This is a genomic window from Nostoc sp. FACHB-133 (assembly GCF_014698055.1).
GTDB lineage: Bacteria > Cyanobacteriota > Cyanobacteriia > Cyanobacteriales > Nostocaceae > Nostoc.
This window is the reverse complement of record NZ_JACJSH010000026.1, coordinates 1-109,314: the sequence shown is the minus strand read 5'-3', so window position 1 is coordinate 109,314 and position 109,314 is coordinate 1. Positions and strand designations below refer to the sequence as shown.

The window sequence follows — 109,314 nt, the reverse complement described above, 5'->3', positions numbered from 1 at the left end:
TACCAGCCACCACCGAATCTAGCGCAGCGTTCCCCTGTTGCGTCAATGTTCACAGTCCCGGTTTTTTGTTCACGATCGCTTGACTTTTAAGACAGTCGCTACATAAATATATCTTTTAAAAAACTCTTGGTTTCAACATAGATGAGGTTTATTACAAATTCAATTGTTATAAAGCAAATAGTCAGAAGAAAGACTACAAATATGTTTATTATTTTTGAATTTTGAATTACTTATGATGATAGTAATCTTTTTAGTGATTGGTGTTATCCTCAGCACAACTGCAAGTTTTGTTTTTGGAGTTCCTTGGTTGATGCCGATTTTAGGTACTGCTGTTCCCTATCCCATTTTCTTGTTACAAATACGTCGTCAACAATATAAAAGTGCTTTTTGGTGGATGTTATTGTGGGGAGTGTTGCAGAGTATTGCCGTAATTGTAGCAACTGCGATCGCACCAGAAACAGCAGCAAAAGTCATCCTTCGTGGACAGTCATACACTACAGAGATGTTTCACTGGATTCGCACGGGAGAAGGTATGGAAGGTTCACTCAACTTATTTTTACCAAACCATTTATTGCACTACGGGATTTTTTGTATTCTCTGCGTTGCCACTATTAGTAGCGTGGCATTGATATTCGGCACTTGGATGCTGAACTACATGAATTTTTATGTTGCAGAACTAGTAAAAGTTAGTGCTAAACCTTGGTTAGCAGCTATTTTAGGGTGGTATCCTTGGTCATTGTTGCGGATAATCGGGTTTATCGCCACTGGGGTAGCTTTAGCTGCATTAGGATTAAATCTAATAACTCGCATCAGAGGCGAAGTTCCGAAGTCTCCCTTTCCGAAAACTTATATGTTAATTGGGATTGGTTTTGTGATTGCGGATATCGTTGTCAAAGCAATTCTCGCACCTATTTGGCAAAAACTGCTGTTGTCTGCGTTGGGTTAAATTCATTTGGTTGCCAGAATTTTTTGGTAGGCTTGGATTGTTTGCCTTGCGATCGCATCCCAGCTAAAATTTTCCAAGGCGTATTTTTGGGCGTTTAATCCCCGGCGTTGGCGTTCTGCGGGATTTTCCAAAGCCTCTTGCAGTAACTCTACGAGTGCTTGAATATCTGTTGCGCCCACCCAACCCGACTCACTATCACGTATTTGTTGACAAATATGCACTTGGTCAGAAATGACTACGGGTACACCTGCAACCATCGCTTCAGCTACAGCAATCCCAAAATTTTCGTAGTAGGAAGGTAAGACAAATAAATCAGCCGCTTGTAGTAAACTAACTTTGAGTTCACCAGTGACAAAGCCTGTAATTGTAGTGTGCGATCGCAGTGGTGAATTTTGAATTTGGGATATTATCTTTTTTTCGTAATCTGGATCTTGTGGATTTGTCCCAGCTAAGACAAAATGAAACTTATAACCAACCGCTAACAGCTTCTCTAGCGCCGGAATCAACAAATTTAACCCTTTTTTTGGGTCAATTCGTGACATGAACAGCACTAAAGGCACATCTTTTGGTATTTCTAACTGACTACATACATTTTTAATAGAAGATTGACGGGGAATCACACCCAAGGGAATCACCAAATCTGGTGTAGATACTCCAAATCTTTCTGATATTTTAGCTTCTTGCTCGCTGGTAAAATGAATTGCTGCCGCACTAGCTAAATTTTGACGTTCTATAATTGCAACATAAAGCTGTTTTAATTGCTTTTTCTTCTGTAAATCAGCCGGATCGAGAGTACCCAAAGGACGGAAAATATAAGGTAGCTTTTGCTGGCGACATACAATAGCAGCAGCGCTAATTATTGGCGAGAATAGAGCATGGATATGTGCTATGTCAAACTCGTGAGCATGAAGTTTTAGCCAGTTTAATAAATCTAGAGAAAATTTGTAGCGGCGAAACGGCGCACAACGAAAGTAAATTATTTCATAGCCATCTTGTTTAATTGGGCGATTTAAAGGAACATCCAGAGGTGTTTGACCATTATCGCCATTACTATCAGTTGTGAGAATTGTAACTTCCACTCCCTCTTTTACTAACGCCGGAGCTAATCCAAGTACCATTTGACTCGGGCCACCGTAAATTAGAGAAATTGAGGGAACAATTTGTAATACTTTCATTTTTTATTTGCTCATGATCAACTCTTGATAAAACTCCAATTGCTGTTTAGCCAAAGCTTTATTGGTATATTGAATCATTGCTTTTTGATAACCCATTTCGCCAAGATTATGAGCAAAATCGGGTTTATCCATTAATTGAACTAAGCAATTAGCAAGAGCTTGAACATCACCTTCAGGAAATACTAAACCAGCATCGCCAATTACATAGGGAATTTCCCCAGAATCAGAACCCATAACAGGAACCTGACAAGCCATCGCCTCAATTAGCACATGACCAAATTGCTCTTTCCAGCCAGCAGAAGTTAAGGTTTTAAACTTGTAAGTTGTTTCTGAAGGTAATATTAAAGTACTCATTAAATTTATATAACTTGCAACCTCGTTATGAGGAACACTTTCGATTAAAATTAATCGTTCTTTAATATTGTTTTCTGCTGCGATTCTGAGTAATTCAGTTTGCAACTCTCCTCGCCCCAATAGTAGTAATTTCCAAGGTTTATTTTTCAATGTAATTAAGGCTTGCAAAAGCGTTAATAAACCCTTCTCTTGCACAAATCGCCCTACAAAACCTACTACAAAATCTTCTTTCTCAATACCCAACTTCGCTGCTAAGTCTGGTTGAGCTTTGGGAGTAAATAAACTTTCATCTATGCCCAGTTGCGGCATGACTTTAATTGCTCCTGTATATCCCCGTTGTCGCAAAACTTCTGCTCCATCTTGATTGCCAGAGATAATGCCGTGGCTGTGGTTGAGGTTATATTTTTCTAATAAAGAAATTGGTAGTTTCAGTTGGTAAGGAAGATTCCACCAAGTAAAAAACACATTTTTTGCTTTTAGTCCTAATAGCTGATTTAAAGCAATCATCTGAGTATAAGCCAAGGCTCTAGAACCTTGTTCAACTTGGATGATTTGCGGGCGAAATTGTTTTAATAAAGATATCAAATCCGCGCCAAAGGTAAGAAGTCCCTGATGATTTTGACTAAAATTAGAAACTGGAACTATTCTAAATTTGCCTTCATCGCGGTATTCAGTTTCAATAATTCTGTTTTGTACACCGCCTGGTTTCCAGCGCTTTGGGACTACAACTGTCACTTCAATGTCAGGTTCTAGTTGAGATAAAGCGCGTAATTTTTCACAGTTAAGGTCTACGATATAAGTGTGACTAGCAACTAAGATTTTCATCTATTCTTTGTTATTCACTAATGACTAATAACCAATGACAAATGACTAATAACTAAACTTGTTTATCCAATCGACTGTAAATTTGACCATCGTTCCATAGTGATTGGATGACAGTACCCAAGGCTTTGAAAAAACCCAAAATGTAGAAAATACCGCGAGTAGCAATTTTGATGGGAGAACCACTTTTATGGCAAGGTGGTCGTCCCAGAACGTGACAGTCAAATAAACGACCGTATAGGCGTAAAGCTTGAGTCGCAGTCAGGTTTTTCAGCCCTAGTAGGAAATGGTTGTGGTAGAAGGTGAGTTGATATTTTAGCGATCGCATACTAATATCATGACAACCCCCTGTTTCTTCGCCTAAATGCACCAAATGGGCTTCTGGGTCGTACCAAATTTTATATCCCGTCTGTCGCACCCGCAAACAAAAATCTGACTCTTCGCGCACTGCACTACCGCGAAACCTCTCATCAAATCTCAGCCCATACTTAGTAAAGATTTCGCGGCGAAATGACATATTACAGCCCCTCGCTGTCAGCACTTGCTGAGGTTTGGTGGTATGTACTAAATCAATATGATACCAAGCAATTCCTGGGTCCATAGCTTCGGGAGGCAAATATTCAATCTGTAAATCTCCTCCAGAATCACCTAATTTCATTCTGTCAAACACCCGACCGGCGACAGCCCCCACTTCTGGATTTTGCAAATAATTTTTAGCATGGGCTGCTAACAATTCTGGGGTTAGCTGAACATCATCATCAATAAATAATATTATTTCACCAGAAGAACGCCGCACAGCATAATTTCGCGCCCCTGGCAAACTTGCCCAATCTAATCGCAACCATTTAATTTTACCTACATCTGCCATTTCTTCTAGGTAGGCTTGAATTTCTGGTTGGTGCGTTGAGGTTTGGTCTACTACTAAAACTTCAAAATTGGGATAATCCTGTTTCAGGACATCTACAATGCTATCTCGTAAAGCTTCCTCTCTACCATAAGTCGGGATAACTACAGAAATTAAAGGATAATTATTCATGATTTTTATTAAGTAATTTTTCTATTTTGATAATAACCTGATAAAAATTAATTTTCATTAACTTTACTAAGCTACTCTTGTCTTAATTTACAGTCATTCAATAACCGAATAACTGATTAAGATTGCTTTTAATTATTTATACTCCCGCCGCAGCCGCATAGAGATTATCAAATAACTCATTTTGCTTTTCGGAGTTATGTACAAGTTGCGCTTGAGCTAATGCTCCTGCACTTAGAAATTCGTAATGTTCTCGTTTATCACTTCTATCAAGAAATTGCATGATTTGTTGCAATGCTTGTTCTGCTAAATAGTCATAAGTGCTATCGACAATTTCCCAATATTCATCAGTTTTAGTTTTCTCTCCATGTAGCCAATTGCTCCAGTGCCTAATTTCATTAATTGGTAACTCTAAAATATAGCCATTTTCACCATTACGAACAAACTCTGGTAAGGCACATACATTTGTCGTAATTACAGGAGTTGCAACAGAAAAACCTTCAATGATACTATAGCCATAAGTATCATGTAATGTTGCCATTAATTGAAAATGGCTTTGCGACAATAGCTCAAGAACTTTGTCATTAGGAATATTTCTATGGAATACAACGTTACTTAATTTCAGTAACTTTAAATCCTCTACATATTTACTGCGATCGGGGAAATCAGTTGGAACACCTGAACCATGTTCCAGTCCCGATATTATATGTACAGTAATCGGCAAACCTAGTTTTTCAGCTTTCTGGGCTAGTCTTAAAGCAACAACTCCGCCTTTACGGGCAATATGATTCCCTATAAATACAAGCTGGAGATTTTGTTGTTCTTGATAAAGTTTTGATTGCTTAACTTTTATTGGGAAGTTGGGATGAATAACATCCACTTTCTTACTTACTTTTTCTTCTATTTTCCAACCTTCTATCCGCTTGATTAATCTCAACTTTGCATAATCAGAAATTGCAATAATTTTTTGACAATTGTCTAGTGCTAATCGATTATTTAATAATTCATAAATTGCTGCCTCAACTTGATTTTGAGGATTTCTATATAAAACACGATGATCCTCAAAGGTGAGAAACCAAGGTTTATTTGTATATAAAATTCTGTTGAAAGAATGAATTGCTTGGTATCTTTGCCATACAGGTTGCCAAGCCATAAAACTGGCTAAAGGATACCAAATTTTTTCTATAGGATATCTGCCTGCGGGGAAAGGCTTGGGGTAGATGAGTGTATGTCGAGAATTTCGAGGTAAGTTGGGAATGCTGAGGTGTTTTTGACCTCCTATGATAACTTTTGCCATTTTTATTTCATTTAAATTGTTTTTAGACGTTTTCTCTTGTTTTTTTGCTCAGGGTCGGCATCTTCCTTATCTTGTTTCTCTAGTTCTGGCAGTTTAAAAAGAACTCCCGCAAAAAACCAATAATAGACAGCAACTGGGTCAACATCTAGAGGATAGTAGTAAGTGTTGTAGCTAATAAACAATATAAACACCCATAAAGCTGCTCCGTAACTGCGGAAATTACGGTTCTTTATGGAACGATAGGTTTTAAAGCCCATAATTGTTAAAGTTGTTACCAAACCCAGAAAAGCTAGTACTCCAATAATTCCAACTTCAAAAAGGACTTTGGGATAGTAAGTTTCTACCAGTTTAGTTTTACCCATTGCGCGGGCAGAGTTAGTTGCTCTACCTAAGCCACTTCCCAAAGGTCCATCTACATTTTTCCAATTCTCTTCAAATTGCTGGACGATAAAATCTTGAGGTGGTGAAGCGTCCCAGCGACTGGTAAAACTCTCGGTTCTCTCTTGGACGACGGTAGGGTTACTTATCATCACAATTCCTAAAACTATAGCCAGTCCTATCCCTATGGGGATAAATTTTTTAAGGTTGCCAATTTGACCAGTCAGCAATAGCAAAATCCCGAAACAGATTGGTACTAAGGCTAAGGCGATTCTTTGTCCAGAAATTACAGCATTGATAAAGACTGTCACTAAAGAACCTAAACCGACTAGCCGCCAAATAAAAGAGGGATCGGTGAAGCCAGTGGCAAAGGTAAAAAAGGTGCTGGAAATTAAGAACCACGCCCATTGCCAAGGGGCTACAAATGTTCCTGGCAGACGAATTACTCCTTCTTCGGGACTATATAAAAGCGCTCCACCAAAATAACACCGGGCTTCTAGTGATGTGACAAATAGGGCATTTCCTTCAAGACCTCTAGTGCCTTGACATATACCAGTTAGTAGTAAGAGGTATTGGATACATCCCAACACACAACAAACCAGTGTGAGAACAATTTGGAGACGCGATAAAAAGAGAAAATCCCGCTTATCCCGAATTAGATAGTAAGCACAACCAATTAGAGGGACATAGCCTAAAAATACTTTTAGCCCCAAAATTCCCATACCTAAAGGTATTTCTTTCTCTGCTTTTTCTAACAGTCCGACGCTAGGCGGGTTAAACTGCTGTCCACCATTGACAAATAAGAGTGTTAGTACACTGCAACCCAAGACAATATAAAGCGGAATTTTAATGCCTTGGGGAATAATTAAAGGTAATCCCTGCTTTCGACAAGTTTGCCAAAGTCCAATTAGCGCTGGAACATAAAAGGCATCTTTAGCTAATTGGAGTATGGGACTACTGCCTAAATAGTAGGTGATAGTACCCCCAACAGGTACGTAAATGATGAAGGCATATAGCGCTTGGCGCGGGTATTTATAAGAAAGGGACATGATGATTATCCCTAAAACACCGGGGACTGCTGCTTTAATTCCACCTACGAAAAAAAGCACAACGCCAACGAATAAACCGCCAAAAGTGGCGGTGGTGAGTAAACTAATCAGTTCTTTACGTGCTAGGGCTGCTTTGCGTTTTTGGGCTAACTGTTCTTTGAGACTAAGAGTAGAAGTTTCCTTAGAAGTCTGCTTTTTCGATTTTTTAGATGTCTTGGATTTTGACTTTATTTTCGGCATAGTAGCGCTGTAGCCTATCAGCATCAAGGTAATACATTATACTTGACAAATATTTTGGGATTGCTGTAAGTTGTACAATCCAAATTCGTCCTTAACTGATTGATTTAATAATTTGCGATTAAAAATGTTAAATTTTAATCTTTTGGAATTATCAAAAAGGTTTTCTCCTGTGTCCAGAATATAAACTGCTCCTGGAAATGGTAATGATTTAATAGCTTTTCCTTTATTCTCTAAAATATCTCTAACTTTACCGTGATCTATATAATATCTATAGTATCCGTAGCCACGATTATACTCTGCGCTTTCGGGCAAATAGTTCAGGTCGTAGCGAATAATGTTACAACTACCGCACATCTTATAAAAATTCCTTCTTTTAATATATACATATTTACTACCTTCCTGATATTTATAACCTTTGTTAATAACCCATCCATCAGAATCAGGATGTTGTTGAATAAATTGGGCTAATTTTTTGCTGACACAATCATCAGCATCAATTGCCATAGTGTGAGTCGGAGAAAATTGTTGAGCATAAATCAATCCTTTCAGGATTTTACGCCCTTTATCTGTGTCTCCTTTCGCTACAGGGTTAGTCTCGTTGGGAGGAGAAAAATCAACTGTAAGATATGTAATATGAGAATGGGTGAATTCTATTTTTGGCTTTTCGTGACAAACAACAATAACGTGAAAGTTAGGTGAGGTTTGGTTACAAACTGATTTAATGCATCTTTCAAATAATTGGGTAACACGTTCCCAGGAATTGGAAAATTTTGCACTTTTAAGTGGGATAACAAAAACAAGCATGATATTATCCTTGGATAAAGTTTAGGAATCTGCTTTGAGTTTTAAAGTTAATTTGCTTAAGAGGCAATAGTAAAAGAAGCATTTTTGAGTATTGCTGAGTTTGTTTAAAAATAAAATATGAGTTTTATAGGGAAGAATCTCGAAGTAAATAATAACACGTTCAGACTGATGTGATGACGTGGTGAGTTTTTTGATAATTAATTAGTCGGACATTATATAACAATACAAATAAAAATGTCACAGCTTCTACAGATAACCAAGGCTGGTTAATTTGTAGAAGCTGTGACGGGAAATTGGCGTTTGTTAAAAGCTGAGATAATAGCTAATTTAGTCCATCAGATGTTGCTGGACTTTTGAAACTAATTCATTTGTCCAGTAGTTGGTAAGTTCGGCATTGGCAGCTTCTACCATGACTCTGATTACTGGTTCTGTACCAGAGGCGCGAACCAAGATTCTACCAGAATCACCCATTGCCGCTTCAGCAAGAGCGATCGCTTGTTGCACCGGTTCGCAATCTTGCCACCCCAAACGGCGATCGCGATCTGTAACTCGCACGTTTCGCAATATTTGCGGATATGTCTGGAAGCTTTGATCTACTAATTCTGCTAGGGAAACACCCGCTTCTTTCACCAAAGCTGCGATATGCAAGGCTGTTAACAAGCCATCTCCAGTTACAGCATAATGACGGCAAAGAATATGACCTGATTGTTCGCCGCCTAACATTCCCCCAGTTCGCTGCATTTCGGCTTGTACGTATTGATCGCCGACTGCGGTACGAATTAATTTACCACCAATTTGTTGCCAAGCTTTTTCAAAGCCCAAGTTGGCCATGACTGTAGATACAATCAAGTTGTCTGGTAGTTGTTGGTTTTTTTGTAAATGCCGTCCCCACAGGTAGAGAATGTAATCGCCGTTAACTTGTCTGCCAGTATTGTCTACTGCTAAGACGCGATCGGCATCGCCATCAAAGGCAAAGCCGATATCGGCGTTGTGTTCTTGGACTGTGGCGGCAAGAATATCTAAATGAGTGGAACCGCAGTTAACATTAATGCGATCGCCATCTGCTTCGTTATGCAAGCAGATCACCTCTGCCCCCATTTCTGTAAAGACTGATGGCGCTAACCCCACTGCTGCACCCCACGCCAAATCTAAAACAATCTTCATTCCCTGAAGATTGAGGGCACTGTTTAAGGGTTTTTTTAACGCCTCGCCATAATGCCCCACTAACTCAAAACGTGAGTAATGTCGTCCGCAATTACTGACTTTAGCAATAGGTGATATTTTCCCACGCAGTCCCGCTTCTATTTCTGCCTGTAATATTTGCGGTAACTTTCCACCATTTGCACCAAAAACCTTAATTCCATTATCCTCTGGGGGATTGTGGCTAGCAGAAATCATTACTCCACCGATCGCATCACTGATGCTGGTGAGATAGGCAATGCAAGGAGTGGGACATAATCCCAAATACCAAACTTCTAATCCTGCTGCTGTTAACCCTGCACTCAAAGCCATTGCTAGCATATCGCTGGAGTTTCTAGAGTCCTGTCCGAGAATGACTGGCCCTATTTGAGTAGCATGGTTACGTAAAACAATCCCCGTCCAAAAACCAACTTGCAATGCTAAGGGCGCACTCAGCAATTCTCCGACTCGCCCGCGAATGCCATCTGTACCAAATAAAGGATTTGCCGGTAGTGGGATTAAATTCAGTCCAAAACTGCTTTCAATCCCTTTGCCCAATCCTTCAGCTTCGGAAGGAGAATCTCCAGGAATGCCTGGTATCCGAGTTATAGATGAAACCATATATTTAAACACTCCACACAATCACACTGAAAAATAGCGCTTTAGACTTTATTCAGCAATTTTGACATGCTTTTTCTCTTTAGAAATTCGTCTGCTTTTACGTAATTATACTGAATTACAGACTTTCTAATTGTAAATATTTCATGAAGCCAGTATTGGTTTTTACATTATTAGTAAAGTCTCCATATTTTAGCTAATTATTCCTTTTATGCCATTAGCTTGAGTCGTGATTTTTATCTGTATTTAGTTCACATTTTGCAATGCTATGAACAAGAAATACAATGTAAGGAATATTACCTAGATTTCATTATGAATATTTTTAGAAAAACTAATAATGAAAGCAAAAGTTAGCTTATAACAACAGAAAATCAAAACACCGGAATGTAAAGTTATATTACCGTACTTTTATTGCTGTGTAAAAAACTACAAAGTCATCGCCGCTTAAAAAATTTTAATATAAATTCTCATCAAATAGTTTTAAGGTAACGTTTTAATGGCTTTTTTAGCCGTTAGTGAATTAAAACTCGGCAGTTAACTTTTTAAAGTTGAGAAATTTAGCATGAGCAGCAATTTAGCAACCAAATTACGTGTAGGCACTAAGAAAGCCCACACAATGGCAGAAAATGTAGGTTTTGTCAAGTGCTTTTTAAAAGGAGTAGTAGAAAAAAACTCTTACCGGAAACTAGTTGCTAACTTCTACTTCGTCTACTCAGCGATGGAAGAAGAAATGGAAAAGCACCGCCAGCACCCAATTCTTTCTAAAATCAACTTTCCCCAGCTAAACCGCAAGTATACCTTAGAGCAAGACCTGAGTTATTACTTTGGTGCTAACTGGAGAGAGCAAATCAAACTATCTTCCGCAGGTGAAGCTTATGTAAAGCGCATCCGAGAAATCTCTGCCACAGAACCAGAACTGTTAATCGCTCATTCATATACTCGTTACTTGGGCGACTTATCTGGGGGACAAATTCTCAAAAACATTGCTGTAACGGCGATGAATTTGTCTGATGGGCAAGGAACAGCTTTTTATGAGTTTCCAGAAATTCCTGATGAGAAGGGATTTAAAGCAAAGTATCGCCAAATTCTGGATGAATTACCCCTTGACGATGCGGCAACCGATCGCATTGTTGAAGAAGCAAACGCCGCCTTTGGAACGAACATGAAGATGTTCCAAGAATTGGAAGGCAATTTGATTAAAGCGATCGGTGTAATGGTGTTCAACAGCCTCACACGCCGACGGACACGCGGTAGTACTGAACTCGTCACTGCTGAGTAACGGTATTGACATTGCGGAGTATGGTGTGTGGAGTCTAAGTCCAGATAGCCTGATGCAAGATAATTCATAGATATTTCTGGAATAAGAGCGATTAACGCTCAAAATATTTAGGGGCAATAGCCTTGTGACTGTTTTCTATTCGTGAAAGCAAGCATGGGGAGATTGCCCCTCAATTGTGATTAAAGGAGTTAGGAGCCATTCGATTTTAGATTTAGGATTCAAAATTAGGTAATTTCTGGGCGATCTTCATCCTAAACTGGATATTGCTGTGCGATCGCTATCTTTATCTTGTAGCGGTAAATCATATCTATCATACAGAACTTTTATATGTCGGCTAAATTGCTCCTCGATAAAATAGCTGCTAGAAAATTCACTTGCAAAAGAAACTTGATGAAAGTGATAATCTAGATTTAGTAGATTGTAAACAAGTCTTAAAGAATAATCATCGTCCAGAAATCTACATCAAATAGTGAAATACCATATTTTCCTTCCAACCTCCGATTTAAAGTTTTTAGTAACCAAGACCATTGAGGTTTGAGGGTGGGATCGATACGGTTCCCAAATACAGGATTAAAAATTTTCCAGCCAAATTTATAGTTGCTCCTCACAGAAGGTTAGTAGGAGAAGTTGCAAGATATGCAATTAATCGAAACTGAAGAGTCTCAAAATTATCTTGATTTAGCTAAGTCTTTAGCAAAGGAATTTGCCGAAACTGCTGTAGAGCGGGATGCCCAAGGGGGAACACCAAAACATGAACGCGATCGCTTGCGCCAAAGCAACTTACTGAAACTGATCGTACCCACAGAATACGGTGGTTTAGGACAAAGCTGGATTACTGTTCTGCAAATTACCCGCGAGTTTGCCAAAGTTGATAGCTCTATTGCTCACGTCTTTTCTTACCACCATCTAGGTGTCGTTATTCCTCATATCTTTGGTTCAGCACAGCAAAAACAGCGATATTACTCAGAAACTATTCACAACAATTGGTTTTGGTGCAATGCCCTTAACCCTTTAGATAAAAGAACTACTCTGACACCAGAAAATGATTATTTCCGTCTCAACGGCATTAAAAGCTTTTGCTCAGGCTCTCAAGACTCGGATATATTGCCGATCGCTGCCACTCATCAAGAAACTGGTGAATTGAATATTTTGGCAATTCCCACCCAACGGCAAGGCGTTACAGTTCATCATGATTGGGATAATATGGGGCAACGCCAAACAGATAGTGGTAGTGTTACTTTTGAAAATGTGTTGGTATACCCTGAAGAAATTCTTGGTAGTAGAGACAAAGCCAATCAACCCTTCAATACTATTCGTGCCTGCTTAACTCAATTGAATCTTGCTAATATCTACCTGGGAATTGCACAGGGAGCATTTGAAGCGGCTAAAACATATACTTCCACTAATACCAAACCTTGGCTGACATCAGGTGTAGAGAGTGCAACCCAAGATCCTTACATCCTTCAAAACTATGGCAAAATCTGGGTTGATCTCCAAGCAGGCGTGTATCTTACTGAGCAGGCGGGAGAATTACTACAAGCAGCTTGGGAGCGGGAATGGTCACTTACCGCCGAACAACGGGCAGAATGTGCGCTTTTGGTTGCTACTGCCAAAGTCTTCGCAACTAAAGTTGGTTTAGACATTACCAACCGGATATTTGAAGTTATGGGCGCACGCGCTACTAGTGCCAAATATGGCTTTGATCGTTATTGGCGTAATCTCCGCACATTCACTCTGCACGATCCAGTAGATTACAAAATCCAAGAAATCGGAAAGTGGGCATTAAATGATGAACTGCCAAAACCCAACTTTTATTCATAGTTATAGCGATTCTTTCATCAAGCTAAAGACGCTTATGTTGCCCACTTCACAAGATTGGATAGTTTATTATTTGTTGAAAATCCTTTAAGAAGCAATTAAGTTCTTGAGAGCATATTGAGCTTCAGTGTTTTCTAGATTTATTTGTAGCACTGCTCGAAAAACTGCTGCCGCCTCTTGTTTTGAGCCATCACCAGATTCACCATAAGAAATCTCTCTGCCAAGTTTGATGTAAAGTTTTGCCATTTGGCGACGTGGCAATATTTTCAGGCTAACCATAGACTTTCAGCTTAAAATAACTAAGTCAATCTTCAAACCAAGCTTAATCTCAGTATTTAAGTTTGTAACCCGTAAAACTTCTCATACTGAGAAAATCAGGCAAAAATATGGCAACGAAAATTCCTGTCACAGTGATTACAGGCTTCTTAGGTAGTGGAAAAACCAGCCTAATTCGCCACCTGCTACAAAACAACCAAGGTCGTCGCATTGCCGTTTTAGTCAATGAATTTGGCGAACTCGGTATTGATGGTGAATTATTAAAATCCTGTCAAATTTGCCCCGAAGATGGTGAGGGCGACACTAATATCTTTGAATTAACCAACGGCTGCTTATGTTGCACCGTACAGGAAGAGTTTTACCCGACGATGCAAGAGTTAATCAAGCGGCGGGATAGCATCGACTGCATTTTGATTGAAACCTCTGGTTTAGCCTTACCAAAACCATTGGTGAAGGCTTTTCGCTGGCAAGAAATTCGCAACGCCGCCACTGTGGATGCGGTAATTACGGTGGTAGATTGTGCGGCGGTAGCAGCAGGGACATTTGCTAGCGATCCAGATGCGATCGCAGCCCAGCGCCAAGCAGATGATAATCTAGAACATGAAACACCCTTGCAAGAACTGTTTGAAGACCAACTTGCTTGTGCAGACTTAGTGGTGTTAAATAAAATTGACTTGGTGGATGCTGAGACAAAAGCGAGAGTTGAGGAATTAATTAAGCAAGAGTTGCCCAGAGTGGTGAAGATTGTCGAGAGCGATCGTTCTCAACTAGACGCATCTATATTATTAGGATTCCAAGCCGCAGTTGAAGATAATTTAGATTCTCGTCCTAGTCATCACGATACCGAAGAAGACCACAATCACGACGAAGAAATTACTTCAACTAATTTAGTTTTGGATCGTACCTTTGATCCAGAAAAGCTGCAACAGCAGTTAGAGAAATTAGCACAACAACAAGAAATTTACCGGATAAAAGGCTTTGTCGCAGTGCCAAATAAATCTATGCGTTTGGTAATGCAAGGTGTAGGAACCCGATTTGATAAATTTTACGATCGCCCCTGGAAACCTGAAGAAGCCAGGCAAACCCGCTTAGTTTTTATCGGACGTGATTTGAAGTCTTCAGAAATCGAATCGCAACTTGTAGCTTTATAAGTATAGTCAGATCCCCGGCTTCTTTAAGAAGTCGGGGATCTATATTCTGAGAAGATACGAGTTAGGAATCACTCGTTAATTCAAAACAAATAATAACTGAAAATTCTTCACTTTACAAAAATATGACGATCTCTCAGCTATTTAACGTCGCCAACCTTTTCGTTTTGCCATTTTGGGCGCTAATGATTTTATTGCCAAACTGGAAAGTTACACGGCAGATAATGTCATCATATTTACCCTTTGTGCTGTTAGCCGGAGCGTATTTGTATTTGTTTATCAGCAGTATTACGCCAGAAAATGCCCAAGCTTTATCAAATCCTCAATTAGCTGATATTGCACGATTCTTTACAGATGAAACGGCTGCTGCAACAGGTTGGATTCATTTTTTAGTGATGGATTTATTCGTCGGCCGTTGGATTTATTGGGAAGGGCAAAAAACAGGTATTTGGACAATTCACTCTCTTGCACTGTGTTTGTTTGCTGGCCCTATGGGATTACTGTCTCATATCTTGACTTACTGGATTGCTAAGACATTTTTCCCGAAATTTGAGCAGAATGAAACGGTGACAGTAGGAGAAAAAGCTGCCTCATAATCTGGCACGTAGTAGGGTAGGATAGCTGTGCTACCCTACTTTAATAATTAACCGTTGTCGTGTCTATAGTCGGCATCTAACCAACAGCGTGGTAGAACTTCACCCGAAGGAAAAACGAGATTTTCCTTTTTAAAAGTATCAAGTTGCTGTTCTTCTTGACCTTCTTGGTCTTTTGCATGAACAACATCATTATTCGGGTCAATTAATTCCTGAATTTCAACAATCTTGACTAATTCGCCACTATCTTTGACTTGTAAAAGCATAGAAATTGCCTCAATGAGTTTGCATGAAAGTTCAAAGCGAGTCTCAATATAAACTCGCTCAAATCTAAACTGATTTTGAACGCGGATATTCCTTAATTATTAAAGGAAATTTTTATCAGAAATCCACACAGAAATTACACGATATTCATCTGTGTGTCTTTAGAGTTAACTTTTATAAAATAGATACAGCAAAGATATACCTAATTCAGCAACTAAAATAGAATTAGGAAATGCTGATTAATAAAATTGTCAAACTAAGATAATCTTGGTTTTAGCAATTAGAACTCGCGTTGATATTTTTCTAAAATATCAACTAAAGTAACCTGGCATTGCAGTGGCAGTAAATCGATTAAAGGAATTTCACTTCTACCGCCGCCAATTTTTACTGAAATCGATTCCAAGACTTTTAAAACTTGGTCTTCATTTACACTGTTGGAAGTAATTAAAGGATAGAGTCGTTCGGCAACAAGGGTATGCAGTTTGGCATTGGATAGATAAAGATGCCATTTGGCAATGTCTATGTAGACATTTTCGCCAATTTCAGCTGCTAGGGCTTCTAGTAATTCCGTGGTGTTAGTCTTAGCCATAAAAATAACCCTACATTAAGAAAAAGTGCGAAATCTCAGGCTTTTTTACATTATCACTCAATTAAAAGGCTGATTCCACTACCACAGGTTACAATCGCCCCAGCATTAGTAGTCCGTCTTCAGGTGGATTTGGGTGGAGTTTCGGTGTAGTTAGCGATCGCACTAATATAAATCAGATGCGCTAACACTATTCCTGTCCAACTTAAAGTCACCCAGGGCAGCCACTCCCAGGTAGTGCCTTTCAAAATGTGGAAAAACCACAAGCCAGAGTTAATCGTAGCAGCGATCGCTACGTGGGTGGCAAAATTCATCCGATCATCGATCTTACGATAATCAGCGTCTTTGCGATCGGGTTTGCGAGGCCAACGAGGAGGCATAAATATTTGTTACAGATTTAAATACACCCTATTTATTCTAAGGTTTTTGTGGCAGTGGTTGCTATTAGACCCTTACAACCGGAAGAAGCAGGGGGCAAGGGAGAGAATACAAAATTACCTCTTTCCCCCCTGCTCCGTTGTCCCTGCCCCTCTGCCTCTTTTCTTTCCCCTCTGCTCCCTGCTCCTCTGCCCCTCTGCCTCTTCCCAATGCCCCATGCCCTATAGATAATTCATCAACCTAGTGGATGACCTTTTAAGTTATCTCAGTTAAAAATGATTCATCTGTTTGATAGAGGGAGCAAATATATCCACTTGTGAATATGGAAAGAACCTTTAGAGGTGAATAAAAATGGCTAAGGCAAACCCAGTTGAAATGCAAAAACACTTAAAAGGTGTTGACTACCCTGCTGGAAAGAAAGACTTGATTAAGCACGCTAAAAAGCAAGGGGCAGATAAGGAGATTATTTCTCTGTTAGAGAAACTGCCAGATGATGAGGAGTTTGATAGCCCAGCTGATCTCAACAAAACTATAGGTGAGATAATCTAGGTTATTGCTCTGGCGGGGAATAATCTCCTGATTTCCCGCCACTCTTACTTATTAAACGAATCGATTCAATTTGAATCGACTTCTCTAAGGCTTTTGCCATATCGTATAAAGTCAGCGCAGCTACAGAAACAGCAGTTAAGGCTTCCATCTCTACACCAGTTTCAGCTTTAGTTTTGACTGTGGCTTGAATTTGATAACCAGGTAGTTGCGGGTCGGGTATAATTTCGACCGCTATTTTTTGCAAAGGCAACGGATGACATAGAGGAATTAAAGCGGCTGTTTGCTTGGCTGCCATAATCCCAGCCAATCTTGCAGTTGCTAATACATCACCTTTTGGGACATTTCCGGCTTGAATAGCAGCAAAGGTTGTTGGTAGCATTCGCACATTGGCAGCAGCTACTGCTTGGCGGATGGTGGGTGCTTTATCAGACACATCTACCATCTGTGCCTGTCCGTGTTGATCTAGATGAGTTAAGCTGGCAAAATTAGATAGAAAATTATCTTGCGTCATTTAGTTGAACGTGTTAATATAGATTGTCGGTGAGGGCGTGTAGCTCAGTGGACTAGAGCACGTGGCTACGGACCACGGTGTCGGGGGTTCGAATCCCTCCTCGCCCGTTTTATCAGGCTAAGAGTCAAAAGTTAGGAGTGAGGAATTAAATTTCCTCACTCCTAACTTTTAAGTTTTTCAAGGCATAAGCATCTGGAGCTAGACCTAGTGCAAAGCGCAGGGAGTTGGGTAGGTTTTTGCTCGACTGGGTGACGAAGATGACAAGTGCAACAGAAGTCATCGCAGCACCGTAGCCAAACATATCGCGGTAGCCGACTTGTTCTGCGATGATGCCCAAAAGAGGAGCAGCGATCGCAATTCCGAGGTCAAGTCCAGCTATGCATAGAGCAAAAATTTGTCCCCGTTCTTCTGGCAGTGAACGGTCTGCCATCATCACGATCATCATCGAGATTAGTGTACCACCACCAGCACCTTCAGCGATCGCAGCCAATAAGAAAACCATCGGACTGTGAGCCTGCCACAGCAGGATTAACGCTAAAACATAACAAAAAATACCAAAGGTGATAAACAAACCACGACCAAAGCGATCGCTTGCTTTACCAGCAAATATCCTGATACTAAAACTAGAAATTGCCGAAGCTGTAAAAAACAGTCCGCCATTGAAGTCTACCTGACTGGATTTGAGGAACAACGAGACAAAGGTATGTACAGCACCGATGGACAAACCAACCAGCAACATAACTAGAGTTGGAACTTTCACCTGTGGACTGTTCAAAATTTGCCAATAATTGCGTAGGCGTAGCCCGTCGTAGACATCCTCTGCCTCCGTTTGCTCTTGTGTCTGCACTGGCGGATTTATGACTTGTACAATTCCCAAGAGAGCGAAAAAACCCAATTCCGCAGATACCAGAAATAATATTCCGTAACCACTTGTAGCTTCTAAATACCCACCCAAGGCAGGGCCAATTGCTAAACCAAGGGGAGTTCCTAGTGTCATGTAACCAATGATTTCGCCACGAGTTTCTGCGGGAGCTAAATCTGCGATTAAGGCACTGTAGCCAGTTGTAAAAGCAGCAACGCTAATACCGTGAAAAATCCGCACCATGATCAACAGCCCAATTGATTGAGTTGCCAAGTAACCAAAAGGTGCGATCGTAGCTACTATCGTACCAATCAACAAGACAATTTTTCGACCACGTTCATCGGCTAACCGTCCCAGCATTGGGCGAAATAGCAATAACCCAATGGCGAAACTGCCCATCACAATCCCAATTTCTTGCTTGCTTGCGCCCACATCATCGATGTAAAGCGGTAAGGTTGGTAAGAGCGAAGACAAACTCGACCAGAATAATAAACCTGCTGTAAATAAAACCAGCAGGTTGCGCCGTAGTTCGGTGTCAAAAGTATTAAGTGCTTTCAAGGTAGATGCAATTGGATGAGTTGTTTGTCATTTGTCATTTGTCCTTTGTTATTTGAACAATGACTAATGACTAATGACTAATGACTAATGACTAATCATTACTATTGTTACGTTACTTAACATTTTTTGCTACTACTTCTCGCACGCGATAGATAGGCCGCCCTTGAGATTCATGGTATGTACGCATAAGCAATTCTGCTAAAAGACCAAAGCAAAATAACTGCACCCCAGTTACTAGCAGGAGAACAGCTAAACTTAGCAAGGGGCGATTGCCAATCATCTCACCTAAAGCTAATTTGACAAAAGTCAAGTAAATTCCGATCACTGTGCCTGAAACCATTGAAATCAAGCCCAACAGCCCAAAAACGTGCATCGGACGGGTGAGGAATTTTTTCATAAATAGAATGGTTAACAAATCCATCAACACCCGGAATGTCCGCCAAATCCCATACTTACTGCGACCAAAACGACGGGCGTGATGACGCACGGGTATTTCAGTAATTCTAGCTCCTTCGATGTACGCCAAAGCCGGTAAAAATCGGTGTAGTTCACCGTAGAGGTTCATATCTGCCAACAGTTCTGCACGATAAGCTTTCAGCGAACAGCCATAATCATGAATATTCACGCTAGTAGTGCGACGAATTAGCCAGTTAGCAATTTTGGAAGGAAGTAACCGATTTACAGCACCATCTTGGCGATTTTGCCGCCAACCACTTACCAAATCGTAACCCTCATCCAGCTTTGCTAATAACATAGGGATATCAGCCGGATCATTTTGGAGATCGGCATCTAAAGTAACGATCGCTTTTCCGACTGCATAATAAAATCCAGCAGCCATCGCCGCAGTTTGTCCGTAATTGCGACGCAAAATTACCGCCTTTAAATCAGTGCGGTTTTGCGCCTCTTTTTTCAGAAAATCCCCGGAACCATCTGTAGAACCATCATCCACACAGATGATTTCATAATTTACCTGGCTAGAAGATAAAGTAGATGCGATCGCTTCTAATAAAAGCGGCAAACTTTCCACCTCATCATGTATCGGCACCACCACCGAAACATCTGGGACAATAGCCGAAATCACCCCATTCTCCTCACTCAACCCTTGATAAACCTTCCCACTCCTCATATACCCCTGCGTCCTCAGCGTCTCTGTGGTTCGTAACTCTTAAAAACTCTACCAGCACCTCGGAGCTGCTGATAATACGACAGACTAACAGCATCTCCCTGTTCCGAGAGAATATCAACCCCAATTCCATCCCGTCCCTGATCTTTACCAGAACTATGGATGTAATAACCATCCGCCAAATAAAGTGCGACATGGGTTGCTTTTTGGTTAGTTCCAAAAAATACCAGATCCCCGGGTGCTAGTTCTGCAATCGTAATTGGTTGGGTAAATCCTTCCTGTTGATAGGCATCTCTAGGTAGCCAAATCCCCACCGAAGCAAACGCCGCCTGCATCAATCCAGAACAGTCATAATTTGGCCCAACCGTACCACCCCAAAGGTAATAATTTGATTGTTGCATCGCTTTTTGGGTAAAGGCGATGACCTCTGCGAGGAGTTTCTTAATTTCAGATTCAGAAAATGTTGCAGCCTGATAAGGTACAGTAGCAGGTTGTAATGAATCAAAATCTGAAAGAGATAACCATCCCGGATAGTCATCTTCACACAAATACACCTCGACCGCTAAATTTTGACGATTTGATGTTACCCACAAATGCCTCCCAGATGCAGATTGAGTTGCTAAACGTGTACATTCAGGAGAATCATATAAATTTAGGTCAGCTAAACACTGATACTCCCCTAATTTTGGATTTTGGATTTCGGATTTTAGATTAAAGGACATTATTAGAGAATGATTTTTTTTAATAAAGACGAACAACTCGAAAATATTGGTAATGGCATTTTAGATGCAACTTGGGCAGCATTTCCGACTTTAGCCCGGAATCAAATTGCCCTGACTTGGGTTGTTTACGATCCACCAGTGCTAGTAAATACTGGTGGGGCGCTGACTCCCAACGCTTTTTGGGATCATCCAGTCCGTGGTTTTACTTATCGCGGTGTTGAACGGATTTATCCCGCCAGTGTAGTCAAGCTATTTTACCTGGTGGCGGTAAATGAATGGCTAGAAAAAGGCATGAGTCAGACCTCCAAGGAATTGGAACGCGCCTTGCGGGATATGATTGTCGATTCTAGTAACGATGCTACCAGCTTGGTTGTGGATATTTTAAGTGGTACTACATCCGGGCCCGAATTACCAACCGGGCCCTTTGAAACCTGGAAATATCAGCGTAATATCGTTAACCGCTATTATCAATCTTTGGGTTGGGAAGAAATGGAGACGATTAATGTCTGTCAAAAAACCTGGGGTGATGGGCCTTATGGACGAGAACGGGCATTTGCGGGAGAGTTACTAGAAAATCGCAATATGTTGACAACAAATGCGATCGCTAGGTTATTGCATAGTATTGTAGGTGGCGTGGCGGTTTCCAGTGTGCGATCGCAAGCAATGATGGCTTTACTCAAACGTCCTCTCAATGATTTACCCACTGACACCGAGGAGAATCAAGTAACAGGTTTCTTGGGTGGTGGAATTCCTAAAAATGCTCAAATTTGGTCAAAAGCAGGCTGGACAAGTCAAGTTCGCCATGATGCAGCGTATATTGAGTTACCGGAACAGCGCCCTTACCTCTTAGTGGTATTTACTGAAGGTAAAGTGCAGGCTAAGAGTCAGGCTATTTTGCCCTTTGTTTCTGGGCTAGTTGCTGATGCGATCGCCAATCTTTAGCAATCCTAAATCATTCGCGAATAACAAGATCCCCGACTTCTTCAAGAAGTCGGGGATCTGAGGCTAACGATTTTCACAAATCAAATAGGATTGCTATATTTCAACTTAAATTCGTCAAACTTCACTACTTCCGAATCAGGTTTGTGAGTGTCAAAGCGATAACTACTTATTGTCCCTGCCCCCGTATCAAAAATACTAAAAACCGTAATATTATTACTCGAAATATAAGGTATCGGCTTTCCATCTTCACCCAACAAAGGGGCAATTGTGGGCACTATTGGTTCCAAACCATTGGGATCGCCAACCTTAACATAATCCTCTTGATATCCAATTGGCACTTCTCGCTTTCTGTCACCCCAAGCAGCGCCGTAAGTATTGCCCACATTAGATGTTTCTAGAAAGTGCATTCCACTGGGACTAACAAAACGATTCCACAAATGGGAATGCCCATAGAATACTAATTGCACATTAGCCGCTTCTAATAAAGGCACAACATCGCGGATAATATAATCTGCATCTTTGGGGTATTCGTAACGCACAGCTTTAATATTATTACCATCTCGTTCAATTATTTGAACAGGTTCTGTATAAGCAGGAACTATATTATCACCCAGAGTATGGGGAGGATGATGGAACATCACAACTTTGTATTTTGCTTGTTTAAACTCAGGGCTGTTGAGTTCTGCTTCTAGCCAATTATACTGCTTGCTGCCTTTAGCAATTGGCTCGTAAATTAGCTGTCCATAACCCCAATCTTCAGGATTATTTAAATCCTTTTCAGTTTCTCTATATCTACCCTTACGCTTTCCATCTAAGCTAGGAGTCCGCCACATATTCGTAGCGTAAAGTACTACCAAACGTACATCACCAAAGCTAACTGCATAATACCTTTTTCCACCCTCTTTACTTTTTGGTAAAGAGAAAATCTCTTCGTAGGTATTAGTATTAAAAGAATTATCTATTAAAGATTTGTCTCGATAAATTTTTTGAGCAACGACGCGGGGAATTGTATCATCAAATTCATCATTTAAACTTCCCATCCTGGCAAATCGCCCCATCACCTCATGATTACCAATGCAAGTAAACATGGGTGCGTGTTGAATTATTTGTCCACCAGTGTAGGTTATCTTAATGTCGTTGTGCGTCATTTCATAAGTAGCACGACCTTGTAAGCCGGGAAACAACGCACCACCACTATTATCATCAAACCATTCTGAGGCGCGATCGCTAACATTCACTAAATCACCAGCAAACCACACCCCATCAACTCGTCCAACTGTTTCTACCACTTTTTGCAGATTTGCTGCTGTCATCGGCTTTAATTGATGATCTGAGGTAAGTAAAATTTTTAGTGGTGTATCTGGTTTGGGAGTAGCTGCAAGGGTAAAAACATCACTGTTAATACTCTCGCCGTCTTCTCGCACACTCGTAACCCGATAGTTTAACCGCACACCAGGAGTTAACCCACCTACCTCAGCCTCATGTCGCCAAATGTCACGCTGAACTGGTTTTTGATAAACTTCACCGTCTTTGGTTTGGTTTCCAACTCTTGATTGCTGGTCTTCACGAGTGCGATTGAGTTTAGTAGTATTTGCCTTAGCAGTTTGTTTAAGATTTTCACCGTAAGTTACTGTGTGGTTAACACCAGCAAACTCAGTGAACCAAACTACTTGCACTGAGGTTTCAGTTGGCACTTGTAAAAATGGATCGGTGAGCAGTTGGGGTGCTGATGTCATAATTGTTTGCCCAAATGAACGCACGCTTACCAGAGTAAGGCATATTACAAGCGCAAGCATAGCCACTAAGGAAATTTTACGGCTGTGTAAGCGTCTGAGCATGAGTAACATCCCAAATTTTTAGAGTATTCACCGACTGAACGCAAGCTTCGTTCGTTTAGTCATTAGTACTAATGATTAATGACCAAGGACAAATGACCAATAACCAATGACCAATGACTAATGACTCTTAACTAAATGGTTTCCAACCTGCTAGCAAATTCGGGTAAGCTACAGGTGTGGGGAAAATGTTCTGGAAGCCAGTTTGACGTTCTTGTGGCTTTTCTTTACCCATATTCCAAAGGGATTCATAGAAAAAGAAGGAGACTCCAGCAAAATTGCGATCGCGGATTTTTTGCACTTGTGTCTGAATCTGTTGCATCGGCACAGATCGGTTTTTTAACCCAGCCAAAATGCCCACACTCACTGGAATATGGCTCTTTGCTGCTTTCACTTCTGGATATTCTAATTCGTTAACAAAAACATTCAAATCATCACGATATATCTGCAAAACTAAGTCTTCAATAATTCCTAGCCGTTCCCACTTTTGCCAGTCCGCTAAAAAGAACTCGTAGGAAAAACGTTGAGGATTAGGTGCAATGGAAACTAGGCAATCTTTTTTAGTAGCTTTGATGGTTTTGAATACCCGTTTCATAAACTCGGTAATTTTGTTAGCTCTCCAACGCACCCATTCTGGATCTCTAAAATTTTTGGAGGGAGCTTTACCACGGTGTTCTTTTTTGTAAAGTGCCACTGTGTAAGCATCGTAACCTAATTCTGATGGTAAGCCAAAATGGTCATCAAATTGAATGCCATCAATATTGTAGTTTCTGACAATTTCAACGATTAAATCTTGGATAAATTGTTGTACTTCTGGGCGAAAGGGATTTAGCCAAACACGGTTATGCGTGCCTTCTTTGACAATCCGAGTCCCGTCGCTGCGGCTAGTGAGCCATTGGGGACGATTTTTAGCTAATAGGGAATCGGCTGGTGCCATGAAGCCAAATTCAAACCAGGGAATCACTGTTAGCCCTTTTTGATGTCCCACATCGACAATTTCTTTGAGGATATCTCGCCCTTGTAATCCGGGTGTGGGATCGAGCGATCGCCCAATTACTTTTTGGGCAACTTTACTGGGATACAATGTATATCCCCAATTCCAAACCGCCGGATATATGGTGTTAAAATTGAGTTCATCAAGGCGTTGCAAAGATCCCTTGAGGCGATCGCGCTCAAATAACACATCACTATCAATATTCGTTAACCACACCCCCCTTAACTCAGATGCTAGTTTTGGCGGCAGATTAATTTGAGCGTTCAATGGGAACGATAGCATCACCGTAGCTACCACACTCAAGGTAACGATAACGGCAAATAACCCCGACTTTCTGCTTTGGCGAATATTCCACCAAGAAGGATCAACACACCACTTGACAAACCTTTTCATCATTTGCTACAGACATTATCCAATTATGAACAATCAGCATGAATAGCGATCGTTTCGATTGTAAGCGGTGACATACTCCCACACCTCAGCAAGCTGTAGGTGTGGGCTTCTCAGCGACTCCCGGTATCCCGTCGGACATTAACTGAGCTTTAAAGTCGGGATGCCCCACCGACCTATTTTTAATTACAATGGCTGCGTTATGATCACGATCCAAAGAACAACCGCAACTGCATTCATGCCATCTTTCATGCAACTTTTTAGGGACTTTTACCCCACAACTAGAACATTCTTGAGTTGTGCCAGATGCTTTAACAGGGATTACCAACAAACCAGCATTTTCGGCTTTGTTTGTCAGTTTTGATAAAAAATTACTCCAACCAGCATCATGTACAGATTTTGCAAGTTTAGATTTTGAAAGCCCTTTTATATTTAAGTCTTCATGAGCAATTACATCATACTTTTTCAGTAAATTATTAGCAGTTTTAAAATGAAAGTCTTTGCGTTTATCAGCAACCTTTTTATGCTGTTTACTCAAACGCTTAATAGCTTTTTGTCTGCGATTACTTCCCGAATTGCGTCGTGAAACACGCTTTTGAATAACTCTTAATCGTTTTTGTGCTTTGCGATAGGGTTGAGGAATAGCTACTGTTTCTCCATCAGCAGTTGTTAAAAACTCCTTCAGTCCCATGTCAATACCAGTTATTGATTTTGGGTTAATATCTGGTTTGATTTCTGGAACTGTAGAATCTTCCAGGCTGAGAGTTAAGTAATATCCGTCAACCTTTTTGCTAATAGAAGCCGTTTTAACCTTAAATCCATCAGGTAACGAACGATGCAAGATAACTTTGATTTTACCTAGTTTTGGTAAATCAATTAAATTACCTTCCAAACATCCGTCTTTTATTTGTGGATATGTGAAAGTGCGGTATCTACTGCGAGGTTTAAATCTTGGCTTACCGCTTCTTTTACCATTACTATCCCCTTTTAAGAATTTATCAAAAGTTACCTTAACTCGCTTAACAATATCTTGCAATACCTGTGAATAAATATCACCATAATGAGGATGTGTTTTCTTAAGTTCGGGTAATGTTTTCTTTTGAGAATAATAGTCGGGATTATCTCTCAACTCTAGTAGGTGGCAAACAAGAGGACAAGCGTTAACCGGACAACGATTTTGCTCATACCAATTAAATCTATCTGCCAGCAAGTAATTATATTGGGCACATAGCATAGATAACCATCTATCTATTTCTGCCACTTGTTGTTTTGTTGGGCGTAGTTTGTACTGGTATGCCGTCCTCAACTGCCACCTCTTTTTGTTAAAAGTAGTTTATCCTATATGTGACAACAATGGGTAGCCATACATGAAAACTACTAGATTAAATGTGAGAATGTCTGAGAAACGATTAAATAAGTTGCGACAATACGCAGTAAACAAGGAGAAGACAATAACTCAAGTAGTAGAAGATTGGATTGATAGATTGCCCAACGCGGAAACTGACAAAAACTCAACTACCCCTCTCTCGGTCAAATCTACGGTTTGATATGGTCAAGGGGTGTTTCGTTTTTGTCCGAGCATTCATTCCACGCTTGGCTTCGCCTGAGTCGTGGGGCTTCTGCCCGTTTCAGCTAAAACAATCGCTATTTAATCTCATTGCTGAGGTTTCTCATTTATTGGGCGCTGGCTACGAGTTGATTCCAGGCTTTGACTGCTGCTTGTAAATTCGTTGGCAGTTTATTTTGAGAAATATCGTTGTACTGAACCGTACCCTTTTGGCTGGTAAGAGTGTAGGTGATATAGTCAGCAGCACCACTGGGGGCTGGGTAACTTAAATTTTGGAATCTACTAAATTTAGAGCGTTCCAAATATCTCTGAAATTGTTGCACCTGTTGGACAGAAACGCTGCGAACACTACGTTCAGAATCATTGGCATCACCAATCCGCACCCGAATCAATCGCCCATCTTTGAGTAAGACAGTCTGGTAGGTTCTGCCAGCAAAACCACCACTGGAGATTTGCCGAAATACTATATCTCGATCTAACGGTGGCGGTAACTCACTGGCTGGAATTTGCACAGGGGCCAGTGTACCTTCGTTAGCCTTTTGATTCAGTCTGACTGCGGAACCTGTTTGATTAGTATGATAAACCAAGGTTTGGTCAACCGCACCAACAACTACTCGCCAGCCTGATACCAAATTTTGGGTACAGAGTTCATCAGCATTAGCTAATTCTAAACAGCCATTTCTCCAAGTTTGCTGTTGAGCCTGAATAATGGTTAGCTGAGAAATTGGCTGTTGCAAACGTCTGGATGCAGCTTGCAAAACAGCATTTTTTACAGACGCAGGTAATTCATCTGACAGGTTCTTAGAGGGAGTATTTGCCGAAGCTAAACGTAGCGATCGCCCATTGTTATTGGTATGATAAACCCAATTTTGTTTGCCATTAGACACCACAATCCGCCAACCAGAAACTAAGGCTTGGGTGCAGATTTCATCAGATTGAGGCAGTTCCAAGCAACCATTGCGCCAAGTCTGTTGACTATAATCAATAATTTGCAGTTGGCTAGTAAAAATTCCCTGTTTGCGGGCTAAATCTCTCAGTACTGCCTTAGCTACTGGACGTGGCAAGCGATTTGGTTTACTATTATCTTTGAGGACTTCATTGTTTGTTTCTAACAAGAAGTTAGCAGAAGCTCCCGTCGCATCTTTGATAAGCGTTAAACTGCTAGTTACAGACAAAATTCCAGTCAAAATCAAAGCAGTGAAAATTCGTCCTTGATTGGTGTTAAGGTATTTTTTCAGCATGGTTCTCATCGTAATATAGCGATGTTACTCAAGAGTTATAGAACTGGGAAATAGTATCCAACCACGTGTAGGCAATAAAATATATAATTCCAGTACTTCAGGAGTTGGAATTAATTTAGTATATTTGTCCTGAAACAGATATAAATACAGACGCTGATGTACTTATTGTTTGTTCCTTATACAAATTCTGGATGAAAATTGCACTCAATCAAAACGCCCTATATCCCAATAAGCTTGGGTTAAGCGCTATTTGTACAAAATCGTGGGTTTTGAGACGCGATAAATCGCCGTCTCTACAAGTGTTTTGGTCTTATCTGAACTGTATTGCCCTATATCCTACCGCAATTTAGGAATAACTCAGAAGCGTTGCATTGGATAAAAAGTTTGTTGTGGATTCTCTTCCACGTCCCTATCTGGGAGAATAGCTTGTTTCGTTCCGAGGTAGAGGATGAGAACGAGGAAAAGCTCATTAAGCTAGCTAGGTTTTTAGCACTTATGTGTACACCATATCCTCGCATCATATAAAAATGGAAGCAAGGTTTTCCATATCCCATGAGAAGTCAGGGTAAGCGAAGGTTAAATAAAAGTAATTTTATAAATAATTGAACAGAACCGTAGCTTAGATTTTGCTCGGCTCAACTTAGCATCTACAATATTTTGAGTAATATCAGGCAATATTAGGCGCTGATGGCTCGTTGTTCAGATTCAACGAACTGATTGTGAGATACATCAAATCTAATAGTGCTTGCTGCCCAGTCTTTGAAATCTGGTGCTAACCAGACTAGCTTACGTAGAATTTCATCATTAACCCACAACACCAAGGGAAACCGAAACTGTTTCCGAAACTCATTTCGCATGATGTTGGTACTGATGATTAGTTGGTTAATTTCTACTACAGATTCTAAACCCCGTACCATCAAAGCTTCGGGTTGAGTAGCACCAATTGCACTTGTAATTGCTGTATACAATGTGTCAGCCCCAGGTGAGAGCAAGACTTCGTGGATATCTGTTGATGAAAATTCTGTTAACAGATTCAGGACTTGCTGCTGTCTTTCAACACTGTTACAACAAGCTAATATCAGTGAGAACTCCCCACCAGAAACCATCATCGCCCTTGCCACCCTCTTGGTGGATGCTGTGCTGCTAACTGTGTCCTTTTCTGAATTATTTAAGCCGATCATTAAAAAATCCTGCTTTTAATTTTAAAAATATCTGAGCAATATTCAGTTATTCTACCCTATTAATTTTTATGCAAAAGTGTTAAGCGGGTAATTTATGATAAGTTTTTCTCTAAAACCGACCATAATACTACGGATTGCCTAAAAAAAGAGGATATTCTGTATTATCCCACAATTATACTTAAGGAATAATGTAAAGGTAGTATTAAAATCACGTAAGCAAAAGATAACGCAAGTAAAAGGAAGTTAGGAAAAAATTAACAATTTAATTACACTGTATTTTTATAGATTTTGGCATCTACCATTGGTTAAGTAATTAATTCTTATATTAAGTTAAAAAAATATTCAGTATTAGTTTAACAACAAATATTGACAACTGGGAAAAAACTCAATTCATCCTTTTGATAGAACTGTGGCTCAAAGATTTCTCGTTATTCAGAGGATACGGAATTTTTAGCTTTATTAAGATTAGTTAAGAATACCTGAAATATAACTATTCATGAATTCAGATAAATGTGAAAGGGAAATACAACATGCTGAGTTTATTACGCATCATCAACAACAGGCGATGTCTACGACGAGCTACGCTAACGCACACCCTTGAGATGAATAAGACTGAGAATCTTCTACCCACCAAATAAACGCCCCCAAAAACCCTTCTTCTCATTTCTAGAAATCTCTAAGTTTTTACGAAAAAGAGTGCTACTAGGGTTAAGGCGAACAACTATTTCCAGTTCGGCGATCGCTTCTGACAACTTCCCTTGACCTTTTAGCGCAATCCCCAGGTTGTAGTGAGCGTCTGCATAGTTAGGGTCAATTAGCAAAGCTCTTTGGTTGGCGGCAATCGCTTCTGACAACTTCCCTTGATCGGACAGTGCTAACCCCAAATTATTGTGAGCGTTTGCATAGTTAGGGTCAAGACGGAGGGCTGCTTTGTACTTGACGGCTGCTTCCTCGAACTTTTTAGCTAGCCTGGTTTAAATGCTGATCAATTTCGCCTTTGATTTCTTGCCCAGCGACGATTTTGCGATCGTTCCAACTTTGTAATAATGTTTTCTCGACGCAAAGACGCTAAATGCTTCTCTAACTCCTGGCGTAGCGTCTCATCTTCCTGGTGGTAAGAAATAAAAACTTCAACAGATTTCATAGAGGATATGGCAGGCTGGCTGGTTTAAAAGACAACTACAATAGTTTTTGCTCGATTTCCTCAAGCTGTCGATCTAATCTATTTTGTTCTGTTTGGGTATCCTGAATTTGCACTTCTAGCTTCAGCTTTGTAGATACATCCGTTTCAATGGCGTATGCTTTACCCAGCAGTCCCAATTTTTTGCTCACGAGGTCATACTGTTCTTGCACTGAATCCCGTTCTTGCTCCCATCGCCGACGCTGGCGCTCAGTTAATACACCACTTGTTCCAGAAGGGCTGGAAGTTGCAGGTGTAGTATTTTTAGCAGGAGTTGAGGAAGAAGTGTTTGATTTCGCCATTTCTTCAACTACTCTGCGAATCCCTTGAGCGACATTTAAAAAAGCCTCATCTTGGTCTTGCCAGGTTGTGACAGGTTTAGCATTTTTAGGCAGTGCTTGTAGTTTACCAAAAGGTGCGCCATTCCAGTCTGCCGGCTTCAGAATAATCGGAATTACACGAGCTTCCCGCGTTTCATGTCGCTCCATTGCCCGTGTCATTTCTTTGTCATAGCAGTAATCTGAAGCCAGAAAGTTAGCACTCACTAGCAGCAAAATGATATCTGCAATATCGAGATTATCATCTATCTCATTAGCCCATTCTCTACCAGCACTGATTTCGCGATCGTGCCAAGCTTCGATAACTCCCTGACGTTTCATCATGCTCAGATGAGTTGCCAACTCGTCACGCAAGGCTTCATCTTTGTGGGAATAGGAAAAGAATACTTTAACTGTGTTAGACATATTCTTGGTTCAATATCATGAAATTACTGTACATGAATATACAGTTGAACTTTTCAACGATAAAAGCCCAAACCAATAATTATGATTAATACCCTGTAATTAAATTCACAGAACCCCGACTTTTTTGAAAAGTCGGGGTTCTTATCTCTTACGAATGATTAAGTAGGGCTGATCAAAGCAAATAATTTTGCGATCGCTATTCGCCAATTCTCAAAGCAAACAAAGCGATCGCCAAGCGATATGTATAACTGAGATTACACGATACTAAAATTTCGAATAGTGTTGCAATGCCAACCTTGCTGCACCCACGATCCCAGCAAAATTGCCTAACTCTGCTGGTAAAATCTGTAAACCATCTCGTGATAAAGGCTGCACCCGCTTCTCAATTTCTGCCTTCACTGCTGGTAAGAAAAACTCAAAGCTACCACTTATACCGCCACCAATGACGATCGCTTGTGGTGTGAGTACATAAATTAAACTCGTCAAGCCAATTCCTAAATTCCTACCATATTCTTGCCAAAAAGTCAATGCCGCGGCTTCTCCTTGTTGAGCAAGAACACCCAATTCAATGGGTTCCTTGAGAGTGCGGCGGCGAATGGCAGTAGCAGAGGCATGTTGTTCTAAAGATCCCTGATTACCACTATTACAAATTGGCCCATCAGGATTTAATGAAATTAAACCCAATTCCCCAGCGGCTCCCTGATGTCCAACAAATAGTTTGCCATTGAGGATAATCGCACCACCAACCCCAGTTCCTAAAGTTAGGAGAATCAGATTTTGAAATTGGCGACCGGCTCCCAGCCAAGCTTCTCCCAAAAGAGCGCAGTTGGCATCATTAGCGATCGCAGTAGGTTTGCCAGTTTTAGCTTCTAACCAGTCTGCTAAAGGCACATCGATCCATCCAGGTAAGTTAATGGCGATTTTAGCGATGCGTCCTGCTGCATCGGAAGGGCCAGGAGTCCCAACACCAATAGCAAAAGTTTCATTATTTGGATCAATTTGCGCGATCGCATCTACCAGCACCGCCAGCACGGCCTCTGGCGTTGTCGGCTGGGGAGCCCCCATAGTCAAAGATTGCAAACAAGTTCCATCGGCTGTAAACCGCCCCAGCTTAATTGCTGTTCCCCCCACATCAATGCCAATTACTTGAGAACTCACCATTTTGTAATTTGTCATTTGTCATTTGTCATTGGGCATTGGTGAACAGCTATTCCCTATTCCCTATTCTCCAGTTCATTTTTTTCATCCGCGATCTGTTTGCGTAGCATCTCCGCCTGGAAGAAGACGCGAAGCTTTCAACTCCGATTTCTGTAAATTAGCAAAAGTCGTGGTGCGGAAACTCGATTGCTCTTGCCAAGCTGTAACTGGCGCACCTCTTAAGATGCCAGCAAGGGCAACAGAAAGGATAAACCCGCCAGTAGCGGCGGCAATTAATGTCAGATTATCTTTCACACAAATCTCTCCAGTTATCAATTACTAGTTATTAATGATTAGCCCGTTGACTGATAAGTGTCCACTGTTTACTAACTATTTTCGGATTCTATTTTCTCTCCGTAATCGGGGATTGACAAATTCGTTTAACCCCTCACCAAGTAGTGATAACCCTACCACCATGAATGTCATGGTTAAACCAGGGAAAAGCGTAGTCCACCAAATGCCAGTAGGTAGAGCTTCTAGGGCTTGTTTTAAATCATGTCCCCATTCTGGCACTTCTTCGGGAAGTCCTAGCCCCAAAAAGCCTAAACCGCCCAACACCAAAATTGCATCAGCAGCGTTGAGTGTAAAGAGGACGGGTACGCTTTGAATGACGTTGAAAAATAGATAACGAGAAAGCACAACCCAAGTGGAAGCGCCCATTGCTTGAGCTGCTTCAATGAAGACTTCAGTTTTCACGCTAACAGTGTGGTTGCGAACAACGCGATAATATTGGGGGATGTAGGCAATGCTAATAGCGATCGCTGCATTTAATATCCCACGCCCCACCACAAACGCCAGTGTTACAGACAGCAGTAGCCCCGGTAAAGTGTAGATGCTATCCATCAAAAACAGCAACACTTTATCCAATTTACCGCCGAGATAACCACTCAGCATCCCCAGAGGCACACCGATAATCATACTCAGTGCTGTTGCCAAAATCACCACCTGTAAGGCAGCTTGAGCGCCGAACAATGTCCGGGAGAAGACATCATAACCCAGGCGACTAGTGCCAAACCAATGTTTAGCTGAGGGTGGCTCGTGAATTGGATTAGAGAGAAAATCTTTCGGGTTTTGCAGCCATCCCCAAGCTTGGAATACAGGAGCGAAGAATGCCAGGAAGATGAAAAATAGGGTGATGGCTAACCCAATGAGCATAAGTTTTTGGGAAAGATTGGAACTTTTGCCAAACTGTAAAAATGTCGGTAGTCGCCGTTTTGTAATGGCCATGTGCGATCGCCTGGATCAAAGCTTGATACGCTGACTATTTTACATATTAGGGACTGGGGATTGGGAATTGGGGACTGGGTATTTGGTAAAAATGTCTCATAAAATTGAGGGACTTTAGATTGGGATGATATGCAAGATAGAGGCTTTGAGTCTTTAGACTTCTACCAAGATAGCCTCAAGCTGCTAAAAGCGGCTTATCGATTAGCAAATAGTTTGCCGGGTTGTGAGCGTTACAATTTGAGCGATCAATTACGAAGAGCAGCTTGCAGCGTTTTACTGAACATAGCTGAGGGCTATGGACGCTATCACTATTTAGATAGATTGCGTTTTATGTACATTGCTCGCGGTTCATTGACTGAAACCAAAAGCGCTTTCATTATTGCCGAGAGCTTGGGCTACTGCAATACAGAACAATTAAACTGGGTCAGTCAGCTTAAAGACCGGATTGAAAAAGGTCTTAACGGTTACTGTCGTTTTATTCGTTCTCAACAGCAGGGTAAAGAAGAGTACGGTACTCAACTGGGTAAGTGGTGATTGGGTATTGGGGTTTGGGGATTGGGTATTATGCAGTTAAAAGAATTATTTCCTAGCCCCCAGTCCCCAGTCCCCAGTCCCTAGTCCCCAGTCCCTAGTCCCCAGCCCCCAGTCCCCATTCCCTAAAGATTACTTTCAATCAACTGACGGTATTCGGTTTTTTGCTTCACGCCTTTAACTTCCTTCACCAATTCCTTGTTTTTGAACAATTGAACCGTTGGAGTTCCTGTCACACCAGCATTTTCAGCAATATCTCGGTCTTTGTCGATGTCAATTTCTACAAAGTGAATTTTGCTGGCAAATTCATCCACCACTTTATTTAAAATTGGCTTCAGGGTATGACAAGGGCCGCAACCAGGTGAGACGTATTTAACTAGGAGTAAGCGATCGCTTTCATGGAACAATTTCCGTAAAGCGTAACCTCCCTCATGGCGCGTTCCATTCAAATTAAATCCAGCTTCTTCCTCGGCTTCAGTCTTTTTGGCTGGCTGATGTTCTAATTCATTGTCTGCTGTTTCTGGCTGTTGATGGAATTCTTGAATCAAGCCACTGGATGACAACCAGCGTTCTGCTAACATCGCCGCCATACAGCCAGTACCCGCAGCTGTAATTGCTTGCCGAAACTCATGATCTTGTACGTCGCCAGCAGCAAAAACACCCTCTACACTAGTTTCTACAGAACCGGGTTTAGTGACAACGTAACCTACCTCATCTAGTTCTAACTGACCTTTAAATAGAGAGGTATTAGGACTATGACCAACGGCGTAGAATAAACCCTTAGCGTGCAGTTGGCTTTCTTCACCAGTTTTAGTATTGCGGATTTTCACCCCTTCCATGTGACTATTACCGAAGATATCCACGGCTTCTGTGTTCCAATGCACCTGGATTTTTGGGTTGTTCAAAACGCGGTCTTGCATGGCTTTAGAAGCCCGCATTTTATCGGTACGTACTAACATATTTACCTTAGAACCGTATTTGGTAAGGTAAATAGACTCTTCCGCCGCCGAGTCACCAGCACCAATTACAGCCAATTCTGCACCGTGAAAAATTGGTGTTGCACCATCGCAAATTGCACAAGCGGAAATACCTCGACTCCAAAATTCATGTTCGCTGGGTAAACCCAAACGCTTTGCTGTCGCACCCGTAGCAATGACGATGCTATTGGTTTTAATTTCCCTTTCTTGCGATCGCACTGTAAATGGACGCTGACTCAAGTCAACTGATATAACATCTTCAGTATATAGTTCCGCTCCCCAGCGCTCCGCCTGCGCCTTCATCTGATCCATCAGTTCCGGCCCGGTAATCCCTTTGGGAAACCCTGGAAAGTTCTCGACTTCCGTTGTTGTCATTAATTGCCCACCAGGTAAACCCCCGGCTTGGAAACCTTCAAATACTACGGGTTTCAGGTTAGCGCGTCCGGCATAGATGGCGGCTGTGTACCCTGCTGGCCCAGAACCGATAATTACTAAGTTTTCTACTGTGAGGTTAGTCATGAACATATACAAACTCATAACGACTACGCTTAATATAGCATAACAAATTGTGATTGGCTATGCCAGATGGTAAGCGATGTCTGCGACGGGCTACGCCTACGCAAAATGCCTACAGTACTCATCCTTGTAACCGCTAGGACTGTTATTGGAGATATTTCTTAATAAGCTTCAACATCTAGTTCTAGTAATTCTGCTATTTCTTGAATGCTCATACCTTTCTCAATGCCAGGGGCTTAGTAATGTTTGTGTCATTTGGGATGCAAGAATTCTGGATTGTGTAACCGGATCTTCCCAAACTTTTTTTCTGAATGTGATAGGAAAGCGATCGCAGTTGGGTAAGTTATATCTAGAACACACCAGCACTTCCTACCCCAGGGAAAACACTTATGAAAACCGAACTAAAAGCAAAATTTCTTCAACACATCCTTGACAAAAAGAAGGGAGAAGAGGGTTTTACACTCATTGAATTACTAGTAGTAATTATTATCATCGGTATTTTGTCTGCGATCGCACTACCTTCTTTCTTGAACCAAGCTAACAAAGCCAAGCAGTCAGAAGCAAAAACTTATACAGGCTCAATGAACCGCGCGCAGCAAGCTTTTTACCTAGAACAAAATAAATTTGCGGCTCAAGGTGACTTTGGTACTTTAGGTCTTGGTATTGCAACACAAACCTCAAATTACATCTACACAATCCTGGGTGGTGGTACTAACGGTAGTCAAGTCAGTAACCAAGCAGCAACAGTACTTCCGGCTGCACCTCTCAAAACTTATATGGGTAATGTGGGTGTAACAACGCAAGCAGCTACCAGTGAAGCTACCACCATAGCTCTTTTATGTGAAGCTACACAAGCTAGAGTTAACGGTGGTGCAGTTCCAGATGCCACCATCGCTAATAGTTTCAACTCCACTACTAATTCACCGACTTGCCCCACCAACTTCGTCAGCTTATCTAAGTAGAGAAGTGAGTGAATAAGCTAAATCTCACTTATCTACACCACTCGACATAAAAGTTAACTTGTCACATTCGCTTTTATTAAGCTAAATTACGTATTTTCCCAAGTGGGTAGATTCTTCTATCCACTTTATTTCATTTTTGTGATTTATTCACAATTAGATTGACCATATCTTTTTTTTTGATAAACACAATGATTACTGAGATATATAATTGGCAAGATCGGGCTGAAGAATACTTTATTCAAGAAAACTATGTGCAAGCAGCAAAGTTATACGAGCAAGCAATAGAAATAGAACCAAATACTATTTCTTATTATTGGCATTTAGGACTACTATTGCTATTACAAGGGCAAGAAGCAGAAGCTCAAATGACTTGGATGATGCCAATGACAGAGGCAGACGAAGAACAGTTACAAGTTTGGACAAATGAACTATTTGAAGTTTTGCAAGCAGAAGCACAAAGGCGTGAAACACTAGCAGAATATTCTCTGGCATGGTTAATTCGCCAGCATATCCGAGAAATTAATCCTAACAACATCAATAATTTACTTCAAATACTTCTACTTTCTCTCAAATTGCAAAAATTTGCAGAAATTGATGATTTAAAAGAGTGGAGATTAATTGAAAGCTTAAATGCAAAAGAAGAAATAGAAATCGATATTGAACTATTGATACAAGTTTTAAAAGAGTTTTTAAATACTATACCTTTACATCCAGTCAATCTGAATTTAATAGAAGCTAGTTTACCTTATTTTTCTGATACTCATCAATGCTTCTCTATACTGCTTCCTGTTGCTATGCAAATTGGTCATACTTTGCGGCAGCCTACGCTAGCAGCATCTATTCTTAGCTTGTATTTACTATTGGAACCAGATAATGTAGAAGTTTTGCGGCACTTAGCGACTTTTTATCAAGATGCTCGTAATTATTCTCAAGGCATAGAGACAGCTAGGTTATGTTATTCCTTATCAGAAGGTTTGGCTGATAAAATTTTTGCGCTCCATCTGCTGTTAAGGGGTCTAATGTCAGCAGGGGGATATTGGCAAGAAATATGTAAAACTTGCCAAGAATTGGAAACTGTATATAAAGACTTTATTGAAGCCCAACCAATTCCTTTAGAAGAAGGAAGAATATTAAGGTTACTTACGCCATCATTTGCACTACCTCACATTAAAGATACTCCTGCTGAATTTCGAGCTATTCATAATAAGGTAGCTGAGATTTTTAATAATGATATACAAGCTCTTGCCCAATCACAAGGAAAAAACTATCATCGCCAAGTCGTTAAGAATCATCCGAAGCAATTAAAAATTGGTTATGTATCTTACGCTTTAAGAAATCATTCCGTTGGTTGGCTAGCTCGCTGGTTATTTCAGCATCACGATCGAGATAAATTTGATATTCATACTTATTTTGTTAATTACACATTAGTAAATGACTATCTTCAAGAATGGTATCTAAGTCAGGCAGGAAAAGCTCACCAATTAGGTAGGAATGGTCTAGAAATTGCTGACCAGATATTTCAAGATGAAATTGATATTTTAGTTGACCTTGATAGCATCACTCTAGATATTACCAGTGAAGTGATGGCACTCAAGCCAGCCCCTATTCAAGTTACTTGGCTAGGATGGGATGCATCAGGTATACCTGCAATTGATTACTTTATTGCAGATCCTTATGTGTTGCCAGATGATGCACAAAATTACTATACAGAAAAAATCTGGCGATTACCCCAAACTTACATAGCAGTAGATGGTTTTGAAGTTGGTGTACCTACTCTTCGCCGTGATGACTTGGATATTCCTATGGATGCTGTTGTATATCTCAGTGCCCAAAGAGGATATAAACGCCATCCAGAAACGATAAAGTGGCAAATGCAAATTATTAAAGAAGTACCTAATAGCTACTTTTTGATTAAGGGGCCTGCTGAAGAGGAAACAATTAAACGCTTCTTTTACCACATTGCCAAAGAAGAAGGTGTAGATTGTTCTCGGTTACGATTTTTACCACAAGTTCATTCAGAGGCAGTTCATCGTGCTAATTTAGGCATTGCTGATATTGTATTAGATACATTTCCCTACAATGGAGCGACAACAACCTTAGAAACATTGTGGATGGGTATCCCCTTGGTGACGCGAGTTGGTGAACAATTTGCAGCACGTAATAGCTACACCATGATGATGAATGCAGGAATTACAGAAGGCATTGCCTGGACTGATGAAGAATATATTGAGTGGGGTGTGCGCTTGGGGAAAGATGAGGCTTTACGCCAGCAGGTGGCTTTGAAACTGAAAGCTTCGCGGCAAACTGCACCGTTGTGGAATGGCAAACAGTTTACCTATGAGATGGAAAAGGCTTACGAGCAGATGTGGCAAAGGTATTTGGAAGAACAATCAGGTTAGAAAATCTCTCATAAATGATAAAAAGCCTGGTTTCCCAGGCTTTTTATGTGGAGTTCTAAGGTATTTATTATCCAGTATGACGATGCTTGACTACAGCTAGACAGGTGTCATCTCTAATTTAGATATGATTAAGTTATCCAAGCCGCAGAATGGGAGATTTTCTGCTTTCGCTTGTACGATCGCAGATTGATTATCTGTTGCTAAAGCAATTCGAGTATTAATTCTAGGTAAAAGAGTTTTCCATTGTGCATCACTTATCTTACCTAGCAAAGAAATTTCTGGCCCCTCAGTTATATCTACATCATCTTCCATGAGCAAATTCATAGTCAAAGACGATAAAAGCATATCGGCTTCCTCATCAGAAATATTTTGAGTATCAATCAGAAGAGTTACGTTACTTTTATCTGGGTGAGTAGTAAGAGTAGAAATGGCACTTGCTAAATCTTGATATAGTAGGTCTTCTGGCTGTGACCAATCAGGGAAAGTAATTAAGTTAATATTTCCTAAGCGGAAATTTTGACTCAGGGTATCTGCAAGATATTTACTAAATAGTTCTTGGAAGAGACTGCCTATTTTAGCTGAGTAAGAGCGACTATCTAGAAAACTAGGATTAGCTTGCATTTTTTCCTTGATTTGGGCGCTCTTTTGTTGGCGGAATTCAGGATCGGTTCCGAGTGCAACTGCTAACTGTATATAAGACTCTTCACTATCTGCAACTAAACCAGGTACATCAAGTGCTTGCACCATTGCGGCCCCCATTGCAGAGCGAAAACTACTTCCCCGTCTAGCAATTATTGGTAAATTAACCTGTAGTGGTTCTATCAAAGAAGTCGTTCCAGCAAATGGAAAAGAATCTAGATAAATATCGGCAATTTTGAAGTATTCTTTAACTTCTTCACGGTTTGGCACTGGCTGAGGATCTAAGACTACCAGTTTGTCTACTGGTATTCCATACTTTGAAAATACTTTATTTAAGTGATTTACAAAAGCTTTCTTAGGATAACTGTTTGACCAATTCGGGCCAAATGGCAGAAGTACTAAAACGGAGTTTGGAACTCCATAAATTATTTTTGCCCAAGTATTAATTAGTTCCGGGATGATTTTAAAGAAGTTAGCACCAGAGATAAAAATAACTATTTCTTCAGATATACCCAAACTTTCTCGATCAACTTTGACAGTTATATTTTCTTGTTCATTACCATAGCTAAAGCAATGAGCAGTTCCTTCAAGTTTCACTAACTTTTCTTGATATTGCTGTTGTACTGTTGCCGATGGATCGGTTAGTGTACCAGAAATGTAATAATCTATATGCCTCATTCCTGTTGTTACCACAGATCCGCCACTTGTGATTTGTATTCTAGCTAAGCGATGCATTGATAAGAAGCCGATTTGATTTGTTACTGCCGTCACATTGGTAGCAATAAATAATATATCGAGATTATCAGCACGAATAATATTTACCTGTTCTGCTAAATCTTGTGGCAGTAGTTTAAAAGAGTTGGCGCAGCTTTGGCAATATTGCTCTAGTTGATGACCAGTTTGGTTAAGAGAGTACAAGATTACTTCAAAATCTCTACTGATATACTCATAAATAGGAAGGTAAGCAAATGTTTCAGAACCAGGTAGAAAATGTGCAGCCAGGATACCCAAACGAGTTTTTTTTCTGGTTATAGGTCTATCAGAAAACTCGTAATCTACCTGATAACCCTTAAGCTTCAGTAAAAACTCTATAATCTCTCCACGTTTAATATAGATATCTTTAAGATTATGCTCATTAAAATATAGAGGGATAAAATTAGCAATAGGAGTAAATTTATCAATTATTTCATGCCACAATGAAGAATCAGGATTTTTTAGTATTGATGTGTGTAAGTAATCAATCCATCCCTGCATATAGTAATAGTAATTATCTGCATCACCCGGTTCTTGAAAATTGACTGGGGATGAAAACAGGAATTGCAGATAGTCTTTAACTAACCAACGAGGTATGCGAGAGAGATCATGCTGTAATGGTAACTGGTCAGCACGTCGATACAGCATAGCTGCTAGCAAATACTGAATTGCTTTTGGCTGCTCAAAACCTTGAGATATATTTTTAACAATATGATTAGTGAAAATTTCTTCTTCTTCACTTAGACTTTCAAATTTGATACTACTATTCAGTAACATCTGATGTGTTTTACCTAGCAGACTAACGTACCTATCTTTTATCTGTTCATCAGAAATATTTAGCCATTCTTCTGCTATTTGTTTTCGCAACTGACATAATTCAGTATTCTGGTCACTCAAAGCTACGTATCTATAAAGAGCCTGTTGTCTCGTTGCTTGAGGATACCGTGTATCATTGTAAATTGTCTGAAACAGTTTTTGGTAATCTAATAAAATAGCATCTTTTAAAGCAACATTACGACGAGTTTGTTGTTGTGGATGTATCCTAAAGTGAGATAAAGCTTTGTCAACAAAACCGATTTTGTATTGACTCATAATTCTGAGCCACATTTCTAAATCTACAAGTTGACAAAACTCAGGATTAAATAATCCTACTTTTCCAAAAACATCTTTTCTAATGAGAACTGTGCTTGGCTCTCCAATTTTATTAATTGGATTGTCAAGTATATTTGGATCTAGCAAAAGTTGCTGTCCTGATTGAATCGGCTTTAATATTGACCAAGCTTTGTGTACATCCTTAGCTTCGTGATGTATTAAAAAGTTGGAATCATAAATGGTATGACCAGTATTAGTGAAGAGTGTTCGCGGCGAAAAGACTAAACCTATCTCTTCATCTTGTTCAGCCACATTAACCATTTCTTCAATAGCAGTTGGCTCTAGTAAATCATCTTGAAATAAAAACTTTATATATTTACCTTTAGCTTGAGAAATACAAAAATTCCAATTTTGGGATAGTCCATACTGAGTATGTTCGAGGATTGAAAAATCAAAGGATAATTTTTGGTTAAATGATTTAGCAATCTCAACTGTTCTGTCAGTAGAATTATCATCAGATAAGATAATTTCTATATTTGGATAGGTTTGGCATAATACACTATTAATAGCCTCTGCAATAAACCTTTCCCCATTGTAAGTAGGAATACAAATACTCACAAGAGGCTGAGAAAGTTCTTTTGGTTCTATTTCAATATCTTGACTATAGTGTTGTCTTATTTTCTGATTTTCTGCTTGAATTTTAAGGTTTAGGTTTCTAATTAAGTGAGGGCTACAGCAAGGATCATATTCAAGAATTTTACCCCACTTTTCTTGCATGAAATTAACTGCTATCTCTTCAAAATATAAACGTTCTTCCTTGCTGTTTTTAACTTCCCAACTGCTGATTTTATGGTGAATGAGCTTGACATGAGGAAGATAAATATTTTTATAGCCTTTCACTATCAGTTTTAAACACAAATCCACATCGTTGTAGACAATAGTTAATGTTTCATCAAATCCATCAACACTTTCAAACACGTCTCTACGACACATTAAACAATCTTCTGTAACGGCTGAGACGTTCTTAATCAATGCTATATTAGCTAAGGTTTCGTATTCGTCTATTTTAGTAAGTCCTTTATAGAGATGACTAGCAATTTTACCTAAACCCAGTGCTAATCCTACATGTTGAATAGAGTTATTAGAATCAATTAAAAATGCACCAACCGCACCAATACACTCTCTTTGAACTTGCTCAACCATTACATTGAGCCAATCTCCTTGAATAACCTGAATGTCACTATTCAAAAAAAATAAATAATCACCTTGTGCTTTTGTAACAGCATAATTATTTAGCTTTGAGTAATTCAATGGAATGTTATGAGAGTAATACTTAAATCGATTAGGCTGTTGAACTTGCCACTTATCAATAAATTTTAATTGATCAGAGATACTACCATTATCTATGATAATTACTTCATAGTTTGGATATAAAGTTTCTGCAAAAATTGATTCTAGGCATTGGTTGAATATGGAGCTAAAGTCTCTTGCAACAATGATAATGCTAACTAGTTTATAAGAGTCTATTTCGTAACGAGCATGGTAATGCCCAGGAATATTAGAGTCTGGTAAAATTGTGCCTTTTTCGCCTCTTCTAAAAAGCGCATCTGTCAAAGCCTTAAATCCTGCTTCATAGGCATAAGATTTTGCAGTTGTAGAAGCAGATGTAGAACCAGAGTGAAGACGCCAATGATATAGAATTTTAGGTATGTGAAATATTTTGTTTGTTTTCTCTGTCAATCTCAAAACCAAATCGTAATCTTGACTTCCTTCATAACCAACTCTAAAACCACCAATTTCGTTAATAAGAGATCGGCGATAAACACCAAGATGGCAAGTATACATCCGAGACAAAAATGAATCAGGACACCAATCTGGTTTATAAGTAGGATAAATAAATTGGTTGTTGTCATCAACTTTATCTTCATCTGAATAGATCATATCTGCATCTGGATGCTGATTGAGCAACAGTGCTACTTCGTATAAGGCATCTGATGTTAATAAATCATCGTGATCAAAAAGTGCTATAAACTCTCCTGTTGCTATTTCTATAGCTGAGTTAGAGGAACGAGAAATATGGCCATTTTCATTTCTGAAGATAACTTTGATGCGGGAATCTGTTTGAGAATACTCTTCTAATATTTTTTTAATATGAGGTTGTGTAGAAGCATCATCAGCAATACATAACTCCCAGTATGGATAAATCTGATTTAATACAGACTCAATGGCAGGTTTTAAGTATTGCTCAGGAGTATTAAAAACTGGGAATATAATACTAAAAACAGGTTGAAAGTCAAGATGAAAAGCTTTGAATTGTAAAAACTCTATACTCCTTTTTATCTCATATCTTTTTTCGTTCAACTCAATACTAGCTTGTACTAATTGCTTTTCATTGGTCGTGTTGAGAATATTTTTAATAGCAAAAAACCGATCAAAAAATGATTGTAAATCATCTAGGTCGTAGTGTTTAAGTTTAGGTGGCAGAGTAGTTGATTCTCCCTGTTCCAGTTTTATCAATCCTTCTCTCAGTACCTGTGGTGTATGATTTTTTTCATAATGTCTTCTGGAATAAAAAGACTCTGCGCTTAATATCTCGGAATTAAGCGTACTTAAATAGTTATAAAGTTCATCTAGTTTCTGCCAGCGAAAAGCTTCTGGATATGTAATATCAGTAGTACAAAGTTGGCGAGAGCGATAATTATTATGAACAATAATTGGTGTTCCAGATGCCATAACTTCAATAACCGATTTTCCACCTCCTAAAGGAAATGTATCTAAATATATATCTACGGTGTATTCATGCATTGCCAGCCCTAAGCTTTTTACCCAAGGAACATGAATAAATCTTTCTAAGCTGATTTTAAATTCTCTTAAACCTCTTTTTATAGTATTTAGTGTATCAGATGATAAGTCACCAATATGTATGTGGACTCCACCAGTAGTAGCAATAATACTAGATATTTCATGAATGTAGGAGTATAAATAAGGCGTTCCTTTAAGTTTATTTTCACTAATAGAAGAACAAGTTATTAATTTACCTGATGATGAAGAATAAGACAAATATTGGTTAGGAATATTATCAACTACTAAGGGAAGATAAATATTATTGGAAAGTCCTAAATTATTACGACAGTTATAGAAAGACATAGGCGCGAAATCTATATGCCGTGCATAGGAAAGATATACACCTAGAGAAAAAATATGAGCAGCATGATGATAAAAAATCAAGTTTGGAGTTAGATTTGGCTGTACCGCTGCTATTGCTACAGCATCATGTGGGTGATTGAGTAGAAATACTTGCTCGGCACGATTCATACTTAAAGCGTGCTGAAGCCACTTAAGCTTATCTAACGCTTCGCCTACTGGCCCCCAAAGAATTTGGATATTCAAGGGGCTAAATCTAGTTTCCACTGCGAACCGATCAGTTAAGCTAAAGGTATCAGTAATTAGAATTAGATGTTTTTTGTCTGGTCTAGCTTTAATTAAATCTTCAATGACAGCAGTATGTCCTCCCGATTTATAAAGCTCACTGGCAATATAAACTATTAGTTCTTTATTTATATTGGATTCATTTTTTAAAAGAGGTTTCTGAGTACAGATTGTACAGCTACCAATATTTTGGCACAGTCTATCTAAAGTAATTGAACCAAATACGGTACTTACAGTCATTATACTGGCTTCTTGCCCATATACTATTGTATTTGCAAGGTTAATAATTGAATCTAAAGCTGAATTCAAATCACCTGCATCGATCAAACTTAATATTTGTGATTCCAAATCTCTTACTGATATAGACATTATTTTATTACCCCACCTAAAATAATTAGTTTTTTCAAATAATTTAATTTTAAGAATAAACTAGTTCATATTTATAGTGAAATTCTTGTAAGAATATCACCTACCCAACACTATATTTAATTTTGCAGTAACCTGCAAACTATTCTTCAAAAATAAAGCTTATAATTAACATACAAAAACATATTGGCAAAACTCTATAATGTGCTGAGAACCTGTATTATACTATTCTCTTAATCCTAAATAATGAACTTTTAAATCAATATTTTTAACTTCCGTTATCTATGCTCCTTACAGCTTTAATAAATTCATCATAATCGCGATAGTAGTCAGATTCTTCGTAGTAGGTAGATGCTAAAACCATGCAAACAGAACCCGATGAAAAATTATCTAGTTCTCGCCAAACCATAGAGCTAATATAAAGACCGTAGTAAGAACGATTTAGAGGAAAACGCCATTTGCCATGTCCATCATCTAAAACCACATCAAAACTACCAGACATAGCAATAATTAGCTGCTGTAATTGTTTATGGGCGTGTCCGCCTCTCTCTGCTCCTCCAGGAACATCGTAGAGATAATAGACTCTCTTGAGATCGAAGGGAACATGCTTATTACCTTCTATAAATGTTAAATTTCCTCGTGGATCTTGTACCTTTGGTAGATGAATAATACGACACTGTTCAATACTCATATTCGTAGGCTAGTCATTTGAAAAGCTTTCTTAATTGATATGTATTAGATTAGAGTAAGTTGTCATTATGTTAACAATTTAAAAATATCTAATACTTATAGAATGCATTTTTTATTTTCAAGAAATTGGAGAAAAGGTAAACAAATCTCATCATCAGCCATGAATAAAAATAGCTTTGAGTTTTAACATAGTATTCCAATATGAACAGAGCTAACCAGCTTGTTCACTATTGCTGATATCTTTAATAACTCGTGCTGGATTACCTGCGACCATTTTACTAGCAGGAACATCTTTACTTACAACGGATGCGGCGGCAATAACAGATTTTTCACCAATAGTTACTCCTGGTAAGATATTTGCTCCCGCACCGATAGCTACTCCATCACTAATCTTTGGTCCAATAATACGACCTTCGTCGTAACCTAATTTACCTATAGCCCGATCATTTGTAGTGCTAACTAGCACACTAATAAATACATCATTACCAATCTCACAATTACCTGTAATATGCGTAAGATCCATGATTTTAGTATGATTGCCAATATTGGTATTGTAATTAATAGTTACATTTCTACTGACAAGACAGAAATTGCCGATTGTAACCTTCTCTCTAATTGAAGTGTTCTCACAAATTAAGGTATTGTTACCAATGCAAATATCATAATAGATTACTGTATTTGGCCCAATGACACAGTTATCACCAATAAGTACCTTTTCTTCATAGTCTATTTTTCTAGAAACTGCACCAGTTCCTTTAGGTCGTTTGCCTAAATAAGCACCTGGAAAAATTTCTACATCGTCACCAATTATTACTCCCGCTTCTATAACAACATGAGGATGGATAATCACATTGTTACCTAAAATAACTCCAGCAGAAATAACTGAGTAGTGTCCTATCGCTACATTATTTCCAATTTCATTTGTTTCAATTATTGCTGTTTTTTGTAGCATGATCAACCTTTAATGTTCAGTCGATAGTTGAAATAATTTCTTCTTAGTATTAGCAAAACGAACCAATTCACCACTTAGCGATCGCCATTTCCTTGTTGCTTCTTAACCTGATCTAATACAACTTTGTAATCTTGCCGTTCGGGGTGCAACTTCACCAGCTTCTCTAAAAGTTCCCTTCCACCTTTAGCATCCTTCAATTGCAACCGCAGCAAAGACAGTTTCTCTAAAGCAAGTTGGTTTTCTGGTTCCCGTTGTAAAACCAGCTCATAACCCTGCGCCTGTTGCTGTAATGCTGACTCCGCAGAAACAGACGCAGTTGCTGGCTTAGGTTGGCTAGCCTGTTGGATTGCTGGAATAACTGCAAATACGGTAGATCCAAAAAACGAGAAGATAGATACTATTGTTAAAATCTTCTGTCGCCGCTCAATCTGCTTTTTACGGGTGATTAGGTATTCTTCCCCTGAACCAGGCATGTATTAATTATTGCTGTGGTAAATAGTTAGGTGTCAGCAACCCTCCCGTTTTGAGGATACCCATCTGCTCAACAGAAACTAACATCTTGGCTAAAAATTTTTTACACAAACTTTAAAAGCTGACTCTGAAGACGAGGGAATTTTATGGTAAGCCCATGCTGTACAAACAATTTTGCTATGCGTAGTTTACCGCCGTAGGCATCGCTCCCATACTTCCAAGCAAAAACCTCTCCTACACCTGAACAGAGCCTAACCCTCCAGGTCTTATTCTTTAGGCGGAAAATTAAAATTATATAAATATTTGCGATGATTCTGCCTAATGCCAGATGTTTGCGATATGCTAAATAGCATTTAAATAAACGAAAACAGAGAACATTTCTACTAAATTGCAAATTTCGCTTGTCAGGCAAAAATTTTCAACCTAGCCCGTGTCATAGTGGGTTGTTCAAAAAGCAAACATATTATAGAATTTTCCCAGTCGTCCTCAGTCTCACTACTTAGCGCAACTTCCAGAGGGACTAATTATTTTGCTAGGTGTTCACAACAGATATCTGACAAAAGGTACTTGTTGCACTCTCGTGCTTAAAGGCTATAAGTTAAGGGGAAAAAGAACACGGGAAAAGGTTAAAAGGAAAACAGAAGCATCCTTTATCTTTTAACCCTTACCCTAAACTTTTGTCTGGTTTCTGCAAAAAGTTTTAAGACTACTTGGTGAAATTGGAGTTTTGTGGTGGTAATTACCGTACAAAACCGAATTTACCAGTAATTTAGTAGAGTTTGTTATGGTATAGTTAAAAAGTTAAGACTAGCTTTACCAAAATTACACCACTCTACGACCCGGCAACAATTGCAGAATGGGAAGCAGTTTTAATTAAGTATTTACCAACAAAATCTGAATTCAATCGAGGTTATGACTCAGCAAGTGATTCACCCGATGGTGAAATTGCAGCGCAACGTGCAATCACTCATAGAATCGAATATTATCAAGCCAAGTGATAGCATCTGGAAAATCGCTTTGCTCTATGGTAATGAATGGCAGCACTGGAAACAGGAACTCCTAGACTTTGGCTTTAGTATGCAAGACCCAGTTAGTGAACTGCTAGCTGTAGAAACTTGGGATGAAGAATAGGCAATAGACAATAGGGAGTAGGGATTTTTAATATTCACCACTCCCAATTACCCCTTATCCCCAGAAGGGGGTCTACCTTCCCCATTTCTACTCCCTAAACTTTACAAGCAGCTAAGGCCGCAGCTAATTCCTTTGCAGTTTGGTAGCGATCGCGTGGCAATGGTTCTGTAACGCGATCAATTAAATCTCTTAATTGGGAACTGATGGTGGGAACTTTTGCCACATCAAACCTGAAGTTGCGCCCCTTTTGGCGATAATACTTAAACGGGTTTTCACCTGTGAGCAGAAAAATCAGCGTTGGCCCAATTGCATACAAGTCAGATTGAGTCAAAGGTTGTCCTCGTTCTTGTTCAGGAGCGCAATAACCTTCTGCACCAATCCGGGTACCGGGCGCTGTGCCAATTTCCTTAACTGCACCAAAATCCAGTACTACTATGCGATTTAGTGAACTTCGCACCATTAAGTTGGCGGGTTTAATATCTCGGTGAATTAGTGGAGGTTCTTGGCTATGAAGATATTCTAAGATATCGCAGGTTTGGATCATCCAAGCGATCGCTTGGCTTGGCGTAACTGGCCCATTTGTATAGACACGTTTCTCTAAATCTTGTCCGTGGATTAGTTCCATTGCCAAGTATTTTTTTCCGCCTTCGACAAAGAAGTCGTAATACTTGGGTATTCCCGGATGGTTAAGGGATTTGAGAGTATGCGCCTCCCGCTCAAATAATTCTTGAGCTTTGGCAATTTTTGCCATATCAGCATTCATTTGTTTCAACACCAGCAGTTGTGGGATACTCCCAATCTGACCAGCCCCATCCCAAGCGAGATAAGTAGTACCCATACCTCCTTGTCCAAGAGTTCGCAACACCTGATAATGGCGAATTTTCTGTTGTACTGAGAGAGGTTGACCGCAGTGGATGCAAAACAGATTGTTTGGGGAGTTACCTTCGTGCGTACAAGTGTATTGGCCTTGGGCTGAATAGACTGTTGCAACGGCGTTTTCTTCTGTTCCTTGTATTTGTTGTGGCGATCGCAAACCAGTTTCCAGTACTGTTACCTCCTGAATTTGGAATTGCAGTATTGGGCCTCCTTGTGCTAGTTGCAAAAGGGAATTATCTGGTAACGGACTCTGAATCACAAGGACACCGTTGAGGAAAGTCCCATTTGTACCCTGACTAATCAGCCGCCAACCACTGCCATTGTCGGCAGAATCAACGTGTCTCAGTTCTAAATGATGCCGCGAAACTAAACTGTCAGTTAAAACAACGTGATTATCTGTTGCTCGACCAATCCGAATTATGGAAGAGTTCTCAAAGCACCACTGCTGGAGGGGCGTTTTCTGTTGCGGTTCTAAGAGAGTCAGACTAACCACAATACAACCTACAAGGTAAATGGATTAGGGAGTGGGCATTGGGCATTGGGCATTGGGAATGGGGCATTGGGCATTAAACTTATCCGCAAATTAGGTTTTAACCCCCTGATTTATAGAGCTTTTTGGTTAATTCGCGAATATGTCTATTGGTAATTGTTGTTTTTTCTTATTCCCCATTCTCCATGCCCCATTCCCCATTCCCAATACCAATTCCCAATACCAATTTATTTTTAACTTTCCAAATTTGGGCGTACTTTTGCCCGAATAAGTATACCAGTAATGTTGTCGTGACCATTGTATTGGTTTCCTAAATCAATTAATTTTGTAACACCTTGTTCTAAGTTAGCGCCGGAACTAAGTAAGGGTTCTAAATGAGTCTGCCAATGGGTTTCTAGTAAATCATTATCTGATAGACCGTCCGATGCCAAAAGCAGAAGAGTATCTTCATTAATCTCAAAAAAGCCTACATCAGGATTAATCGAATTTTCATCACGAGGCCCCAAAGCTTGGGTTAGTTGGTAGGCATCCGGACGGGCGTAAGCTATGCTTGCTTCCACTCCTCGGGTAATTTCCCGTTGCCCAACTTCATGATCTACCGTGACTTGTTCTAGTCCCCTCTTACGCGTCAAGCGATAGAGACGGCTATCTCCCACATGAGCAACTGCTGCTTGAGTATCTTGAATTAAGAGCATTACCAAAGTTGTACCCATACGCCCTACTCCAGAACGGGCATCTTGTTGATTGAGCTTGTAAATCGCCTCATTAGCTAAATAGACTGCCTCACGAATGCTATCTTCTGTTGGCAGTTGATTGGCAATCCAGTGTTCTTGAAAGTATTGCCGTAGGGTGTTGACTGCTAACTCACTGGCTATCTCACCGCCAGCATGTCCACCCATCCCATCGCAGAGAATATACAAACCATGCCCTTCCAGAACTCGACTTTTAGGGAACTCCAACTTTTGGATTTTGGTTTCAATACCAAAGTAGTCTTCATTGTGATGACGTTGACGACCTACATCTGTGCGTCCTGCATCTTCCAAGCTACTTAACTGCATCGCCAGCACAACAGTTGGCATATCATCTTTGCTAATGATGATATCTTCTGGTTCGTCTGATTGCGGCATAGTGGGCACAGTAGTATTGTTCTCCTTTATTGGGGGCAAGGTTGCGGTTCCTAGTGCTTCTAATTCAATAGAGATTTCCTCCAAACGCGATCGCAATTGTGCGATGGTGTGAATCTTACCTACATCTAAATCTCCCAACATCTGGACTACAGAGCCAAATTGAGTGCGTTGAGACTGCCTAAATAGTGCTTGCCAAACTCGCCCCAAAGCTTGAATGGTTAACGGCTCCTCTGCAATAGCAGATGTTTGGGCTTCGGCATCTTCTGACGACTCGCTGACGGGCAGAGAACTTGATGAGTCCACATACAATCTTTGTAGCGCCAGCGTTTGGTCTTCATCCAATCGCAAATTTGATAAATCTAAAAGGCTTTGACGACAATTTACTGGTTCCAACAATGCCCAAAGTTGGGTCATTTGATAACACCAGTGTAAAATTTTTAACGAACTTGTTGTCTCTTCTTGCCATAAGTCAACTAAAGGCTGCCAATTTGAGCGGTCTTCAATTATTACTACCTGCATATCCCCCTGCTGCCATGCATCGTGAATCAGTGGTATCTCGCGCCCACTTTGGGAGTGTAAGGCAATATAAGGTTTCGCAAGGTGGGGAATTCTAGTTGCATCTACTGATGGCGTTAGTAAATCTGATTGCTGACTTGCTAGTATTGCCTCAATTGGTGATATTTGATACGGCTGGCAGTCTAGAACTCTCACACCTGTAACAGTAATGGTGGCAGTTTCCGTTTGGGTAGGTAGCGGATCTAACAATTGATAGCGCTCTTGGGAGTCTAAATAAGAGCCTAATGCAATCTGAGAACTAGGAGATAGAGGAGATGATGAGGATATTGCTTCTTCATCTTCTTCTAATCCCACATCTTGCTCATCTGTCTCTACTCCCAAAACTTCCCCAATCGTTTCTTTAGCAATAATTGCCCAAAACACTGTTCCACATTCCGTGCCACAGTTGTGACAAAGTAGTGCATTTACAGGTACATCTTCGGCGCTGCATTCAGGACAAACTTTGTGGGTCAGGGATGTGCCACAGCTTTGACAGAATTTATTGCTTTTGGGGTTTTCAAATTTACACTGAGGGCAAATCAGCATAGTGGAAGTTCCTTTATTCGCGCTCCAAGGTGCTTCTAGCCACTAAGATCAAAGGTGCCACAATTGGCTGTCCCTGACTAAAGTAGACCTACAAGAGATTGTAGTTTATCAATGAATTTTGGTGGCAGTATTAATTGTGACGCATATTAGATAAATATTTAATATATTGGCAACCAATTGCTTATGAATGGGGAGTGGGGAATGGGGAATGGGAAATGGGGAATGGGAAATGGGGAATGGGAAATGGGGGCAGAGAGAGACAAGGGGGACAAGGAAAATGAAAATAACCATGCCTAATTCCCAATTCCCAATGCCCTATTGTCAAGAGTTTGGCAATTGCGGGGGTTCTGCGTTAAACCATTTTTGATAAATTTGCTTGTAAATACCATTGGATAACAAAGTCCCTATACCTTTGTTTATTGCATCTAAATGGGGGGAGTCTTTAGGTATAGCAATTCCGTAGTATTCTTCAGTGAGCAAATCGGCAACAACTCTGATGCCTTTGAGTTTGCCATTTTTAATCGCATACAAAGTTGCAAAAGCATCGCTAACCACAGCATCAACGTTGCCATTGAGTAAGTCCTGGAAAAATTCTGGGCCAGAATTAAAAGTACTAATTTTGGCATTTGGGATGGTTTTGGCAAAATCTGCCCCGGTGGAACCAATTTGTACAGCGATTTTTTTACCTTTGAGACTGTTGAAGTCTCTAATATTCTGGTTGTCTTCGCGGACAGCGATCGCTAGTCCGGCTTTAAAATAAGGTCGTGAAAAAGCAATTGTTTTCAGGCGTTCGGTGGTAATGGTGATTCCGCTAATTGCCGCATCAACTCTTTTAGCTTGCAAAGTCGAGATCATGCCATCAAAAGGTAGCCTTTCAAACTGGACTGCAAAACCTGCTACTTTAGCGATTGCATTCATCAAATCAATATCAAAACCTTCCAAGTCCCCGCTAGCCTTTTGGATTTCAAAAGGGACAAAGGTGGGATCTGTCGCCACTCTAAGAGGTATAGCATCTGAGTTATTAGTAGGATAGAAATTTTTACAGGCAATAATCAGTAGCAGACAGCCTAAGCTTAAAATTAGCTGCTGCCACTTGAGGTTAAATAATTTCACTGTAGTAATTCCGTTCCATCAGTCAAGATTCACGATAGTTGTCATGATGTTATAAGAAAGAATACATCCGTCAGCAGCTACAATCCACCATGAATTCTGGGCGACTAACGAAAGTTTCAGACCCCCACTCTCGTTAAAAGTTGAGAACAGAGGAAACTTCCAATCTCGGTTTTCGCCAATTACCCTCTTGTGTGTTGTGTACTCTGACTTCCAATTTTTAACTACTTATGGTTTCTACAACCCCTGCTTACCAAATTACTGATTTGTTCGCCGAACGCGCAAAGAACCTTGCACCACCAACTTACGGTACAGAGTTAAGCAAAATCGTCACTGTCAGCTTTGCCTACGGTCTAGCCGATCCAATTCTCTTTCCTCACACTGACTTGGCTGCTGCGAGTGCCGTTGTGCTGGCAGAAGAGGCTCCGATCGCTCTCAATTACGGCCCGCCTTCCGCTCAACTGTATGAGCAAATTATCCTCCGCTTGCAGGCGAAGGGAATTGCTGCCGATCGCGATCGCCTGATCATTGGCTATGGTTCTGGTCAGATTCTCGGCTTACTACCAGATGTGTTTGTGGAACCTGGTGATGTAGTAATTGTGGAAGGGCCAACCTTCTTGGGAGTAGTTACCAGATTTGTCCACGCTGGCGCACGCATAATTACCATTCCTGTGGATGAGTTAGGGATGGATGTAGATGCGCTAGAAGTAACATTAAACGATTTAAAAAAACAGGGCATCCGACCCCGATTTATTTATACTATTCCCACCTTTCATAATCCTACAGGTACTACTATGCCGTTATTTCGCCGCCAAAAACTGGTAGCATTAGCGGCTGAGTATGGCGTTCTAATCGTGGAAGACGATGCTTATAGCGATTTGCGCTTCCGAGGAGAAACTATGCCCTCCCTGGCAAGTCTTGACCAAGAAGGGTGGGTATTATATGTGAGTACCTTCTCGAAAATTATTGCGCCCGGTATCAGGTTGGGCTGGGCTTGTGGCGATCCAGCAATTATTGAGCGCCTGGCGATGTTCAAAAGTGAGGGGCCTGTGGGGCCATTTGTCAGCCATGTGGTCGCTCGCTATTGTGCTACAGGGAAACTAGAGAATCACATTCAAGAGCTAATTGCCTGTTATAAACATAAATGCAATTTGTTATTAGAAGCGATCGCTCAAGAGTTTCCCAGTGATATCGTTGCTCTGCGTCCTGATGGTGGCTTCTTCGTTTGGTGTAAATTGCCACCAGATATCAGCGCTAAAGCACTTCTAATGGCTGCCAGTGAATATGGCATCAGTTTTCTGCCAGGGACTCGCTGCTATGCCAATGGACAAGGGGATGATGCCATTAGGTTAGCTTTTAGCTTTCAGCCAACACAGAAGATTGTTGAGGGAATCGCTACATTAGGATCGGTATTGCGCGGATTGAGGTAATTTGTAATGACGCTCTCTATAAGATGCTGTACGTAGCTTGCTTCTCCCAAAAATCGAAATTTGGGACTCGTGAAATATCAATCCAAATCTCAACTACAAGAGACTTTGGACTTATCTCCACACCCCATTTGACATTTTAGCGATCGCTTGAAGTTGTCACCAATCTAGGCAGTATAAGAACGAGGAGATTAGCCCTTTCAAGGTGGGTAAAAATATTGGTCAACCAATTCCTTTTTAACCTCTTTTCTCTGTGTTCTCTGCGTCTCTGTGGTAGATAAATTACTTTTAAACCGCAGAGACACAGAGAGCGCAGAGAGAAGAAAAGAGATTTTACAAGTCACCTTGAAAGGGCTAGAACTAGGAGATTTAGTTATTGACCAAATACCAATTTTGTAGCGCCAACCGTTGAATTTCGCGCCAGGGGATATTATGTTTTCTGGCTAATTCTGCACAATCTTCATATTCTGGCTGCACATTGGCAATAACTTTTTCTGGTGATTGTCCCTTCCATGCTACCTTGACACGCACTTTGCCATATTCAATTTCTACTTGTTGAATTTCCCGTTGTAAAATGGCGCGTTGCTGAGTTGTTCGCCGAATACCCAAAGTTGTAGTTTCACGGAATATAACCGCTTCACAACTGAGTAAATTTTCTGGATGACAAATCACAGTCAGCAAAATCCCTGGACGGGACTTTTTCATACCGATCGCTTGGGTAAAAACATCCACTGCACCAGCAGCAAACAAAGCCTCAAAAACATAGCCGATCGCTTGGGGATTTAAATCATCAATTTGGGTTTCTAGTACCGAGATAGTTTCTAAATTTGAGCTAGTATCTTCACAATTGCTGAAATTTGACTGTAAACTTGCGCTTTCGCCCAGCCAGAGGCGTAAAATATTGGGAATTGGTAAATTTATGGTTCCTGCTCCCAATCCTACCTGCTTGATAGCGATCGCGGGTGGTGAACCAAAATCTCTTACCAAAGTAGTAGCGATCGCAGCTCCTGTTGGTGTCACCAGTTCTCTATCAATGCCATTGCTATAAACTGGACAACCCCGCATTTCCCAAAGTTTTAATACTGCTGGTACTGGTACTGCCATTTGACCATGTGCAGCCCGAACAGTACCGCCACCAGTGGGAAACGCCGAGCAGTAAAGCAGGGGCCATCCTTCGTCATTACTCTCAATCCCTAACCAATCTAACCCCAGGCAAGTACCCACAATATCTACGATCGCATCTATCGCACCCACTTCATGAAAATGAACTTTTTCAGGAGAAATCCCATGCACTGCCCCTTCTGCGACTGCTAGCTGTCGGAATACTGCCAAACTCCAAGCTTCTGCTCGTGATGGCAACTGAGCTTTGAGAATCATCTGCTCTATTTCTGGCAAGTGGCGTGTGTGATGGTGATTGTGTTCGTGGTCATGGTGATGGCGATCGTGTACTAAATCCACATGAACTTTAGTCGCCTGCTGGCCGTTCCGTTGGACAAGTTCTGCTCTTAACTGATATTCCTGTTCAATTCCCAATCCATTAAGCTTTTCAATTAAATACTCCACAGGAACACCCAAACTTACCAAAGCACCCAGGCACATATCACCAGAAATTCCTGTCGGACATTGAAGATAAGCAATTTTATTCATAATAAATTAGTCATTAGTCATTAGTCATTAGTCATTAGTCATTAGTCATTGGGCATTGGGCATTGGGCATTGGGCATTGGTTATTCTCCTCTACTTCCCCTGCTCCCCCTGCCCCCCGCTCCCTGCTCCCCAGTCCCCAGTCCCCAGTCCCCAGTCCCCAATCCCCAATCCCCAATCCCTCTATGGCAAAAATTTTCTCAGTTCATCCGGATAATCCTCAAGTTCGCCGAATAGAGGAAATAAAGTCGGCGCTTTCTAGTGGCGCAGTCATGCTTTACCCTACTGATACAGTTTATGCGATCGGTTGTGATTTGAATGCTAAGTCGGCGGTAGAACGAGTGCGGCAAATTAAACAGCTAGCAAATGATAAACCACTGACATTTTTATGTCCCTCGCTTTCAAATGTGGCAACTTATGCCTTCGTAAGTGACACAGCCTATCGAATTATGAAACGCCTGATTCCAGGGCCATACACGTTTTTGCTCCCAGCAACTAAATTAGTACCGCGATTGGTGCAAAGCCCCAAGCGGAAAAGTACTGGAATTAGAGTACCAAACCATACTGTGTGTTTGGAGTTGCTGGCAGCTTTGGGCAATCCAATTATTTCAACTTCGGCACATCTGCCACCAGATGAAGCAGATAATGGCATGATTCGGATAGATCCAGAAACTGTTCAGTCGCGGGTAGAGCTATTTGACCGTTTGGACAAGTTGGTAGACATAATTGTAGACACTGGTGAAGAACCTACTTATGAAGTCTCTACCATCTTAGATATGACCGGAGACGAAGCAGCAATTATACGGAGGGGTTTAGGTTGGGAAGCAGCAGCAGCATGGGTATAAGAAAGAGACTTCACAGGCACACCTCTCCGTTTCGGAAATTGTGATAAAAGCAACTCCAGTTTTTAAATTGTCATATTTAAACGTCATATCTACGACGGGCACAGATGCAATAACAGGATGGTGGTAATAGTCATTACAGCAAGGGATTTGGCAACTTTGAGAAAATGCTGGGTACATGAGTACCCGCGTCAATGTGGTGGCTTGTGAAAAAACCGACACATTGGCATAACTGTAACTCTCTCGTATTTCCTACAGTTTTATATATGAGCTTTAGATGTGAGCATTATATGGGGCAAGTCTTAATTGATAAATGCCCAAAGATTCACAAGCCTTGGCCGGCCTTGATTGCTGTGTCTGCGTTGTAATTACGGTGCAATACTACTCCCTGGAAAAGTCATGAAAGCTAACGTCATCAATCTACCAAACTCTACACCCATTTTTGAAAACCACCTTTCGACCGAAGAATTTTCAGACAGCAGCAGCGAAACCTTGATTGAATTGCTGTGTCAAGAAATGCAAGCACAAGTGAAAGCAGCACCCAGGTGCGTAGAAGCTTTAGCAAACCGCATAGCCGTAGAAGTAGAACGCATTTGCGATAAAAGCTCGCGTATCCAAACATCTGGGCAAATCAAATCCTGGCAGATTACGCTGGGAAGGCATCGGATGCAAAAGTGCTTACGTTACTACCAACTAGGTTCCAAACAAGGGCGGGTGGAATTACATAGTAATTTGGGTGCTATGGTTTACCGCCATGTAACTTTATCTGGCTCTGAGTTGGGCTTTGATGCTCGTTACAGCCTAATTGAAGATTTTTTACAAGCATTTTATATCGAAGCTATCAAAGCTTTCCGCAGAGAAAACGAATTACCTGACGATCACACACCGCGTACTCAGCTGCAATTAGCTGAATATATGGCGTTTACAGAACAGTACGCCAAACGCCGCATCAATTTACCTGGTGGTGCAAATCAGCAATTAATTATCCTGCGGGCCCAAGGTTTTGCTCGTCGTCAGCCGCAAGAGACTACCGTGGATATTGAAATGGCGGTGGAGTCTGCTAAGGGTGAAGAAGCAGAATCTTATCAGCGTAACTCGGCGGTGCAACAGTTGCGATCGCAGATGATTGCCCAAACTAATTTCGATCCATCTGAAGAGTCAGAACGCGATCGCGTCATCACTGAATTGATGAAATATCTGGAGTCTCAAGGTCAATCTGACTGTATGAACTACCTCAGCTTGAAACTTCAAGACCTCTCAGCCCCAGAAATTGACCAAATTCTCGGTTTAACCAGCCGTCAACGCGATTATCTCCAACAACGCTTTAAATACCACGTAGAAAAGTTTGCCAAACAACATCACTGGCAATTAGTACATCAATGGCTAGGCGCAGGTTTAGAGCAAAAATTGGGTTTATCTTCCCAACAGTGGGAAATCTTTGTGAATCAACTTACAGAACAACAACAGCAAATATTACAGTTAAAAACTGCAAGGCAAACTGACCAAGCGATCGCTAAAACCATTAAATGCACCCCCAAACAGTTACAAAAGCGCTGGACTCAACTGTTAGAACTAGCATGGTCTATCCGCAACGGCCATACTGAAGCACAAACAGGTTGAAGCTAAGGTGAAATAACTATAAGACATTATCCAAGCTTATAACTGGGACGAGGAGCGCGAATTTAGCTTATACACTAAGTACAAAATTCTCTTAATCCGTAGCGAATTCTTTGCGTGCCTCTGCGCTTCCCTCTGCGCCCCTACCCTGCGGGAAGGCAAAGCGCCTATGCGTTTAAATTTCACCCTTCAATTCGCCACGATCTTCCGCAAATAACTCTTATCTGAATTTATCTCAATTACTAACTCGTTCCTCATCCAAATTATTAATACATTTGTATTTATTTAGTACAAAAATACCAATAATTTCCGATTTTTTACCCATTAATCCAACCTTGTTTACGTCAGAATAAAAAATTCATATTAAGAAACTGACCCTTTTTTACTATTTCTGTGAAATTCTATAATTAGTAGGACTTTTGGCAGAGGGATTTAGGATGGCTCTGACTCAAGGCGGACGGGCAAATAAGTCGGGGAATATTTTAGAAGGAAATGTTGAAGCAATCTTAAATGGACATAATTATTTCCAAGTAGGGAACTATGTCCCAAAAGAATTTATACTAAATGCTGCTTTATTACCAAAGCGCTATGGAAAAGAAATTTATATTGGAACTGGGATTTATCATACCGATTTGAAGGTTGATTTTTATGTTGTTGGCTCACCTGCAATGCCATCTGGTTTAATTTTCGAGTGCAAATGGCAAGAAAGCCCCGGTTCTGTCGATGAAAAGTTTCCTTACTTGAACATGAACATCCAGCACTATTACCCTGCACCAACTATCGTCATTTTAGGCGGTGAAGGTATGCGAGAAGGTGCCAGCAAATGGCTAAAAACAAGAGTTAATGATAACCATAATTTATTAGCAGTTTATAGCTTAGACAGATTTATTGCTTGGGCAAATAAAAATCTTTAAAAGATGTAATTAATAGTTCGTCAATCATGCCTCTATTTTTTATATTGGAGTTAATTGATCGGGCTGCTTTAATTTTATAAGCTTCAAAATTGATATCTGTATAAATATTTCTAATAAATTCGCTATCAGAATTACAGACCATAATTTTAACACCACGACTTGCCAACTCTGCACAAGTATCTCTTAAAAGTTCTTGGTCTTTTTTACTAAAACAATTTTGACTATAAGCTGTGAAATTGCTAGTATCACTTATAGGATGATAGGGTGGGTCAAAAAATACAAAGTCATCACTGCTAGTTGCATGATTTAGGACTTCTGTAAAATCTGCTTGTTTGATTTCTGCATGAGAAAGAGCTTCTGATGCAGCTTGTAGTAAAACCTCAGAGCAAATATTGGGATTTTCATATCTGCCTAAAGGCACATTGAATTTGCCCTGTGAATTGACTCGATAAAGACCATTAAAACAAGTCTTATTAAGATAAATTAGACGAGCCGCTTTTTCTAGATCAGTCCCATCAGAGTTGTTTCTGACACTATAATAATAATCTTTATTATGTCGAATTTTATGCTCTTTCAATAGAGAAGTTAATTCTTCAACACGATCTCTGACACAACAATAAGTGTTAATTAATTCGGCGTTAATATCAGTTAAAGTTGCTGTCTTTGGTTGGAGATAGAAAAAAACAGCACCACCACCTAAGAATGGTTCATAGTAATTTTTATAACTTTTGGGAAAATAAGGAATATATTGCTGTATCAACCTACTTTTACCCCCTGCCCACTTCAAAAATGGACGCGGGCTAGTTTCCTTGGGGATTTGAATTACCATTTACTTGCGATTTAACTGAAAATAATCGTGACTAAATAAAGCCAATATAACCGACGAGGCATATTTTATATTAGCTGGCTAATTTTCCGGCTGCATAGATTACAATTGAGTTGATAAAGCATATCAAAACAAACGTAAGTATATAACAAGGCAGTTTAGATTCAGATGTTTGACGGATTTTGGGATAACGTCTTTCGCTACCCCCGGTACTTAATTACTATAGTCTTAGGGCTGTTTTTGAACACCTTTGCGCCATTAGTGCCACTGTTGAAGCGCCCTGTTACCTTAATCGCCCTCTTAGGTTTATTTGTGAGCAGCCTAGTCTTTCTTACTTTCACCCTACGGGCAATGCTGGGCTTGAGTGCAATCTAGACTAGCGCTATATCGGGGCTATGCCCTAAAGACGGTTACTCTTGGCGTTGCTTTCGCTAAGTACTGTCTACCCAAATTGCATCTATTTTTGTCGTACAACCTCTGTCAGGAGGCGAAATTTTTATGGCTACAAATCGCCGGGTTTCCCGCGTTGCAGAATTGATCAAACGGGAAGTTAGCCAAATGCTGCTCAACGGCATTAAGGATGACCGTGTGGGTACAGGAATGGTAAGTGTGACTGATGTTGATGTTTCTGGCGATCTCCAACACGCCAAAATCTACGTCAGTATCTATGGTACAGATGAAGCTAAGGTAGAAACAATGGCAGGCTTAAAGTCAGCCACAGGTTACGTCCGCAGTGAACTTGGGGCGCGGGTAAGGCTACGTCGTACACCAGAAGTCATCTTTCTCGAAGATCGTTCCATAGAACGCGGTAACAAGGTACTGGCACTACTAAGCCAACTCAATCACGATCGTCCGCCAGAAAATCTGTTAGCAGTAGAAGACAGCACAGATGAAGATGATGAATCATTTAGTGAATAAGTAACTTAAATAACAATGTAACTTCAGAACAATTAATCTCAGCAAATCCGCCAAACAGTTTACAGACGTGACTAGATCGCGTCTGTTTTAATGTAACCATAACCAACTTCAGCGATCGGTAGTTGCATCTATACGCTTGATGTTTGCCTTGGCTTTCGTCTTTACTCTACTAGGACTTACGCAAAACTACACGCGGTAGGGGCAATACCCTGCGGGTACTCCGTTGGAGAATTCGTAGAGTAGCCGCTTCTCTAGAGATGCTTCGCGTAGCTTGCTTCGACCTAGGAGTATGCGTCTACATGAATTGCCGCTAACTGAACTGAAAATTAGGGTTTTGGCTGTACCCTGCGGGAAGCTAACGCAACGGTGGCTTCAAATCTTAGAGGTTGAATTCCCAAATGATTTGCTCCTCCTGCCTTTACTCCACCCTTTTACAGATGTTGAGCAAAAGAAAACTGTGTAATATTAGTGCTGAAAATAACTAAGCAATTGCAATTTTACTTAAGAAATTGTTAACAGATGATAGGGTAAAAGCCTTCGTAGTGTACTTTAGCCGTTATGTTTTGCAACAGTTTATACCGTAGTATCTGACAAATATTCTTGTGTTGTTTACCCTTAGATAAATACCAGCAGTTCAAGATCCGGCTTTAAGGTGATTATTTGATATGTAAGCGATGCCTGTGGCGGGCTACGCCTACGCAATATGAATTCTTACCACCCAGCAAATCTTGCCTAAATACAGTAATGGCAAGACTTTCAGACTTGTTGCATAAAAACCATATAACCGCCATAGCAGGTTAAGTTAACTACTCGGAATTTTTTTTGTAAAGCAGATTTTTGATAAATGTCAGGATTCGTTGACTTTCTTAACATTTCTTGAGATAATTTCAGGATATCTAGCGTCAAAATAAAAATAGTTCCGTATAGCAAACTACAAAATACTAGCCACAAGTCTAATTTCTGTAATGTTTGTTCCTAATTATTAACGGGAACACTATCGTAAGTGTTAATTTGTGAGTAAAAACCATGAGTGTGAATACGGTGCCTTCTATCAATTACTACTCTCTCGATTTGATCCAAGACGAAGCACGTCGACTGGTGCAAAAGGGAATGATTAGCCGACAACAGCCGATATATACCCTTTGCCAATACATTCCAGCGAGAGAGTGGGTTTGCGTTGAATGTGAATTAGAGAAATGTGACTTTTTGTTGCGCGATCGCATTGGCGACTTAATTGGCCGTGAACAGTGGGACAACGACTAAATCAATGTTTGATTTCGGGTTTGGGGTTGTGGGGGTTAATTTTCGATGTGTGGATGTCACAGTCAACGATCCTACGCCCAATCTGGGGGATAATCTCTGGTTTTAATGAGCATTCACCCATACAGAATCTTGCGTTTTTCATTAACACAGAAGAATTGGAGTCTTAATTTATATAAGTTTTCAAGTTAAAGAAAGCATCAGAACCCTTTTTTCTGTATATCTGGTGCTACAGCTTGAGTTTAGTATGTAAATTCGGTGAAGCTCCTACATTGATCCGATAGAAGTGTAGGAACTTCACTTTTGACTCGCAATCGACAAGATCGCTTCTTTGCGGTTCAAAGGTAGAATCCGTCTTGAAAAGTTTGCTCAGTCGGGCTAACCAACACCAGTTGCGACAATAGAGGAAACCTCCGCAAGTAACTGGCTCAATTTTCGCAAAATCCCAAATTTGTATAGGATTATTTGTTAAAAAATCTCTAAAAGCAGAGAAAAATTATATAAACGATTATCCGACCTGCTCTAAATATTGATTAATGTCTTCAATAATACGGGTAAGTTCAGCTTCAGTAGTCAAGCGGATGTTGACGTTGCGCACAGTCAGCAAAACTTTGGCTGCGAAAGGCGTTGGCCAGATATTAGGATTACAGAAAATTTCTAAAAATACTTCACCCGTATAACGATATTCCATTGGAGGCTGGGGAGTGACTTTACCTCCGCCAGGAATGGGTTTAGCGGCGACAGCTTTCAGGCGTTCCATCAGTTGATCTGTCGCTGTCTTTAATTCTCGTGCTGCTTGAGGTGAAAAACTGAAGGAGACAGAACCTTCAATTAGGTTCAATGTTAGAGGAATTGAAGACATAAGTTTTTATTAAAGCTTATTGATAAGTACTAATCTTACCGGAAGAAGAGACGAAGCCGCCGAGATCGACGGCGGCAAAGCCCAATTTTTTGAGGATGCACCCCCAGGCGCTAATATCGTCGCCAGACAGATTTACACGATCGGATTTTTCCTGGTTCTGCTGTATCAGGCTGCAAAGCCACCATCAATCTTCAGGCTTGCACCGGTAATGAAACCAGCTTCCGCACTGGCAAGATAGGAAACCATCTCGGCGACTTCTTCAGTTCGACCATACCGTTGGAGGGCAATCATACTTTTCATAGTGTCGGCAAAGGGGCCTTCCGCCGGATTCATATCAGTGTCTATCGGGCCGGGTTGAATATTGTTCACCGTAATGCCACGAGGGCCGAGATCGCGGGCAAGACCGCGTGTGAAGCTTGCAATCGCACCCTTGGTTAAAGCGTAAACGGAGCCGCCAGCAAAAGGCATTATGTCACTGTTGACGCTGCCAATCATAACGATCCGTCCACCCTCACCCATGTGGCGGACAGCCTCCTGAGTTGCCACAAAGACACCCTTGATGTTAACTGCGATCAGCCGATCAAAATCATCCATTGAGAATTGATCGATTGGGGCTAAAGTGGCGACCCCCGCATTGTTCACAAGGATGTCAAGACGACCAAAGGCTTTCACTGTATCGGCAACAGCGTTTTTCACGGCTTCGACATTGGCACTGTCGGCGTGAAGAGCCTTGGCTTGGCCACCTGCCGTTTCGATGGCAAGCACCACCTCGTCGGCTTTTTGCGGCGAGCTAGTGTAGGTGAGGGCGACGGCTGCACCATCGTTTGCGAGACGTTTGGCGATCGCTGCTCCCAGACCACGTGAGCCGCCTGTTACCAATGCCACCTTACCTGTAAGTTTTTTGGTACTCATAATATTTCGTGATTGAAACTTGCCGTCTGAGGAAAATTAACCTTTGGAATTATATGGCTCAAGTTCTTACTCAAACTCGTAAGAGGATCAAATTTTCACTCATTCCTCTGACTGGTTAATTTATTTTTAGCGAGGGGAACGTCAAAACTCACCTCTAGGTTTACTAATTATTCAAAAGCCTGTAAATATTTTTCGATTTTGCTGCTCAAATTTTGACCATTTTTTGAATGAAGCACAGGCTTCTTTATCCTTAAAAAGTAGCAAATAAAACTCATTAAGCTCGTCAGTTATCCTAAGTAAGTACAAATCACTGATGGTCATCATAATATCTCTGGATACAATTTTGTCTGGAGTAACTGGATGTAGAAATAACAAAATTAATTAAATTATTTCTGAAATTAATGATAAAAATATGCTGTTATTTATAAATACATTACTAATAGCTATAAAGCTTGTAGCTGCTGTTAGCTATAAAGAATCTCAACAGAATAGTATAAAACATAGAGCCTATAGAGAGACTTAATTCTTACCGTGTAAGACTTTGATACATTTTATTTGTGTTTATTTATGTTTTGAGTTCTACATTAGAAGTCATAGAACTTGATGTGATAAATTATCTATGCTTCACGATAACCGCGCCGAAGTGCGAAAGGTTTTAATTATTACCCTACTACTCAACCTATTTGTAATGGGATTGAAAGCAGTTGTGGGTTACTGGACAGGTTCGTTGAGTTTGCTAGCTGATGCCTTGCATAGTGTGACAGATAGCGCCAACAACGTTTTAGGATTAGTTGCAAGTAAATTTTCTTCTCCACAACCCGATCGCGAGCATCCTTACGGACACCACAAATTTGAAGCCGTGGGAGCTTTAGGAATTGCCTCATTTTTAGGAATAGCCTGTTTTGAAATTCTGCAAGGAGCGATCGAACGAATTCTCAAAGGTGGTGGTGAACCTGTGAGAATATCGCCACCAGAGTTGTGGTTATTGCTAATTGTCCTTGGTGTGAATATTTTTGTGGCGTTTTACGAACGCGCTGTTGGTAAGCGGGTAGGTAGCTCAATTCTCATAGCTGACGCTACACATACCATGAGCGATATTTGGGTGACAATCTCCGTAATTGGCGGCTTGATCGGAGTTTGGCTAGGTTATCAATGGATGGATCTGGTATTAGCCTTTCCTGTCGCCTTGTTGGTATTTTGGAGTGGTTGGTCAGTTTTAAAAGAAAATTTGCCTTGGCTTGTGGATCAAATGGCGATCGCACCAGAAGCAATTCATGCGATCGCTACTTCTGTTCCAGGTGTAATTAACTGTCATGATATTGCTTCTCGCGGTGTTCTTGGTCGTCAGGTATTTATTGAAATGCACTTAATCGTAGATGCATCAGACGTAGAAACCGCTCACCACATCACCGAAGAAGTAGAAAGCCGATTAGAAGAAAGGTTCCGTCCAGTGAGGATTTTAATTCATGTTGAGCCACCAGCATATAAGTCTGAGCAAATTAGCTTTGAAACTGGAGCAAAGTAGTCTCAGCAATTCCAAATCACGCTCTGTTCATTTAATGACCCACAAATGACTGCATCTTTGCGTTAATTCTTATAAGAAGCAACCAAATCAGCAACGATCGCAACTAGTTCTCCTGGATCGACTGGTTTAGGCACATGAGTCTGAAAGCCTGCTTCCAGCGCACGGCTACGATACTCGCTATCACCATAAGCAGTTAAAGCGATCGCAGGGAGTTTTTCCCAAATATCAGGCTTCAGCGCCCGGATCTTGCGGATAAGGGTGTAGCCATCTTCACCAGGCATAGCAATATCACAAATTAAGACATCTGGCTGCAACTCAGGTAGTACTTTCAATGCTACCGCCGCCGATGGAACTGCCATGACGGTGGCTCCATCAGCTTCTAACACGGTAGTAATGTAAAAGCGGCTATCGTCATCATCATCAACTACGAGGATGTTTAAGCCAGCAAGGGGCAGAGGAGGTTCCATAACATCTCCATAAATGTTTATCAAATGAAAGTTATTTCTAATGAGCTGCTGGTTTTTTTGTCTTTTACCACACCCTTGGTAATTTTACTGCGATCGCGCCTATTTTCCTAGACAATAATTCAATTTATCTAACCACCATCTAATTGATGGTTAATTATTCGCTGGAATTTATAATTCTTGACTGGATAAAATTATATTTGTGTTTAAATTCATTTTTACAAATAATTGTTTTACAAAATTATTTGGATAATCGCTGCCTATTTTATTACAAAAAACTTGCGATTTTGCTGGGACTTTTCAATTTAGCAAGCATGGCATTTTTTACATCTAAATTGTATTAATTAAATCAAGCTCTTGTAAGGTGGGCATCTTGCCCGCCATAACTATTTTAAGTTAAATGTAGAGTCAATACGGTTCGGTTAAAGGGCAAAGGGAAAAGGTTTGGAATACATCCTTTCCCCTTTACCCCTTACCCTTTACCCAGACCACAAGGAAAGTGAAAAATGCTTATCCGAACCGTATTAAATGTAGAGTAGCTTACCAAAGCTATAGCCAAAAAAATAGACAATGCCAAAACTCAAAACGAGTCAGCTCGGCATTGCCATTTAAAATATGTGAATCTAAATTACTGCAAAGAACATGAATAATCGGAAAGAGTGATGAGCTTTTTAGTTAACTCAACTCAAAACTTGCTTACTCCCACTCAATGGTTCCAGGCGGCTTAGAGGTGATGTCATAAACCACACGATTCACCCCTTTTACCTCATTCACAATCCGCGTAGAAATCACTTCCAGGACATCGTAAGGCACTCTCGCCCAATCAGCAGTCATGCCATCTTCACTGGTAACAATTCGCAAGACGATAGGATAAGCGTAAGTACGTTGATCACCCATAACGCCAACACTACGAATTGGCAGCAATACAGCAAATGCTTGCCAGAAATCATGATACATACCGCGTTGGTTAATTTCTTGCCGTACAATCAAATCGGCATCGCGCAAAATATTTAACCGCTCAGATGTAACTTCCCCCAAAATGCGAATTGCTAAACCAGGCCCAGGAAAAGGTTGTCGTTGGACAATTTCTTCTGGTAAACCAATGGAACGCCCAACTTTGCGGACTTCATCTTTAAATAGTTTCCGCAGTGGTTCCACCAATTTAAATCTTAGGTCTTTGGGTAAACCGCCAACATTGTGATGGCTTTTAATTTTTACCGCTACCCGCTCACCAGTTTGGGGATCAACATTGGTGTCAGCAGATTCGATGACATCTGGATAAAGAGTCCCTTGAGCTAGATAGTCAAAATGACCAAGGCGCTTGGAGGTTTCCTCAAATACATTGATAAATTCGTGTCCGATGCGGCGGCGTTTTTCTTCAGGATCTGTAACACCAGCAACCTTAGCTAAAAAGCGATCGCGCGCATTCACATACTCTACAGGAATGTGAAACTGCTCTTGGAACAGCTTTACCAATCGCTCTGGCTCATACTTTCGCATAAAGCCTTGATCGATAAACACACAAGTTAGTTGCTCACCAATCGCTTTATAGAGCAAGAACGCCAGGGTAGAAGAATCAACTCCCCCAGATAGTGCCAAAAGCACTCGCTTCTCGCCAACTCTGGTGCGAATTTCCCGAATTGCCTCTTCAACAAAAGCCGCAGTTGTCCAAGTGGGTTCGCAATCGCAGATATGGTAGACAAAATTACGGATTAATGCTATACCACCAAGAGAATGTACTACCTCTGGATGGAATTGAACCCCGTAAAGTTTCCTTTCGTGGTCGGCAATGGCAGCACAGGGGGTATTTTCTGTATGTGCCAGCAATTCAAACCCTGATGGCATTTGGGTAACTGAGTCTCCGTGACTCATCCACATAGTAGTGCCATCTTCGACGTTAGTAAGTAAATCTGTGGGATCGTCAATATATAATGATGCTTTGCCGTACTCACCTCGGTCAGCCTTTGCCACTTCACCACCGAGTTGGTTTACCATTAGCTGCATCCCATAGCAAACACCCAAGACGGGTATTCCCAAATTCCAGATTTCTGGGTCACAATGGGGAGCGTTATCACCATAAACCGAACTCGGCCCACCAGAGAGGATGATTCCTTTGGGATTGAGTTGGCGCAATTGTTCAGAAGTAGTGCGATAGGATAAAACTTCAGAGTATACTTGAGTTTCGCGGATGCGACGGGCAATCAACTCAGAATATTGAGAGCCGAAGTCCAGAATTATAATCAATTGGCGATCAAGTCGCCCAACATTTTCCAATGTTTGGGGCGCTTGTTCTGTCGGTAGAGTCACCACTGTATTCATGACGGAAGTGTTATGTCTGTTAAGGATAGATGCTTTATGGTCTATGGTGATGCTATTATTCAGCCTGCTTAGGCTGATAATGGTATAGAAGCCCTAGACAAACGCGAGGTTATGTGCGTTGGTCTAGTCCCGGAGCTAGAGATGGTATGAAAACGATAAACTTACCCTAGAGTGGTTACTTAAAAGATTATTTATTTGGATTGTTTACGATTATTCATAATAAATTAACATAATTTTCCCATTAACAGACCAGCAGTTTTACTCTTCACGATAATTTTGCGATCACGATCGAAGAGAATCGAGCCACAAATTGTAACCTCTGTGCCTCTTTCGCTATGGCTTTGGATGTATTCTTGGGAACGAACATCAATAGTTTCTGCGATCGCACTGTAAACTTGATTTACCCAATCACTGCCGGTAGCAGCATCTAGCGATTTTATATATATTAGTGCTGCTTCGGCGGTAGCACTATTAAATACAGCTTGGATATCTGGTGATTTTAAACCTGCGATCGCACAGTGCGCGGCCAAAATTTCTCGTCGTCCATCAGCCAAGTAGTGATGGGTGTGAAAAATCCCTCCAGCCAGCTTCATGAGCTTACCGTGATAGCCAAATAATAAGATTTCTTTCACGCCTAGTACATCAGCTTCTACTAACATTGGGCCGAGCCAGTTAGCAGTTTTGACCAATTGTTCGGGATTAATCCCTAGTTTACGCGCTAAATCTAGGCCATTCTCGCCGATACAGAATACTAAACTCTCAAAACGACTGGCTTTATTTTGTAATTCCGCCCGAAAGACTGCAAGCTGATCTGGTGTACTCAAAGGTTGAGAAATGCCGGTTGTGCCTAAAAGCGAAAGTCCTTCAACCACACCAAAAGCAGAATTTGAAGTCCGAACAGCTAGCGATCGCCCTTCAGGTAGAATAATCGTCACCGTGATTTTTTCCCCTGGTGCTAGGATTCGTTGCAAGTTTTCTTTTAAAAGCCTTTGAGCATAAGCATAAATAGCAGGTTTGTCGTCAGCATTCATTTGTCTGCCAATCCCTTCCCCGCCTTTTATAATTACAGTCTCCCCCTCTTCTCGCCATTCCACCAATGCCCAAATCGGTGTATCTTTAGTCAAATCGAGATTATCACCGGGATCGCTACGAGTAATTGCTAAAGCTGTATTTTCAGATAATCCTGCTACCTGTTCAATTGGGATTTCGGCGATTTGAGCCGGTTCAATCAAATCTACTGAGGCTATGCTTAGGGGTTTGCGATCGTGCAACCAGTGTAAAGCTGCAACAGCAGCAGCACAGGCAAAGACGGGAAGTGTGTATCCAGAACGGGACATTTTTTAAATTTAAAAGTCAAAATCATTCTTCAAAAGCGATCGCTCAGTCTCTCATTGAAAAGACAGTTTCAGATGGAAATTTAGAACGATTTGTGGCTTGCTTGCTTAAAGGTAACGACCCAAATCAGCAGCAGTAAGGCTTCAACGTACAACCAACAGACTGCGACTATCCTCTGTATTTGATTGATTATGCAACCGCTTACTAAGAACTAGGATAGTTCTGACTGCCTTCAAACATCGATTCTAGCTGCTCAACTGTTGAAAGAATTGCCTCTATATCTCCATTTGAAGCCAACTCCTTAATTTCCTTGAGACGTTCCAATACTCCTGCTTTCCCATCTGCAAGTAATACATTGAACTGATACCAATTGTACAGGTGATACAGCAAGTGATACGCAACACCCATATTTATTTCATGACTGGGTTCACGTAGAAATAACTCTAAATCAACTAACCAGTCTATTGCGGCTCCAATCCCATCAACATAAGTGTGAAAAACAGCAGTTTTCAGCATCTCTTCTGGTGCATTGGGATAAGCTTGGTGGAATGCCTGTTTTGCCTCACTACTCAGGTTACTACGTTGTAGCAAGGTTCGTACAATTTCCCAACGTTGTTCTCGACTGAATTGTTTTGGCGTGTTCGCATCCTGTGACTGTTGCATCTAAGCCCATCCAATAAAGCTCACAGTATAACCAGTCTGCCTTAACTGCGATCAATTGAACAACACTCCAGTCAAATTAGTGGTGATTGCTCACTAGTAGCCTTGCTGTTATGTCACCCAGGATGCTGATTTTGATATAGACGGTTTCGCTCATATTTTCAACCTACGCTAACACCAAAATACTTTCCACTTCGCTACTTACAAACTGGCTGATTATAGCAAAGTTATCACGCAAGATTTGGACAATTTTAGAAGTTGGACTGTTGCCAATACGGAGATAGATAAATTTGGGTGGATGACCAAAGAGAAGACTGCGCTGATGAAAATCAGAATCTTTGGAAGCAATTACAAAATCGTGTACTTTAGCGTACTCCCAGATAACCACATCGTCGGTGTTGATTAATCCTAAAGTTTTAACGTGTACTGAATCAGGATACAAATCTACAATCTGTGAAATAATTCGATCAGACAGATTTTCGTCTAGAAGCAGTTTCACAGGGATACCACAAATAACTTCTTCTCACGATCGGCAGCAAAAGTTAGACACGCTTTGATATCTTCAGAAGTTAATTCAGAAAAATCCTCTAGGATTTCTGCTTCAGTCATTCCACCAGCAAGATACTCCAAAATATCATAAACAGTGATCCGCATTCTCCGGATACAGGGTTTACCACTGCGTTTTCCAGGTTCAATTGTAATAATTTCGTGGTAATTCATAAATTAGTCAAGATATTTGTTTAATCTATGAGCGTTGTTTTCGTCAGTTTACCAACTAACTTGAGACAAAATTTTAGTTAGACTCCCACTTCTGATAATAGAGTTTCCATAGCTTCCCAAGAAATTCCTTGTTGAATATAACGGGGTGCTTCAGGATTGTAAGGACTGGCTACTCGATCAATATTGAGGATGTTTGCCCCATCTGGCAAAACTGGTACATCTGCATCAAATGCTGTGGGGCGCATCAAAGAACTGGAAAAGCCTTTGAAAATAGCAATTGTATCTTCCTCATCGGCAATTTCCACTATTACAATCAAGACTTCTTTGGGACGTTTGGCGGTGTATTGTTCTAGTCGCTTACCAATGGAATTCATTTTTTTACAGTAGGGGTATGTGACGTAGCAACATTTACTGCGGTGTGGCTGAACGTCCCTGCTTGCCAAGCTTAATCAGAACAAAATAGCTTAAGTAAACCACATAAATTACTAAACTAGTTATGCCAAGAAAACCTAAGAACTCGGCTTTGCTATTAGCATGAAAATATTCTTTGAATAATAACGGAATCTCAAACCAGACGCGACAATAAGCACTCTTCATCACACTGGCAGAAAAAGCACAACCCAAAAATGGGATCAACGCTAGTGTACCCAAAATGCAATAAACAGTTGTAGCCCAGCGCCAAGAGGTAAAAATAAATTTCAAAACTCCACTGGTTTGATACTCAATTTCATCGTTGATATCTACCCAGAACCACAGTGAAATTGGGATTAAAATCTGAGCCATCAATCCAGAGATAAAGCTAACTGGATACTGGGCAATCATTAAGTAAATCGTGATTGCCACCAAGCTTGATACTTTCCAGTATATAGTCAACAAGCGTTGTATAGCTTCTGCTTTTTGCACAAATGCCCAAATTAAAAGAATTAGCGGAATAATTACCAAGAATAATACTGCCAGTCGGTAATCAATCCAGACGAAAGGGCGAAACCAAACGTTATAGTCCATAGTTTTTCTCAAACGATAAATAAAACAATTTAAACTAAGAGCAAGTATCCATAACTGACAAACTTGTAAGCTATTAGCTAGCTAGTAGTCTATCTATATTACAAACAGTTTAATCAAAGCACAAAATCTAGCCTCAAGACTGCGCTCTAACTTCTTGGTGGAAGCAAGTGGCTACCCAACTTATACCATTTCACGCAGTTTCTACTATAAACACGTTTGTAGGGGCATACAGATGTACGCCCCTACAACCAATTCATGCCTTGCAAAGATTTTTGGAAAAATTTTTAAATGGTAAGTTGTTTAATTTACTTTCCTAAATCTCTCAATTTGGCAAAAAAACAAGCAACTAAAAGATCCTCAACTTAGATTTTACACTTACCTGTAGTAGCATCAGGGAGCCTGTTAAAAGCCAACTTAGGAGCTATGTACTTGATACTCGCGGACAAAACCCCAATTTTTTTTGGGTGTAAAGGTTTCCTTTTAAGATAAAAATTCTCAAAGCTTAACCCTCATACACCCGTAACTCCAGATATTTAACCAATTTTTGTCCATTGGAGAAAATAATGAAAGAGGGAGAGTACGGTTTTAGCCGGAAGTAGCGTAAAAGTGCGGAATCTCAGTAAGTAAATCCTGGTTGCTTGGTAACAAACGAACAGAAAATTAACTTGTTTAAATTTCTAGTCGTCATAAACCCGGCATTCAATTGCATCTGGGTTGTCATCACAATACTGTTCTAGAGAATTTTTGGGCTTGCTTTGGCGCTTGTGGGAAGCTTCGGCTTGCAATTCTTCTACTGCATCCCAAGCAGCAGCACATTCTGGTGAACCGCTACCGTTAATGTCACAGACAGTACGCGCTTGTTCTACTTCTTCTTGGATTTTCTCTTGGATGTCGCTTGTCGCTGTTTCTTGGATGTTGGTCATTGCTTTAGTCTCGTTGTGTGTTGTTAATACTAGTATAGAAAAACTTCAGAAATGGCAGATTTTAGCTTGATTACTAACCATTCTAACTATTCAGTTCATAAGTTAGTACTTTAGCCTATTGATTTATAACCAATATAGTAAACTGCCGCATCTATAATGCATTCATCTTTATGTTTTAAGATTTTGTGGGATTAGTACCATAGATAAACAATCATACAATATATTTAGATGCATCTATTAGGGAATGACAACCCCAGCTTCTTGGATGGAGGAGACAAAAGGCTGGCACTAATTCTTGTAAGATGCAATTCTTCCCAAAATAAAAATACATCAAAATCTACTAGCACAAAAAGAGAAAGAAGCTCAAAACTCATGGCAGACCAAATGCAGTGGGCAAATGCCCTATCAACCCGTCATTCTTTAGAAGCCGCCGTTACAGATGTGGTGGAACGAGCTGTCTCATCATTAACAGCACCTGCGGATCTAGGACTGGTATTCATTTCGTCTGCTTTTACGAGTGAGTATTCCCGATTGTTACCCTTGTTAGCTGAGAAACTTTCTGTACCAGTGCTAATTGGCTGTAGCGGTGGAGGTGTGATTGGGACGACAGTTGACGGAGAAACCCAAGAACTCGAAGCGGAACCAGCTATTAGCTTGACTTTAGCACATCTTCCAGGGGTGAAGGTTCAAGTTTTTCATGTTGTTGCTGAAGAATTACCTGACTTAGATAGTTCTCCAGATGCTTGGGTTGATTTGATTGGTGTGCCAGCATCACCAACACCCCAGTTCATTTTGTTGTCTAGTTCCTTCGCCTCTGGAATCAACGATTTGTTGCAGGGATTGGATTTTGCTTATCCAGGATCGGTGATCGTGGGAGGACAGGCTAGTGGTGGAGGTATGGGTGGTCGTGTTGCCCTATTTTGTAATGAGACTGACGGCGAAGAATGTCAAAGTCTGTATCGTGAGGGTACTGTTGGGATAGCTTTGACTGGCAATATTGTTTTGGAAACGATTGTAGCCCAAGGATGCCGACCGATTGGCAAACCGTTGCAAGTTACAAAAGCCGATCGCAACATTATCTTAGAGTTAGATGAGCAAGTACCGCTAGTGGTGTTGCGAGATTTGATTGCTAGTCTTAGCGAACACGAACGAACTTTAGCACAGCACTCTCTGTTTGTTGGTGTGGCGATGGATGAGTTTAAGCTGGCTTTGCAGCAGGGAGACTTTTTAATTCGTGGTATTCTTGGGGTCGATCCAACAGCTGGAGCGATCGCAATTGGCGATCGTGTTCGTCCTGGTCAAAGGCTACAATTCCACCTACGCGATGCCCAAGCCTCTGCTGAAGACCTAGAGTTACTCCTTCAAAGTTATCAAACCCAACGAGAATCTGAACCCTCTGCTGTCGCTGCCTTAATGTTTGCCTGTTTGGGCCGAGGCGAAGGACTTTATGGTAAACCCAATTTCGATTCTGAACTATTTCGCCGCTACCTCAGCGATATTCCTGTAGGTGGCTTTTTCTGTGGTGGTGAAATCGGCCCTGTTGGTGGCAGAACTTTCTTACACGCCTACACTTCCGCATTTGGAATTTGTCGCCAGAATCAGTTATGAATTATGAATTAGACTGTTGACTATACAGCAATCTTATCTAATTCGTGAAAATTCGCCGTGTCCAGCTCCCCGACTTCTTAAAGAAGTCGGGGAGCTAATTTTTCACTGTCCTTCTATATTTGCAGATATATATCGATATAAACGCTCTGAATACTTGTCTATATAGACAAATATATTTTTTGTATAGGCTAGTTTAAATATTAATTTATACCTTGTATTCTCTAACAAAAAGCTCGATGATTAATTGAGAAAAGAGATAGTTATAGGTTAGCGAATAATGTCAATATAATTAATTATTTTTCTGAGTCATCGTCAGAAAATATCTGATATTTATCTGAAATTTATTCATGTCGGAGTTGAAATAATCCAATGCTAGAAGGATGGATTCAAATTGCATTAACGCTGTTAATTATAGTAGCGATTACTCCATTTTTTGGGCGCTATATGGCGCGTGTATACCTAGAGCAAAGTACTTTTCTCGACCCAGTTTTGAATCCGGTTGAGCGAGTGCTTTATGCTTTAGTTGGTGTTAAAGCCAAAGAAAATATGACGGGCTGGCAGTATGGGCGAGCAATCGTTTACAGCAACGTAGTCATGGGATTGCTACTTTTCTTTATCATCATGAGTCAAGGATGGTTGCCCCTCAATCCCACGGGGATAAAAGCCCCAACTTGGGATACAGCGCTGCATACTACTATTTCCTTTATTACTAATACCAACCAGCAGCATTATTCTGGTGAAACCTACATGAGCTATGCCAGCCAAATGTGGGGTCTGGGTTATCACATGTTCACCTCTGCTGGTACTGGTTTGGCGGTAGGAATTGCTTTTATTCGGGGATTAACTGGTAGATCGTTAGGCAACTTTTATGTAGACCTAATTCGCTCGATTACCCGAATTTTGCTGCCTATTTGTATTGTAGGTGGGATTGTGTTGATAGCTGCTGGTGTTCCCGAAACCCTGGCGGGTGCAGTTGTATTCCCTACCTTGGAAGACCCGAATATTAGTCAAGCGATCGCTCGTGGCCCCGTTGCCCACTTTGAAATTATCAAGCAATTAGGGGAAAACGGCGGCGGCTTTTTTGCTATTAACTCGGCACACCCCTTTGAAAATCCTAGCGGATTTACTAACTTAATTCAAATCGTGGCCATGCTTTCAATTCCTACTTCCCTAATCTACACTTATGGGTTGTTTGCGAACAACACTAAGCAAGCCTGGTTAGTCTACGGAATGGTGGGCATCCTTTATGTAATATTTATCATCGTTACTGCCATTGGTGAATACAACGGCAATCCGGCTGTGAATGCACTGCTAGGTAGTCAGCAACCAAATCTAGAGGGTAAAGAAGTCCGGTTTGGTTGGGCACAATCTGCACTATTTGCGGTAAGTACAACCGGTACCATGTGCGGCGCAGTCAACAGTTTACACGACTCTTTCATGCCCAACGGTGGTTTTATTACGCTTTCTAATATGTTCCTGCAAATTATCTGGGGTGGACAGGGTACTGGAACCGCTTATTTATTTGCTTACTTGATTCTGGCTGTGTTTGCTACAGGACTGATGGTGGGGCGCACACCAGAATTTCTCGGACGCAAGATTGAAAAGCGTGAAGTTGTACTTGCTAGCTTCTTGATTTTGCTTGTTCACCCGATCGCCATTTTGATTCCCGCAGGAATCGCCTTGGCATTTCCCGATCAACTATCAGGAATTAGTAATCCAGGCTTTCACGGCTTTGCTCAAGTTATTTACGAATATGCCTCAGCTGCTGCGAACAACGGTTCTGGCTTTGAAGGTTTAGGCGATTCACAACCGTCTCCTTTTGCAATATCTACAGGTACAGCAACAACTTTAACCGCTTTGTGGTGGAACTTAAGTACCTGCTTCAGTTTACTAGTTGGACGCTATATCCCAATTTTAGGTTTGCTGTTCTTAGCAGATAGTATCTCTCGCAAGCAAGCTGTTCCTTATACCACTGGTACATTACGAACCGATACTGGACTATTTACAGGCGTTACCGCAGGCGTAATTTTAATCCTGGGCGCACTCACATTCTTCCCAGTGCTGGCATTAGGCCCCATCGCTGAAGCCTTTTTTATTACCAAAGGTATCGGCTAGAGAGTAGGAGATGAGGTACAACAACCCATTCCCAATGCCCAATGCCCCATTCCCAAAATTTAATGTATGCCAATTACTACTGATTCTCCTTCGCCTCGTATTCCATCTGGAACTCGTGACTCGCGTAAGCACACCCCCAAAACAGATATGCGGGGACTTTACCAAAGAGCAATTCGTGAGTCATTTGTCAAACTCGATCCGCGAATTACTGTCAGAAACCCAGTTATGTTTGTTGTTTGGGTGGGGACAATTGTCACCTTTCTTGTTACCCTTGACCCAAATCTGTTTGGCACAGTCCAGGCAGATATCAACCAACAACGCCTGTTAAATGGGTTGATTACTTTTATTCTCTTTTTCACCCTCGTATTTGCCAACTTTGCCGAAGCTGTAGCAGAAGGACGCGGTAAAGCACAGGCTGATTCACTGCGATCGACGCGATCGGATACGATCGCTAATAAAATTCTCCCTGATGGTTCTATACAACAAGTCAATTCTACGGAACTGCGACGGGGCGATTTGGTTCAGGTGGTTGCAAATAATATGATTCCCGCCGATGGGGATGTAATTAAAGGCATTGGCTCAGTAGATGAGTCTGCCATCACTGGGGAATCTGCCCCTGTATTAAAGCAACCAGGTACAGATATTGCCAGTTCGGTGACAGGAGGTACACGCTTACTCTCAGACGAGTTGACAATTCGTATTAGTGCCGATCCAGGTCAAGGCTTTATTGATCGCATGATTGCCCTGGTAGAAGGGGCACAACGCACCAAGACTCCCAACGAGATTGCTTTAACAGTATTGTTGGCAGTGCTAACGCAGGTGTTCTTGATTGTGGTGGCAACTATGCCGCCCTTCGTTGGCTACATCGCTAGTTTTATCACCACGGCCTTTGGCGTTGAGGCGGGAAACAGTTTGCGGGCGGGTGCTAGCGTTGCTATTCTCATCTCACTACTAGTAGCTTTGATTCCCACAACTATCGGTGGTTTGCTCAGTGCGATCGGTATTGCAGGGATGGACAGGGTTGCCCAATTCAATGTCATTGCTACCTCCGGTCGGGCAGTAGAAGCTTGCGGCGACATCAACACCTTGGTGCTGGATAAGACGGGTACAATCACCTTGGGGAACCGAATGGCTGATGAGTTGATTCCTCTGGATAATCACTCGCTAGAAGATGTGGCGCGAGTCTCTCTAGCTGCTAGCTTGTTTGACGAAACGCCAGAGGGCAAGTCAATTGTAGTTTTAGCAGAAAAGTCTCAGGCTGCGGTAGATTTTAATATTGACAAAGCCGAAGGTGTAGAATTTTCGGCGAAAACCCGAATGAGTGGCACAAATCTACCCGATGGCAAACAAGTTCGCAAAGGAGCGGTAGATGCCATTAAGGGATTTGTCCGTTCTCGTGGCGGCTACGTTCCTGATGATATAGACGCAGCTTATGAGCGAGTTTCTCGGTTAGGCGGTACACCTTTAGCTGTTTGCCAAGATGACAAAATTTATGGTGTGATCTACCTCAAAGATATTGTCAAACCTGGTCTGCGGGAACGATTTGACCAACTCCGCCGGATGGGTGTTCGCACCGTCATGCTTACAGGTGACAATCGAATTACCGCTTCGGTAATTGCTGAAGAAGCTGGGGTGGATGATTTTATTGCCGAAGCAACTCCAGAAGACAAAATTGAGGTGATTCGCTCCGAACAATCTCAGGGTAAACTGGTGGCAATGACCGGGGATGGTACTAATGATGCTCCTGCTTTGGCGCAAGCAAATGTGGGTGTGGCAATGAACTCTGGGACGCAAGCTGCTAAAGAAGCTGCTAACATGGTGGACTTAGACTCTGACCCCACGAAGCTAATTGACTTAGTAACCATAGGTAAACAGTTGCTAATTACTCGTGGAGCCTTGACAACATTCTCCATCGCTAACGATATTGCCAAGTATTTTGCGATCATTCCCACAATCTTTGCGGCTGCTGGAATCGGCGCACTGAATATTATGGGATTAAAGAGTGCCCAATCTGCGATCGTCTCGGCGCTGATTTACAACGCCTTGATTATTCCGGCACTAATTCCGCTAGCACTCAAAGGGGTAAAGTTTTTACCTTTAACAGCAGATCAACTGCTACGTCGCAACATCTTCATCTATGGCGTTGGTGGCATCATTGCTCCCTTTATTGCCATCAAACTAATAGATATTATTTTACCTTTGTCTTAATTTACTATGAAACCCGTTCATATCCGACGCACTATCCTTGCATCTCAAGTAGTTGAAGAAATAACTGATATCTGGTGTCAATGGCGCAGACAAAAGCTGCCACTGTATTTATTCCTGGCGATGTGTTTCAACCTAGTGGTTGCACCTATGGTCTATGCAGCTACTAGCGAACAACTTTCCCGCAGTCAATCTTGGGGATTGGGACTGTTAGGAATGGTGACGTTAGGGCTTTCTATCTATCTATTTTTTGTAATGTTTGTACCGGAGAAATTCTAATGAGTTTTGCACGTGAAGCTAGCAGAGCTATTCGTTCTACTTTAGTACTCTGGGTAATCGGTGCGATTATTTATCCTTTTGCGATGATTGCCATTGGGCAGATTGTGTTTCCGTTTCAGGCAAATGGTAGTTTACTGAAAAATAGCACAGGTCAAGTTGTGGGTTCTGCTTTGATTGGTCAACCCTTTACTAGCGATCGCTATTTTAACAGTCGTCCCAGTACCACCAGTTACAGCACAGCCGATCCCAAAAAGGATGATGGGGGAGTTTTGAAAACTGGGGTTTCTGGTGCTAGTAACTTGGCTCCCAGTAATCCCGCATTACTCGAACGCATCAAAGGTAAAGATGATCCAGACCCCAGCAAAAAAATTGAAGGTGATTTGACTCGTTTGAAAACAGCAGGTGTGCAGCCGACTGGCGATTTAATCTACACCTCTGGTTCTAGCCTTGACCCCCACATTACCCCCGAAGCTGCGATCGCGCAAATTGCGCGAGTAAGCAAGGCACGAGGATTTCAGCCAAACCAACTAGAAACTTTGATTGCCCAAAACACCGATGGACGCTTTCTCGGCATCTTTGGCGAGCCTGGAGTTAATGTGTTGAAGCTGAATTTAGCTTTGGATCAGATTAAGAAATAAAGCTATGGGAAATAGTAGAGACGCAAAATTCCTCGTCTCTACTGTTCAGAATTATTATCTCAGACTAATTTTTTATGATGAATATTGAAAGCCTCAATATCTCGTATTAATGAAGAACGTAAGCAGTTACTCCAAATTCTTTACTGAAAATTCATCGAAAGTATTTTATGGGTTAGAACCCGACTTTTTCAACGAAAATTTTCCAAAATTATTGATGATGTCATTAGCAAATATCATGGTTCTTTAAAAATATGGACAACTCTAGTTGAAATTTGCTAGTTTTACAAAGATAAAAAGGATTTACCGCCAATAATAGTCAAGAATAAGAAGCTAAAGCCAAAAAATGGCACAAAATTGAGCGCAATTCAATCATAAACTCTTAAATCTGCCAAACAAAGCATAAGCAAGTCTTTACGATTCTTCATCCGTAAAAATTTTGTCAGATATGGCTTAAGTAACAGCAATCTGATAAGATTTCAAATTAAGTAGAATAACTGCTTGTTATCTTTTTCTTTAACCCATTGATTTCGGGTATTTTTTAGGAAAGGAAAATAAAAAATGTCTCATCTATTGTGGAAAACTCTGGTACTAAGTCCAGTAGTTTTGGGAGTGACGGTGTTGGTTTCCGCTAGGGCTATAGCTACTGAAGTAGCAGGCTCCTCTGAAGATATAAAGGCAAAAACTGCTCAGACAGAAGCACCGATGTCTTCTGATACTTCAACATTTATTCAAACAGAGCAACCAAAAGTTAATCAGCTATTGGTTGCCCAAAAGACTGATGACAATAAGGTTTTAGAAGAGGTTAACCGCTACAGCACTGAGGGTAAAAACCAAAATTCCCTGTCTCAAGTCACATCAGTTTCTCAGTTTTCTGATGTACAGCCGACTGACTGGGCGTTCCAAGCTTTACAATCCCTGGTTGAACGCTACGGTTGTATTGCTGGATACCCAAATTCTACCTATCGTGGTAATCGGGCACTGACTCGTTATGAATTTGCCGCAGGTTTGAATGCTTGTTTAGATCGGGTTAATGAACTGATTGCAACAGCGACTGCTGACTTGGTAACAAAACAAGATTTGGCTACCCTCCAGCGTTTGCAAGAAGAATTCTCGGCAGAACTAGCAACTTTGCGTGGTCGAGTTGATGCTGTAGAAGCACGGACTGCTGAACTAGAAGCAAATCAGTTTTCTACTACAACCAAGCTTGTGGGTGAAGCTATTTTTGCCGTTAGTGATATTTTTGGCGGCAACACTGGCGATGCTAATAATACTGTTTTCCAAGATAGGGTACGTTTAGACCTGCAAACCAGCTTCACAGGTAAAGACGTTTTACACACCCGTCTTGCAGCCGGTAATTCACTAGCCTTTAGTCAACTGGATAATGCTGGTGTTCCTATCAATACTGCTGAAGGCACACAAACTTTTCAAATCGGTAACACTGGTAGTAATTCTGTCAGTATCGATTGGTTAGCGTATTACGTACCCATAGGCCCAGCCCAAGCGTACTTTGCGGCTACCGGAGGTATTCATAGCGATTATGCTGCCACTAATAATCCTTACTTTGAGGACTTTGATGGTGGTAATGGTGCTTTGTCTACCTTTGCTTCTGAAAGTCCCATCTATCGCATTGGTGGTGGTGCCGGTGCAGCGCTGACTTTACCCTTTGGTAGCGGTGGCAGTTTTTTCAAACCAAGTTCACTGACTATAGGCTACTTGGCATCAAATGCTAATAACCCTGGAGCAAGTCAAGGTTTATTAGAGGGTAACTATGCGGCTCTTGGACAGTTGAACTTTAGTGTTGGCGATCGCTTGGCGATCGCTGCTACCTACGTTCACGGATATCATGGTGCTGGAGGCGGGAATTTATTTGATCTAGGCGGCGGTTTGGGTAGTACTAACCGTGTCGTAGGTACTAATCAAGCTAACACCTTAAGTACCCTCAGCGCATCTTCTAGTAATTCTTACGGTATAGAAGCAGCCTTCAGACCCAGCGACAAACTTTCAATTAGTGGCTTCGTTTCTTACCATGATGTCTCAGGCTTTGGTGCTGGTGATGATTATGAAGCTTGGAGCTACGGTCTTGGGGTAGCGTTACCTGACTTCGGTAAAAAAGGTAACGTTTTAGGTATTTTTGCTGGTGCAGAACCATATTCGTTTAACCGACCAGGTTTTGTTGGTAATGATATCCCTTATCACTTTGAAGGCTTCTATAAATATCGCGTGTCAGATAACATCTCAATCACCCCTGGTGTCATCTGGCTGACCTCTCCTGGACAAAGCAGCGCTAACGACGATGCAATTATCGGTACTCTGAGAACAACTTTCACCTTTTAAAAGATTTGGTGAACGCAAGTCCAATCTAGGAAAAGGTTAAAGGGCAAGGGGGAAAGGTGAATTCAAATCCTTTCCCTCTAACCGAAAAGTTTTGTATTTGGGTTGAAATAGCGTTCCTGCTGTCTGGAGTAAAAAACAACTGAAAGAAATGCCAGGACAAATGGTTTACTAATCCAGACAAACTTTCAAATATCGACACGGAAGCTACCATTTAAAATTATCTTATTCGCCTCTATATAAAGATACTGGATGTCTCTTGACTTACTTAGTCTTTTAGAGTGCCAGACATAGCAGCAAAGATGATTCGACATCCAGCTTAAGGGCTGTGATATTATGGGAGACTGCTGCATACATTTAGAAAAACTAGCAATTGAATCAATCATGGCCCTGACGCAACTGCGGAAACAAGAAATCATTTCCAATTACCAAGTTCACGAAACCGACACTGGTTCGGCTGATGTCCAAGTTGCCATGCTAACTGAGCGCATTAACCGCCTCAGCGAACATCTCCAGGCAAATAAAAAAGACCATTCTTCTCGACGGGGACTGTTGAAGCTAATTGGTCAGCGTAAGCGTCTTCTAGCCTATATATCGCAGGAAAGCCGTGAAAAGTATCAAGCTTTGATCGCTCGCCTCGGTATTCGTGGATAGGGACTACCGCTTATGTCTGCTGAAGAATCTGAACGCAGTCGCTTGCCCTTTGAACCAAACAAAAAGCGTCAAAAACCCGCAAAAACTCAAAGTAAACCAGCAGCACAGCCACAAGAATCTGGCAAACAGGCTGATAAAAAACTGACTTACACCAAACAAGAGATGGCTATTCCTCAAGTAGTCAGCCAGAGGATGATCCGACGGGTAGCTGGTTTCTGTGGCGTACCAACAGCTTTGGGCATTAGTGTCCTGGTTGTTAGCTATCTGCTTGCTATCTACTCCGACATCCAACTACCTCCCATCGCCGTGTTATTGGTGAACATGGGACTATTTGGTTTGGGGGTCTTAGGCATAACTTATGGCGTTCTCTCTGCCTCTTGGGATGAAGAAAGAGTCGGAAGTTTGCTAGGTGTGGGTGAGTTCAACACCAATTGGGGACGAATGGTGGCAGTTTGGCGCGAAACTCGGCAAAAAAACTCATAATTAACGGCGCTCAGGTATTAAGTAACTGCGATATTGGGTAAATAAAAGAAGTGAATGTTGAAGTTGAAATTTTATAACTTCAACATTGCTAATTAAAATTATATAATCTTTTTATACCTACATCCAGCTACCCAGTAGTAAAACTACTGACTGAGCGCTATAATTTTGTCTATTTATTTTGTAAATAAATTTTGTTTTTAACTATTCGTAATTAGGGCAATAGGCAACAATAAAGTTAGCCCATTTACAGAAAATTTTACTCAATTAATTAGGAAATTTCACATGATTATAGTAATGAAAACTGGTTCCCCAGAAGCGGAAATAAACCGTATTGATGAGGAATTAACTAGCTGGGGGCTAACTCCAGAAAAAATTATTGGTCAACATAAAGTAGTTATTGGTCTTGTAGGTGAAACCGCCAGCTTAGATCCATTACAAATTCAGGAACTTAGCCCCTGGATTGAGCAGGTGTTACGGGTAGAGCAGCCTTACAAACGAGCCAGTCGCCAATACCGTCACGGCGAAGCTTCGGAAGTAGTAGTTAATACTCCTAATGGAGCAGTGGTATTTGGTGAACATCAGCCTTTGGTAGTTGTTGCCGGCCCCTGCTCAGTAGAAAATGAAGAAATGATTGTAGAGACAGCACGGCGCGTCAAGACGGCTGGAGCAAAATTTTTGCGCGGAGGGGCATATAAACCCCGAACTTCACCTTATGCCTTCCAAGGACACGGGGAGAGTGCTTTGGATTTATTAGCAAAGGCGCGGGAAGTCAGTGGACTAGGTATTATTACAGAAGTAATGGATGCGGCTGACCTGGATAAAATTGTCGAAGTTGCTGACGTGATTCAGGTAGGAGCAAGAAATATGCAGAATTTCTCCTTGCTCAAAAAAGTGGGAGCGCAGTCGAAACCAGTTCTCTTGAAGCGGGGAATGGCGGCTACTATTGAAGATTGGTTGATGGCAGCCGAGTATGTTTTGGCATCTGGCAATTCCAATGTAATTTTGTGTGAAAGGGGAATACGCACCTTTGACCGCCAATATACGCGAAATACGCTGGATTTATCGGTAGTGCCAGTGTTGCGGAAACTAACTCACCTGCCAATTATGATTGACCCCAGCCACGGCGTAGGTTGGTCTGAGTTTGTGCCTTCAATGGCAATGGCTGCGATCGCAGCTGGCACAGATTCTCTGATGATAGAGGTTCATCCCAACCCTGCCAAAGCTTTATCTGACGGCCCCCAATCTGTGACACCAGACCGTTTTGATAAATTAATGCAAGAATTAGCAGTCATTGGTAAGGCGGTAGGACGCTGGCAGCAACCAGCAGTAGCTCTAGCTTAAAATTCAGTTGCAACTTCTTGCTGGGCATAAATAAATGAGTAATGAGTAAGGAGTAAGGAGTAATGAGTAATGAGTGGATGAAAAATGGGTATTTACTCATTACTTATTACTTATTACTCATTACTCCTTCTTAAGAGTGCGTTTACATCGGTGAGGATGTCAACTACCTATTTATTGTAAACATGAAATAAACCCCTTTAAAATATTTCTAAAGGGGATTTTTAAACACTAAAAAAATCTATGGGAAAAGAACTATACAATCAATATTGATAGGCAATATTTTTTGCATTTGTAGGTCTTTTTATCTTCTATATACATAGCGAGCAGGTATCCATCGACGACCACGATTTGTCTGCACCCAACGTCCAGGAACCAGTATCCTTCTTCTCGCTTGGACAGGGGTATAAACCCTAACTGGCGGTGGTCTTCTGATTATTCTAACTGGAACTGGCCGCCTAACTGGCCATCTAGCCTGAGCATCGGCTTGGGAAGGAATAAAGGTAACAGCAATTGGTAAAATCAGTGCTGCACTAGCAAGCATTCTTTTAATACTCATTCGCAAACTTTCCTTCTATGGTGTAGACATCATAGAGATTAATTTTTCGCAAAATCTTAATCTCTTTGACAAGTAAATAATAGGACTGAAAATAGATATACAATAGTGAAAAAGGTAATTAGTTAAACCATGACTAATGTCATGGATAAAAAATATAAAAATAACTCTGCTTTTAAAGAAAACTATTTTTACATAGTGGCAGTGCCCACCTTCTCTTTGCCATCTAAAAAAAAGGGATGGGTATTTTGCCCATCCCAAAAATTCACTTTGACTCAATAGCAAAACTTTTATTGTACTGGTGCGGTGGGGAAAGCACCAGGTTGCACAGCGACGTTAAGATTCTGTCCATTGCGACGTAATTCTAAGCGCAAATCCCCCCCGATTTGGCTATTTTCTACTACCTTTTGGACACTGTTGGCATCTGTGACAGCTTGACCGCCAAGCTTTTGGATAACATCACCAGCACGTATTCCTGCTTTAGCAGCTGGTGAATTTGGCATAACTTTTACAACTAATACACCTTTATCTTCATCTACACTCAAACCACTATTGGGATCTGAGTTGATATTTTGTTTTAGCTGAGGTGTTAACCCCACCATTTGAATTCCCAGGTAAGGATGTTCTACTTTGCCTGTAGCTATTATTTGGCTGGAAATGCGTTGTGCTGTGTTGATGGGAATAGCAAAGCCTAATCCTTGTGCCCCTTGGATTATAGCTGTATTCATGGCAATTACTTGACCACGGGAATTTAGTAGGGGGCCGCCGGAGTTACCGGGGTTAATGGCTGCATCAGTTTGAATATACTCTACTCGCTTATCGGCAGCGCCGATTAGATTGCTACTGCGTCCGGTAGCACTGATGATTCCGGTAGTTACTGTATTATCTAGTCCTAGGGGGTTGCCGATCGCGATCGCCCATTCTCCCGGTTGCAGTTGATCTGAGTTACCCAATGCTACTAACGGCAGATTGTCCGCCTGAATCTTAACAACAGCAACATCAGTTAACTCGTCTTTACCTAATACCTTACCTTTAAAACTACGTCCATCCTTGAGTATTACTGTCACCGTATCAGCACCATCGACTACGTGAGCGTTGGTGAGGATACGACCATCAGCACTAATAATAAAGCCTGAACCAGTACCTCGTTCTACCCGATTCTGTTGTTCTGGCATTTGAGAGCCAAAGAAACGTTGGAAAAATGGATCGTTTAACTCATCAGGCAACCGGGTTTTTACGGTTCGGGAAGAATCAATTCGTACTACAGCCGGTCCGACCTTTTGCACCACCTGGGTAACAAAGTTAGGATCTGTGGCAGCTGATACTGGAGGAGCGGCATTTACGCGACTCGCTGCCAAATTAGATGCACTCTCAGACACCTGCTGAGAATGTCCAGCCATGTAGCCACCTGCCAATGTCATACCTGATCCCAGCAGCACCAGCGATAGAGAGGCGGCAGCCTTTTTCCAGGGTGCTTGATTATGGTATTTGGTATCAGCAGTGTTGGATAAAATGCTATTTGATGGGTGTTCTCCATCACGAGATTGGTTTTGCATTGCTGTCTGGAAAGATATTGAGATGTATTACTAATGTAGATATGATTTGTGACAGTTTTGTTGCAGAGGTATTGCGTTGTTGTGAAAGCTTTGGTACTTTACTAAACCTTATTGGAATATACTCATTCGTAGAGTTACACAGTTGTCATGCTTGTCAACTTAGAGCCAGAGCGGTTTCTAACCAACAGTTTGACGTTAAGTTGACTGCGTGTTTTATACCATGTGTGAAGGAATGAAAATGCCACAGGGGAAAATCTTACTGGAATCTGGCACTTTATGGACAAGTGTTAAAGAACGAACTGAACATGCTTTACAATGTGGGGCGTTACTGTCGATTCCGACAGAATTTGAATTTATCGAACAGGATGGCGTGCGCTTTTTAGTGCGGATTTTGTCTAATCTGAATCGCAAAAAAGCAGCTAAGAAGAAACAGGAAAAACAATCTGCTGTCTCTGGTCAAGAGTTTAATCCTTTTTTGCCCTACGAAGAGGATTTATTTGTGGCGGATATCTCTGATACTCATGTATGTATTTTAAATAAATATAATGTTGTCGATCTTCATCTGCTAATTATTACCCGTGCCTTCGAAGAACAGGAAAGTTTGCTGACTCTGGAAGATTTTGCCGCTATGTGGGCGTGTTTGGCTGATTTCGATGGTTTAGCATTTTACAATAGTGGCAAAAATGCAGGTGCTAGCCAGCGACACAAACACTTACAGTTAGTTCCATTACCACTTGTACCTTCAGGGCCGCAGATACCTATTGAACCTTTACTGAGGGCAGTACAATTTCAGGAATCGAACGCAATAGCAAAACTTCCTTTTGTAAACGCTTTTGCGCCACTAAATCCTGATTGGGTGCGATCGCCATTTAGAGCAGCCCAAGAAACACTAGAAGTTTATCGCACTTTGCTAGGGGCTGTGGGTTTAGATCCAAAGCAATTGGGTGCTTACAATCTGCTAGCGACACGAGAATGGATGTTGATCGTACCGCGATCGCAGGAGTATTTTCAGTCTATCTCTGTGAATTCATTAGGATTCGCTGGTAGTTTGCTAGTGCGAAACGCAGGAGAAATGGAAATTATCAAAGCCCAAGGGCCGATGACTATCCTCAAAAATGTTGCTACATCCTAATATTGATTAGTCATTTGCCCAATATTAAATTGGTGAAGCCTCTAGTTGACGACTGTTAATTTTCTCTCTAGGTCGAATAAAAAGCCGTGGATATATTCTTCAGTCCATTCGGCACCATAGAAGCGTTTAAACATCCCTCGTGCTGGGTCTTTTTCAGCCCGATATCGTAGGTATCGCAGTTGGGCTTGCTCGATGGCTTCTAAATTTTGGGAATCTGTTACAACTTCTGCCTGCTCTACAAAATCCAGATAAGCTTTTAAATAGTCTTTAAAAGCGGCAAACACCTGAGTTTCTACTACAGCCGTTTCTTGGGGACGAGTCCACAGAAAAGCGGGAGAGAAAAAAGGCTGTGCTTCTTCTGGGAAATCTCCTCCCCAAGATAGATGCTGTTGATGAGTGTGGAAAATGGGCAGAATTGGTTCAGTATATTTTGTCTGATATGCTAAATCATCCCGAAATAGGGGCTGCATATCCAAAGCAATTAGGTGTCCTCCTGGCAATGTCACCAGATCCGCCCCAAAAAAGGGTAAATCGTAGTTGAGGCGGGGAAAAATCACAAAATTCAGCACTTGTAGCGAATTACCACCCTGGACGTGGGCTGCACGAATTTGGCGCAATTTTGCAGTTTGAAAGGCGTAACTAGTGGTGACAACCTCTTCTTGATTTTTGCCCTTACCCACAACAGCACTTTTGGACTCAAATCCAGTGGGGATGGGATAGGGTTCTAAATCCAAGCGCGATCGCATGTAGGCGATCGCATAATCGAGAAATGGCTGATATAGTGTCACTTCGCTTCGCTCCAAATTCATAATCCCAATGCCCAATGCCCAATGCCCAATTCCCCATGCCCAATCCTCGTTATCTTTTACTTGCACTAACTGCTAGAGGAACGGCATCTTCAAATAAAAATTCATGAAGAAAACGCTCCGCCCATTCATGACCAAAGTAACTGCTAAACAAACCAGATGCTGGATCTCGGTCTGCACTATATTGGTCATAGTCTTTTTGGGCTTTGACAATCCGTTGGATATCTTCTGGATCTTGAAGCGCTTGGGCATCTGTTAGCATTTGCCAATACAAGTTTAAATAATCTTGGAAAGCTTCAAAGACTCGCGTTGAAACTGTTTCTGCATCTGTTTTGGCAAACAAGAGGTACTTAGAAAAATACTGGTTGGCATCGTAAAACTTCATTTCTAAGTTTTGCGCCAAATCCGGGTATTTATTATGGAGATATTTTAGCGGAGCTATATATTTATTTTGATAATCTTCATCCTGAAACAAAGGCTGAAAGTCAAGCACAATTAGATTTTTGACTTTGCCAAAGGATAAAAAATCAATCCCCAACAGAGGTAAATCGTAGTTATGACTAGGATAAATCACGCTGTTAAAAATTTGGGCGCTTTCCCCGGCATCAATATAGGTATAGCGAATTTTCCGCAACTCTTGAGATTGGTAACACCAACTGCGAATAGTTGCAGGGTTTCTGCCGCGATCGCTAACTTTGAATTCCAAACCAGGGGGAATGACCCTACTTTGTAAATCAAAGCGCTGAAATAGCTCTTTTTCTAAAAATTCCAGGAAAGGTTTATACATGGAACATGATTTGTTAACCCTTGCATGAAAATAAGTGATGGCAATCATGCACGTCTCATTTATGAGAAACAAAGCAACATTCCTTAATAGGGAATTGGGAATTGGGCATTGGGAATTGGGAATTGGTTATTCTCCATTCTCCATTCCCCATTTCCCATTTCCCATTCCCCATTTCCCATTCCCCATTCCCCATTACCCATTCCTCATTCCCCACTAATGCCTGGAATGATTAGCGATCATTTGCTCTAGAAGTTCTTGGGAAACACAGCGACGTTCAGAACAATAAGCCATTAAGTTGACACCGTTCATCATTCGCACGGTACTAACCCTGACACGAAAATCATCAGTAACAAACCAACAACGTTCTTGACCTTGGTTATTGTCATAGTCAGTATCAATCGTCAGAACTCCATCATCGGCAAACCGATACCGACTGACAACGGGAATGCTTTCAACATAGCCTTGGTTACGGATCAGTTTTCCAGAACGCCTCGTTTCGTCGGGAATATCAACCAAAATGGCAGCATTGTCATTAGGTAGCCTGGTGTCTAAGTTAGCCTGCCATGCAAAGCTCGCACCGCCTGTTGCTTTCGTAGGGTCTATGCCTTGGTCTTTACAGACTTCTTGGACTTTCAGATCGTTCTTTTCCATGACTTTAATGATCAAATTTGACTGCCCAGACTCATCTGCTGCTGAGTCAAAATGGTGAACGGAACGTTCCGTAAACCATGTACCCTCACTTTTATGGAAGAAGTCGATCATTGACAAGGGCGGTATTAGATGCATCTGTTTTAAAACCTCTTTTTATCAAATTTTGCCGTTAGTGAATACTGAGCAATGAGATGAAGTCCCAATTTCGCTAAAGTGTAGAATAACTCCAAAAGTTATATTTTTATCAACTGATGACAAATAGTGAAATTCAACTTATCACTAGCGAACGCCCCAGTCCAACTCCAGAAATATTAACAGCCCTCAAAGCCGGAAACCCTTTGGATTGGGTTGATTTGTACCAATACAATCTCAGAGAAGTCGATTTACAACAAGCTAATTTGAGCAAAGCCAAGCTACTAGGAGCCGACCTTCGTGAGCTAGTCTTGAGTAATGCCGATTTGAGTGGCGCAGATTTGCGAGGCGCTAATCTGCAAGGAGCCGATTTGAGTGGGGCTAATTTGCAGGGAGCCTATTTAAACCGTGCGAACCTCCAACAAGCCAATCTCAGTGGCGCAAATTTGGAAGGAGCCAAATTGCAAGTAGCACGTTATGATGCACATACGAAATGGCCCCAAGAATATAACTACAAAGCTTCGGGAGCTGTAGGGCCGGGTGCTAATCTCAATGGTGCTTTTCTTAACACAGCTTCTTTACGAAACGCGGATTTACAAGGTGTTAATCTGCGTGGAGCCTACCTGAGTGGCGCTGACTTGACAGGAGCAAATTTGCAAGATGCGGCTTTAAGTGGCGCTGACTTAACGAAAGCTTATTTGACTGGGGCTTGTTTGCGGAATGCTCGATTGACTGGAGCCGATTTGCGGGATGCAGACCTACGAGCGACTGACCTATGTGATGCAGAGATGGAGCATCTTCAAAGTATCGCTGGTGCAGATTTTACTTTAGCCCAAGGACTCACAGAAGCAACTAAAGCTATGCTTAAAAGCCGTCCATATTCAGAACTCGACGTTTGGAACGCCTACACTCGCACAACAACTCGTGAGAGTTTGAGTGCTTGATCGTGGCAATTTTAGATTTTAGATTTTGGATGTTAATATCAAGTTCACTTAATTACTTGATAATTTAGTAGTGGCTTTACAACAGTTGCCAGTTCTTTTTCAAGAGCGCTAAAAACGTAGCGTATCCTTCGGAAAAACCCGGTGGATCGGGTAGAGCATATTGGGGAAATTCTTTATACGATCGCCAGGCTTCCGAAGCTTTATGTCGCAAATGTAAAGCAGATTCTGAGGAACCTGGTGGTCGCCAAGTCATTTGACCAGTTTGTATCTCAGTCACAAATGCCTCCTCATCTCGAAAAAGTTGATATTTTCTTCCAGATTTTGGCAGATTACCTGGGTGTTTTGGTCAAATTTAAGGTAAAAAACATTTTGCCTATTGTTGAAATAAATCTTATCACAAGATTCGGCACAAACCCATATCGCTATTGTGGCAACAAGTCTTCTAAAGCAGCTCCGACAACTCGGTGATCCTCATCCTGTCTAAGTTGGTTCAGGGCTACTTTTGCTTCCGGCTCGTCAAAGCGTTTGAGGGCATAGCTAACTCGCACGCGCATCCGCCAAGATTCATCATTCACTAACGTTAGTATTTGGGATAGTGCCGCAGTATGTTGGCTAGAATCAGCTAGTAAACCGAGTCCATCAACAGAGGATTCCTGAACTGTGAAATCTTCATCTTTTAAACCTTGAACGCAGATATCAAATAGTTCTTCAGGACAATTCATTTCAGCGATCGCAGCTAAAATGCTCCGCTTAACTAGCCAGTGGTCATCTTGATAAAATGCCATAACTAGATGAGAAACTGCAACTCTGCCAAATAGCGATAAAGAATTTGCCGCCTCTGCTCGCACGTTGGGGGTATCATCAAATTTCATAATTTGCATCAAAGCAGCAAAGGATTCTGCTGATTGTTGATTACCCAAACCCCTGGCTACAAAAGAACGCACCAAAAATTCTGAGTCATGAAGTTTACTTGCTAAGAGAGGAACTGCAACTTCTGATTCATAATCATTGAGGGCTGCGATCGCCTTCAAACGAGAGTGAAAATCTGGGTTCTTCAGTTCAGTTTGGATTTGATCGATTTCCATAGGTGCATTTGGTAGAGCTATCTTTACTTTATTTTACAGATGTCAAAAAATAGCGATCGCATTTGGGAAGATTTAACGGCAGGGAGCAGGGGAGGCAGGGGAGCAGGGGGCAGAGGGAAAACCAGTCCCCAGTCCCCAGTCCCCAGTCCCCAGTCCCCAGTCCCCAGTCCCCAATTCCCAATCCCCAATTCCCAATTCCCAATTCCCAATTCCCTAAACCAATGACTCAATTAAGCCAAACCGTCAAAGAATTAATCACCAAAGCTAGAATTATCAGCTTTGCTGAGTGGGATAAGTCTCATTCCAAAGCAGCTATCGCCATATTTCAAGCTGCGGATGATGCTTTCCGTTATTTGAGCGACGAAGATTTATTACAGATTCAAACCAAGTCATCCGATAATTCTGAGTTGATTCCTATTGCTGTGTTGTTACGCGATCGCGCCGCCGAAATTGTTGATGAAGCTAGAGAGCAGGTTTTGACTACCTATCCTGAAATTATCCAGCCTGGAGGTGGTCTTTATCCGCCTGAACGCGCCCAAGCTTGCTGGCGAGATTTTTGGCATTTTCTCCGTTGTATTACTTATGGCATAGCAGGTGGACACGCTGAGTATACAAATCCCACAGGACTGCACTATATGAACTTACTCTATCAGGAGTTACAAGTTCCATTAGATGCAATGCTCTTAGGTTTAAAAAGCATTAAAGCTGCTAGTTTGAAACGCTGCCCAGCCAATCAGCAAGAAATTCTTAATCCCTATTTTGACCATTTAATCACCCAACTGGCTACTTTTCAAATTCGGTAAGGTAAGTGAGCGTGAATAATTCAAGGTTTGTGGTCACGGTTAGGGCTGCTTACTAAGAGCCAATTGAATTGAATTTACATTAAGTAACATAGTTTGATTTATTCTTGCCCACTTACCAAGATTAACTTTGATGAATCGGCACTATAAATACTCTTGCTCAAGGGAAAACAACAATAGGATCGCTTGTATCCCAATCTCAAATCAAATTCTAAAAACAAGCTTAAATTTCTCTAAAGTATTATCTAACTTAACAAAAATTAATAAATATGGTTTCGGCATCGTATCAGAATATGTAAAGGTATTTAATGATGTAAAAACTTCAATAATTAAAACTAATAAGGATTTAAAGTCTCTATGACCTTTCCTTTTTCACAAAGATGTAAAGTTTTTTAACATCTTCTGAATTCCTTCTCATAAAATCTAGTTGTTAACTGGGAGATAGTTTGAATAGCTTTTAGACCAGCATCACGATTAGGGTTTGCTCAATTCTGCCGTCAGTTGTCATATACAAAGATATCTAACGCACTTTAAAAAAATAAAGTTTTACAAATGCTAGTCAGTAGCAAAAATAACTGACAACTGAGGCGAAATCTTACCCCCATAAGGGGTAGAATGCTCAAAAATTTCATTTAATTTACGTTTTTAGGGAGATACTTCAATGTCACTGTGGGCTATTGATTCACCTAATGTTGAACTGCGTCCGAACACCAGCGAAAGTGAATTACAAACACTGATTCGGGCGGTTTACAAACAGGTTTTGGGGAATGCTCACTTGCTAGAAAGTGAGCGCCTAGCTACTGCTGAATCGCAATTGCGCGATCGCAAAATCAGCGTCCGCGAATTCGTCAACACTGTTGCGAAATCAGAACTCTATCAATCTCTGTTTTTCAGTTCTTCTTCCCAATATCGGTTCATTGAACTAAACTTCAAACACTTGCTAGGTCGTCCTCCTGCCGATCAAGCAGAAATTGCCGAACACGTCCGCATCTACAACGAACAGGGCTACGATGCTGAAATCGAATCCTATATCGATAGTGAAGAGTATCATCGGAATTTTGGCGAGAACATTGTTCCTTATCCTCGCAGCACTAGCTCCCAAATAGGAATTAAGAATGTTACCTTTAACCGCACCTTTACTTTATTGAGAGGAGTAGCAAGCAGCGATAGCGATCGCAAAGCTAAACTAATCAGGGATATAGGTGCAAATTTACCCACATCTATCAAGGCTCCTGCTGCTGGTTCTAGTGTAAGCAGCACCAGCAAACGCTTCTTGATTAAGGCAGTCAAAGGTTCAGCTAGTCTCCGTACTCGTCTGGGCAACCTTGAATATGTAGTTAACTACAACCAATTGTCTGGACAAGTGCAAAACATTCATACAATGGGCGGCAAAATCATCAGTATTACTGAAGTTGCTTAAGTCGGTAAGTAGGGAGTGAGACTGGGGACTGGGGATAGAATAATAACCCTAACTCCCCAATACGGTTCGGTTAAAGGGGAAAGGGACTCATGTTTTGAATACATCCTTTCCCCTTTACCCCTTGCCCATTTCCCAGACCACAAGGAAAGTGAAAAATGCTTATCCGAACCATATTGCCTAATTCCTAACTCAGCAGGGGCTAAAAGCCCCGCTATCCATGTACAGCACTCCCAAATGCAGTTTTAGTCAAGGAAGCTAGTATATAGACAGGGAGAATAACTATTTAGCCAAGATATTTCTTGGATTGTAGGCTACTTTTTAAAATCACTTTTCTAATGGAAATTACTGAATTCTTTGAACTTTCAATTGGGCGATGGCGATCGCAACGTAGCGGTCATCATTTAGCATTCGCTCACTTTGAACAAGTACTGTCTAACATTGACATTGAGTCTCTATCCACCGATGATCCGGCGGTATTAGCAATTTGTCAATTGTATGACACCGACCCCGGCAGTATCACTCACCCCTTTCGGATGACTTGGAAAGGTGAGTCAGACTGGGACGATAAACCAATCTCTGGTAGTACCGTGCTGGTGCCAATTCCAGATATAGAAAATCCTTCTAGGGGAAAACTCTTACGCGATCAAGGGTACGCTGAGACAATCCCCGCAGTGGGTAAATACCACTTGAGTGAAGATGGGATTTTTACCCTGCTGACGGAGTATGAACACGCTGCTGCTGAAGAGCGAATTTGGTTTGCCACACCAAATCTGCGATTTCGGGTAGCGACAATTAAAACCAGTGATGGTAAAGGTGTGACAACAGCTTCCTTTTCTTCAGAGATTCGCTCTTTGTCTAGTTCAACCAGTTAGTAATATCAGGTTAAAACATAAAAGGAATCATCTAGTTTTATCACTACTGAGGTTGAATATGACAATAGCACCCAGTGAATCTAGCACCAACGCTAGTGATTTGCTCACCTTAGCCTGTTGGATGGCAGGAGATTTTAGCAACTACAAGCAATCTTTTGCAAATCCCCAACTTTACGCCCACATTCACATTTTTTTCCGTCCTTTACCGATTGAATTTTTTTCTGCCATCGGTTTTTATTCAGAACAAGCTTATGACCACGATTTATGGACACCCTACCGCCAAGGAGTACATAGACTGGTAGATTGTGGCGATCGCATTTATATCGAAAATTACAGCTTGAAAGACCAGATGCTTTATGCAGGTGCGGCTCGTGAATTAGATATCCTCAAAACCATCACCCCAGATTGTATCGAACGGCGTTATAACTGTTCGATGGTTTTTCAACGAGAGGGTGAAATGTTTCGGGGTAGCGTGGAACCGGGTAATCAATGTCTGATTAACCGCAATGGCTGCCAGACATATCTAGTCAGCGACGTAGAAATAACCGAGCATACTTGGATAAGTCTAGATAAAGGTATGGATATTGAAACCCACAAGCAGATATGGGGATCAACTGCTGGACCTTTGCGATTTGAGAAACGGGAAAGTTTTGCTGATGAATTACTTGCAGTGAGAGCATTATGTTGATTCAGCTTGAATCTGTTAAATATAAAATGTTACCTCCACAGGCTGAAAAAAAGATGCGCTGTTGGATTCGTAGCCGCCACTTGATTTGTTCCGGTAACTTTTTTATATTCGAGACATTAGAATATACAACCATTGAAAGATTCTCTCAATGTGTCGCTTCTTTAGGAGGAACAGTAATATCCGTTGACCCCATTAATAAAATCTGGATGGGCGATCATCGCCAAGTAATTTTGTATCAGGCCAAAGCTAGTTTACATACTCCTCATCATACTTTGAAACAATACTGGATAAAATACGGTGGTTTCTACACTAGATTTGATGAGCGTGCTTAGAGTGACTTTCCTACGGAAATCATTCTGACGTTTTGAATTTTAAATACTCCCCAAGGGGGTTGACGGCTAATTGTTAATGTTTAATTGCTGATTATTTACTATGATTAGTTGTTACTTATTAACAGGTAGCCGTCTAAGTTTGTTAGAAATATGCACTGTACAAAAAAATCCAATACTGTATAGGTTTTACTTAACAAATAAATTTTTATTAATCATTCTTGATAGTAAATAAACCTGGACTGTAGGGGCAATTGATGAATTGCCCCTACAGATATATTTCGCATAATTTTTGTAAAAAATTATACTATGCAGCCAAGTATAAATTATCTCTAATTGATGGTGCAATGTTTACGATGGGCTACGCCTACGCAGGCCTTTTTATGTCTCAAAGACACAACTTATGCAATATTAATTAACGACAACAAGATAAAACTAAATCTTCTATTATAAACCATCACTAAATCCTTTGAGTAACTATTAATTTTTCTTGAGAGTAAAATCTATAGCTGACAAATACATTTAGTTACAGAGAAAATAATATTCGTCTTTGATTGATAAGTATTTGGCAATTTGGCAGCTAGTGATTAGAGTATTTTGATATATTGCAGAAATTACCAAGATGTTTTTACTTTTTATACAGAAGACGGGCGTTAGCCCGTCTTTTTTGTCGTTAATTGTTTGGCATTTTGACATTAAATTATAATTAAGCTGTGATATATTAGCTAGAATGCAAATGATTGAAACATTAAGAATAAGCTCAACTAGTATTCTTTTTGTTCATATTATTTGTTCGTCTTACAACCTATTAAGTTTTATTTGTGCTGCTTTTTGCAGAGTCCAAGGTGTATTGATACTTTCAAGCTATTTAGACGGGATAATTTATCCCGTCTTTTATTTTGTTTCCTAGTTGGAAAAATTGCTTTGATGCAAGTTTCGCATGTAAAAATATTTTGAGTTGTTTTACTATCTTTAATATCTAAATTAATCTGCCATAGCTTCTAACATTTGGCAGATTAATTTTCTATTTAAGGTATTCAATGATACTAAGAGAATATCCTATCAGGTTTGAGGATATTTGCACACATCCTATAGGAAGATGCCCTATGAATAGAATAATGGGTAAATTAATTCGGGATGTTGTTATGCACTGGATTTATATAGAGGTTTGGCTCACTGCCAAACCTTTTTTTATATCTCCAGAACTTACGCAAAAATCGCCAAAAAATTTAATTTATTAGACGTTTCTCTCGTCTGATATGCTATGAGCTCTATAATATTTGTCTGCAAGCAAAATTAAAAACTAAAAGTACTCCGCAGAATGCCGATGGTAACTGAGTCACTATCTGGTGTATTACCAGGCTGCAAGAGATGAATTATTCCTGGTGTAATGCTAATGTTATCTGTTAGCTGGAAACGATAAAATGCCTCAATTTGAGTGGTAGTCCCTGGTTGTCCACCTGCACGTCCTAAACCGGTATTAATAAAATCAGGGACATTATTCCCCACAGGTAGGTCGCTACTAGTTATTTTAGGAGGTTGACCGACATAAATTCCCCCCAAATTTCCTTTAGCAAATAAATCAGGGAAATTCATAAACACCATATAATTTGTCGTTTCTACATTTCCCGATTGTCCAGGAATGTAAGATTTAGTATAACCACCCCACGCACCTGCGCTAATACGAGGTGAAATTTGCCAAGTAACAGTCGCACCCACAGCATTAGTTTGCAAAGGTGCTGATTTTCCAGTAGTGGTATTAACTGTAGTTAAGCATTCATCGCCAACAAAGGTTAACAAACAACCATCTGAAGAGTAATTGTTGACGTAATACAAGCTTAAATCTAGAGTGTCAGTTGGTGTTAGCAGCAATTGCACACCAGTAGTTGTGGTTCCATCGAATAAACCGCTACTGTTACCGGGATTTCCTGGTTTATAACTAGTATAAATTGCCTGCAAACTAGCGCGTTTAGCAAATTGCCAATCAATAGCTATACCGCCGTGACCGTATCCCATATTTAAAATTGGGTTTCTTTGGGCAAAATAAGACAGTGGCCCTGTTGCAGCACTTTCTACCCGATTGGGGCCTCGGAAAGCAGCAGGCATACTTATGCCTTCTGTTCCCACCATTATTGCTAATTTATCTGTCACCAGCCAATGAAAATTGAGGTCACTTACAATCAAGCTATCTGTAGGAAATTCGTAGCCAAGTAAAACATCATTCCGGGAAACACTATTGGTAAATCTAGGCGAAGTTTTTCCTTTACCATCTATAAGACCTGTAAACAAGTAACTACTAGGAGTGATTTGACTAGTCAAATATAGTTGCGCCAAGGATATGACATTAATGTTTGTCCCGCCATCATCTGTATCTTTTTGTCCATCTCTAGGATTGACATCACCACGATTGCTAGTCCGTCCTTGAATACCAACTATTAGTAGTCCACTGAGTTTGGTTGTTGTTGAGAATTGATTTGCTTCAAGTTCGCCAGTTCTGGCTTCTAAACTATCGACGCGACCCCGCAAAGTTGCTAATTCGGGAGCAAATTCTGATTGTAATTTTTGTAATGTTGCTAAATCTTGGCGGGTAACTAAATTGCTGGTGGCTGTAGTGATTAATTCGTTGACTCTATCTAAACAAGCATTCACACCAGCGGCGAATTCATACCGAGTTAAAGCGCGATTACCGCGATAGCTACTATCTGGATACCCTGCTATACAACCATAGCGTTCCACCAAAGACTGTAATGCTTGGAATGCCCAATCATTGGGTTGTACGTCTTTGAGTTGAGAAACCGATGTAACTTGCGCCATCGGATTTATGGGGGAGAGGGGAGGAGAATTGAAATCTATACTCTCCTGCACCTGAGTAGCTTCTGTATTGATGTACTCTTGTGCTGATGCTTTTTGTGCAACTCCATTTACTCCCGCAATGAGTAACCATGCGAGCATCCAGGTTTTGCGATGACTGCGGCTAATAAGTATACCTTTCAACTTTTTACACTCTGCTCACATACTTAAGTGAAGAGTGTATGCGCTATTGTCTAGCGTTCACATGGGAAAATTTACGGATTTTGTCCAAAATTAGACTTAATCTTTCTGGGCAACTTCTGAAAGGACGAGTATAACAGGGTATTGGGTATTAGGGACTGGGGACTAGGCACTGGGGACTGGGGGACAAAGAGAATTAGAGCCTCGGTCATACTTTGAACTGGATTCATCCACCTCAAAGACTCAAATCTCCGAATCTCCAATCCCCAATCTATGGCAAATCGTCCACGCAAGCTGACACCAAAAGCCTCTAAACAAAATAAACCTCATACAGGTGTGATGAAACGCATCGTTAAAAAACCCCAGAAAAAGCTCAAAGGGGGAAGGTGGTTGTCGTCAACGCTTGCGATCGCAATTTTGTTGAGTAGTGCTAGTCTAATTATGGTTTTCGCCTGGATTAGCGTTCTCTTCATCTTCAATCCAGACCAGGTAAGCTGGCTAAATAAAATTTTACCTGCATGGGCACAAATCCCCCTTGGGAACCACGAACGCCCCAAAACTCTCAAACAAATTCAACTCGATTTGAGTCAAAAAAACCAAATATTTGGCGAAACTCTGCCTTTACGTGAAGATGCGAAAGACTCTTTTTTACTGCCAGTTTGGCAACAGCGTGCTAATTGTCAATCAGATTGTAAAAAACTTGTGGAACTCAGGGTTTACGAGCTATCAGAAGAGTTAGAGTTTAAATCTCAGTCCGAAAATTACTACTATTTAGCCACTCAATTACCTATAACTGGGCCAGAAGAATCCTCTGTGATTTCACCCTCACTTGATGAAACATCAGAACCCCAAGATATCAGTGTTCCCTTACCTTTAACTAAAGTGCAACGCTTTGACGGTGGGACACCATCACCAGGGGTTTGGTTTAATTTGCAGGGTCAACGCCAACCAGGAACTGGTGCTTATGGTCAAGTTGTATACTACAATCCACAACGCACCAATTTACTACAAATGTTGTCTTGGACAAGTCCCAACGGACAATTACCCAGATGGCAGCAGGTAACTGGTGATGGTACAAAAGAGTTAGTTGTCGATCAAACTATAGGTTTAGAACCGCACTTACAGGTTTACCAAGTCAAACCTGTGAAGTTATTCCTCAAACCAATTGAATTAGAAGCGATTACCCTCAAATCAGTAGCCCTCAAAGATTCTGCATACCAAAATGCCCTGTCAATTGCCCGTAGTGGACTATGGACACCAGCTTTTGAATGGTTGAAATTCATCAAGAAACAGCGCAAAGGAGTTTTTCCAGAGGTGGCGCAAGCGCAAATGGATTTGATTCGCTTGCATTCCCAACTTACTAAAACCCAAGCCCAGAAAAAATGGGCAAGTCCCAGTCAAGAAGTGCTAGCAGACTTGATTGATGGTCGCTGGGAGAAAGCATTACAGGTGTTTGAAGCGTCGCCACATAATACCCAAGAAATTGCGACTCTACTCAAAGCCGATAAAAAACGGTTGTGGAATCGCACAGCCGCAGCGTTACGGGTGAACCCAAATAGACTAGACGTACAAGCTTGGTTCGCTTTGATTTTGGCAGTTCAGCAGGGAGAAGAACACGCTAATTCCTGGTTAAAGACGCAACCAAAAATTACAAAAGATAATCTTGTCTATATTCAAGGTCTGTTAGCCAAACTCAATAGTGAGGGTGCAAAGTCGCAAATATCCTCTACTCACCCTAGTCAGATTGTTGGTACAGTGCAACCAATTACTCAAGTTACTAGCAGCGAGTGGCTGCAACCAAATTCCTCAGCAGACTTGAAACTCACTGATAATCAAGTTTGGTATCAGGTAGAGGTGAGTGCATTTAATGACGGTAAAAGCTGGCTAAATTCCCCCTTTGAGAATTTGAACCCATCCAAAACTTCCGCCGCCAAATTTTTCTGGAAAACTTTGGGAATCATTTCTGACCCGGAAATCCAGATTATAGTCTGGTTGCCAAATGGAGAACAAAAAATTACTATAGCCGCTATCAAAGCTGTGCAACTACAGGGTAAAGTTTTGCGCCTATTGGCTGCGGGCCCAAAAATTCCAGAGAGTCAAAACGATGTTCTCCAACCCAAAGCTCTAGCTTTGACTAATGCAGCACTGGAATGGGTACAACCATCTCCCATCACTCTACAAGAACTGCATCAACAAAATCCCCAAGGGGTGAAGGTAATATTATCGAGTGTGTGGCAATCTTTACAGCAATCTGGCGAAGTTGCGGCTGGTGCTATTCCTACCTTTGAGCAGATACAGGAAAAGTTGGGTGATTGGCCCGTTCAAGTGATTGATTTAACAAATAATGCTCAACCAGAAATAATACTGACTATCTCAGCAGCAGCAATAGCATCCTTGAATCAGTCTTCACCTGAAATTCAGGCGAAAAATACAGAAGAACGCCGCGACCGGACTATCATTTTGTCTGATAGTAATCAAGTCATTTACAGTGATTTTACCAAAAATGACTTACAAAGACTCTCTGCGATCGCCAAGCTTTCAGACGTGCAATCTTTAGCTTTATTAGTTGAAAATGCTCATAACTACAGTCTGAGGCGCTGGTCAGAGAAAAATCAGCGCTTTGAATAGCACGCCCCCTAATCAAATTTAAATTAAAGAGGCACTGGCGACCGCTATCTCCAAAATTGACTTATTCTTTTTGGTTAGTTTCGGCTAGACGTTGGTTTTTCAGGTTTTCCAACTGCTGCAACAGAGAGTCTACTTCTGCTTGTAAATGCATCAATTTCGCTTGCTGATCGTCTTGATAATAAGACTTGGTTAGCTTACTGACCCAGTTAGCCTGGGATTCGCGATCGGAAACACTAGATAAACAAGTAGGCATCGCTAATTAAATCCACAATTTAACTCACACCATTAGAAATATTATAATAATGCTCTTTTAAGCTTTATTAAAATATTGTATATTTTTCATCAATTAGTCTAATGGGTTTTAGGTTCAATCATAAGAGACGGCGAGCATCATGGGTGTGTTCCAAACAGAACAGCGCCCTAAGTGTGCAAAGCTTCCGCCCACTTGACGGTACTTAGCAATACTTAAATTGATAGCCTGTCAATTATGGTTGTATGAATTATTATCGCCCTTTTTGGGGAATTTACGCACGAATTATATGTAGACTATATCAAGAATTCTGTGAGATTATGAAAAATTCACGACTGACACAGCAGAGATTCCCCCCAATCGCCTTAAAAATGTACCTTTGTAATATCCACCTTTTTTGGCAGTAGTCTTGGCCCAGCCCTTGCCCAAGGCTACTGCCAAGGAGAGACAGCACATTGCCTATTTAACTGGTATTCTAAATAAAAATGGCAAGTGAAACACCTGCACCACAAAAAATAATATTCTATAAGTAATATTCTTTTGGAATTAAAGGGCTGGGACAGGGCAAAGAAAAATTCACTTTCTTCCTCTTCCGCTTCCATCTGCAACTTTCTCTAAATATCGAATCCTTAACATTAAGAAATTTTAAATCCTGTGACTTTGAGCCTGTCTGTTGCTAAATCTCATCGCCAACCTTGGCCCGGACTGATAGAAGCCTATCGCCAATACTTGCCTGTCAGTGAAACAACGCCGGTCGTCACTCTTTTGGAGGGCAATACACCTCTGATACCAGTGCCAGCGATCGCAGAACGTATTGGCAGACAAGTACGGGTTTTTGTAAAATATGATGGTCTGAATCCTACCGGCAGCTTCAAAGACCGGGGGATGACTATGGCAATTTCCAAGGCCAAAGAAGCAGGAGCAAAAGCAGTAATTTGTGCCAGCACGGGTAATACCTCAGCCGCCGCCGCCGCTTATGCAAGGCGTGGAGGGATGAATGCCTTTGTATTAATTCCCGACGGTTATGTAGCGCTGGGCAAGTTAGCCCAAGCATTATTGTATGGTGCAGAAGTATTGGCAATTAAAGGTAATTTTGACCAAGCGCTAGAAATTGTCCGCGAAATGGCCGAAAGCTATCCAGTGACTTTGGTAAATTCGGTCAATCCCTACCGCCTAGAAGGGCAAAAAACTGGAGCCTTTGAAATCGTTGATGCGCTGGGTGATGCCCCAGACTGGCTGTGTATCCCCGTAGGCAATGCGGGAAATATCACAGCATATTGGATGGGCTTTTGTCAATATCATCAAGATGGCAAGTGCGATCGCTTACCCCGAATGATGGGATTCCAAGCCGCAGGTGCAGCCCCATTAGTACACGGTCAGCCCGTGGCGCATCCCGAAACCCTCGCGACAGCAATTCGCATTGGCAACCCTGCTAGCTGGGAATTAGCGATCGCAGCCCAAACCGCAAGTCAGGGAAATTTCCATGCCGTTACCGATGCAGAAATTCTCGATGCTTATCGGCTTTTAGCATCATCAGAAGGTATCTTCTGCGAACCTGCTAGCGCCGCTTCTGTAGCCGGATTATTGCAGGTAAAAGACCAAATTCCTACAGGGGCGACAGTGGTTTGTGTCCTTACAGGCAATGGTCTAAAAGACCCAGATACAGCCATTAAACACAATCACAGTCAATTTAAACAGGGGATTGCAGCAGAATTGGGCGCAGTCGCCGAGGCAATGGGATTTTAAGCAGTCTGGAAAATACAAGTGATCTTAATATCTAATTGAAAAATTGCGTAGGCAAAGCTCATCGGAGGTATTGCAACCAATATTTTTCAGTCTGACTAGTGTCAAAATAATCCCAAATTGCAAAATGATTGCGATAGACAAATTAAGACTAAGCAAGATGCAGCAAGCAATCCCCAATCAAAAATCAAAAATCAAAAATCAAAAATGGTATAATCCTAAAGAATTTTTAATCAGCTAGTTGATCATTTTAATAATCACCAACAAAGAAAAGGATACAAGCCCCTAAATTTATTTATGGGGATTATTAATTTTGAATTTTGAATTTTGAATTTGGAGCGAAGCGACGTGACTCATTCTACTGATATTGCTACCTTAGCGCGATGGATGTCAGCTGACTTTAGTAATCAAGAACAAGCTTTTGAAAATCCGCCTTTTTATGCCCACATTCGTGTGTGTATCCGTCCCCTTCCCTTGGAATTGTTCTCAGGGGTAAGTTTGTTTCTCGAACAAGCTTATGATTTTATGCTTAATCAACCCTACCGGATGCGGGTAATGAAGTTGATTCCCGCAGAAAACCACATTGCTATTGAACACTACACCGTTAAAGAAGAACAAAAATTTTACGGTGCATCTCGTGAACCCGAACGCCTCAAAGAGTTGTCTGTTGACCAACTGGAAAAAATGTCAGGCTGCAACATGATTGTAGAGTGGACGGGTAAGAGCTTCAAAGGCAGGGTTGAACCTGGTAAAGGCTGCATTGTGGTTCGTGACGGCAAAAATACTTATTTAGATAACGAATTTGAGATTGACGCTAAAGAATTTTTCAGCCTCGATAGGGGAAGAGATTTAGACACGGATGAGCGACTGTGGGGTTCCATCGCCGGGCCCTTTCACTTTGTCCGATGGGCTAATTTTGCCGATGAAGTCAAAGCTAATTAAGGCGCTAGATGCTCAAAGTGAGCCGTTTGTGGGTAGATGTTGATGAACGTCTATTTCACGACATCCCCACTTACAACTGTTAATTTCTTGATTGATATTCTTGAAAATAGTGTCGAATAGGTGATCTGGAACACGCTCCTACCCATTGTGATAGAAGTTCGGACTAGCGATCGCTAATCCAGATATAACAAGAACCTAGACGGCGATGCAAGACTAAAAGAATACCAAAAACATCCAGTTAACCCACTATCTCTACCTCACAATCTTGTGCTAATATTGTCAAACTGATGCTATTGCCTCCTTAAGATATCAAGTGATAGACAAAAAGGCTTTATAGTGTTGATGTGGCGGCATAGCCAAGTGGTAAGGCAGAGGTCTGCAAAACCTTCACCCCCGGTTCAAATCCGGGTGCCGCCTTAAGGCTTTCAGCCTTTTAGGACAGTCAAAAACAAACAAACTGGGGTAAATGATATTCAAAAGGTTAACTTGACTGATTAGGGTAAAGAGATATCACAAGGATGTCCCAGTCTAATGAAGTCCCCTAAGTTACCAGTATCTTTACCCCATGATCTCTATCAGAAGCTCCAATCCATTGCATCGGCTAATGGTATCTCTATGGCTTCCCAAGTCCGATACCTCATCAGTCAAGCCAGTTACCTTCAAGGAACTACAGGCGGGTCTACAGGAAGTCAGAATATCAATGATTTAGATGCGTTCCCCCTGTCCTAATCCCCAGTCCCCAACAAATAAATCAACGCTTCTACTAAAACTTGATTTTGTTCATCTGTGCCAACAGTAATGCGTAATTTGTCATCTAGACCAGGCTGCTTGAAGTAACGGATTAAAATTCCCTGTTCTTTCAGTTTTTGATAGAGATATTCCGCGTTTCTTTGTGGAGGCTGTACCAGCAAAAAGTTAGTTTGGGAATCCCAGAGATTAAAACCTAATTGTTTCAAGTCTGTTGATAGCTGATTCCGCGATGCTTTAATCTTTGCCACACAAGCATTTTTATAAGCTTGATCGGCAATGGCAGCCGTGCCAATTGCACAAGCGATCGCATCAATGTTATAGCTATCCTTCACTTTAAACAATCCCTGCAACAGTTTAGGATTCGCCACTCCAAATCCCAATCGCAGTCCAGCCAACGAGTAGCCCTTAGAAAGTGTACGAATTATGATGACATTTTCGTATTCCTTTACCAAAGCCAACGCATTCTCTTCGGTAAAATCTATGTATGCTTCATCAATCACCAAAACTCCAGATAACTGGCTGGCTAATTGGCGCAGATCGTTAGTTGCTACCAGATGCCCCGATGGACTATTCGGCGACGCAATGAATGTGACAGAACCATTGGCAGCAACCAGTTCTTCCACAGGTAAACTGTAGTCCTCGCTGTAGGAAATTTCAATAATTTCCGCAGCCTGCATTTCTGCCAATGTACGATATAGCACATAAGTTGGCATCGGATAAACTACCTTCTTTCCAGGTTCTGCACAGGCTCGAATTACTACGCTCAACAATTCGTCACTGCCATTGCCTACAATAATCCAATCGCTAGGAACTCCTAAAACTTTACTTGCGGCTTCTCGAAATTCCCCGCCGAAAGGTTCTGGATATCGCCGCAACCACTCCCCCTCAATATTTCGCAATACAGCTAGTGCCGCAGGGGAAGGAGGATAGGGGTTCTCGTTGCTGTTGAGTTTAATTATCTGTGTACCACGCTGGGGCTGCTCACCGGGAACATAGCTAGCCATTGCATCAACATTGGAGCGAAAGTAATTAGTCATAGGGCATTGGTTGTGTATCTTAAGCAAATTTCAACCCACAATTTCTGACGATATCGTTTTTTGTCGTTTACATCAAAAAATACGGCTTTATAAATTACGAATGAGGAATTATCAAAAGATGCCAGATAAATGGAATCCAGAACTATACGAACGATTTGAGTTGGAAAGAAGTCGCCCGTTCTACGACTTGGTAGATATGATACATCGGCAAAAAAACTTACGAATTCTCGATTTAGGATGCGGAACTGGAAAGTTAACGAAGTATTTGCATGACACACTAGCAGCACAGGAGACTTTAGGGATAGATGCTTCTGAGAAAATGCTGCAAAAGGCTCGTCAGTTTGAAGGTAATGGACTATGCTTTGAGCAAGGAAAAATTGAGGAAAATCCAGGAGATGGGGAGTTTAATGTGATATTTTCTAATGCAGCATTGCAGTGGTTAACGGAACATAAGGCGTTATTTGAGAAATTACGGGGTAAGTTAAAACCTGGTGGACAGCTTGCTGTACAAATACCAACGATGGATACTGAGCCAGTACATAAAATAGCAGTTGAGACTGCAAAAGAATTTAGTCAGGAATTGGGAGGATATGTGCGGCGTTTAGAGAGTGTTTATAAAATAAATATTAAGCAGTTGAGCAACTATGATTGCGGGCTAATCGACGTAACATTAGATGCGTCATAGCGGCGTATATCATGGTTTCGCTTGTTTGAGGATGATATTCGTAATCTTACGTAGACGACGATAGCGACCAAGCCATGCAAGTGTACGCTCTACAACCCAACGTCGAGGTAATACTTTAAAACCTGAAGCGTCATCAGAGCGTTTGACGATCTCGATTACACAACCAATAAAATATCTGACCCAATCGACTAGTTTTCCTGCATATCCAGCATCTGCCCAAATTAAATGTAATTTTGGGAAAGAATATCGAATTTTATTTAGTACAAGCTTTGCTCCGTCAAGGTCTTGAATTGAAGCAGCATGTACAACAACGATTAAAAGCAAACCCATCGTATCGACAAGAATATGGCGTTTACGACCATTAATCTTTTTTCCGGCATCATAACCATTAATCCCTCCTTTTTCAGTTGTTTTAACCGTTTGAGAGTCTATAATTCCAGCAGATGGTTCTACGTCTGATCCTTCAATTTTACGCAGTTGCGTAGGCGTAGCCCGTCGTAGACATCGCAATACGGTATGAATTTTTTGCCATACCCCTTTACGCTCCCAGCGTCGGAAATAGGGAGCATCCCACTTTGGCAGATATACCACTAGTGTCAAAATAAAGGGGAATATTTCAGCAGCGCATTATCCTCATGACTCCGGAAAGACAAGCACGCCTACAAGTATGTCTATAAGAACTAGCAGCGATACTATATGAAGAAACAAACGCCGCAGAACTAACGAACCTAGAAAGCATCGAAAAAACCGTGCGTTCGCAAATGTTAGAAATCGATTATGTCAACAGCCAAAAACTACTTAACCCACTGGTTTGTCTAGGAGATGGTCATCAGGAGTTTGGAATTTAGTCCAAGAGTTTGGCATAGTTCAAGAACGCTGGGAAATCTTAGACTGGTATCATCTTAAAGAAAATCTTTATAAAATTGGTGGATCGCTCAAACGGCTTAAAAAGGCTGAAACTCTACTGTGGCAAGGTGATGTCGAGACAACTAAGACAATATTAGTTAATTGTCGAGGTAAACAAGTAAAAAATTTTTGTGCCTATCTCGACCAACATCGTAATCGGATTGTCAACTATAAATATTATCAAGCTAAACAACTATGTTCCATTGGTTCAGGCGCGGTAGAGTCAGCAATCAAAGTCCTTGGGAAACGAATCAAAATTTCTGGAGCGCAATGGAAAGCTGAAAATGTCAATCAGGTTCTGTCTCTACGTTGCGCCTACCTGAATGGTTTACTAGCTAATCCACCATCATTGCTAGTTATTCACCAGGGTCGATATTGCCATAAAATACTCTCGATGAACAAATCGAATCTAGCCAGTTGATACTTGAATAAGGCAAGCGATGGCTTACTTGCCCTTCCCTGTGGCGATGACCTCCGGTCGGTCGGAGACCATCGCACTGCATTTTTTTCTTATGCCTAAATTTGAGTAGATACAATTTTGCTTGACAACCCAAGATAACCCGCAACGCAAGATTAATATATTTTTGCCAAAGTGGGATGCTCCCCGGAAATATGAATATACTGTAAGACAAGCAGGTAAATCGTGAGGCATCATTCGCCACGAGCAACCTGCACGCAATATGTAAAAAATCGCATTTACTATTTCGCGCATATCTACTTCACGCTTTTTTCCACGCTTTCGCTTACGTTCTGTTGTAATCATTCATTTTATCAAATCCCACTCGACATCGGAAACGTCTGTGGGATATGGTTTTCGACTCATGGCATCCGATTCAAATACGACGACTGTCTCTTTTAAAATACGTGTCCTGGGAAATGAATGCGGTGCTGTTTATTTTTATTTATAAACACCCTCTTAGCTCGACTTTATCCATTTTTGATTTAGTCAGGCAGCGTAAACAGCAATATCACTCAAACGCTCAAATAAAAGACGAGGGACTTTTATCATTTGAGTGGTTTCGGAAGATGTGGAAAAAGTACTAGCCCATAAAAATCGCCTAACTAAAGCTAGTGCATCCGAAAAAGTAGGCAAAGCTTTGGAGTACCAAATTGTTTGCTTAATTGTCCA

General features: G+C 41.1%; 99 protein-coding genes, 2 tRNA genes and 3 pseudogenes. 44 read left to right on the top strand and 60 right to left on the bottom strand.

What is annotated here, in order from left to right:
- Positions 1-232: 232 nt before the first annotated feature.
- Positions 233-946 carry a hypothetical protein gene (locus H6G86_RS21385; RefSeq protein ID WP_190935986.1) on the top strand — a complete coding sequence of 238 codons (714 nt, stop codon included), beginning with the start codon at positions 233-235 and terminating at the stop codon, positions 944-946.
- A gap of 2 nt (positions 947-948) precedes the next feature.
- Here H6G86_RS21385 and hpsP read toward each other — a convergent pair whose 3' ends face one another.
- The 7 genes from hpsP to glmM all read right to left on the bottom strand — a co-directional run bounded on the left by hpsP (position 949) and on the right by glmM (position 9,898).
- Positions 949-2,121 carry a hormogonium polysaccharide biosynthesis glycosyltransferase HpsP gene (gene hpsP / locus H6G86_RS21380; protein ID WP_190935985.1) on the bottom strand — a complete coding sequence of 391 codons (1,173 nt, stop codon included), beginning with the start codon at positions 2,119-2,121 and terminating at the stop codon, positions 949-951.
- A 3-nt stretch (positions 2,122-2,124) separates the two neighbouring features.
- Positions 2,125-3,300 (bottom strand): hormogonium polysaccharide biosynthesis glycosyltransferase HpsO, encoded by a 1,176-nt coding sequence (hpsO, locus tag H6G86_RS21375; protein WP_190935984.1) that lies wholly within the window; start codon positions 3,298-3,300, stop codon positions 2,125-2,127.
- A gap of 52 nt (positions 3,301-3,352) precedes the next feature.
- Positions 3,353-4,333 carry a hormogonium polysaccharide biosynthesis glycosyltransferase HpsN gene (gene hpsN, locus H6G86_RS21370; RefSeq protein WP_190935983.1) on the bottom strand — a complete coding sequence of 327 codons (981 nt, stop codon included), beginning with the start codon at positions 4,331-4,333 and terminating at the stop codon, positions 3,353-3,355.
- A gap of 136 nt (positions 4,334-4,469) precedes the next feature.
- Entirely contained in the window at positions 4,470-5,627 is a 1,158-nt protein-coding gene (locus H6G86_RS21365; protein ID WP_190935982.1) for a glycosyltransferase family 4 protein, read from the bottom strand.
- 11 nt (positions 5,628-5,638) lie between these two features.
- Positions 5,639-7,294, bottom strand: a complete 1,656-nt coding sequence (hpsL, locus tag H6G86_RS21360) for a hormogonium polysaccharide biosynthesis protein HpsL (RefSeq protein ID WP_190935981.1) — start codon at positions 7,292-7,294, stop codon at positions 5,639-5,641.
- A 36-nt stretch (positions 7,295-7,330) separates the two neighbouring features.
- Entirely contained in the window at positions 7,331-8,098 is a 768-nt protein-coding gene (locus H6G86_RS21355) for a glycosyltransferase family A protein (protein ID WP_190935980.1), read from the bottom strand.
- Positions 8,099-8,425: 327 nt separating this feature from the next.
- Positions 8,426-9,898: a phosphoglucosamine mutase gene (gene glmM / locus H6G86_RS21350; protein WP_190935979.1), complete on the bottom strand. Its 1,473-nt coding sequence runs from the start codon at positions 9,896-9,898 to the stop codon at positions 8,426-8,428.
- A 559-nt stretch (positions 9,899-10,457) separates the two neighbouring features.
- Here glmM and H6G86_RS21345 point away from each other — a divergent pair.
- Positions 10,458-11,174: a biliverdin-producing heme oxygenase gene (locus H6G86_RS21345; RefSeq protein ID WP_190935978.1), complete on the top strand. Its 717-nt coding sequence runs from the start codon at positions 10,458-10,460 to the stop codon at positions 11,172-11,174.
- A gap of 636 nt (positions 11,175-11,810) precedes the next feature.
- Entirely contained in the window at positions 11,811-12,995 is a 1,185-nt protein-coding gene (locus H6G86_RS21340; protein WP_190935977.1) for an acyl-CoA dehydrogenase family protein, read from the top strand.
- Between the two features lie 84 nt (positions 12,996-13,079).
- Here H6G86_RS21340 and H6G86_RS21335 read toward each other — a convergent pair whose 3' ends face one another.
- Positions 13,080-13,271 (bottom strand): hypothetical protein, encoded by a 192-nt coding sequence (locus H6G86_RS21335; protein ID WP_190935976.1) that lies wholly within the window; start codon positions 13,269-13,271, stop codon positions 13,080-13,082.
- Positions 13,272-13,378: 107 nt separating this feature from the next.
- Between H6G86_RS21335 and cobW the strand changes: the two genes are divergently transcribed.
- Both cobW and H6G86_RS21325 read left to right on the top strand, forming a co-directional pair.
- The gene (gene cobW, locus H6G86_RS21330) at positions 13,379-14,419 is read left to right on the top strand and encodes a cobalamin biosynthesis protein CobW (RefSeq protein WP_114082012.1); all 1,041 of its coding nucleotides are present in this window, start codon (positions 13,379-13,381) and stop codon (positions 14,417-14,419) included.
- A 122-nt stretch (positions 14,420-14,541) separates the two neighbouring features.
- Positions 14,542-15,012 (top strand): ABA4-like family protein, encoded by a 471-nt coding sequence (locus H6G86_RS21325; RefSeq protein WP_190935975.1) that lies wholly within the window; start codon positions 14,542-14,544, stop codon positions 15,010-15,012.
- A gap of 47 nt (positions 15,013-15,059) precedes the next feature.
- On the opposite strand, the gene H6G86_RS21320 is transcribed toward H6G86_RS21325, so the two are convergent.
- The 3 genes from H6G86_RS21320 to H6G86_RS21310 all read right to left on the bottom strand — a co-directional run bounded on the left by H6G86_RS21320 (position 15,060) and on the right by H6G86_RS21310 (position 16,239).
- A complete protein-coding gene (locus H6G86_RS21320; protein ID WP_190935974.1) occupies positions 15,060-15,275 on the bottom strand; it encodes an acetyltransferase in 216 nt (71 codons plus the stop codon).
- Positions 15,276-15,553: 278 nt separating this feature from the next.
- Positions 15,554-15,862 carry a DUF3181 family protein gene (locus H6G86_RS21315; protein WP_114082015.1) on the bottom strand — a complete coding sequence of 103 codons (309 nt, stop codon included), beginning with the start codon at positions 15,860-15,862 and terminating at the stop codon, positions 15,554-15,556.
- A 119-nt stretch (positions 15,863-15,981) separates the two neighbouring features.
- Positions 15,982-16,239 carry a 2TM domain-containing protein gene (locus tag H6G86_RS21310; RefSeq protein WP_114082016.1) on the bottom strand — a complete coding sequence of 86 codons (258 nt, stop codon included), beginning with the start codon at positions 16,237-16,239 and terminating at the stop codon, positions 15,982-15,984.
- 349 nt (positions 16,240-16,588) lie between these two features.
- Here H6G86_RS21310 and H6G86_RS21305 point away from each other — a divergent pair, with 349 nt between their 5' ends.
- Positions 16,589-16,786, top strand: a complete 198-nt coding sequence (locus tag H6G86_RS21305; RefSeq protein WP_114082018.1) for a DUF2795 domain-containing protein — start codon at positions 16,589-16,591, stop codon at positions 16,784-16,786.
- 1 nt (position 16,787) lies between these two features.
- Here H6G86_RS21305 and moaC read toward each other — a convergent pair whose 3' ends face one another.
- Positions 16,788-17,297, bottom strand: a complete 510-nt coding sequence (gene moaC / locus H6G86_RS21300; protein WP_190935973.1) for a cyclic pyranopterin monophosphate synthase MoaC — start codon at positions 17,295-17,297, stop codon at positions 16,788-16,790.
- Between the two features lie 33 nt (positions 17,298-17,330).
- Here moaC and H6G86_RS21295 point away from each other — a divergent pair.
- Positions 17,331-17,404 (top strand) — tRNA-Arg (locus H6G86_RS21295).
- A 38-nt stretch (positions 17,405-17,442) separates the two neighbouring features.
- Here H6G86_RS21295 and H6G86_RS21290 read toward each other — a convergent pair.
- The 3 genes from H6G86_RS21290 to H6G86_RS21280 all read right to left on the bottom strand — a co-directional run bounded on the left by H6G86_RS21290 (position 17,443) and on the right by H6G86_RS21280 (position 20,562).
- Positions 17,443-18,717, bottom strand: coding sequence for an MFS transporter (locus H6G86_RS21290; protein WP_190935972.1), 1,275 nt, complete (start codon positions 18,715-18,717; stop codon positions 17,443-17,445).
- Between the two features lie 112 nt (positions 18,718-18,829).
- Positions 18,830-19,843 carry a glycosyltransferase family 2 protein gene (locus H6G86_RS21285; protein WP_190935971.1) on the bottom strand — a complete coding sequence of 338 codons (1,014 nt, stop codon included), beginning with the start codon at positions 19,841-19,843 and terminating at the stop codon, positions 18,830-18,832.
- A gap of 14 nt (positions 19,844-19,857) precedes the next feature.
- Positions 19,858-20,562 (bottom strand): C40 family peptidase, encoded by a 705-nt coding sequence (locus H6G86_RS21280; RefSeq protein WP_190935970.1) that lies wholly within the window; start codon positions 20,560-20,562, stop codon positions 19,858-19,860.
- Between the two features lie 9 nt (positions 20,563-20,571).
- Here H6G86_RS21280 and H6G86_RS21275 point away from each other — a divergent pair, with 9 nt between their 5' ends.
- Complete coding sequence (locus tag H6G86_RS21275) at positions 20,572-21,504, top strand: serine hydrolase (RefSeq protein ID WP_190935969.1); 933 nt, start codon at positions 20,572-20,574, stop codon at positions 21,502-21,504.
- Between the two features lie 80 nt (positions 21,505-21,584).
- Here H6G86_RS21275 and H6G86_RS21270 read toward each other — a convergent pair whose 3' ends face one another.
- The 11 genes and pseudogenes from H6G86_RS21270 to H6G86_RS21220 all read right to left on the bottom strand — a co-directional run bounded on the left by H6G86_RS21270 (position 21,585) and on the right by H6G86_RS21220 (position 33,059).
- Positions 21,585-23,240: a purple acid phosphatase family protein gene (locus tag H6G86_RS21270; RefSeq protein WP_242064905.1), complete on the bottom strand. Its 1,656-nt coding sequence runs from the start codon at positions 23,238-23,240 to the stop codon at positions 21,585-21,587.
- A 229-nt stretch (positions 23,241-23,469) separates the two neighbouring features.
- The gene (locus H6G86_RS21265) at positions 23,470-24,726 is read right to left on the bottom strand and encodes a glycoside hydrolase family 10-like protein (protein WP_190935992.1); all 1,257 of its coding nucleotides are present in this window, start codon (positions 24,724-24,726) and stop codon (positions 23,470-23,472) included.
- Positions 24,727-24,811: 85 nt separating this feature from the next.
- Positions 24,812-26,029, bottom strand: coding sequence for an RNA-guided endonuclease InsQ/TnpB family protein (locus H6G86_RS21260; protein WP_190935967.1), 1,218 nt, complete (start codon positions 26,027-26,029; stop codon positions 24,812-24,814).
- Positions 26,030-26,397: 368 nt separating this feature from the next.
- Positions 26,398-27,540 carry a DUF8738 domain-containing protein gene (locus H6G86_RS21255; protein WP_190935966.1) on the bottom strand — a complete coding sequence of 381 codons (1,143 nt, stop codon included), beginning with the start codon at positions 27,538-27,540 and terminating at the stop codon, positions 26,398-26,400.
- A 668-nt stretch (positions 27,541-28,208) separates the two neighbouring features.
- Entirely contained in the window at positions 28,209-28,712 is a 504-nt protein-coding gene (locus H6G86_RS21250; RefSeq protein ID WP_190935965.1) for a hypothetical protein, read from the bottom strand.
- Between the two features lie 623 nt (positions 28,713-29,335).
- Positions 29,336-29,665, bottom strand: a pseudogene (locus H6G86_RS39615) (tetratricopeptide repeat protein); the annotation flags it as partial.
- 32 nt (positions 29,666-29,697) lie between these two features.
- Positions 29,698-29,856 (bottom strand): hypothetical protein, encoded by a 159-nt coding sequence (locus H6G86_RS21240; protein WP_190935964.1) that lies wholly within the window; start codon positions 29,854-29,856, stop codon positions 29,698-29,700.
- A gap of 35 nt (positions 29,857-29,891) precedes the next feature.
- The gene (locus tag H6G86_RS21235; RefSeq protein ID WP_190935963.1) at positions 29,892-30,635 is read right to left on the bottom strand and encodes a toll/interleukin-1 receptor domain-containing protein; all 744 of its coding nucleotides are present in this window, start codon (positions 30,633-30,635) and stop codon (positions 29,892-29,894) included.
- Positions 30,636-30,899: 264 nt separating this feature from the next.
- Positions 30,900-31,796 carry an ROK family protein gene (locus H6G86_RS21230; protein WP_190935991.1) on the bottom strand — a complete coding sequence of 299 codons (897 nt, stop codon included), beginning with the start codon at positions 31,794-31,796 and terminating at the stop codon, positions 30,900-30,902.
- 81 nt (positions 31,797-31,877) lie between these two features.
- Positions 31,878-32,087, bottom strand: coding sequence for a hypothetical protein (locus H6G86_RS21225; RefSeq protein WP_174709441.1), 210 nt, complete (start codon positions 32,085-32,087; stop codon positions 31,878-31,880).
- Positions 32,088-32,162: 75 nt separating this feature from the next.
- On the bottom strand, positions 32,163-33,059 hold the full coding sequence (locus tag H6G86_RS21220; RefSeq protein ID WP_114082030.1) for an ABC transporter permease: 897 nt from the start codon (positions 33,057-33,059) through the stop codon (positions 32,163-32,165).
- A gap of 129 nt (positions 33,060-33,188) precedes the next feature.
- Between H6G86_RS21220 and H6G86_RS21215 the strand changes: the two genes are divergently transcribed.
- Positions 33,189-33,593, top strand: coding sequence for a four helix bundle protein (locus H6G86_RS21215; RefSeq protein ID WP_190935962.1), 405 nt, complete (start codon positions 33,189-33,191; stop codon positions 33,591-33,593).
- A 122-nt stretch (positions 33,594-33,715) separates the two neighbouring features.
- On the opposite strand, the gene trxB is transcribed toward H6G86_RS21215, so the two are convergent.
- Positions 33,716-35,086 carry a thioredoxin-disulfide reductase gene (trxB, locus tag H6G86_RS21210; protein WP_520449213.1) on the bottom strand — a complete coding sequence of 457 codons (1,371 nt, stop codon included), beginning with the start codon at positions 35,084-35,086 and terminating at the stop codon, positions 33,716-33,718.
- A gap of 386 nt (positions 35,087-35,472) precedes the next feature.
- On the opposite strand from trxB, the gene H6G86_RS21205 reads away from it, so the two are divergent.
- Entirely contained in the window at positions 35,473-36,045 is a 573-nt protein-coding gene (locus H6G86_RS21205; RefSeq protein WP_190935960.1) for a type IV pilin-like G/H family protein, read from the top strand.
- A 188-nt stretch (positions 36,046-36,233) separates the two neighbouring features.
- Complete coding sequence (locus tag H6G86_RS21200) at positions 36,234-38,444, top strand: O-linked N-acetylglucosamine transferase, SPINDLY family protein (RefSeq protein ID WP_190935959.1); 2,211 nt, start codon at positions 36,234-36,236, stop codon at positions 38,442-38,444.
- A 96-nt stretch (positions 38,445-38,540) separates the two neighbouring features.
- Here H6G86_RS21200 and H6G86_RS38205 read toward each other — a convergent pair whose 3' ends face one another.
- The 4 genes from H6G86_RS38205 to H6G86_RS21180 all read right to left on the bottom strand — a co-directional run bounded on the left by H6G86_RS38205 (position 38,541) and on the right by H6G86_RS21180 (position 46,838).
- Positions 38,541-44,726 (bottom strand): glycosyltransferase, encoded by a 6,186-nt coding sequence (locus tag H6G86_RS38205; RefSeq protein WP_199338375.1) that lies wholly within the window; start codon positions 44,724-44,726, stop codon positions 38,541-38,543.
- A gap of 265 nt (positions 44,727-44,991) precedes the next feature.
- Complete coding sequence (locus H6G86_RS21190; protein WP_190935958.1) at positions 44,992-45,414, bottom strand: sugar 3,4-ketoisomerase; 423 nt, start codon at positions 45,412-45,414, stop codon at positions 44,992-44,994.
- 210 nt (positions 45,415-45,624) lie between these two features.
- Positions 45,625-46,365: an N-acetyltransferase gene (locus H6G86_RS39610; protein ID WP_190935957.1), complete on the bottom strand. Its 741-nt coding sequence runs from the start codon at positions 46,363-46,365 to the stop codon at positions 45,625-45,627.
- Between the two features lie 74 nt (positions 46,366-46,439).
- On the bottom strand, positions 46,440-46,838 hold the full coding sequence (locus H6G86_RS21180) for a tetratricopeptide repeat protein (RefSeq protein WP_190935956.1): 399 nt from the start codon (positions 46,836-46,838) through the stop codon (positions 46,440-46,442).
- 910 nt (positions 46,839-47,748) lie between these two features.
- On the opposite strand from H6G86_RS21180, the gene H6G86_RS21175 reads away from it, so the two are divergent.
- Positions 47,749-47,967 carry a DUF4327 family protein gene (locus H6G86_RS21175; protein WP_012407469.1) on the top strand — a complete coding sequence of 73 codons (219 nt, stop codon included), beginning with the start codon at positions 47,749-47,751 and terminating at the stop codon, positions 47,965-47,967.
- Between the two features lie 94 nt (positions 47,968-48,061).
- Here the strand turns inward: H6G86_RS21175 and H6G86_RS21170 are convergent, their stop codons facing one another.
- The 3 genes from H6G86_RS21170 to H6G86_RS21160 all read right to left on the bottom strand — a co-directional run bounded on the left by H6G86_RS21170 (position 48,062) and on the right by H6G86_RS21160 (position 52,674).
- Positions 48,062-49,336 (bottom strand): protein kinase domain-containing protein, encoded by a 1,275-nt coding sequence (locus H6G86_RS21170; protein WP_190935955.1) that lies wholly within the window; start codon positions 49,334-49,336, stop codon positions 48,062-48,064.
- A 230-nt stretch (positions 49,337-49,566) separates the two neighbouring features.
- Positions 49,567-51,561 carry a serine/threonine phosphatase gene (locus H6G86_RS21165; RefSeq protein ID WP_190935954.1) on the bottom strand — a complete coding sequence of 665 codons (1,995 nt, stop codon included), beginning with the start codon at positions 51,559-51,561 and terminating at the stop codon, positions 49,567-49,569.
- A 321-nt stretch (positions 51,562-51,882) separates the two neighbouring features.
- A complete protein-coding gene (locus H6G86_RS21160) occupies positions 51,883-52,674 on the bottom strand; it encodes a basic amino acid ABC transporter substrate-binding protein (protein ID WP_190935953.1) in 792 nt (263 codons plus the stop codon).
- 227 nt (positions 52,675-52,901) lie between these two features.
- On the opposite strand from H6G86_RS21160, the gene H6G86_RS21155 reads away from it, so the two are divergent.
- Complete coding sequence (locus H6G86_RS21155) at positions 52,902-54,101, top strand: aminotransferase-like domain-containing protein (RefSeq protein WP_190935952.1); 1,200 nt, start codon at positions 52,902-52,904, stop codon at positions 54,099-54,101.
- A gap of 366 nt (positions 54,102-54,467) precedes the next feature.
- Here H6G86_RS21155 and larC read toward each other — a convergent pair whose 3' ends face one another.
- On the bottom strand, positions 54,468-55,745 hold the full coding sequence (larC, locus tag H6G86_RS21150) for a nickel pincer cofactor biosynthesis protein LarC (protein ID WP_190935951.1): 1,278 nt from the start codon (positions 55,743-55,745) through the stop codon (positions 54,468-54,470).
- A 182-nt stretch (positions 55,746-55,927) separates the two neighbouring features.
- Between larC and H6G86_RS21145 the strand changes: the two genes are divergently transcribed.
- The 3 genes from H6G86_RS21145 (at position 55,928) to H6G86_RS21135 (ending at position 59,115) form a co-directional block, all read left to right on the top strand.
- Positions 55,928-56,587 (top strand): L-threonylcarbamoyladenylate synthase, encoded by a 660-nt coding sequence (locus H6G86_RS21145; RefSeq protein WP_174709417.1) that lies wholly within the window; start codon positions 55,928-55,930, stop codon positions 56,585-56,587.
- Between the two features lie 396 nt (positions 56,588-56,983).
- On the top strand, positions 56,984-58,204 hold the full coding sequence (locus H6G86_RS21140) for a HetZ-related protein (RefSeq protein ID WP_190935950.1): 1,221 nt from the start codon (positions 56,984-56,986) through the stop codon (positions 58,202-58,204).
- A 434-nt stretch (positions 58,205-58,638) separates the two neighbouring features.
- Positions 58,639-59,115, top strand: a complete 477-nt coding sequence (locus H6G86_RS21135) for a PD-(D/E)XK nuclease superfamily protein (RefSeq protein WP_114082053.1) — start codon at positions 58,639-58,641, stop codon at positions 59,113-59,115.
- Here H6G86_RS21135 and H6G86_RS21130 read toward each other — a convergent pair.
- Positions 59,087-59,944, bottom strand: coding sequence for a DNA adenine methylase (locus H6G86_RS21130; protein ID WP_190935949.1), 858 nt, complete (start codon positions 59,942-59,944; stop codon positions 59,087-59,089). The genes H6G86_RS21135 and H6G86_RS21130 overlap by 29 nt on opposite strands.
- A 165-nt stretch (positions 59,945-60,109) precedes the next feature.
- Here H6G86_RS21130 and H6G86_RS21125 point away from each other — a divergent pair, with 165 nt between their 5' ends.
- The 3 genes from H6G86_RS21125 (at position 60,110) to H6G86_RS21115 (ending at position 62,122) form a co-directional block, all read left to right on the top strand.
- Positions 60,110-60,316, top strand: coding sequence for a DUF751 family protein (locus H6G86_RS21125; protein WP_012407479.1), 207 nt, complete (start codon positions 60,110-60,112; stop codon positions 60,314-60,316).
- A 123-nt stretch (positions 60,317-60,439) separates the two neighbouring features.
- The gene (gene rbfA, locus H6G86_RS21120) at positions 60,440-60,859 is read left to right on the top strand and encodes a 30S ribosome-binding factor RbfA (protein WP_114082051.1); all 420 of its coding nucleotides are present in this window, start codon (positions 60,440-60,442) and stop codon (positions 60,857-60,859) included.
- A gap of 1,026 nt (positions 60,860-61,885) precedes the next feature.
- Positions 61,886-62,122, top strand: a complete 237-nt coding sequence (locus H6G86_RS21115; protein ID WP_012407481.1) for a DUF4327 family protein — start codon at positions 61,886-61,888, stop codon at positions 62,120-62,122.
- 505 nt (positions 62,123-62,627) lie between these two features.
- On the opposite strand, the gene H6G86_RS21110 is transcribed toward H6G86_RS21115, so the two are convergent.
- A complete protein-coding gene (locus H6G86_RS21110) occupies positions 62,628-62,981 on the bottom strand; it encodes a hypothetical protein (RefSeq protein ID WP_190935948.1) in 354 nt (117 codons plus the stop codon).
- A 165-nt stretch (positions 62,982-63,146) separates the two neighbouring features.
- Entirely contained in the window at positions 63,147-63,893 is a 747-nt protein-coding gene (locus H6G86_RS21105) for a 3-oxoacyl-ACP reductase family protein (protein ID WP_190935947.1), read from the bottom strand.
- A 619-nt stretch (positions 63,894-64,512) separates the two neighbouring features.
- On the opposite strand from H6G86_RS21105, the gene cdf31 reads away from it, so the two are divergent.
- Positions 64,513-65,418: a CDF family zinc efflux transporter Cdf31 gene (gene cdf31 / locus H6G86_RS21100; protein WP_190935946.1), complete on the top strand. Its 906-nt coding sequence runs from the start codon at positions 64,513-64,515 to the stop codon at positions 65,416-65,418.
- Between the two features lie 62 nt (positions 65,419-65,480).
- Here the strand turns inward: cdf31 and H6G86_RS21095 are convergent, their stop codons facing one another.
- The 9 genes from H6G86_RS21095 to H6G86_RS21055 all read right to left on the bottom strand — a co-directional run bounded on the left by H6G86_RS21095 (position 65,481) and on the right by H6G86_RS21055 (position 72,844).
- Positions 65,481-65,885 carry a response regulator gene (locus tag H6G86_RS21095; protein WP_190935945.1) on the bottom strand — a complete coding sequence of 135 codons (405 nt, stop codon included), beginning with the start codon at positions 65,883-65,885 and terminating at the stop codon, positions 65,481-65,483.
- A gap of 693 nt (positions 65,886-66,578) precedes the next feature.
- Positions 66,579-68,201, bottom strand: a complete 1,623-nt coding sequence (gene guaA / locus H6G86_RS21090; protein ID WP_114082045.1) for a glutamine-hydrolyzing GMP synthase — start codon at positions 68,199-68,201, stop codon at positions 66,579-66,581.
- 224 nt (positions 68,202-68,425) lie between these two features.
- A complete protein-coding gene (gene cbiD, locus H6G86_RS21085; protein WP_190935944.1) occupies positions 68,426-69,538 on the bottom strand; it encodes a cobalt-precorrin-5B (C(1))-methyltransferase CbiD in 1,113 nt (370 codons plus the stop codon).
- A gap of 202 nt (positions 69,539-69,740) precedes the next feature.
- Complete coding sequence (locus H6G86_RS21080) at positions 69,741-70,199, bottom strand: hypothetical protein (protein WP_190935943.1); 459 nt, start codon at positions 70,197-70,199, stop codon at positions 69,741-69,743.
- A gap of 163 nt (positions 70,200-70,362) precedes the next feature.
- Positions 70,363-70,695, bottom strand: a complete 333-nt coding sequence (locus tag H6G86_RS21075; RefSeq protein ID WP_190935942.1) for a DUF5615 family PIN-like protein — start codon at positions 70,693-70,695, stop codon at positions 70,363-70,365.
- Positions 70,692-70,916, bottom strand: coding sequence for a DUF433 domain-containing protein (locus tag H6G86_RS21070; RefSeq protein WP_190935941.1), 225 nt, complete (start codon positions 70,914-70,916; stop codon positions 70,692-70,694). The genes H6G86_RS21075 and H6G86_RS21070 overlap by 4 nt, the downstream gene beginning before the upstream one ends.
- Before the next feature lie 77 nt (positions 70,917-70,993).
- Positions 70,994-71,290 (bottom strand): DUF7734 family protein, encoded by a 297-nt coding sequence (locus H6G86_RS21065; RefSeq protein WP_190935940.1) that lies wholly within the window; start codon positions 71,288-71,290, stop codon positions 70,994-70,996.
- A 34-nt stretch (positions 71,291-71,324) separates the two neighbouring features.
- Positions 71,325-71,921, bottom strand: a complete 597-nt coding sequence (locus tag H6G86_RS21060) for a DUF3177 family protein (protein WP_190935939.1) — start codon at positions 71,919-71,921, stop codon at positions 71,325-71,327.
- Between the two features lie 677 nt (positions 71,922-72,598).
- Positions 72,599-72,844, bottom strand: a complete 246-nt coding sequence (locus H6G86_RS21055; protein WP_012407493.1) for a Calvin cycle protein CP12 — start codon at positions 72,842-72,844, stop codon at positions 72,599-72,601.
- Positions 72,845-73,216: 372 nt separating this feature from the next.
- On the opposite strand from H6G86_RS21055, the gene H6G86_RS21050 reads away from it, so the two are divergent.
- From H6G86_RS21050 to aroF, 9 genes are all read left to right on the top strand, one after another.
- The gene (locus H6G86_RS21050) at positions 73,217-74,452 is read left to right on the top strand and encodes an FIST signal transduction protein (RefSeq protein WP_190935938.1); all 1,236 of its coding nucleotides are present in this window, start codon (positions 73,217-73,219) and stop codon (positions 74,450-74,452) included.
- Positions 74,453-74,821: 369 nt separating this feature from the next.
- Positions 74,822-76,567, top strand: a complete 1,746-nt coding sequence (gene kdpA / locus H6G86_RS21045; RefSeq protein WP_190935937.1) for a potassium-transporting ATPase subunit KdpA — start codon at positions 74,822-74,824, stop codon at positions 76,565-76,567.
- 66 nt (positions 76,568-76,633) lie between these two features.
- Positions 76,634-78,775 (top strand): potassium-transporting ATPase subunit KdpB, encoded by a 2,142-nt coding sequence (gene kdpB, locus H6G86_RS21040; RefSeq protein WP_190935936.1) that lies wholly within the window; start codon positions 76,634-76,636, stop codon positions 78,773-78,775.
- A gap of 6 nt (positions 78,776-78,781) precedes the next feature.
- Positions 78,782-79,051 carry a potassium-transporting ATPase subunit F gene (locus H6G86_RS21035; RefSeq protein ID WP_190935935.1) on the top strand — a complete coding sequence of 90 codons (270 nt, stop codon included), beginning with the start codon at positions 78,782-78,784 and terminating at the stop codon, positions 79,049-79,051.
- Entirely contained in the window at positions 79,051-79,689 is a 639-nt protein-coding gene (gene kdpC / locus H6G86_RS21030) for a K(+)-transporting ATPase subunit C (protein WP_190935934.1), read from the top strand. Before H6G86_RS21035 ends, kdpC begins: the two co-directional genes overlap by 1 nt.
- 558 nt (positions 79,690-80,247) lie before the next feature.
- Positions 80,248-82,023, top strand: a complete 1,776-nt coding sequence (locus H6G86_RS21025; RefSeq protein WP_190935933.1) for an iron uptake porin — start codon at positions 80,248-80,250, stop codon at positions 82,021-82,023.
- A 381-nt stretch (positions 82,024-82,404) separates the two neighbouring features.
- Positions 82,405-82,674: a 30S ribosomal protein S15 gene (gene rpsO / locus H6G86_RS21020; RefSeq protein ID WP_041565894.1), complete on the top strand. Its 270-nt coding sequence runs from the start codon at positions 82,405-82,407 to the stop codon at positions 82,672-82,674.
- 12 nt (positions 82,675-82,686) lie between these two features.
- Positions 82,687-83,157 (top strand): PAM68 family protein, encoded by a 471-nt coding sequence (locus H6G86_RS21015; RefSeq protein WP_190935932.1) that lies wholly within the window; start codon positions 82,687-82,689, stop codon positions 83,155-83,157.
- Between the two features lie 282 nt (positions 83,158-83,439).
- Complete coding sequence (gene aroF, locus H6G86_RS21010; RefSeq protein WP_190935931.1) at positions 83,440-84,498, top strand: 3-deoxy-7-phosphoheptulonate synthase; 1,059 nt, start codon at positions 83,440-83,442, stop codon at positions 84,496-84,498.
- Positions 84,499-84,799: 301 nt separating this feature from the next.
- Here the strand turns inward: aroF and H6G86_RS21005 are convergent, their stop codons facing one another.
- Together H6G86_RS21005 and H6G86_RS21000 are read right to left on the bottom strand one after the other, a co-directional pair.
- On the bottom strand, positions 84,800-85,054 hold the full coding sequence (locus H6G86_RS21005; protein WP_190935930.1) for a hypothetical protein: 255 nt from the start codon (positions 85,052-85,054) through the stop codon (positions 84,800-84,802).
- A 287-nt stretch (positions 85,055-85,341) separates the two neighbouring features.
- Complete coding sequence (locus H6G86_RS21000) at positions 85,342-86,607, bottom strand: HhoA/HhoB/HtrA family serine endopeptidase (RefSeq protein ID WP_190935929.1); 1,266 nt, start codon at positions 86,605-86,607, stop codon at positions 85,342-85,344.
- Positions 86,608-86,845: 238 nt separating this feature from the next.
- On the opposite strand from H6G86_RS21000, the gene H6G86_RS20995 reads away from it, so the two are divergent.
- Entirely contained in the window at positions 86,846-87,739 is an 894-nt protein-coding gene (locus tag H6G86_RS20995; protein ID WP_190935989.1) for an ATP adenylyltransferase family protein, read from the top strand.
- Positions 87,740-87,780: 41 nt separating this feature from the next.
- Here the strand turns inward: H6G86_RS20995 and H6G86_RS20990 are convergent, their stop codons facing one another.
- From H6G86_RS20990 to H6G86_RS20980, 3 genes are all read right to left on the bottom strand, one after another.
- Entirely contained in the window at positions 87,781-88,548 is a 768-nt protein-coding gene (locus tag H6G86_RS20990; protein ID WP_199338379.1) for a phycoerythrobilin:ferredoxin oxidoreductase, read from the bottom strand.
- 49 nt (positions 88,549-88,597) lie between these two features.
- The gene (locus H6G86_RS20985; protein ID WP_179072324.1) at positions 88,598-89,332 is read right to left on the bottom strand and encodes a 15,16-dihydrobiliverdin:ferredoxin oxidoreductase; all 735 of its coding nucleotides are present in this window, start codon (positions 89,330-89,332) and stop codon (positions 88,598-88,600) included.
- A 213-nt stretch (positions 89,333-89,545) separates the two neighbouring features.
- On the bottom strand, positions 89,546-90,094 hold the full coding sequence (locus tag H6G86_RS20980) for a phycobiliprotein lyase (RefSeq protein ID WP_242064900.1): 549 nt from the start codon (positions 90,092-90,094) through the stop codon (positions 89,546-89,548).
- A 140-nt stretch (positions 90,095-90,234) separates the two neighbouring features.
- Here H6G86_RS20980 and H6G86_RS20975 point away from each other — a divergent pair, with 140 nt between their 5' ends.
- Positions 90,235-91,059 (top strand): pentapeptide repeat-containing protein, encoded by an 825-nt coding sequence (locus H6G86_RS20975; RefSeq protein ID WP_190935927.1) that lies wholly within the window; start codon positions 90,235-90,237, stop codon positions 91,057-91,059.
- 76 nt (positions 91,060-91,135) lie between these two features.
- On the opposite strand, the gene H6G86_RS20970 is transcribed toward H6G86_RS20975, so the two are convergent.
- Together H6G86_RS20970 and H6G86_RS20965 are read right to left on the bottom strand one after the other, a co-directional pair.
- Complete coding sequence (locus H6G86_RS20970; RefSeq protein WP_041565167.1) at positions 91,136-91,336, bottom strand: hypothetical protein; 201 nt, start codon at positions 91,334-91,336, stop codon at positions 91,136-91,138.
- Positions 91,337-91,481: 145 nt separating this feature from the next.
- A complete protein-coding gene (locus H6G86_RS20965; protein WP_190935926.1) occupies positions 91,482-92,144 on the bottom strand; it encodes a HEAT repeat domain-containing protein in 663 nt (220 codons plus the stop codon).
- A gap of 39 nt (positions 92,145-92,183) precedes the next feature.
- Here H6G86_RS20965 and H6G86_RS38405 point away from each other — a divergent pair, with 39 nt between their 5' ends.
- The 6 genes from H6G86_RS38405 to H6G86_RS20940 all read left to right on the top strand — a co-directional run bounded on the left by H6G86_RS38405 (position 92,184) and on the right by H6G86_RS20940 (position 96,256).
- The gene (locus H6G86_RS38405; protein WP_206758444.1) at positions 92,184-92,369 is read left to right on the top strand and encodes a hypothetical protein; all 186 of its coding nucleotides are present in this window, start codon (positions 92,184-92,186) and stop codon (positions 92,367-92,369) included.
- Positions 92,366-92,947, top strand: a complete 582-nt coding sequence (locus tag H6G86_RS20960) for a bilin-binding protein (RefSeq protein ID WP_190935925.1) — start codon at positions 92,366-92,368, stop codon at positions 92,945-92,947. Before H6G86_RS38405 ends, H6G86_RS20960 begins: the two co-directional genes overlap by 4 nt.
- A gap of 658 nt (positions 92,948-93,605) precedes the next feature.
- Positions 93,606-94,364 (top strand): phycobilisome rod-core linker polypeptide, encoded by a 759-nt coding sequence (locus tag H6G86_RS20955; protein ID WP_190935924.1) that lies wholly within the window; start codon positions 93,606-93,608, stop codon positions 94,362-94,364.
- Positions 94,365-94,699: 335 nt separating this feature from the next.
- Entirely contained in the window at positions 94,700-95,236 is a 537-nt protein-coding gene (locus H6G86_RS20950) for a phycobiliprotein lyase (protein ID WP_163928626.1), read from the top strand.
- Between the two features lie 58 nt (positions 95,237-95,294).
- Positions 95,295-95,924: a chromophore lyase CpcT/CpeT gene (locus tag H6G86_RS20945; protein ID WP_163928625.1), complete on the top strand. Its 630-nt coding sequence runs from the start codon at positions 95,295-95,297 to the stop codon at positions 95,922-95,924.
- Positions 95,918-96,256 carry a CpeR family transcriptional regulator gene (locus H6G86_RS20940; RefSeq protein WP_114082081.1) on the top strand — a complete coding sequence of 113 codons (339 nt, stop codon included), beginning with the start codon at positions 95,918-95,920 and terminating at the stop codon, positions 96,254-96,256. The genes H6G86_RS20945 and H6G86_RS20940 overlap by 7 nt, the downstream gene beginning before the upstream one ends.
- Positions 96,257-97,549: 1,293 nt before the next feature.
- On the opposite strand, the gene H6G86_RS20935 is transcribed toward H6G86_RS20940, so the two are convergent.
- Positions 97,550-99,205, bottom strand: a complete 1,656-nt coding sequence (locus H6G86_RS20935; RefSeq protein ID WP_190935987.1) for an iron uptake porin — start codon at positions 99,203-99,205, stop codon at positions 97,550-97,552.
- A 312-nt stretch (positions 99,206-99,517) separates the two neighbouring features.
- Here H6G86_RS20935 and H6G86_RS20930 point away from each other — a divergent pair, with 312 nt between their 5' ends.
- Positions 99,518-101,872 carry a hypothetical protein gene (locus H6G86_RS20930; RefSeq protein ID WP_190935923.1) on the top strand — a complete coding sequence of 785 codons (2,355 nt, stop codon included), beginning with the start codon at positions 99,518-99,520 and terminating at the stop codon, positions 101,870-101,872.
- Between the two features lie 61 nt (positions 101,873-101,933).
- On the opposite strand, the gene H6G86_RS20925 is transcribed toward H6G86_RS20930, so the two are convergent.
- Positions 101,934-102,125, bottom strand: coding sequence for a hypothetical protein (locus H6G86_RS20925; RefSeq protein WP_114082085.1), 192 nt, complete (start codon positions 102,123-102,125; stop codon positions 101,934-101,936).
- Positions 102,126-102,776: 651 nt separating this feature from the next.
- Between H6G86_RS20925 and thrC the strand changes: the two genes are divergently transcribed.
- The 4 genes from thrC to H6G86_RS20905 all read left to right on the top strand — a co-directional run bounded on the left by thrC (position 102,777) and on the right by H6G86_RS20905 (position 105,536).
- Complete coding sequence (gene thrC / locus H6G86_RS20920) at positions 102,777-103,868, top strand: threonine synthase (protein WP_179072331.1); 1,092 nt, start codon at positions 102,777-102,779, stop codon at positions 103,866-103,868.
- A gap of 345 nt (positions 103,869-104,213) precedes the next feature.
- A complete protein-coding gene (locus H6G86_RS20915) occupies positions 104,214-104,807 on the top strand; it encodes a chromophore lyase CpcT/CpeT (protein WP_174709381.1) in 594 nt (197 codons plus the stop codon).
- A gap of 346 nt (positions 104,808-105,153) precedes the next feature.
- A tRNA-Cys gene (locus tag H6G86_RS20910) sits at positions 105,154-105,224 on the top strand.
- 114 nt (positions 105,225-105,338) lie between these two features.
- A complete protein-coding gene (locus H6G86_RS20905) occupies positions 105,339-105,536 on the top strand; it encodes a ribbon-helix-helix domain-containing protein (RefSeq protein WP_190935922.1) in 198 nt (65 codons plus the stop codon).
- Here the strand turns inward: H6G86_RS20905 and hisC are convergent.
- The gene (hisC, locus tag H6G86_RS20900) at positions 105,533-106,594 is read right to left on the bottom strand and encodes a histidinol-phosphate transaminase (protein ID WP_190935921.1); all 1,062 of its coding nucleotides are present in this window, start codon (positions 106,592-106,594) and stop codon (positions 105,533-105,535) included. The two genes, H6G86_RS20905 and hisC, sit on opposite strands and share 4 nt — an antisense overlap.
- Before the next feature lie 118 nt (positions 106,595-106,712).
- Here hisC and H6G86_RS20895 point away from each other — a divergent pair, with 118 nt between their 5' ends.
- A complete protein-coding gene (locus H6G86_RS20895; protein ID WP_242064898.1) occupies positions 106,713-107,279 on the top strand; it encodes a methyltransferase domain-containing protein in 567 nt (188 codons plus the stop codon).
- On the opposite strand, the pseudogene H6G86_RS20890 reads toward H6G86_RS20895, so the two are convergent.
- Positions 107,221-107,858 (bottom strand): annotated as a pseudogene (locus H6G86_RS20890) (IS5 family transposase); the annotation flags it as partial. The gene H6G86_RS20895 and the pseudogene H6G86_RS20890 sit on opposite strands and share 59 nt — an antisense overlap.
- A gap of 191 nt (positions 107,859-108,049) precedes the next feature.
- On the opposite strand from H6G86_RS20890, the pseudogene H6G86_RS20885 reads away from it, so the two are divergent.
- Positions 108,050-108,522, top strand: a pseudogene (locus H6G86_RS20885) (ISKra4 family transposase); the annotation flags it as partial.
- Between the two features lie 108 nt (positions 108,523-108,630).
- Here the strand turns inward: H6G86_RS20885 and H6G86_RS40015 are convergent.
- Together H6G86_RS40015 and H6G86_RS38400 are read right to left on the bottom strand one after the other, a co-directional pair.
- Positions 108,631-108,948, bottom strand: coding sequence for a transposase (locus H6G86_RS40015; RefSeq protein WP_190935919.1), 318 nt, complete (start codon positions 108,946-108,948; stop codon positions 108,631-108,633).
- A gap of 183 nt (positions 108,949-109,131) precedes the next feature.
- A partial coding sequence (locus tag H6G86_RS38400; RefSeq protein ID WP_206758443.1) for a hypothetical protein occupies positions 109,132-109,314 on the bottom strand: 183 nt, incomplete at its 5' end.

Bases quoted from the DNA above. Each gene is read 5' to 3' on its own strand.
- H6G86_RS21385 (WP_190935986.1), top strand. From the start codon at position 233: ATGATGATAGTAATCTTTTTAGTGATTGGTGTTATCCTCAGCACAACT.
- hpsP (WP_190935985.1), bottom strand. From the start codon at position 2,121: ATGAAAGTATTACAAATTGTTCCCTCAATTTCTCTAATTTACGGTGGC.
- hpsO (WP_190935984.1), bottom strand. From the start codon at position 3,300: ATGAAAATCTTAGTTGCTAGTCACACTTATATCGTAGACCTTAACTGT.
- hpsN (WP_190935983.1), bottom strand. From the start codon at position 4,333: ATGAATAATTATCCTTTAATTTCTGTAGTTATCCCGACTTATGGTAGA.
- H6G86_RS21365 (WP_190935982.1), bottom strand. From the start codon at position 5,627: ATGGCAAAAGTTATCATAGGAGGTCAAAAACACCTCAGCATTCCCAAC.
- hpsL (WP_190935981.1), bottom strand. From the start codon at position 7,294: ATGCCGAAAATAAAGTCAAAATCCAAGACATCTAAAAAATCGAAAAAG.
- H6G86_RS21355 (WP_190935980.1), bottom strand. From the start codon at position 8,098: ATGCTTGTTTTTGTTATCCCACTTAAAAGTGCAAAATTTTCCAATTCC.
- glmM (WP_190935979.1), bottom strand. From the start codon at position 9,898: ATGGTTTCATCTATAACTCGGATACCAGGCATTCCTGGAGATTCTCCT.
- H6G86_RS21345 (WP_190935978.1), top strand. From the start codon at position 10,458: ATGAGCAGCAATTTAGCAACCAAATTACGTGTAGGCACTAAGAAAGCC.
- H6G86_RS21340 (WP_190935977.1), top strand. From the start codon at position 11,811: ATGCAATTAATCGAAACTGAAGAGTCTCAAAATTATCTTGATTTAGCT.
- H6G86_RS21335 (WP_190935976.1), bottom strand. From the start codon at position 13,271: ATGGTTAGCCTGAAAATATTGCCACGTCGCCAAATGGCAAAACTTTAC.
- cobW (WP_114082012.1), top strand. From the start codon at position 13,379: ATGGCAACGAAAATTCCTGTCACAGTGATTACAGGCTTCTTAGGTAGT.
- H6G86_RS21325 (WP_190935975.1), top strand. From the start codon at position 14,542: ATGACGATCTCTCAGCTATTTAACGTCGCCAACCTTTTCGTTTTGCCA.
- H6G86_RS21320 (WP_190935974.1), bottom strand. From the start codon at position 15,275: ATGCTTTTACAAGTCAAAGATAGTGGCGAATTAGTCAAGATTGTTGAA.
- H6G86_RS21315 (WP_114082015.1), bottom strand. From the start codon at position 15,862: ATGGCTAAGACTAACACCACGGAATTACTAGAAGCCCTAGCAGCTGAA.
- H6G86_RS21310 (WP_114082016.1), bottom strand. From the start codon at position 16,239: ATGCCTCCTCGTTGGCCTCGCAAACCCGATCGCAAAGACGCTGATTAT.
- H6G86_RS21305 (WP_114082018.1), top strand. From the start codon at position 16,589: ATGGCTAAGGCAAACCCAGTTGAAATGCAAAAACACTTAAAAGGTGTT.
- moaC (WP_190935973.1), bottom strand. From the start codon at position 17,297: ATGACGCAAGATAATTTTCTATCTAATTTTGCCAGCTTAACTCATCTA.
- H6G86_RS21285 (WP_190935971.1), bottom strand. From the start codon at position 19,843: ATGAGGAGTGGGAAGGTTTATCAAGGGTTGAGTGAGGAGAATGGGGTG.
- H6G86_RS21280 (WP_190935970.1), bottom strand. From the start codon at position 20,562: ATGTCCTTTAATCTAAAATCCGAAATCCAAAATCCAAAATTAGGGGAG.
- H6G86_RS21275 (WP_190935969.1), top strand. From the start codon at position 20,572: ATGATTTTTTTTAATAAAGACGAACAACTCGAAAATATTGGTAATGGC.
- H6G86_RS21270 (WP_242064905.1), bottom strand. From the start codon at position 23,240: ATGACATCAGCACCCCAACTGCTCACCGATCCATTTTTACAAGTGCCA.
- H6G86_RS21265 (WP_190935992.1), bottom strand. From the start codon at position 24,726: ATGAAAAGGTTTGTCAAGTGGTGTGTTGATCCTTCTTGGTGGAATATT.
- H6G86_RS21255 (WP_190935966.1), bottom strand. From the start codon at position 27,540: ATGAGAACCATGCTGAAAAAATACCTTAACACCAATCAAGGACGAATT.
- H6G86_RS21250 (WP_190935965.1), bottom strand. From the start codon at position 28,712: ATGATCGGCTTAAATAATTCAGAAAAGGACACAGTTAGCAGCACAGCA.
- H6G86_RS21240 (WP_190935964.1), bottom strand. From the start codon at position 29,856: ATGAAATCTGTTGAAGTTTTTATTTCTTACCACCAGGAAGATGAGACG.
- H6G86_RS21235 (WP_190935963.1), bottom strand. From the start codon at position 30,635: ATGTCTAACACAGTTAAAGTATTCTTTTCCTATTCCCACAAAGATGAA.
- H6G86_RS21230 (WP_190935991.1), bottom strand. From the start codon at position 31,796: ATGGTGAGTTCTCAAGTAATTGGCATTGATGTGGGGGGAACAGCAATT.
- H6G86_RS21220 (WP_114082030.1), bottom strand. From the start codon at position 33,059: ATGGCCATTACAAAACGGCGACTACCGACATTTTTACAGTTTGGCAAA.
- H6G86_RS21215 (WP_190935962.1), top strand. From the start codon at position 33,189: ATGCAAGATAGAGGCTTTGAGTCTTTAGACTTCTACCAAGATAGCCTC.
- trxB (WP_520449213.1), bottom strand. From the start codon at position 35,086: ATGACTAACCTCACAGTAGAAAACTTAGTAATTATCGGTTCTGGGCCA.
- H6G86_RS21205 (WP_190935960.1), top strand. From the start codon at position 35,473: ATGAAAACCGAACTAAAAGCAAAATTTCTTCAACACATCCTTGACAAA.
- H6G86_RS21200 (WP_190935959.1), top strand. From the start codon at position 36,234: ATGATTACTGAGATATATAATTGGCAAGATCGGGCTGAAGAATACTTT.
- H6G86_RS38205 (WP_199338375.1), bottom strand. From the start codon at position 44,726: ATGTCTATATCAGTAAGAGATTTGGAATCACAAATATTAAGTTTGATC.
- H6G86_RS21190 (WP_190935958.1), bottom strand. From the start codon at position 45,414: ATGAGTATTGAACAGTGTCGTATTATTCATCTACCAAAGGTACAAGAT.
- H6G86_RS39610 (WP_190935957.1), bottom strand. From the start codon at position 46,365: ATGCTACAAAAAACAGCAATAATTGAAACAAATGAAATTGGAAATAAT.
- H6G86_RS21180 (WP_190935956.1), bottom strand. From the start codon at position 46,838: ATGCCTGGTTCAGGGGAAGAATACCTAATCACCCGTAAAAAGCAGATT.
- H6G86_RS21175 (WP_012407469.1), top strand. From the start codon at position 47,749: ATGACTCAGCAAGTGATTCACCCGATGGTGAAATTGCAGCGCAACGTG.
- H6G86_RS21165 (WP_190935954.1), bottom strand. From the start codon at position 51,561: ATGCTGATTTGCCCTCAGTGTAAATTTGAAAACCCCAAAAGCAATAAA.
- H6G86_RS21155 (WP_190935952.1), top strand. From the start codon at position 52,902: ATGGTTTCTACAACCCCTGCTTACCAAATTACTGATTTGTTCGCCGAA.
- larC (WP_190935951.1), bottom strand. From the start codon at position 55,745: ATGAATAAAATTGCTTATCTTCAATGTCCGACAGGAATTTCTGGTGAT.
- H6G86_RS21145 (WP_174709417.1), top strand. From the start codon at position 55,928: ATGGCAAAAATTTTCTCAGTTCATCCGGATAATCCTCAAGTTCGCCGA.
- H6G86_RS21140 (WP_190935950.1), top strand. From the start codon at position 56,984: ATGAAAGCTAACGTCATCAATCTACCAAACTCTACACCCATTTTTGAA.
- H6G86_RS21135 (WP_114082053.1), top strand. From the start codon at position 58,639: ATGGCTCTGACTCAAGGCGGACGGGCAAATAAGTCGGGGAATATTTTA.
- H6G86_RS21130 (WP_190935949.1), bottom strand. From the start codon at position 59,944: ATGGTAATTCAAATCCCCAAGGAAACTAGCCCGCGTCCATTTTTGAAG.
- H6G86_RS21125 (WP_012407479.1), top strand. From the start codon at position 60,110: ATGTTTGACGGATTTTGGGATAACGTCTTTCGCTACCCCCGGTACTTA.
- rbfA (WP_114082051.1), top strand. From the start codon at position 60,440: ATGGCTACAAATCGCCGGGTTTCCCGCGTTGCAGAATTGATCAAACGG.
- H6G86_RS21115 (WP_012407481.1), top strand. From the start codon at position 61,886: ATGAGTGTGAATACGGTGCCTTCTATCAATTACTACTCTCTCGATTTG.
- H6G86_RS21110 (WP_190935948.1), bottom strand. From the start codon at position 62,981: ATGTCTTCAATTCCTCTAACATTGAACCTAATTGAAGGTTCTGTCTCC.
- H6G86_RS21105 (WP_190935947.1), bottom strand. From the start codon at position 63,893: ATGAGTACCAAAAAACTTACAGGTAAGGTGGCATTGGTAACAGGCGGC.
- cdf31 (WP_190935946.1), top strand. From the start codon at position 64,513: ATGCTTCACGATAACCGCGCCGAAGTGCGAAAGGTTTTAATTATTACC.
- H6G86_RS21095 (WP_190935945.1), bottom strand. From the start codon at position 65,885: ATGGAACCTCCTCTGCCCCTTGCTGGCTTAAACATCCTCGTAGTTGAT.
- guaA (WP_114082045.1), bottom strand. From the start codon at position 68,201: ATGAATACAGTGGTGACTCTACCGACAGAACAAGCGCCCCAAACATTG.
- cbiD (WP_190935944.1), bottom strand. From the start codon at position 69,538: ATGTCCCGTTCTGGATACACACTTCCCGTCTTTGCCTGTGCTGCTGCT.
- H6G86_RS21080 (WP_190935943.1), bottom strand. From the start codon at position 70,199: ATGCAACAGTCACAGGATGCGAACACGCCAAAACAATTCAGTCGAGAA.
- H6G86_RS21070 (WP_190935941.1), bottom strand. From the start codon at position 70,916: ATGAATTACCACGAAATTATTACAATTGAACCTGGAAAACGCAGTGGT.
- H6G86_RS21065 (WP_190935940.1), bottom strand. From the start codon at position 71,290: ATGAATTCCATTGGTAAGCGACTAGAACAATACACCGCCAAACGTCCC.
- H6G86_RS21060 (WP_190935939.1), bottom strand. From the start codon at position 71,921: ATGGACTATAACGTTTGGTTTCGCCCTTTCGTCTGGATTGATTACCGA.
- H6G86_RS21055 (WP_012407493.1), bottom strand. From the start codon at position 72,844: ATGACCAACATCCAAGAAACAGCGACAAGCGACATCCAAGAGAAAATC.
- H6G86_RS21050 (WP_190935938.1), top strand. From the start codon at position 73,217: ATGGCAGACCAAATGCAGTGGGCAAATGCCCTATCAACCCGTCATTCT.
- kdpA (WP_190935937.1), top strand. From the start codon at position 74,822: ATGCTAGAAGGATGGATTCAAATTGCATTAACGCTGTTAATTATAGTA.
- kdpB (WP_190935936.1), top strand. From the start codon at position 76,634: ATGCCAATTACTACTGATTCTCCTTCGCCTCGTATTCCATCTGGAACT.
- H6G86_RS21035 (WP_190935935.1), top strand. From the start codon at position 78,782: ATGAAACCCGTTCATATCCGACGCACTATCCTTGCATCTCAAGTAGTT.
- kdpC (WP_190935934.1), top strand. From the start codon at position 79,051: ATGAGTTTTGCACGTGAAGCTAGCAGAGCTATTCGTTCTACTTTAGTA.
- H6G86_RS21025 (WP_190935933.1), top strand. From the start codon at position 80,248: ATGTCTCATCTATTGTGGAAAACTCTGGTACTAAGTCCAGTAGTTTTG.
- rpsO (WP_041565894.1), top strand. From the start codon at position 82,405: ATGGCCCTGACGCAACTGCGGAAACAAGAAATCATTTCCAATTACCAA.
- H6G86_RS21015 (WP_190935932.1), top strand. From the start codon at position 82,687: ATGTCTGCTGAAGAATCTGAACGCAGTCGCTTGCCCTTTGAACCAAAC.
- aroF (WP_190935931.1), top strand. From the start codon at position 83,440: ATGATTATAGTAATGAAAACTGGTTCCCCAGAAGCGGAAATAAACCGT.
- H6G86_RS21005 (WP_190935930.1), bottom strand. From the start codon at position 85,054: ATGAGTATTAAAAGAATGCTTGCTAGTGCAGCACTGATTTTACCAATT.
- H6G86_RS21000 (WP_190935929.1), bottom strand. From the start codon at position 86,607: ATGCAAAACCAATCTCGTGATGGAGAACACCCATCAAATAGCATTTTA.
- H6G86_RS20995 (WP_190935989.1), top strand. From the start codon at position 86,846: ATGCCACAGGGGAAAATCTTACTGGAATCTGGCACTTTATGGACAAGT.
- H6G86_RS20990 (WP_199338379.1), bottom strand. From the start codon at position 88,548: ATGAATTTGGAGCGAAGCGAAGTGACACTATATCAGCCATTTCTCGAT.
- H6G86_RS20985 (WP_179072324.1), bottom strand. From the start codon at position 89,332: ATGTATAAACCTTTCCTGGAATTTTTAGAAAAAGAGCTATTTCAGCGC.
- H6G86_RS20980 (WP_242064900.1), bottom strand. From the start codon at position 90,094: ATGATCGACTTCTTCCATAAAAGTGAGGGTACATGGTTTACGGAACGT.
- H6G86_RS20975 (WP_190935927.1), top strand. From the start codon at position 90,235: ATGACAAATAGTGAAATTCAACTTATCACTAGCGAACGCCCCAGTCCA.
- H6G86_RS20965 (WP_190935926.1), bottom strand. From the start codon at position 92,144: ATGGAAATCGATCAAATCCAAACTGAACTGAAGAACCCAGATTTTCAC.
- H6G86_RS38405 (WP_206758444.1), top strand. From the start codon at position 92,184: ATGTCAAAAAATAGCGATCGCATTTGGGAAGATTTAACGGCAGGGAGC.
- H6G86_RS20960 (WP_190935925.1), top strand. From the start codon at position 92,366: ATGACTCAATTAAGCCAAACCGTCAAAGAATTAATCACCAAAGCTAGA.
- H6G86_RS20955 (WP_190935924.1), top strand. From the start codon at position 93,606: ATGTCACTGTGGGCTATTGATTCACCTAATGTTGAACTGCGTCCGAAC.
- H6G86_RS20950 (WP_163928626.1), top strand. From the start codon at position 94,700: ATGGAAATTACTGAATTCTTTGAACTTTCAATTGGGCGATGGCGATCG.
- H6G86_RS20945 (WP_163928625.1), top strand. From the start codon at position 95,295: ATGACAATAGCACCCAGTGAATCTAGCACCAACGCTAGTGATTTGCTC.
- H6G86_RS20940 (WP_114082081.1), top strand. From the start codon at position 95,918: ATGTTGATTCAGCTTGAATCTGTTAAATATAAAATGTTACCTCCACAG.
- H6G86_RS20935 (WP_190935987.1), bottom strand. From the start codon at position 99,205: ATGCTCGCATGGTTACTCATTGCGGGAGTAAATGGAGTTGCACAAAAA.
- H6G86_RS20930 (WP_190935923.1), top strand. From the start codon at position 99,518: ATGGCAAATCGTCCACGCAAGCTGACACCAAAAGCCTCTAAACAAAAT.
- H6G86_RS20925 (WP_114082085.1), bottom strand. From the start codon at position 102,125: ATGCCTACTTGTTTATCTAGTGTTTCCGATCGCGAATCCCAGGCTAAC.
- H6G86_RS20905 (WP_190935922.1), top strand. From the start codon at position 105,339: ATGAAGTCCCCTAAGTTACCAGTATCTTTACCCCATGATCTCTATCAG.
- hisC (WP_190935921.1), bottom strand. From the start codon at position 106,594: ATGACTAATTACTTTCGCTCCAATGTTGATGCAATGGCTAGCTATGTT.
- H6G86_RS20895 (WP_242064898.1), top strand. From the start codon at position 106,713: ATGCCAGATAAATGGAATCCAGAACTATACGAACGATTTGAGTTGGAA.
- H6G86_RS40015 (WP_190935919.1), bottom strand. From the start codon at position 108,948: ATGATTACAACAGAACGTAAGCGAAAGCGTGGAAAAAAGCGTGAAGTA.